The 115,343-nt window shown below is 35.3% G+C and carries 100 protein-coding genes, 4 tRNA genes and 1 CRISPR repeat array (1 of these 105 running past the window's edge); of the genes, 69 read left to right on the forward strand and 35 right to left on the reverse strand.

The features are described from left to right. Nucleotides 1–583: 583 nt before the first annotated feature. The 3 genes from GQ589_RS00005 to GQ589_RS00015 all read left to right on the forward strand — a co-directional run bounded on the left by GQ589_RS00005 (nucleotide 584) and on the right by GQ589_RS00015 (nucleotide 1,937). Nucleotides 584–898, forward strand: a complete 315-nt coding sequence (locus GQ589_RS00005) for a hypothetical protein (RefSeq protein ID WP_160423790.1) — start codon at nucleotides 584–586, stop codon at nucleotides 896–898. Beyond that, nucleotides 858–1,175, forward strand: a complete 318-nt coding sequence (locus tag GQ589_RS00010; protein ID WP_160423791.1) for a hypothetical protein — start codon at nucleotides 858–860, stop codon at nucleotides 1,173–1,175. The genes GQ589_RS00005 and GQ589_RS00010 overlap by 41 nt, the downstream gene beginning before the upstream one ends. 600 nt (nucleotides 1,176–1,775) lie before the next feature. Then, nucleotides 1,776–1,937, forward strand: coding sequence for a hypothetical protein (locus tag GQ589_RS00015; RefSeq protein ID WP_160423792.1), 162 nt, complete (start codon nucleotides 1,776–1,778; stop codon nucleotides 1,935–1,937). A gap of 173 nt (nucleotides 1,938–2,110) precedes the next feature. Here GQ589_RS00015 and efp read toward each other — a convergent pair whose 3' ends face one another. Next, a complete protein-coding gene (efp, locus tag GQ589_RS00020) occupies nucleotides 2,111–2,677 on the reverse strand; it encodes an elongation factor P (protein WP_085246840.1) in 567 nt (188 codons plus the stop codon). 33 nt (nucleotides 2,678–2,710) lie between these two features. Between efp and epmB the strand changes: the two genes are divergently transcribed. From epmB to nudC, 6 genes are all read left to right on the forward strand, one after another. Next, nucleotides 2,711–3,739, forward strand: coding sequence for an EF-P beta-lysylation protein EpmB (epmB, locus tag GQ589_RS00025; protein ID WP_160423793.1), 1,029 nt, complete (start codon nucleotides 2,711–2,713; stop codon nucleotides 3,737–3,739). Nucleotides 3,740–3,950: 211 nt separating this feature from the next. Then, on the forward strand, nucleotides 3,951–4,091 hold the full coding sequence (gene rpmH, locus GQ589_RS00030) for a 50S ribosomal protein L34 (protein WP_025314679.1): 141 nt from the start codon (nucleotides 3,951–3,953) through the stop codon (nucleotides 4,089–4,091). Between the two features lie 11 nt (nucleotides 4,092–4,102). Further along, entirely contained in the window at nucleotides 4,103–4,459 is a 357-nt protein-coding gene (gene rnpA / locus GQ589_RS00035; RefSeq protein ID WP_160423794.1) for a ribonuclease P protein component, read from the forward strand. A 47-nt stretch (nucleotides 4,460–4,506) separates the two neighbouring features. Further along, complete coding sequence (gene yidD / locus GQ589_RS00040; protein WP_160411054.1) at nucleotides 4,507–4,749, forward strand: membrane protein insertion efficiency factor YidD; 243 nt, start codon at nucleotides 4,507–4,509, stop codon at nucleotides 4,747–4,749. Beyond that, nucleotides 4,749–6,377, forward strand: coding sequence for a membrane protein insertase YidC (gene yidC, locus GQ589_RS00045; protein WP_160423795.1), 1,629 nt, complete (start codon nucleotides 4,749–4,751; stop codon nucleotides 6,375–6,377). Before yidD ends, yidC begins: the two co-directional genes overlap by 1 nt. 51 nt (nucleotides 6,378–6,428) lie before the next feature. Further along, on the forward strand, nucleotides 6,429–7,232 hold the full coding sequence (nudC, locus tag GQ589_RS00050; RefSeq protein ID WP_160423796.1) for an NAD(+) diphosphatase: 804 nt from the start codon (nucleotides 6,429–6,431) through the stop codon (nucleotides 7,230–7,232). Between the two features lie 298 nt (nucleotides 7,233–7,530). Here nudC and GQ589_RS00055 read toward each other — a convergent pair whose 3' ends face one another. Beyond that, the gene (locus GQ589_RS00055) at nucleotides 7,531–8,301 is read right to left on the reverse strand and encodes an IS1 family transposase (protein ID WP_160423798.1); all 771 of its coding nucleotides are present in this window, start codon (nucleotides 8,299–8,301) and stop codon (nucleotides 7,531–7,533) included. Nucleotides 8,302–8,577: 276 nt separating this feature from the next. After that, a complete protein-coding gene (hemB, locus tag GQ589_RS00060; RefSeq protein ID WP_160423800.1) occupies nucleotides 8,578–9,588 on the reverse strand; it encodes a porphobilinogen synthase in 1,011 nt (336 codons plus the stop codon). 183 nt (nucleotides 9,589–9,771) lie between these two features. On the opposite strand from hemB, the gene rpsU reads away from it, so the two are divergent. The 13 genes from rpsU (at nucleotide 9,772) to ribD (ending at nucleotide 25,298) form a co-directional block, all read left to right on the forward strand. Further along, the gene (rpsU, locus tag GQ589_RS00065) at nucleotides 9,772–9,987 is read left to right on the forward strand and encodes a 30S ribosomal protein S21 (RefSeq protein ID WP_091346553.1); all 216 of its coding nucleotides are present in this window, start codon (nucleotides 9,772–9,774) and stop codon (nucleotides 9,985–9,987) included. A gap of 144 nt (nucleotides 9,988–10,131) precedes the next feature. Further along, nucleotides 10,132–11,913: a DNA primase gene (gene dnaG / locus GQ589_RS00070; protein ID WP_160423802.1), complete on the forward strand. Its 1,782-nt coding sequence runs from the start codon at nucleotides 10,132–10,134 to the stop codon at nucleotides 11,911–11,913. An 85-nt stretch (nucleotides 11,914–11,998) separates the two neighbouring features. Then, nucleotides 11,999–13,840, forward strand: a complete 1,842-nt coding sequence (rpoD, locus tag GQ589_RS00075) for an RNA polymerase sigma factor RpoD (protein ID WP_160400581.1) — start codon at nucleotides 11,999–12,001, stop codon at nucleotides 13,838–13,840. A gap of 60 nt (nucleotides 13,841–13,900) precedes the next feature. Further along, the gene (locus GQ589_RS00080) at nucleotides 13,901–14,872 is read left to right on the forward strand and encodes a bile acid:sodium symporter family protein (protein ID WP_160423804.1); all 972 of its coding nucleotides are present in this window, start codon (nucleotides 13,901–13,903) and stop codon (nucleotides 14,870–14,872) included. 68 nt (nucleotides 14,873–14,940) lie between these two features. Then, nucleotides 14,941–16,455: an inorganic phosphate transporter PitA gene (pitA, locus tag GQ589_RS00085; protein ID WP_160400583.1), complete on the forward strand. Its 1,515-nt coding sequence runs from the start codon at nucleotides 14,941–14,943 to the stop codon at nucleotides 16,453–16,455. A gap of 64 nt (nucleotides 16,456–16,519) precedes the next feature. Next, nucleotides 16,520–16,972, forward strand: a complete 453-nt coding sequence (gene uspA, locus GQ589_RS00090; RefSeq protein WP_160400584.1) for a universal stress protein UspA — start codon at nucleotides 16,520–16,522, stop codon at nucleotides 16,970–16,972. 166 nt (nucleotides 16,973–17,138) lie between these two features. Further along, nucleotides 17,139–17,894, forward strand: a complete 756-nt coding sequence (locus GQ589_RS00095) for an SDR family oxidoreductase (protein ID WP_370519396.1) — start codon at nucleotides 17,139–17,141, stop codon at nucleotides 17,892–17,894. 142 nt (nucleotides 17,895–18,036) lie between these two features. Continuing rightward, a complete protein-coding gene (locus GQ589_RS00100; RefSeq protein WP_160400586.1) occupies nucleotides 18,037–18,366 on the forward strand; it encodes a hypothetical protein in 330 nt (109 codons plus the stop codon). Nucleotides 18,367–18,725: 359 nt separating this feature from the next. Next, nucleotides 18,726–21,182, forward strand: a complete 2,457-nt coding sequence (thrA, locus tag GQ589_RS00105; protein WP_160423808.1) for a bifunctional aspartate kinase/homoserine dehydrogenase I — start codon at nucleotides 18,726–18,728, stop codon at nucleotides 21,180–21,182. Continuing rightward, on the forward strand, nucleotides 21,183–22,121 hold the full coding sequence (thrB, locus tag GQ589_RS00110) for a homoserine kinase (RefSeq protein WP_160400588.1): 939 nt from the start codon (nucleotides 21,183–21,185) through the stop codon (nucleotides 22,119–22,121). A gap of 110 nt (nucleotides 22,122–22,231) precedes the next feature. Then, nucleotides 22,232–23,521, forward strand: a complete 1,290-nt coding sequence (thrC, locus tag GQ589_RS00115; protein ID WP_160411062.1) for a threonine synthase — start codon at nucleotides 22,232–22,234, stop codon at nucleotides 23,519–23,521. A 200-nt stretch (nucleotides 23,522–23,721) separates the two neighbouring features. After that, nucleotides 23,722–24,174: a transcriptional regulator NrdR gene (gene nrdR / locus GQ589_RS00120; RefSeq protein ID WP_160411063.1), complete on the forward strand. Its 453-nt coding sequence runs from the start codon at nucleotides 23,722–23,724 to the stop codon at nucleotides 24,172–24,174. A gap of 14 nt (nucleotides 24,175–24,188) precedes the next feature. After that, entirely contained in the window at nucleotides 24,189–25,298 is a 1,110-nt protein-coding gene (gene ribD, locus GQ589_RS00125; protein ID WP_160423811.1) for a bifunctional diaminohydroxyphosphoribosylaminopyrimidine deaminase/5-amino-6-(5-phosphoribosylamino)uracil reductase RibD, read from the forward strand. A 238-nt stretch (nucleotides 25,299–25,536) separates the two neighbouring features. Here the strand turns inward: ribD and hemW are convergent, their stop codons facing one another. After that, nucleotides 25,537–26,664: a radical SAM family heme chaperone HemW gene (gene hemW / locus GQ589_RS00130; RefSeq protein WP_160423813.1), complete on the reverse strand. Its 1,128-nt coding sequence runs from the start codon at nucleotides 26,662–26,664 to the stop codon at nucleotides 25,537–25,539. Between the two features lie 195 nt (nucleotides 26,665–26,859). Here hemW and GQ589_RS00135 point away from each other — a divergent pair, with 195 nt between their 5' ends. From GQ589_RS00135 to yfbR, 21 genes are all read left to right on the forward strand, one after another. Next, nucleotides 26,860–27,732, forward strand: coding sequence for a D-hexose-6-phosphate mutarotase (locus GQ589_RS00135; protein WP_160423815.1), 873 nt, complete (start codon nucleotides 26,860–26,862; stop codon nucleotides 27,730–27,732). Nucleotides 27,733–27,923: 191 nt separating this feature from the next. Further along, a complete protein-coding gene (rplY, locus tag GQ589_RS00140) occupies nucleotides 27,924–28,208 on the forward strand; it encodes a 50S ribosomal protein L25 (protein WP_160400599.1) in 285 nt (94 codons plus the stop codon). Nucleotides 28,209–28,387: 179 nt separating this feature from the next. Further along, nucleotides 28,388–29,848 carry a glucose-6-phosphate dehydrogenase gene (gene zwf / locus GQ589_RS00145; RefSeq protein WP_160423817.1) on the forward strand — a complete coding sequence of 487 codons (1,461 nt, stop codon included), beginning with the start codon at nucleotides 28,388–28,390 and terminating at the stop codon, nucleotides 29,846–29,848. Between the two features lie 12 nt (nucleotides 29,849–29,860). Continuing rightward, nucleotides 29,861–30,559, forward strand: a complete 699-nt coding sequence (gene pgl, locus GQ589_RS00150; protein WP_160400601.1) for a 6-phosphogluconolactonase — start codon at nucleotides 29,861–29,863, stop codon at nucleotides 30,557–30,559. Nucleotides 30,560–30,801: 242 nt separating this feature from the next. Continuing rightward, entirely contained in the window at nucleotides 30,802–31,248 is a 447-nt protein-coding gene (gene mraZ, locus GQ589_RS00155; protein WP_160400602.1) for a division/cell wall cluster transcriptional repressor MraZ, read from the forward strand. Nucleotides 31,249–31,264: 16 nt separating this feature from the next. Then, nucleotides 31,265–32,203 carry a 16S rRNA (cytosine(1402)-N(4))-methyltransferase RsmH gene (gene rsmH, locus GQ589_RS00160; protein WP_160400603.1) on the forward strand — a complete coding sequence of 313 codons (939 nt, stop codon included), beginning with the start codon at nucleotides 31,265–31,267 and terminating at the stop codon, nucleotides 32,201–32,203. Beyond that, nucleotides 32,193–32,579: a cell division protein FtsL gene (ftsL, locus tag GQ589_RS00165; RefSeq protein ID WP_160400604.1), complete on the forward strand. Its 387-nt coding sequence runs from the start codon at nucleotides 32,193–32,195 to the stop codon at nucleotides 32,577–32,579. The genes rsmH and ftsL overlap by 11 nt, the downstream gene beginning before the upstream one ends. Continuing rightward, complete coding sequence (gene ftsI, locus GQ589_RS00170) at nucleotides 32,576–34,327, forward strand: peptidoglycan glycosyltransferase FtsI (protein ID WP_160400605.1); 1,752 nt, start codon at nucleotides 32,576–32,578, stop codon at nucleotides 34,325–34,327. The genes ftsL and ftsI overlap by 4 nt, the downstream gene beginning before the upstream one ends. 10 nt (nucleotides 34,328–34,337) lie before the next feature. Then, nucleotides 34,338–35,891, forward strand: a complete 1,554-nt coding sequence (gene murE, locus GQ589_RS00175) for a UDP-N-acetylmuramoyl-L-alanyl-D-glutamate--2,6-diaminopimelate ligase (protein ID WP_160423819.1) — start codon at nucleotides 34,338–34,340, stop codon at nucleotides 35,889–35,891. Beyond that, on the forward strand, nucleotides 35,888–37,243 hold the full coding sequence (gene murF, locus GQ589_RS00180) for a UDP-N-acetylmuramoyl-tripeptide--D-alanyl-D-alanine ligase (RefSeq protein WP_160400607.1): 1,356 nt from the start codon (nucleotides 35,888–35,890) through the stop codon (nucleotides 37,241–37,243). The genes murE and murF overlap by 4 nt, the downstream gene beginning before the upstream one ends. Nucleotides 37,244–37,261: 18 nt before the next feature. Then, nucleotides 37,262–38,344, forward strand: a complete 1,083-nt coding sequence (gene mraY / locus GQ589_RS00185; protein WP_160400608.1) for a phospho-N-acetylmuramoyl-pentapeptide-transferase — start codon at nucleotides 37,262–37,264, stop codon at nucleotides 38,342–38,344. A gap of 24 nt (nucleotides 38,345–38,368) precedes the next feature. Next, complete coding sequence (murD, locus tag GQ589_RS00190; protein ID WP_160423821.1) at nucleotides 38,369–39,703, forward strand: UDP-N-acetylmuramoyl-L-alanine--D-glutamate ligase; 1,335 nt, start codon at nucleotides 38,369–38,371, stop codon at nucleotides 39,701–39,703. Then, complete coding sequence (gene ftsW / locus GQ589_RS00195; RefSeq protein ID WP_160400610.1) at nucleotides 39,700–40,851, forward strand: cell division protein FtsW; 1,152 nt, start codon at nucleotides 39,700–39,702, stop codon at nucleotides 40,849–40,851. The genes murD and ftsW overlap by 4 nt, the downstream gene beginning before the upstream one ends. Continuing rightward, complete coding sequence (murG, locus tag GQ589_RS00200) at nucleotides 40,851–41,903, forward strand: undecaprenyldiphospho-muramoylpentapeptide beta-N-acetylglucosaminyltransferase (RefSeq protein WP_160423824.1); 1,053 nt, start codon at nucleotides 40,851–40,853, stop codon at nucleotides 41,901–41,903. The genes ftsW and murG overlap by 1 nt, the downstream gene beginning before the upstream one ends. A 163-nt stretch (nucleotides 41,904–42,066) precedes the next feature. Continuing rightward, entirely contained in the window at nucleotides 42,067–43,515 is a 1,449-nt protein-coding gene (gene murC, locus GQ589_RS00205) for a UDP-N-acetylmuramate--L-alanine ligase (RefSeq protein ID WP_160400612.1), read from the forward strand. A 2-nt stretch (nucleotides 43,516–43,517) separates the two neighbouring features. Next, nucleotides 43,518–44,426 carry a D-alanine--D-alanine ligase gene (locus GQ589_RS00210; RefSeq protein ID WP_160423826.1) on the forward strand — a complete coding sequence of 303 codons (909 nt, stop codon included), beginning with the start codon at nucleotides 43,518–43,520 and terminating at the stop codon, nucleotides 44,424–44,426. Between the two features lie 13 nt (nucleotides 44,427–44,439). Next, on the forward strand, nucleotides 44,440–45,273 hold the full coding sequence (locus GQ589_RS00215) for an FtsQ-type POTRA domain-containing protein (RefSeq protein WP_160400614.1): 834 nt from the start codon (nucleotides 44,440–44,442) through the stop codon (nucleotides 45,271–45,273). A gap of 21 nt (nucleotides 45,274–45,294) precedes the next feature. Then, nucleotides 45,295–46,548, forward strand: coding sequence for a cell division protein FtsA (ftsA, locus tag GQ589_RS00220; RefSeq protein WP_160400615.1), 1,254 nt, complete (start codon nucleotides 45,295–45,297; stop codon nucleotides 46,546–46,548). Nucleotides 46,549–46,641: 93 nt separating this feature from the next. Beyond that, nucleotides 46,642–47,769 (forward strand): cell division protein FtsZ, encoded by a 1,128-nt coding sequence (gene ftsZ, locus GQ589_RS00225; protein WP_370516485.1) that lies wholly within the window; start codon nucleotides 46,642–46,644, stop codon nucleotides 47,767–47,769. A 67-nt stretch (nucleotides 47,770–47,836) separates the two neighbouring features. Beyond that, nucleotides 47,837–48,751 (forward strand): UDP-3-O-acyl-N-acetylglucosamine deacetylase, encoded by a 915-nt coding sequence (gene lpxC / locus GQ589_RS00230; protein ID WP_160400617.1) that lies wholly within the window; start codon nucleotides 47,837–47,839, stop codon nucleotides 48,749–48,751. An 83-nt stretch (nucleotides 48,752–48,834) separates the two neighbouring features. After that, complete coding sequence (gene yfbR, locus GQ589_RS00235; protein WP_160423828.1) at nucleotides 48,835–49,428, forward strand: 5'-deoxynucleotidase; 594 nt, start codon at nucleotides 48,835–48,837, stop codon at nucleotides 49,426–49,428. A 77-nt stretch (nucleotides 49,429–49,505) separates the two neighbouring features. Here the strand turns inward: yfbR and GQ589_RS00240 are convergent, their stop codons facing one another. The 6 genes from GQ589_RS00240 to GQ589_RS00265 all read right to left on the reverse strand — a co-directional run bounded on the left by GQ589_RS00240 (nucleotide 49,506) and on the right by GQ589_RS00265 (nucleotide 56,181). Then, a complete protein-coding gene (locus tag GQ589_RS00240; protein ID WP_160423831.1) occupies nucleotides 49,506–50,177 on the reverse strand; it encodes a response regulator in 672 nt (223 codons plus the stop codon). Then, nucleotides 50,170–51,798, reverse strand: a complete 1,629-nt coding sequence (gene dcuS, locus GQ589_RS00245; protein WP_160423833.1) for a DcuS/MalK family sensor histidine kinase — start codon at nucleotides 51,796–51,798, stop codon at nucleotides 50,170–50,172. The genes GQ589_RS00240 and dcuS overlap by 8 nt, the downstream gene beginning before the upstream one ends. 118 nt (nucleotides 51,799–51,916) lie before the next feature. Continuing rightward, a complete protein-coding gene (locus tag GQ589_RS00250; protein WP_160423836.1) occupies nucleotides 51,917–53,071 on the reverse strand; it encodes an NADP-dependent malic enzyme in 1,155 nt (384 codons plus the stop codon). A gap of 133 nt (nucleotides 53,072–53,204) precedes the next feature. Next, complete coding sequence (locus GQ589_RS00255; protein ID WP_160400622.1) at nucleotides 53,205–54,500, reverse strand: 2-hydroxycarboxylate transporter family protein; 1,296 nt, start codon at nucleotides 54,498–54,500, stop codon at nucleotides 53,205–53,207. A 278-nt stretch (nucleotides 54,501–54,778) separates the two neighbouring features. Continuing rightward, on the reverse strand, nucleotides 54,779–55,366 hold the full coding sequence (locus tag GQ589_RS00260) for a hypothetical protein (protein ID WP_160423838.1): 588 nt from the start codon (nucleotides 55,364–55,366) through the stop codon (nucleotides 54,779–54,781). Nucleotides 55,367–55,476: 110 nt separating this feature from the next. Next, nucleotides 55,477–56,181 (reverse strand): lipopolysaccharide core heptose(II) kinase RfaY, encoded by a 705-nt coding sequence (locus GQ589_RS00265; RefSeq protein WP_160400624.1) that lies wholly within the window; start codon nucleotides 56,179–56,181, stop codon nucleotides 55,477–55,479. A 191-nt stretch (nucleotides 56,182–56,372) separates the two neighbouring features. On the opposite strand from GQ589_RS00265, the gene GQ589_RS00270 reads away from it, so the two are divergent. Then, the gene (locus tag GQ589_RS00270; RefSeq protein ID WP_160400625.1) at nucleotides 56,373–56,666 is read left to right on the forward strand and encodes a GIY-YIG nuclease family protein; all 294 of its coding nucleotides are present in this window, start codon (nucleotides 56,373–56,375) and stop codon (nucleotides 56,664–56,666) included. Nucleotides 56,667–56,681: 15 nt separating this feature from the next. Here the strand turns inward: GQ589_RS00270 and GQ589_RS00275 are convergent, their stop codons facing one another. From GQ589_RS00275 to GQ589_RS00285, 3 genes are all read right to left on the reverse strand, one after another. Beyond that, nucleotides 56,682–57,668, reverse strand: coding sequence for a serine/threonine protein kinase (locus tag GQ589_RS00275; RefSeq protein WP_160424022.1), 987 nt, complete (start codon nucleotides 57,666–57,668; stop codon nucleotides 56,682–56,684). Between the two features lie 8 nt (nucleotides 57,669–57,676). Beyond that, a complete protein-coding gene (gene yihA, locus GQ589_RS00280) occupies nucleotides 57,677–58,288 on the reverse strand; it encodes a ribosome biogenesis GTP-binding protein YihA/YsxC (protein ID WP_160411082.1) in 612 nt (203 codons plus the stop codon). A gap of 67 nt (nucleotides 58,289–58,355) precedes the next feature. Further along, nucleotides 58,356–59,567, reverse strand: coding sequence for an aspartate aminotransferase family protein (locus GQ589_RS00285; protein WP_160423841.1), 1,212 nt, complete (start codon nucleotides 59,565–59,567; stop codon nucleotides 58,356–58,358). Nucleotides 59,568–59,784: 217 nt separating this feature from the next. Between GQ589_RS00285 and GQ589_RS00290 the strand changes: the two genes are divergently transcribed. The 6 genes from GQ589_RS00290 (at nucleotide 59,785) to pflA (ending at nucleotide 68,864) form a co-directional block, all read left to right on the forward strand. Then, complete coding sequence (locus GQ589_RS00290) at nucleotides 59,785–60,054, forward strand: oxidative damage protection protein (protein WP_160400628.1); 270 nt, start codon at nucleotides 59,785–59,787, stop codon at nucleotides 60,052–60,054. A gap of 8 nt (nucleotides 60,055–60,062) precedes the next feature. Further along, nucleotides 60,063–61,133, forward strand: coding sequence for a membrane-bound lytic murein transglycosylase MltC (gene mltC, locus GQ589_RS00295; RefSeq protein ID WP_160423843.1), 1,071 nt, complete (start codon nucleotides 60,063–60,065; stop codon nucleotides 61,131–61,133). A gap of 541 nt (nucleotides 61,134–61,674) precedes the next feature. Further along, a complete protein-coding gene (gene focA / locus GQ589_RS00300; RefSeq protein WP_237398397.1) occupies nucleotides 61,675–62,523 on the forward strand; it encodes a formate transporter FocA in 849 nt (282 codons plus the stop codon). A 67-nt stretch (nucleotides 62,524–62,590) separates the two neighbouring features. After that, the gene (gene pflB, locus GQ589_RS00305; RefSeq protein WP_160401321.1) at nucleotides 62,591–64,873 is read left to right on the forward strand and encodes a formate C-acetyltransferase; all 2,283 of its coding nucleotides are present in this window, start codon (nucleotides 62,591–62,593) and stop codon (nucleotides 64,871–64,873) included. A gap of 1,159 nt (nucleotides 64,874–66,032) precedes the next feature. Continuing rightward, the gene (gene ltrA / locus GQ589_RS00310; RefSeq protein ID WP_160423845.1) at nucleotides 66,033–67,760 is read left to right on the forward strand and encodes a group II intron reverse transcriptase/maturase; all 1,728 of its coding nucleotides are present in this window, start codon (nucleotides 66,033–66,035) and stop codon (nucleotides 67,758–67,760) included. Between the two features lie 324 nt (nucleotides 67,761–68,084). Beyond that, the gene (gene pflA / locus GQ589_RS00315; protein WP_237398396.1) at nucleotides 68,085–68,864 is read left to right on the forward strand and encodes a pyruvate formate lyase 1-activating protein; all 780 of its coding nucleotides are present in this window, start codon (nucleotides 68,085–68,087) and stop codon (nucleotides 68,862–68,864) included. Nucleotides 68,865–68,908: 44 nt separating this feature from the next. Here the strand turns inward: pflA and rarD are convergent, their stop codons facing one another. The 10 genes from rarD to recA form a co-directional block, all read right to left on the reverse strand. Beyond that, nucleotides 68,909–69,808, reverse strand: a complete 900-nt coding sequence (gene rarD / locus GQ589_RS00320; protein ID WP_160423847.1) for an EamA family transporter RarD — start codon at nucleotides 69,806–69,808, stop codon at nucleotides 68,909–68,911. An 80-nt stretch (nucleotides 69,809–69,888) separates the two neighbouring features. After that, a complete protein-coding gene (serS, locus tag GQ589_RS00325; RefSeq protein WP_160401319.1) occupies nucleotides 69,889–71,181 on the reverse strand; it encodes a serine--tRNA ligase in 1,293 nt (430 codons plus the stop codon). A 151-nt stretch (nucleotides 71,182–71,332) separates the two neighbouring features. Next, a tRNA-Arg gene (locus GQ589_RS00330) sits at nucleotides 71,333–71,409 on the reverse strand. 19 nt (nucleotides 71,410–71,428) lie between these two features. Continuing rightward, a tRNA-Arg gene (locus tag GQ589_RS00335) sits at nucleotides 71,429–71,505 on the reverse strand. A gap of 18 nt (nucleotides 71,506–71,523) precedes the next feature. Further along, nucleotides 71,524–71,600, reverse strand: a tRNA-Arg gene (locus tag GQ589_RS00340). 19 nt (nucleotides 71,601–71,619) lie between these two features. Further along, nucleotides 71,620–71,712: transfer RNA gene (locus GQ589_RS00345), tRNA-Ser, on the reverse strand. A 121-nt stretch (nucleotides 71,713–71,833) separates the two neighbouring features. Continuing rightward, nucleotides 71,834–72,034, reverse strand: coding sequence for a carbon storage regulator CsrA (gene csrA, locus GQ589_RS00350; RefSeq protein WP_160401318.1), 201 nt, complete (start codon nucleotides 72,032–72,034; stop codon nucleotides 71,834–71,836). Nucleotides 72,035–72,172: 138 nt separating this feature from the next. Continuing rightward, a complete protein-coding gene (gene alaS / locus GQ589_RS00355) occupies nucleotides 72,173–74,806 on the reverse strand; it encodes an alanine--tRNA ligase (RefSeq protein ID WP_160423849.1) in 2,634 nt (877 codons plus the stop codon). A gap of 202 nt (nucleotides 74,807–75,008) precedes the next feature. Next, the gene (locus GQ589_RS00360; protein ID WP_160423851.1) at nucleotides 75,009–75,509 is read right to left on the reverse strand and encodes a regulatory protein RecX; all 501 of its coding nucleotides are present in this window, start codon (nucleotides 75,507–75,509) and stop codon (nucleotides 75,009–75,011) included. Further along, nucleotides 75,502–76,554: a recombinase RecA gene (gene recA, locus GQ589_RS00365; RefSeq protein WP_160401315.1), complete on the reverse strand. Its 1,053-nt coding sequence runs from the start codon at nucleotides 76,552–76,554 to the stop codon at nucleotides 75,502–75,504. The genes GQ589_RS00360 and recA overlap by 8 nt, the downstream gene beginning before the upstream one ends. A gap of 361 nt (nucleotides 76,555–76,915) precedes the next feature. On the opposite strand from recA, the gene GQ589_RS00370 reads away from it, so the two are divergent. Genes GQ589_RS00370 through GQ589_RS00380 form a run of 3 tightly spaced genes read left to right on the forward strand, consistent with a single transcriptional unit; the run spans nucleotide 76,916 to nucleotide 80,398 of the window. Beyond that, nucleotides 76,916–78,169: a PqiA/YebS family transporter subunit gene (locus tag GQ589_RS00370; protein ID WP_160401314.1), complete on the forward strand. Its 1,254-nt coding sequence runs from the start codon at nucleotides 76,916–76,918 to the stop codon at nucleotides 78,167–78,169. Between the two features lie 7 nt (nucleotides 78,170–78,176). Then, nucleotides 78,177–79,814 (forward strand): intermembrane transport protein PqiB, encoded by a 1,638-nt coding sequence (pqiB, locus tag GQ589_RS00375; RefSeq protein WP_160423853.1) that lies wholly within the window; start codon nucleotides 78,177–78,179, stop codon nucleotides 79,812–79,814. Continuing rightward, a complete protein-coding gene (locus GQ589_RS00380; protein ID WP_160423855.1) occupies nucleotides 79,814–80,398 on the forward strand; it encodes a membrane integrity-associated transporter subunit PqiC in 585 nt (194 codons plus the stop codon). Before pqiB ends, GQ589_RS00380 begins: the two co-directional genes overlap by 1 nt. A gap of 48 nt (nucleotides 80,399–80,446) precedes the next feature. On the opposite strand, the gene pabB is transcribed toward GQ589_RS00380, so the two are convergent. Together pabB and GQ589_RS00390 are read right to left on the reverse strand one after the other, a co-directional pair. Beyond that, nucleotides 80,447–82,192 carry an aminodeoxychorismate synthase component I gene (gene pabB / locus GQ589_RS00385; RefSeq protein WP_160423857.1) on the reverse strand — a complete coding sequence of 582 codons (1,746 nt, stop codon included), beginning with the start codon at nucleotides 82,190–82,192 and terminating at the stop codon, nucleotides 80,447–80,449. A 7-nt stretch (nucleotides 82,193–82,199) separates the two neighbouring features. Further along, complete coding sequence (locus tag GQ589_RS00390; protein ID WP_160423859.1) at nucleotides 82,200–82,769, reverse strand: aminodeoxychorismate/anthranilate synthase component II; 570 nt, start codon at nucleotides 82,767–82,769, stop codon at nucleotides 82,200–82,202. Nucleotides 82,770–83,063: 294 nt separating this feature from the next. On the opposite strand from GQ589_RS00390, the gene manD reads away from it, so the two are divergent. The 5 genes from manD (at nucleotide 83,064) to GQ589_RS00415 (ending at nucleotide 89,106) form a co-directional block, all read left to right on the forward strand. After that, nucleotides 83,064–84,278, forward strand: coding sequence for a D-mannonate dehydratase ManD (gene manD / locus GQ589_RS00395; protein ID WP_160423861.1), 1,215 nt, complete (start codon nucleotides 83,064–83,066; stop codon nucleotides 84,276–84,278). Nucleotides 84,279–84,293: 15 nt separating this feature from the next. Then, nucleotides 84,294–85,310, forward strand: coding sequence for a Zn-dependent oxidoreductase (locus GQ589_RS00400; protein WP_160423863.1), 1,017 nt, complete (start codon nucleotides 84,294–84,296; stop codon nucleotides 85,308–85,310). A gap of 63 nt (nucleotides 85,311–85,373) precedes the next feature. Next, on the forward strand, nucleotides 85,374–86,723 hold the full coding sequence (locus tag GQ589_RS00405; protein WP_160423865.1) for an MFS transporter: 1,350 nt from the start codon (nucleotides 85,374–85,376) through the stop codon (nucleotides 86,721–86,723). A 23-nt stretch (nucleotides 86,724–86,746) separates the two neighbouring features. Further along, nucleotides 86,747–88,228: a mannitol dehydrogenase family protein gene (locus GQ589_RS00410; RefSeq protein ID WP_160423867.1), complete on the forward strand. Its 1,482-nt coding sequence runs from the start codon at nucleotides 86,747–86,749 to the stop codon at nucleotides 88,226–88,228. Nucleotides 88,229–88,422: 194 nt separating this feature from the next. Next, nucleotides 88,423–89,106 (forward strand): GntR family transcriptional regulator, encoded by a 684-nt coding sequence (locus GQ589_RS00415; RefSeq protein ID WP_160423869.1) that lies wholly within the window; start codon nucleotides 88,423–88,425, stop codon nucleotides 89,104–89,106. Nucleotides 89,107–89,196: 90 nt separating this feature from the next. Here the strand turns inward: GQ589_RS00415 and GQ589_RS00420 are convergent, their stop codons facing one another. Continuing rightward, entirely contained in the window at nucleotides 89,197–89,793 is a 597-nt protein-coding gene (locus GQ589_RS00420; RefSeq protein WP_160423871.1) for a CHAP domain-containing protein, read from the reverse strand. Between the two features lie 145 nt (nucleotides 89,794–89,938). Between GQ589_RS00420 and yccX the strand changes: the two genes are divergently transcribed. The 5 genes from yccX (at nucleotide 89,939) to GQ589_RS00445 (ending at nucleotide 93,563) form a co-directional block, all read left to right on the forward strand. Further along, nucleotides 89,939–90,217: an acylphosphatase gene (gene yccX / locus GQ589_RS00425; protein WP_160411112.1), complete on the forward strand. Its 279-nt coding sequence runs from the start codon at nucleotides 89,939–89,941 to the stop codon at nucleotides 90,215–90,217. A gap of 82 nt (nucleotides 90,218–90,299) precedes the next feature. Beyond that, the gene (gene lptC, locus GQ589_RS00430; RefSeq protein WP_160423873.1) at nucleotides 90,300–90,863 is read left to right on the forward strand and encodes an LPS export ABC transporter periplasmic protein LptC; all 564 of its coding nucleotides are present in this window, start codon (nucleotides 90,300–90,302) and stop codon (nucleotides 90,861–90,863) included. 3 nt (nucleotides 90,864–90,866) lie between these two features. Beyond that, nucleotides 90,867–91,421, forward strand: coding sequence for a lipopolysaccharide transport periplasmic protein LptA (lptA, locus tag GQ589_RS00435; RefSeq protein ID WP_160411114.1), 555 nt, complete (start codon nucleotides 90,867–90,869; stop codon nucleotides 91,419–91,421). Between the two features lies 1 nt (nucleotide 91,422). After that, nucleotides 91,423–92,148 (forward strand): LPS export ABC transporter ATP-binding protein, encoded by a 726-nt coding sequence (gene lptB / locus GQ589_RS00440; protein WP_160401299.1) that lies wholly within the window; start codon nucleotides 91,423–91,425, stop codon nucleotides 92,146–92,148. Further along, a complete protein-coding gene (locus GQ589_RS00445) occupies nucleotides 92,148–93,563 on the forward strand; it encodes an RNA polymerase factor sigma-54 (RefSeq protein WP_160411267.1) in 1,416 nt (471 codons plus the stop codon). Before lptB ends, GQ589_RS00445 begins: the two co-directional genes overlap by 1 nt. A 30-nt stretch (nucleotides 93,564–93,593) precedes the next feature. On the opposite strand, the gene GQ589_RS00450 is transcribed toward GQ589_RS00445, so the two are convergent. The 5 genes from GQ589_RS00450 to leuA form a co-directional block, all read right to left on the reverse strand. Next, nucleotides 93,594–94,358, reverse strand: coding sequence for a class I SAM-dependent methyltransferase (locus GQ589_RS00450; RefSeq protein ID WP_160411115.1), 765 nt, complete (start codon nucleotides 94,356–94,358; stop codon nucleotides 93,594–93,596). Nucleotides 94,359–94,407: 49 nt separating this feature from the next. Next, entirely contained in the window at nucleotides 94,408–95,010 is a 603-nt protein-coding gene (gene leuD, locus GQ589_RS00455; protein ID WP_160411116.1) for a 3-isopropylmalate dehydratase small subunit, read from the reverse strand. An 11-nt stretch (nucleotides 95,011–95,021) separates the two neighbouring features. Next, entirely contained in the window at nucleotides 95,022–96,422 is a 1,401-nt protein-coding gene (gene leuC / locus GQ589_RS00460; protein ID WP_160423875.1) for a 3-isopropylmalate dehydratase large subunit, read from the reverse strand. A gap of 87 nt (nucleotides 96,423–96,509) precedes the next feature. Further along, the gene (gene leuB / locus GQ589_RS00465) at nucleotides 96,510–97,589 is read right to left on the reverse strand and encodes a 3-isopropylmalate dehydrogenase (protein ID WP_160423877.1); all 1,080 of its coding nucleotides are present in this window, start codon (nucleotides 97,587–97,589) and stop codon (nucleotides 96,510–96,512) included. 68 nt (nucleotides 97,590–97,657) lie between these two features. Further along, the gene (gene leuA / locus GQ589_RS00470) at nucleotides 97,658–99,205 is read right to left on the reverse strand and encodes a 2-isopropylmalate synthase (RefSeq protein ID WP_160423879.1); all 1,548 of its coding nucleotides are present in this window, start codon (nucleotides 99,203–99,205) and stop codon (nucleotides 97,658–97,660) included. 447 nt (nucleotides 99,206–99,652) lie between these two features. Between leuA and nfsB the strand changes: the two genes are divergently transcribed. The 3 genes from nfsB to ettA all read left to right on the forward strand — a co-directional run bounded on the left by nfsB (nucleotide 99,653) and on the right by ettA (nucleotide 103,504). Beyond that, the gene (nfsB, locus tag GQ589_RS00475) at nucleotides 99,653–100,297 is read left to right on the forward strand and encodes an oxygen-insensitive NAD(P)H nitroreductase (protein WP_160411117.1); all 645 of its coding nucleotides are present in this window, start codon (nucleotides 99,653–99,655) and stop codon (nucleotides 100,295–100,297) included. Nucleotides 100,298–100,531: 234 nt separating this feature from the next. Then, nucleotides 100,532–101,725, forward strand: a complete 1,194-nt coding sequence (locus GQ589_RS00480; RefSeq protein WP_160411118.1) for an MFS transporter — start codon at nucleotides 100,532–100,534, stop codon at nucleotides 101,723–101,725. Nucleotides 101,726–101,836: 111 nt separating this feature from the next. Continuing rightward, on the forward strand, nucleotides 101,837–103,504 hold the full coding sequence (gene ettA / locus GQ589_RS00485) for an energy-dependent translational throttle protein EttA (RefSeq protein ID WP_160401291.1): 1,668 nt from the start codon (nucleotides 101,837–101,839) through the stop codon (nucleotides 103,502–103,504). A gap of 75 nt (nucleotides 103,505–103,579) precedes the next feature. Here ettA and GQ589_RS00490 read toward each other — a convergent pair whose 3' ends face one another. The 3 genes from GQ589_RS00490 to GQ589_RS00500 are packed head-to-tail and all read right to left on the reverse strand — an operon-like array spanning nucleotide 103,580 to nucleotide 107,144. Further along, nucleotides 103,580–105,208, reverse strand: coding sequence for a DUF2813 domain-containing protein (locus tag GQ589_RS00490; protein WP_160423881.1), 1,629 nt, complete (start codon nucleotides 105,206–105,208; stop codon nucleotides 103,580–103,582). A 15-nt stretch (nucleotides 105,209–105,223) separates the two neighbouring features. Beyond that, nucleotides 105,224–106,027: a lipopolysaccharide core heptose(I) kinase RfaP gene (gene rfaP, locus GQ589_RS00495; protein WP_160411121.1), complete on the reverse strand. Its 804-nt coding sequence runs from the start codon at nucleotides 106,025–106,027 to the stop codon at nucleotides 105,224–105,226. Next, on the reverse strand, nucleotides 106,020–107,144 hold the full coding sequence (locus tag GQ589_RS00500; protein WP_160423883.1) for a glycosyltransferase family 4 protein: 1,125 nt from the start codon (nucleotides 107,142–107,144) through the stop codon (nucleotides 106,020–106,022). Before GQ589_RS00500 ends, rfaP begins: the two co-directional genes overlap by 8 nt. A 214-nt stretch (nucleotides 107,145–107,358) precedes the next feature. Between GQ589_RS00500 and GQ589_RS00505 the strand changes: the two genes are divergently transcribed. Both GQ589_RS00505 and glyA read left to right on the forward strand, forming a co-directional pair. Further along, nucleotides 107,359–108,285 (forward strand): TIGR01212 family radical SAM protein, encoded by a 927-nt coding sequence (locus GQ589_RS00505; protein WP_160401287.1) that lies wholly within the window; start codon nucleotides 107,359–107,361, stop codon nucleotides 108,283–108,285. 301 nt (nucleotides 108,286–108,586) lie between these two features. After that, nucleotides 108,587–109,274: a CRISPR direct-repeat array (repeat unit 28 nt; unit sequence CTTTAACGCCGTGTAGGTGGTTTAGAAA). Between the two features lie 749 nt (nucleotides 109,275–110,023). Then, nucleotides 110,024–111,280, forward strand: a complete 1,257-nt coding sequence (glyA, locus tag GQ589_RS00510) for a serine hydroxymethyltransferase (protein WP_160400320.1) — start codon at nucleotides 110,024–110,026, stop codon at nucleotides 111,278–111,280. A 60-nt stretch (nucleotides 111,281–111,340) separates the two neighbouring features. Here the strand turns inward: glyA and GQ589_RS00515 are convergent, their stop codons facing one another. Then, entirely contained in the window at nucleotides 111,341–113,518 is a 2,178-nt protein-coding gene (locus GQ589_RS00515; RefSeq protein ID WP_160423885.1) for a phage holin family protein, read from the reverse strand. A gap of 198 nt (nucleotides 113,519–113,716) precedes the next feature. Between GQ589_RS00515 and GQ589_RS00520 the strand changes: the two genes are divergently transcribed. Further along, on the forward strand, nucleotides 113,717–115,343 hold the 5' portion of the coding sequence (locus GQ589_RS00520) for an ABC transporter ATP-binding protein (RefSeq protein WP_160411125.1). The gene runs 305 nt beyond the window's last position; only the first 1,627 of its 1,932 coding nucleotides appear in the window; the start codon lies at nucleotides 113,717–113,719; its stop codon lies beyond the right edge, outside the window.

The following is a 115,343-nucleotide window of genomic DNA, read 5'->3' on the forward strand; positions in this document are numbered from 1 at the left end:
ATAGCAATCTCCAAACTGTGGTGGTGCGAAGGGGCTAGTATAAATCACCTTTCTACTTTCTTCACTCCACCGTGTTTAAAATTGCACTTCATGTTTGAATCCAGGAGACTCAAGATAAAAACTTCAATAAAATCAATGGCTTTCTTGACCATTTTTTGGGGTGATAATTGCGTTGCTTTTTAATAAAAAAGCAACTTACAAAAAACACTTAAAGCGTGGATTATCGGAGAGTTCGCTTTAATTTCTTGACTAAGATGTGGTTACTGTAGTTATTTTGTTCATCTAAAAACAAAATAGCTAAAACCACTGTACTTAATCTATTCAATCTATCAAAGTAAAAAGGTATTAGTTTCGCCAAAAATAATTCAGGAAAGATATTGATTTTATTGAAATTTTAAGCAAGAATTATAAAAAAAACAAATAAATAAAACAATAAATTACTTGACAGTGTGATTAAAATACACCATCACAGATTTGCATCTATTCTGGCAAACCTATGCTTTAAATCTTCAGCAACGTCATCGGCAAGGCCATTGCCGATTTCCAAGTTGTTATCAAATCCCCGTTGGTCTTTGCGCCATTGTTGTTACTACCGTATTCGCTGAAATCGCAGGCATTATCTGCTCAGACTTCATGGGGGATCCACGGTTCTGAGCCGTATTTAACGTTTGATGGAGGTCTAACCAAGGCAACAAATGTTGACGAGCTATTATTTATCATATTGCCGGATGGTACAAAACTTACACCATCAATCAATACTTCAAGTGGTGCAAATCCAATAAGGTTATCGAATATCAGGAATATGTTAGGTGATATCGGCATGGTGGTACCGCTATCAAAAAATTTAGTCAATTTAAATGATTTCATTATACCAAGCAATTGGGGGAAAAGACGGTAATACCGTTAATTGTGGTGATGCATTAGATATATGTAATGCATCTTATAAGGTAACATTAAGTAGTACAGCGGGAAGTTTAACGACAGAGTATGGTGTGCCAAATAACAGTATTTTCAGTGGTAATACTGAAACCTATTACATTAGCACCGATTTAGCACCTAAAATCTGTTACGTAAGGTTGAATCTAGAGAAAGGCAAAGATTACATGTCATCTATGGGTGCAAACTATGCTGGCCTAGCTGATATATGGAATCCTGATAAGGTTTTTTTAGTTTAGTCTACAAATCCTTCTTGTTACAATTTAGAATCTTAATTTTCCGACGGCGGGTGGAGATGGATTGTATTTTGATTTACTTATTGGTGGCATAGATGACAGTCAGCTGATGAGATCTTCGATCACTCACGGGGGAATAACAGTTACTGTGACAGCTGTCACGCCCAGTGATATGTGTATTCCTCGTGTTGATAAGGGAAAAGTTGTGATACCAGTGACATTAAATGACCCAAGGGCGAGTAGTAGTCAGATAGGTTCAAATAATCCTAGTCTACTACCTGTTGTGCTAATTTTTCCGAAGATGTTTGAGTTGGTGGGTAGAGACATTGCAGGTAATAAGGTAGTAAAATACGGGTTTGAGTTAAAGCATTAAAGTAGTGGCTCGTCAGTTCGGAGCGTCAATCTAAATATTATGCTGGCCAGTTAGCATGGTGTAATAGTTTGGGTTATCGCCTTACTAAGGTAAGGGATTTAACCAATGCGGTTTGTGCTGGTGAGAATGCTGTTGAAGCGTGTTAAGGCACAGTAGGCGCTACGCCGTCGTCTAGTGATAATGTTTACAAGTATCACATAGGTGCTGGATTTTTTACGGAGTGGTACGACATGTACCGCTACGATGATGTGGATTTCGTAAGCGACGAATACTGGACGAGTGAGGATATTATGCGCGGTCAATTCGCTGTCTACTTGAGCTATGGCGAGGTCTACGGCTTCAATGCCGACTACAACGCCCACGTCGCTTATGCTATCTGCACCACACCTTAGTTTTTAACGTTTAAAAGAATAAAGCCCCATCCTGTAAGGTTGGGGCTTTTTCTTAGAACGGTGTTGTTGCGGTTAAATGCAACCTATTATACTTTTTTATTACGCTATTAATAAAAAAGCGAGGTTAAAAACCTCGCTTTTTTCGATAGATATTAACTTGCGCTGTGCGCTATTTATTTAACGCGTGATACGTATTCGCCTGAACGCGTATCCACTTTAAGCACTTCACCGATTTGTACAAATAACGGCACACGCACAACGGCACCTGTTGATAATGTCGCAGGTTTGCCGCCAGTTCCAGCTGTGTCGCCTTTTAATCCAGGATCGGTTTCGATCACTTCAAGTTCAACAAAATTAGGTGGTGTGACTGCAATCGGTTGGCCATTCCATAATGTTAAAATACACTCGGCTTGATCAACTAGCCATTTTGCATTGTCACCAACGGCTTTTGCGTCAGCCGAAAGTTGCTCAAATGTGTCGTTATTCATAAAGTGCCAAAATTCACCGTCGGTGTAAAGGTACGTTAAATTCATGTCAACCACGTCAGCAGCTTCAACTGATTCGCCCGATTTGAATGTTTTATCGACAGTTTTGCCCGAAAGTAATTTTTTAATTTTTACTCGGTTAATAGATTGCCCTTTGCCCGGTTTGTAAAATTCATTTTCAACAATAACGCATGGTTCACCATCTTGCATTATTTTAAGACCGGCTTTAAACTCATTTGTACTATAAGATGCCATAAAAGCTCCAACTAAAATTCTGAATTACAAAAAATGAGCCATATTATACAGCAAAAAATTGAACTACCCAATAATAAAGATAAATGGATTGTTGATCTTGCCACTGTTGTGACAGATATTAATGTTTTATATTCTTATTTAGGATTGAATGCTGACACAATTTCGAGCCCAATGTTGCAGGCAAGAAAGCAGTTTCCACTTCGTGTGCCGATGGCGTTTATTCGTCGAATGAAAAAGGGGGATAAGAATGATCCGCTTTTGTTGCAGGTACTTTGTCATGAAAACGAGATGCTAAATGTGGATGGCTATAGCCATGATCCTTTGCAAGAACAGGATAATGCCATTCCAGGGTTGTTGCATAAATATTGTAACCGTGCGTTATTAATCACAAAGACGGGTTGTGCAATTAATTGTCGTTATTGTTTTCGACGGCATTTTCCTTATCATGATAATCAAGGTAGTAAGCAGAATCTTGCTGTAGCACTTGAATATATTGCTAACCATCCTGAACTTAATGAGATTATCCTTTCAGGTGGTGATCCGTTAATGGCTAAAGATCATGAAATGGCGTTTTTGATCAGTGAATTAGAAAAAATTCCTCACGTTAAACGGTTGCGTATTCATACGCGTTTAGCGGTGGTGATTCCGTCGCGTATTACGCCTGAGTTATGTCAGCTGTTTGCTAAAAGTCGGTTGCAATGTGTAGTGATTACTCACATTAATCATCCTAATGAAATCGATAACGATGTCGCTCAGGCTGTTTCGTTATTAAAACAGCAAAGCGTGACGGTGCTTAATCAAAGTGTTTTGTTAAAAAATGTGAATGATAATGCTGATGTGTTGGCAATGTTAAGTGATCGGCTTTTTGATGTTGGTATTTTACCTTATTACATTCATTTATTAGATAAAGTACAAGGCGCTGCTCATTTTTGGGTTGATGATAAGTCCGCTAAAGTTATTATGAAACAACTTGCCGAGAAAGTATCAGGCTATTTAGTGCCTAAATTAGCACGCGAAATTGGCGGTGAGAAAAGTAAACAAGTGCTTACTTTTTGGAATTAGTTAATTAGGTTTTATGTTATAAATTATTATGTTATAAGTTATTTGCTCTATTTTACTTTATCGTATGGTAATTAGATATTAATGGGATTTATCTGTAAAAATCTCATTGACGAAAAATAAAATTGGCACTATAATTCCGACCTCTTTAATTAATGCTGTGGAGTTTTTACTCTACGCCTTGTTGATAAATTAGATTTGGATATAAATCGTCATGAAACGCACATTTCAACCATCAGTATTAAAACGCAATAGAACTCACGGTTTCCGTGCTCGTATGGCAACTAAAAATGGTCGTCAAGTTCTTGCTCGCCGTCGTGCTAAAGGCCGTGTTCGTTTAACTGTTGCTAGCTGATTTAAAGTTGGGTGATTAAGCTCACTTTTCCTCGGGAGTTGCGCTTGTTAACTCCCTTTGATTTTAATTATGTCTTTCAAGAGTCTGTTCGAGCAGGTTCACCTTTTCTTACCTTAGTTACACGAAAAAACACCTTAGATCATCCTCGATTAGGGTTTGCTATCGCTAAAAAACAGGTAAAACGTGCTCACGAGCGCAATCGTATCAAACGACTGGCTAAAGAGTACTTCCGACATCATCAGCATCAATTTCCTAATATTGATTTTATTTTGATGGCTAAACAGCCTGTTATCGATTTAGATAATCAGCAAATTGTTGAAATACTTGATCAATTATGCCAACGAATCATCGCCAAGCAAAAGGATTAAATAAATTTATATTGATTATCAAATTGCATGTTTGTGCATGTAAGGATATGATAGTTAATATTTTTATATTTTTTATTCGTATATATCAACGTTTTATTAGCCCTTTATTAGGTCCTAAATGCCGCTTTACACCGACATGTTCACAATATGCAATAATTGCATTAAGACGCTTCGGATTAATAAAAGGTGGTTGGCTAACGGCGAAACGTGTATTAAAATGTCACCCTTTACATGAAGGAGGAGAAGATTTTGTTCCTCCCAAAACTAAAACCAATAGAGAAAAACACTAATGGGATCGCAACGTAATATTTTAGTCATTGTTTTACTTTTTATATCTTTTTTTATTTGGAAAGCATGGGAAGAAGACCATGCACCAAAACCACCTGTCGCTAATCAGTTGACACAATCAGTCAGCGATGATGATTCTATCGATGGTTCTGCACAGGGTAAAACAATTACCGTGAAATCTGACGTATTGTCACTCACTATTAATACTTATGGCGGTGATGTGCAAGCTGCTCAATTATTAAAATATGAGCAAACACTTCACTCAGGTACGCCTTTTCAATTGTTAACATCTCGCCCTGATTTTATTTATATTGCGGAAAGTGGTTTAACAGGTAAAGACGGTCCTGATAATGCGACACAAGGCTCAAAACGCCCTATCTATCAAACAACACAAACAGAATATGTTTTAGCTGATGGTCAAAATGAGCTGCGAGTACCATTAACTTACCAAGTTAATGACGTTACTTATACTAAATATTATGTGTTGCATCGTGGTAATTATGCTGTCGATGTTCAATATGACATTAATAACCAAAGTGGTGCTCCAGTTGAAGTGGCTATGTACGGTCAATTAAAGCAAACCATTAAATTACCTGATGATATCCCAACTGAAGGCGGTAGTGGTTTAGGTCAAAGTGCATTCCGTGGTACTGCTTACTCTAGTTCTAGTACTAATTATAGTAAATATAGCTTTGATGATGTTAAAGATAAAGCTTTAAGTGTTGAAACTCAAACAGGTTGGATTGCAATGTTGCAGCACTATTTTGCATCGGCTTGGGTGCCAGATCAGGATAAAAATAACTTGTTTTATACGCGTTCAACCGCTAAAAATTCACAAGCCACTATTGGTTTTAAAGGTGAACCAACGATTGTTCAAGCAGGTAATAATACGTCTATTTCTGCAAAATTATGGTTAGGTCCAGAAATTCAAAACCAATTGAAAGAAACAGCTAATCACCTTGATTTAATTGTCGATTATGGTTGGTTATGGTTCTTATCGCAACCTTTATTTTACTTATTGAAGTTTATCCATAGTTTTATTGGTAATTGGGGTTTCTCAATTATTGTTATTACTTTTATTGTACGTGGTATTTTGTTCCCATTAACGCGAGCTCAATATCGTTCTATGGCCAAAATGAAGTTATTACAACCTCGTATACAAGCCTTGAAAGAACGTTATGGCGATGATCGTCAAAAAATAAGTATGGAAACAATGGCGCTTTATAAACAAGAAAAAGTCAACCCATTAGGTGGTTGTTTGCCATTGCTTATTCAAATGCCAATTTTCTTGTCTTTATTCTATATGTTAGGTAATACGGTTGAATTGCGTCATGCGCCATTTGCTCTTTGGATTCATGACTTATCAGCGCAAGATCCATATTATATCCTACCATTATTGATGGGCGGAAGCATGTTCTTAATTCAGAAGATGTCACCAACACCAGTTACTGATCCATTACAACAAAAGTTAATGACTTATATGCCATTAATCTTTACAGTGTTTTTCTTGTGGTTCCCATCAGGCTTGGTTTTATACTATATCGTTAGTAACTTATTTACAATTGCTCAGCAACGTATTATCTACTGGGAACTTGAGAAAAAGGGACTTCACGAAAAGAAAAAGAAATAATAGTAAGTAAAGGAGGGGTAAAATCCTCCTTTTTTATTTTGGGTGTTTATAATGAATATACAACAACAATTTAATTTAACGGGCAACGAAACAGGTTACTGGTTTGTTAGTGCTAATGGTCGGTTGTGGTTGCCTAATGGCGAAGTGCCTGTTGGTTGTGCTAAGGAGCTCGGTTTTATAAATCAACGTGCTCAACCAATCGGCGAGTGGAATGGGCAGACTGCGTGGTTGATTTGTCGTGATATGAAAAATGCGATGAGCTCAATTCGTCCATTACTTGATAGTGCAGATTCATCATTATTTAATTTAGCTGGACGAGCTGTACAACTTTCTGAATTTTACCGTTCTCATAAGTATTGTGGATATTGTGGGCATGAAATGTATATCAGCAACACGGAATGGTGTTGTATGTGTGACCACTGTAAAGAGCGTTATTATCCACAAATTTCACCATCGATTATTGTGGCAATTCGTCAGAAAAATAAAATTTTGTTAGCCAAGCATGTTAGACATAATCAAGATAACTTATATACTGTGTTAGCAGGGTTTACGGAAATTGGTGAAACTATGGAAACCGCCGTTGAGCGTGAAGTTTTTGAAGAGTCGAAGATCAAAATTAAAAATATCCGCTATATTGGTTCACAACCTTGGCCTTTTCCTAATTCACTGATGATGGCTTATTTAGCTGATTATGATAGTGGCGAAATAGAAATAGATAAAAACGAGCTCGTTGAAGCAAATTGGTACCATTATACGCAGTTACCTAAAATACCTGAGTATGGCACCATTGCAAGGCGTTTAATTGAAGATACCATTGTTTTGTGTCGTGAATACGATGAATTTAGTGAAAATTAATCATATTTACTTGAGTATCAATAGGTATTAGGACTATTGGTACTCAATTGTACTCATAATTAGCAACATAACCTTTAGTGTTATAGTTAATCAGTTTATTTGATGAGATGCTCGTTATTTTTTGCCGTTTAATTAATTTATTATTCGGTAATGGCTCTGGTTCAGTATGAAAAAGGTACTATTAATAACTGTTGTTGGTAATTGAGAGGACGATTGTTCTGCTGTTTTTTTTATTCTCACAACCACTAGTTAATAATGTACCATTAGTGGCTCAATAATAAAGCGTTAAATTGAGTAATTATTGATTTTGACACCAAATAGCAAGTGCTTCACAGTGCCAATATTTCATCATGTCACACCAAGCCGAACGCCATTTACGTACTGTATCATTATGTAAATTAAGTAATTTTGCTATTTGCGAATTATTCTTACCCCAAACAAGTAGATCGATGAATTGTAACCATAATTCGGGTTTGGGAATACGGTTTAAGCTAGTATTGCTTACAATATTAAAACTATGTCTACAGCGTTTACAACGATAGCAAGTTCTAGAGCCAATTTTAGTTGTTTCGTTGGAGTGACAATATATGCAAGTTGGATTTTGTTCATTTAGTAAAGTAGTAACTTTTACTTTTATCGTTTTATATTGTTCTGCTAAGGTTGGAATTAATATAGCTTGTTTTTGTTGTGTATACCACTTATGTAATGATAGATAATAAGTTTGAAGATAATTAATTATAGCTCGTTCTCGGCGCATTACTTTTTCGAATGAGATTTGAAGATTTTTAGCAATATTGGGATAACTAATATTTTTTATACGACTAGTAAATATCATTTCTAACCAACTAAATGGAGCTAGACGATTAAATGGTGTATTAGTTGAAATCGTAAAATATTTATGACAGCCTTTGCAACGATATGTTTTAGTCGGTTTTGAACGAATGATATAAAATTTTGTTTTTTTGCAAAATGGATAAGATTCAGCATGTTGTGATGTTATTTTTTTTAGTTCATGATGAAAAGCTTTAAATTCGTCATGTAATTCGTTTGGTACGAGTTCATAAATCATTTCTTATTTCCTTATCGCTTATTCTTGTAAATATTATCAGTTATTTACAATAAACATATAGCTGTCTGAAACTTTTTACCAATTTTACTTAAAACGTATTTTTAGCATTATGTTAATTTGTTGTTATTTTTATTTTTGGGAATGATTAATGAGAAAATAAGATTGTTAATGTTAAAAATAGTTTGTATAGAAATTAAACCCCTCTTAGAGTAGGGGGCTGTTTGTTTAGGTAAAATCTTTAAAAAAGATCCTTGTTATTTTTAATAAATACTGTTGTTATTGCTGATGTAGCCATTCAGCGACTTGTTTGGCAAAATAAGTTAAAACACCATCGGTGCCTGCACGTTTAAAACAGAGTAAAGACTCCATAATAGCTGATTTTTCATCTAACCATCCATTTTGGATTGCCGCTGTTAACATGGCGTATTCACCAGAAACTTGATAAGCAAAAGTAGGGACGGAAAAGGTTTCCTTGACTTTTTGCACAATATCAAGATAAGGCATGCCGGGCTTAACCATGACCATATCTGCTCCTTCGCTTAAATCTTGATAGATTTCTTGTAATGCTTCATTACTATTTGCAGGGTCGAGCTGGTAGGTTTTTTTGTTTCCACCTTTTATATTTGGGGCTGAACCAACGGCATCACGGAATGGGCCATAAAAACAAGATGCATACTTGGCCGAATAAGCCATGATTTGAGTATTAGCAAATCCTTGTTTTTCTAGCTCATTACGTATTGCACCAATGCGTCCATCCATCATATCGCTTGGCGCAATAATGTCTACGCCTGCTTCCGCTTGCATTAATGCCTGTTTAACTAACGTTTCAACAGAGGTGTCATTTTGTACATAGCCTTGTTCGTCAATAATGCCGTCTTGTCCATGTGTAGTATAAGGGTCTAGTGCAACATCAGTTAGTATTCCCAGCTCTGGAAATTCTTTTTTTAGTGCGCGAATCGCTTTTGGTACCAAGCCATTTTTGTTATACGCTTCTTGTGCAAGTGGTGTTTTTTTTGTCGATTCTATCGCTGGAAATAATGAAAGAACAGGAATTCCTAATTTAGCTACTTGTTCTGCTTCTTTTAATAGTATATCAATACTTATTCTATTAACGTTTGGCATTGAAGTTACAGGTTCTGTAATATTATTTCCTTCAACAATAAAAACTGGATAAATTAGATCGTTAACTGTTAAGCTGTGCTCTGCAAGCATACGTCGGCTAAATTCATGAGTACGATTACGGCGTAAACGACGATTGGGATATAGTCCAGTTATTAATGATGGCATGAAAGACTCCTGATTATTTCTATAGATTTTATGTATTATCTGATGCTATATGTCGATTAGCAAATTAATTTGCTTTCTTACAATAATTCTATTTTTTACTTTACAAGATATATTGATTAGAGGTAAAATTGCACACTAATTTTAGTCCCTTGTGATATTAAACAAATTTGAGGTGAGAGGCACATGCCAGTAATTAAAGTACGTGAAAATGAACCTTTCGATGTAGCGTTACGTCGTTTTAAACGTTCTTGCGAAAAAGCAGGAGTTTTAGCTGAAGTTCGTAACCGTGAATTTTACGAAAAACCAACAACTGTTCGTAAACGCGCAAAAGCAGCTGCAGTTAAACGTCATGCTAAAAAATTAGAAAGAGAAAACGCTCGTCGTACTCGTCTATACTAATATTTTGGATATTATTTATACTAAAAACTAAAATTGATATTAAAAATCAATTTATTATTTTTTTTATATAAAGAATTCTAACAAGCCGTATTTTTGATACGGCTTGTTTTATTTTTATAACACCAAAATTGGTTAGAATTTATCATGAAAGGCCATATTCCTCGCGATTTTACTTTAGATTTGATAGCTCGCACAAATATTCTTGATGTGATCGGTAAACGTGTAAAAATGAAAAAAAAGGGGAATAATTATTTTGGTTGTTGCCCTTTTCATGATGAAAAAACCGCTTCTTTTTCATTAAGTGAAAAAAAACAAATTTATTATTGCTTTGGTTGTGGTGCATCTGGTTCGGTAGTGAATTTTTTGATGCAATACGAGCATTTATCTTTTCCTGAAGCAATTGAAGAATTAGCTAGTATGCAGGGGATTAGAGTCCCTTATATAGACGCGGAGAATAATCAAATCGATCAATCTAAACAGATTGAATCTCGAAATTTCCGTCGTGATTTATATACATTAATGGCTAAAATAACTAATTTTTACCAACAACAATTATCTCTACCTACTTCAACCCAAGCTCGTAAATATCTTGAACAGCGAGGGTTGAATTCTGAAATTATTACCAGATATAAGATTGGTTTTGCACCTAATGAGTGGCGAATGACATCACAAAATGTGGTTAAAAACCATACTGAAACAGTGCTTTATGAACGTGCCGGCATGTTGGTTACTAGTGATAATGGTAATCGATATGATCGCTTTCGGGGACGGATTATGTTTCCTATTCGTGATAGGCAAGGCAATGTGATTGCATTTGGTGGGCGAACTATTATTAATGATTCAGCTAAATATATTAATTCTCCCGAAACTCCGATTTTTCATAAAGGATTCCAGTTGTATGGTCTTTATGAAGTGCAAGAAATTAATCGTAACCCTCAGCAATTAATAGTTGTTGAAGGCTATATGGATGTGGTTTCACTTGCTCAATATGGTATTGATTATGCTGTTGCAGCTTTAGGTACGGCAACATCTGAAGAACATATTAAATTATTATTTAGATCAACAGATTCAGTAATATTTTGTTATGACGGCGATAATGCTGGACGAAATGCAGCTTGGCGAGCACTTAATGTTTTATTACCTTGTTTGATAGATGGTAAGAAAATTGCTTTTGCATTTTTGCCACAAGATGAAGATCCAGATAGTCTTGTTCGCAAAATTGGTAAAGATGGATTCGAAGATTATTTAAGTGAAGCATCAAATTTATCAAAATTCTTATTTGATGAGCTTTTGAAGCAGGTCGACTTAAAAACAGCTGAAGGAAAAGCTAAATTGAGCTCTTTAGCTTTACCATTACTTGATCAAATTAAGGCAAAAGTTTTTAGATTAAATTTGTTACAACAACTTGGAAATTATTTAGGCTTACTTGATGTGTCTCAACTAGAACAATTAATGCATAAAAATCGAGCTAAAGGTGAACGGAAAGTAAATGAAAAAACTCCTGTATCACAAATTAAATTAACTACGATGCGTGTTTTAATTGGTTTATTACTTCAATATCCTAATCTTGCTGAGCAAGTTTCTGATATTAATGTGATCCGTCAAGTGAAAATGGCTGGTATAGAGGTCTTTATTGAATTACTTGAATTATGTCAACGTTACCCTAATATAACGACAGCACAAATATTAACAGAATGTATGGATAGACCGTTTTATAAACAGCTAAATCGTTTGTCAACGTGGGATTGTCATTATCAAGATGATGAAATAGACTCAATTTTTTCACATACTTTAAAAGAGTTATATGATAATATACTGGCCCAAAGGCAAGATGAACTGATCGCAAAAGAGAGAGTCTCCGGCTTAAGTACCGTAGAGAAAAAAGAATTGGCGACCTTAATACTTGTTTTATCAAAAAAAGACTAAATATATAGGGTATATGTGGATTCCAGATAGTGTTCTACATATATATATGATATAGATGACCAAATAATTAAAGTGGATACCTTTTATGGAGCAAAATTCTCAATCACAGTTAAAACTCCTTATCATCCGAGGCAAGGAGCTAGGATACTTGACCTATGCTGATGTCAACGATCACTTACCGGAAGAGATTATTGATTCAGATCAGATTGAAGATATTATCCAAATGATCAATGATATGGGGATTCAAGTCCTTGAAGAAGCCCCTGATTCTGATGAGTTATTACTTTCAGATAATGTCCCTGATGAAGAAGCCGTTGAGGCAGCAACAGCATTAGTATTATCTAATGTTGAGTCAGAAATTGGTAGAACAACCGATCCTGTTCGTATGTACATGCGTGAAATGGGTGCCGTTGAACTGTTGACTCGCGAAGGCGAAATCGATATTGCTAAACGTATTGAAGATGGTATTAATCAGGTTCAAACTTCAGTATCAGAATATCCTGAGGCTATTACTTACCTTTTAGAGCAATATAATTTAATTGAAAGTGGACAAGTCCGTTTATCTGATTTGATCACTGGTTTTGTTGATCCTAATGCCGAAGAAGTCGCTGAGGAATTGCCGGAAGATTTAGATGTTAGTGATCCTGAAATTGAAATTGATGATAGTGACGATGAAAGTGAAGATGAAGAAAGTGATTCTTCAACCGATGACGATGTTTCTATTGATCCTGAAGTTGCAAAAGCTAAATTTGCTGAATTAAAGGTGCAACACGATAAAACTTCTGAAGCGATTAAAAAATATGGCCGAGCTCATAAAAAAGCACAAAAAGAGATCGAAAATCTATCAGAGATCTTTAAACAATTTCGTTTAGTTGCCAAACAGTTTGATATTCTTGTCAATAACATGAGATGCATGATGGATCGTGTTAGAACTCATGAACGTGCGATTATGAAAATTTGTGTTGAACGATGCAAAATGCCGAAAAAACAGTTTATGACTTATTTTACCAGTAATGAAAATAACATGAATTGGTATAAGAAAGCGTTAACTTCAAAAAATGCATTTGCGGCTAATTTGAAAGATTTTGATAATGAAATTGAAGCTCAAGTTAATTTGTTGCAACAAATAGAAACCGAAACGAATCTTTCTATTGAGCAAATTAAAGATATCAATCGACGTATGTCTATTGGTGAAGCTAAAGCACGCCGAGCCAAGAAAGAGATGGTTGAGGCTAACTTACGACTTGTTATTTCGATTGCTAAAAAATATACCAATCGTGGATTACAATTTTTAGATCTTATCCAAGAAGGCAATATCGGTTTGATGAAAGCTGTTGATAAGTTTGAGTATCGTCGTGGTTATAAATTCTCAACTTATGCAACTTGGTGGATTAGGCAAGCTATTACGCGTTCAATTGCTGACCAAGCTAGAACAATTCGTATTCCGGTACATATGATTGAAACAATTAATAAGTTAAATCGTATTTCACGTCAAATGCTACAAGAAATTGGACGTGAACCAACACCAGAAGAGTTGTCTGAGCGTATGCAAATGCCAGAAGATAAAATTCGTAAGGTACTTAAAATTGCTAAAGAACCAATTTCAATGGAAACGCCAGTTGGTGATGATGAAGATTCACATTTAGGTGATTTTATTGAAGATACTGCACTTGAACAACCGTTAGATGCCGCAACTTCTGAGAGCTTACGTAGTGCTACGCGTGATATTTTATCAGGATTAACACCAAGAGAAGCAAAAGTGTTACGTATGCGATTTGGTATTGATATGAATACCGACCATACACTGGAAGAAGTTGGTAAACAATTTGATGTAACTCGTGAGCGTATTCGTCAGATTGAAGCTAAGGCATTACGAAAATTACGTCATCCAAGCCGTTCCGATGTGCTTCGTAGCTTTTTAGAATAAATTTTATCATTTGTATATCGCCACTTTTGTGGCGTTTTTTTTACTAAAGATTCTAAAAACATGAATATACTACAACGTTTTAAGATCGATCCATTCTTGTTGGTACTCATTTGTGTTGTGGTTACAGCTAGTTTGTTTCCTTGTAAGGGGCAAGCTAAAGTTATTTTTGAATATCTCACAACATTTGCTATTGGCTTATTATTCTTTATGCATGGTGCTAAGCTTTCTTTTCAGGCGATTGTTATTGGTATAAAAAATTGGCGATTACATTTGGTTATTTTTACAACTACTTTTGTTATTTTCCCGATTCTTGGAATAATGATGCAAGTGTTGGTTCCCAATTTTTTACCGAAAAACCTTTATTTAGGTTTTGTTTATCTTTGTATATTGCCTGCAACGGTTCAATCAGCTATAGCGTTTACCTCAATAGCGAAAGGCAATGTGGCAGCTGCTATTTGTAGTGCTTCAGCATCAACGTTATTAGGCGTATTTATTTCTCCAATTTTAGTTGGCTTATTAATGAGTACTGAATCTTCTAGTTCCATGAATATGCTAGATGCAATTACTTCTATCATGTTGAAACTAATGTTGCCATTTGTACTTGGTCACTTATCAAGGCGCTTTATAGGTCAATGGGTGGATAAATATAAACGTATTATCTCTAAGACTGATCGCCTTTCGATTCTATTGGTTGTCTATGTTGCTTTTAGTGATGCTGTTGCAAATGGCATTTGGACGCAGATTAGTTTGTTATCGCTTTTAGAAATTATTTTTTATTCCATTGTACTATTAACTATTGTTTTATTAATAACTACTTATGGTTCAAGATTACTCGGTTTTAATAAAGAAGATGAAATCACGATTGTGTTCTGTGGTTCAAAAAAGAGCTTAGCTAGTGGTATTCCCATGGCTAGTGTTATCTTTCCTATGTCGGTAATGGGTATAATGATCCTACCTTTAATGATATTTCATCAAGTGCAATTAATGGTTTGTGCAGTGTTAGCTACACATTATGCAAAACGAAAAATGTAAAATTTGTTTTGCTCATTACCTTATTCTCAAGGATAATAGGGACTCTATTAACAACAGAAAGATTTATTATGTTACATCTATTTGCTGAATTAGAATTCTCGACCATTATATTATTGGGATTTGCGTTGTTTTTTGTTCTCTTTTATGAAGCCATTAATGGATTTCATGATACTGCTAATGCTGTTGCTACCGTAATTTATACAAGAGCACTAAAAGAACAACTTGCTGTTTTTATGGCCGGTATGTTTAACTTTTTTGGTGTATTACTTGGTGGGTTGAGTGTTGCTTATGCCATCGTTCATCTATTGCCTACTGATTTATTACTTAATGTCAGCTCAACTCATGGACTGGCTATGGTCTTTTCTATTCTATTTGCTGCAATCATTTGGAATTTAGGAACTTGGTATGTTGGTATTCCCGCATCAAGCTCACACACATTAATTGGTTCAATTATAGGGGTGGCTCTTGCTAACGCATTTATTATGGATACTTCGATAATAAATGCCCTCAATATTCCCAAAATGATTCAAATCTTTTTGTCATTAATTATTTCTCCTGTGGTTGGTCTTGTAATTGCTGGGTTGATGATTTTTTTATTGCGAAAATACTGGACTCGTAAAAGCCAAAGTAAAAAAAGCAGTAAAAAGCGAGAACGCATCTTTATGACACCGGAACAACGTGAAAAACTCTATGGTAAGAAGAAACCTCCTTTTTGGATTCGCATTATGCTTATTATCTCAGCTGCAGGCGTAAGTTTTTCACATGGTGCTAATGACGGTCAAAAAGGTATTGGTCTCTTAATGTTAGTATTAATGGGGATTGCTCCTGCAGGTTTTATCGTTAATATGAACGCTTCGACTTATGACATTACTAACACGCGTAATGCTGTCCATGCTATTCAAGAATACTTTGTAGAGCATAATGATGATCTAACAGAGGTAATTGGTAAACAACCTGTATTAGATACCAATATTGTTTTAGATGACTTAAATAAATATCATTGTGATTATTCACATTCGTTTACCACCCTAGGTATTGCTAATCATTTATTTAATAAAATAAATGATTATGATTCACTAACGGTTGAGCAACGTTCGCAAGCCCGACGCATTTTACTTTGTTTATCTGATACTGTATCGCATGTGGCTAAACAGCCCAATGTGTCTTCAGAAGATAAGCAGTATTTAAAATCTTTGAAGGGTGATTTACTTAAAACCGTTGAGTATGCACCAATTTGGATTATTATTGCGGTTGCTTCAGCGTTAGCTGTTGGGACAATGATTGGTTGGCGCCGTGTGGCTATAACTATTGGTGAAAAAATTGGTAAAAAAGGGATGACTTATGCGCAAGGGGTATCAGCGCAAATCACAACGGCCTTATCAATTGGGATTGCAAGTTATACGGGGATGCCTGTATCTACAACTCAAGTGCTTTCGTCATCAGTTGCCGGAACAATGATCGTTGATGGTGGCGGAGTACAAAGTAAAACCATTAAAAATATTGCGTTAACATGGGTTTTAACACTCCCAATTTCGATTTTGTTATCTGGATCGCTTTTTTGGCTTGCTCAAAAATTAATTTAGTAGTAAAAGTAGGGTACTGGTTTTAATTTACTTGAGCGTTAAAAATAGGAAGGAGAAAAGTATCATGGCTTATAAACATATATTAGTCGCAGTTGATTTGTCACCTGAAAGTGAAGTACTTGTAGAAAAAGCCGTTTCTATGGCCAGACCATATAATGCTCAAATATCATTGATTCATGTTGGTATTAATTATTCAGATCTTTACACCGGTTTAGTTGATATCAATATGAATGATATGAAAGATCGAATCACTGAAGATGCTCATCTTGCATTGAATAACTTAGCAAATGATGCAGGCTATCCTATTGCTCATACTCTTTCGGGTAATGGGGAATTTGACCAAGTGTTAATTGAAGCCATTCACGAATATAACATTGATTTAGTTGTATGTGGTCATCATCAGGATTTTTGGAGTAAATTAATGTCTTCCGCTCGTCAACTTATCAATAATACTCATATCGATACTTTGATTGTTCCGTTAAAAGATGATGAACCTGTGGAAGAAGCTGCTAAATGAAGTATTCAATACAAACCCGCTTAATTAGCGGGTTTTTTATAAGTATTTTATAAATAAGTTTGTAAAAATTTTCAGGAAAGTATGTGTTTAAGTATATTTTTATTTACTATTTTCTAGTTTATGTAAATACACTTAAATTGTTATTTAGCCAATGAGGAGATTTAATGTGAATATTGCTTTAGTTACTGGTGCATCTTCTGGCTTTGGGGAAGCTATTTGTCGTAAGCTTATAGCTGATGGTTATAAAGTTGTTGGCGTAGCTAGACGTGCAGATAAACTACAAAATCTTGCAGATGATTTAGGTTCTAATTTTTTGTCATTACCATTAGATATAACTAAAAAAGATGCATTGAGCTCCATTTTGTTACAATTACCTAAAGAATTCCAAACAATTGATATTTTGATTAATAACGCTGGTTTAGCTTTAGGTTTAGATCCAGCTTATGAAGCAGATTACAACGATTGGGTAACAATGATTGATACTAATATTATTGGGTTAGTAAATCTAACTCGACAAATTTTACCTCAGATGGTTGAGCGTAATTTAGGTTATATTATTAATCTTGGTTCTGTTGCAGGTACTTATGCCTATAAAGGTGGAAATGTTTATGGTGCATCTAAAGCCTTTGTTAAACAGTTTAGTGCTAATTTGCGTACAGATTTATTAGGAAAAAAAGTGCGTGTCACCAATATTGAACCTGGATTATGTGGTGGTACAGAGTTTTCCAATATTCGTTTTCATGGTGATAATCAGAAAGCGGCAGCGGTTTATCAAGGTGTAGCGTTTATTACCCCAGAAGATATTGCTAATACTGTTTCATGGTTAATTAATACACCGGAACATTTCAATGTCAATTCAATTGAAATAATGCCTGTTGCACAAGCTCCGGCTGGATTGTCTGTTTGTAAAGAAGTTGACTAATAACATACCCATTGGCATTGTGTTTTGCATGTATATTTTTATTAAAAATTAAAAAAATTTGTCTAGTAAACAAAATAGGCTTGCACTTCTGTGAATGGGTTGCTATTCTTTCTTCTTGTAATTTTGATTGAGGTTTATGGCAATGACATTTTCTGAAGTAACGAAAACATTTGCGACTAGTTTGCCGGGTACAGATAGTTATGTAAAACTACGAAAGGCAATGAGAGCACTAATTCAAGAAGACCCAAAAAATGCTTCGGTTTATTTTTTGATTTTTGGATTTGCTCGTACATATGTTATGTTATATGAAGATCAAGAAGTATCACCTCAATTTGCCGAGGATAATCAAAAATTGATGTTATCGTATCTCAATATCTTAGATGAAGCTCTAAAAAAACAAGATGCTCAAAGCATATATCAAGCATTAAACAAAGTTGTCAATGAGTACGAAAATAGTAAAAAGGTTTTTTAAAATTACAGCCTGACATGAAAATGTCGGGCTGTTTTGTTTATAGTTTCAGGGAAAAATTTTTAGGAAAAATAATGATTATTTCAATCCATATGACAAATATTATTGGCACCTTAGGTACTATTACTCAATCTAGGGCGGGGTGATTTTTCCAAAAAATATTCAAAAACCCGCCTAAGAAAGGCGGGTTTTTTTGTTATATGTAAAAATTTATATAAAAAATAAATGTAGCTAGAAAATAAAATTACAACTAACGTTATAACGCTAAAAGGTTTTCTTAATACCTATCGACATAACAAGGTCGAATAAACTGTATTTTGAATCATAATGGGCATAAATTAAGATAATAAGTAAGGTGTGATATGAAAGTTTTAAAATTTGGAGGAACCTCTGTTGCTAATGCAGAACGTTTTTTACGAGTGGCAGAAATCATTGAAAATAATGCTAAACAAGAGCAAACAGCTACTGTTTTATCGGCACCTGCTAAAATTACCAACCATTTAGTTGCTATGGTTGAAAAAACAGTCGCTAAGCAAGATATAAAAAGTAATATTTATGATGCTGAAAAAATATTTGCCGATCTATTAGCTGGTATTGCAAAAGTGCAACCGAATTTCGCTTATGAAGAAATGAAACGTTTTGCATTAAATGAATTAAATAATGTAAAGCAATTACTTGAAGGCGTTGCTTTACTCGGTCAATGTCCTGATAGTATTAATGCGTCAATTATTTGCCGTGGAGAAAAACTATCAATTGCCATTATGCAAGAACTTCTTAAAGCAAAAGGTCACACCATCACGGTAATCGATCCTGTTGCGATGCTTATTGCAGAAGGTGATTATTTAGAATCGACTGTTGATATACCACAGTCAACCCACAGAATTGCTGAAATGAATATTCCACAAGATAATTTTATCTTAATGCCAGGTTTTACTGCCGGTAATGAAAAAGGTGAATTAGTTGTACTTGGGCGTAATGGTTCTGATTATTCAGCAGCTGTGCTTGCGGCATGTTTAAGAGCAAATAGTTGCGAAATTTGGACTGATGTTGATGGTGTTTATACTTGTGATCCTCGTATTGTGCCAGATGCTAAATTACTAAAAACGATGTCTTATCAAGAGGCGATGGAACTTTCATATTTTGGTGCAAAAGTACTTCATCCAAGAACTATCTTACCTATTGCTCAATTTCAAATCCCTTGTTTAATTAAAAATACGAATAACCCTGATGTACCAGGAACACTTATTGGTGCGAATGTTGTTGATTCAACCACACCAGTAAAAGGTATCACTAATTTAAATAATATGGCAATGATAAACGTATCAGGTCCGGGTTTAAAAGGTATGGTTGGTATGTCGGCACGTGTTTTTTCTGCGATGTCTTATGCTGGTATTTCAGTTGTACTTATTACTCAATCATCATCCGAATACAGCATTAGTTTCTGTGTGCCACAAACCGAACTTTATCGAGCAGAAGAGGCTTTGAGCGATGAGTTTTATTTAGAATTAAAAGATGGATTACTTGAACCAATCGAAGTTATAGAAAAGCTTGCTATTATTTCTGTTGTTGGTGATGGTATGCGGACACTACGTGGTTTATCTGCTAATTTCTTTACAGCATTAGCCAGAGCTAATATTAATATTGTTGCTATAGCACAAGGTTCATCTGAACGTTCAATTTCGGTCGTTGTTGATAATGATGTTGCAGTTATGGGAGTACGTGTTGCCCATCAAATGTTGTTTGGTACCGATAAAATGCTAGATGTTTTTGTTATTGGCGTTGGTGGTGTTGGTGGAGCACTTATTGATCAAATTGGACGTCAACAAAAATGGCTTAAAAATAAACAAATTGATTTACGAGTGTGTGGCTTGTTTAACTCTAAACACAGCATAACCAATCGAGACGGCATTGATCTTAGTCATTGGCGTGACCAAATTAAACAGAGTGAAATGAATTATTCTTTAGATAGCATTATCGAATTTGCTAAAAATAATAGACTACTTAATCCAATTTTGGTGGATTGTACTTCAAGTAGTGAAGTATCTAACAAATATGCAGATTTTTTAGCTAACGGTTTTCATGTGGTTACGCCAAATAAAAAAGCTAATACTAGTTCAATGGCTTATTATTTACGCTTACGTCAAGAAGCGGAAAAAAGTAAGCGTAAATTCCAATATGATACTAATGTAGGGGCAGGGTTACCAGTAATTGAAAATCTTCAAAATCTACTTAATGCAGGTGATGAATTAATCAAGTTTTCGGGAATTTTGTCGGGATCGCTTTCTTTTATATTTGGTAAACTTGATGAGGGCATGTTACTGTCTGAAGCAACTAAATTGGCTAAAGAGAAAGGTTTTACTGAACCTGATCCTCGTGATGACTTATCAGGCACCGATGTTGCTAGGAAATTGTTAATTTTAGCACGGGAAGCAGGATTGCAATTAGAACTTGATCAAATCAATGTCGAATCGGTTTTACCTGCTGAGTATGCCCGAGGTAGCATCGATGAGTTTATGGCTAAATTACCGCAGCTAGATGCAGAATTTAAAGTAAAATCTGAACAAGCAGCAAAAGAAGGTAAAGTATTACGTTATGTGGGTAGTATAGAAAACCATCAATGTAGTGTTAAAATTGAAGCTGTTGATAGTGAAGATCCTCTTTATAAAATTAAAAACGGTGAAAATGCCTTAGCTTTTTATACTCGTTATTACCAACCTATTCCACTTGTATTACGTGGTTATGGGGCGGGTAATGATGTTACTGCAGCTGGCGTTTTTGCTGATATTTTACGGACAACATCAGGCAAAATCGGAGGTTAAATGTTCCATAAATCTTTAACTGTTTATGCTCCTGCATCCATGGCTAATATTAGCGTTGGTTTTGATATATTAGGGGCAGCAATTAGCCCGATTAGTGGAGCTATGCTTGGTGACTGTATTACAGTTGAATCTGCTAACGAATTTTCTCTTACTTGCAAAGGTAAATTTGTTCAAAAACTACCAAGTGATCCAAAATACAATATTGTATTTCAATGTTGGCAGCGATTTTGTCAAGCAATAGGTAAAGCTTTACCTGTCCATATGACACTAGAGAAAAACATGCCCATTGGTTCCGGTTTAGGTTCAAGTGCCTGTTCTGTAGTTGGTGCATTAGTTGCTTTGAATGAATTTTTTGATAAGCCTTTAAATGAATTTGAAATGCTTTTTATAATGGGCGAACTTGAGGGGCGTATTTCAGGTAGTGTGCATTACGATAATGTTGCGCCTTGCTATTTAGGCGGTATGCAACTTATCCTTGATGAAATGGATATAATCAGCCAACCAATTCCTCATTTTGAAGATTGGTATTGGATTATGGCATATCCCGGTATAAAAGTATCAACGGCTGAAGCTCGTGCAATTTTACCCGCTTTGTACCAAAAATCAGATTGTGTTGCTCATGGGCGATATGTTGGTGGATTTATTCATGCTTGCTATACCAAACAACCAAAATTGGCAGCATCAATGTTGTGTGACAATATTGCTGAACCTTATCGTAAACAGCTATTACCTAATTTTGATGAAACACAAAAACGAGTTAAGCAACTTGGCGCTTTGTCATCGGGTATTTCGGGATCAGGGCCAACAATGTTTGTGATTGCTGATAAACTTGAAACAGCTGAGCAAATTGAATTATTACTTAAAAAATATTATTTGCAAAATGATGAAGGTTTTACTCATATTTGTAAAATTGATACTCAAGGTGCAAGAGTTATTTAGGTTTTTTATTATAAAAATAGGTCTAAAACTAGAAAGACTCCAATTTTTATTGATTAAACTGATATCAGTAAGAGTACATAATTAAAGCATAAAGATAATTGGAACATATTATGAAATTATATAATTTAAAAGATCATTCAGAGCAAGTTAGCTTTGCACAAGCAGTTCAACAAGGATTAGGAAGAGGGCAAGGCTTATTTTTCCCTCAAGAATTGCCTAAGTTTTCATTAGTTGAAATTGAGTCGTTATTAAAACTTGATTTTATTACTCGTAGCGCCAAGATCTTATCTGCTTTTATTGGTGATGAGATTAGCAGTAATGATATGTATAGACTTGTTAAAAATGCATTTCAATTTCCAGCCCCAGTAGCCTCAGTAGAAGCAGATATTGGTTCATTAGAGTTATATCATGGACCAACATTAGCATTTAAAGACTTTGGTGGACGCTTTATGGCACAGGCGTTAGTGCAGGTCGCTGCTGATAAAAAAATTACTATTTTGACAGCTACTTCTGGTGATACTGGTGCGGCCGTTGCTCACGCGTTTTATCATTTACCGAATATTCGCGTCGTGATTTTATATCCAGAAGGTAAAATTAGTCCATTACAAGAAAAGTTATTTTGTACTTTGGGTGATAATATTCATACAATCGCTATTCAAAGTGACTTTGATGCTTGCCAAGCACTAGTTAAGAAAGCATTTGATGATGATGAATTAAAAACTAAAATTGGCTTAAATTCTGCTAACTCAATTAATATTAGCCGATTATTAGCACAAATTTGTTACTATTTTGAAGCTTTTGCACAACTAACATCAACCCAACGTGAACAGTTGGTTATTTCTGTGCCAAGTGGTAATTTTGGCGACTTAACAGCAGGTCTACTAGCGAAAACAATGGGATTACCTATTAAACGCTTTATTGCCGCAACGAATGCCAATGATACAGTACCTCGTTATTTAGAAACTGGTAAGTGGGAACCTCACGCAACCATTGCAACATTATCGAATGCAATGGATGTAAGCCAGCCAAATAATTGGCCCCGTATTGAAGAGATTTATAAGCGCGAGGGATGGGCTCTTAAATCACTTGGTCATGCTACTGTTTCTGATGAAGTTGCTAAGCAGACTGTTTGTGAACTTTATCAAAAAGGTTACTTATCTGAACCTCATGGTGCAATTGCTTATCGTGCACTGCGTGAACAGTTACAAGAGGGTGAATATGGACTATTTTTAGGTACGGCACATCCAGCAAAATTTAAAGAAGTTGTTGAAGATATTCTAGGTAAATCTGTTCCACTTCCTGAAGGGTTAGCAGAACGGGCTGATATGACGTTACTTTCTCATCATATGCCTGATGATTTTGCTAAATTAAGGGATTTTCTCATTAAATTAAATTGGTAAGTATTTTATGCCATCAGATAGGTGGCTAAATATCTAATAAAACGAACTGAATTTATTAAATTCTTAATGACTAGTAAATCTTCATCATTATATATTTTATACCATCGATGACAAAACTTACATTACAATAATTAGACCCTTGTTTAAATCAAAATTTTCAGATATTGTAATGATTATTTTGTTACCGTAAGGATACATTTATGCACTGTCCTTTTTGCAATGCAGATGATACAAAGGTGATTGATTCACGTCTTGTTGGTGAAGGATTTCAAGTTCGTCGCAGACGACAATGTGTTGAATGTAATGAAAGATTTACTACATTTGAAGTGGCTGAATTAATTATGCCTAATGTCGTTAAAAGTAATAAAGTTCGCGAACCATTCAATGAAGATAAATTACGTAATGGTATGAAAAGGGCTCTAGAAAAACGCCCAGTTAGTTTTGATGCTATTGAAGATGCAATTACACGTATAAAATCTAAACTAAGAGCAACAGCTGAACGTGAGATCCCAGCCAAATTAATTGGTGATTATGTGATTGAAGAACTAAAAAACCTAGACAAAATTGCGTATATCCGTTTTGCTTCAGTCTATTTTAGTTTTGATGACATTGAACAATTTAGTAATGAAATTGCTAAGTTACAACAAAAATAGCCATCCAGATAATAATGATACATAATAACGATCATTTTTACATGCAACAAGCGATTGAGCTAGCTAAGCTTGGTCGTTTTACAACATCTCCTAATCCTAACGTTGGTTGTGTGATTGTAAAAGATAATAAAATTATTGGTCACGGTTATCATCAAAAAGCTGGTGAGCCTCATGCCGAAATTTATGCATTACAAATGGCTGGTGAAAATGCTAAAGGTGCAACAGCTTATGTAACACTAGAACCGTGTAGCCATTTTGGTCGAACGCCGCCATGTGCTGATGCGCTTATTGAAGCCGGTGTTACACGTGTGGTTATTGCTATGCAAGATCCTAATCCTAATGTTGCAGGTAATGGTATTAAGCGGTTGAAAGAAGCTGGAATAGATGTCATGATTGGCGTTTTAACTGAGCAAGCCGAAGCGATTAATAAAGGCTTTTTAAAACGTATGCGGACGGGTTTGCCATATGTACAACTTAAACTCGCTACGTCTCTTGATGGTAAAGTTGCCATGGCATCAGGTGAAAGCAAATGGATAACCTCAAGCGTGGCAAGGCAAGATGTACAACAATTTAGAGCACAAGCAAGTTGTATTTTAAGTACTTGTACCACCGTGCAAGCTGATAATGCAAGTTTAACAGTTAGATATCATCAGTTACCTGATGAAATAAAAAAAATCTACCTACCAGAAAAAATCCGACAACCTATTCGTGTCATTATTGACAGTCAAGATCGGTTAATGGGTAGCGAAAATATTTTCACTCAGCCAGGTGATACATGGGTAGTACGAAAAAAAAATAGCTTTATTGCAAAGCAAAACACTAAATTAATTATAGAGCCATCTAGTTGTAAAAAAATAGATTTATCTAAATTGTTTGCACTATTAGCTGAAAAACAAATAAATTTGGTTTGGGTTGAAGCTGGTGCTCATCTTGCAGGAGCATTGATAGAGCAAGATTTAGTAGATGAATTGATTGTTTATTATGCGCCAAAATTACTTGGTCATAATGCGTTAGATATGTGTATATTGCCAAATCTACAAAAGCTTTCATTTGCACCGCAATTTCACTTTGAATCGATTACTATGGTGGGGGATGATTTACGAGTTATTTTGAAAAAAAAGTAAGTTCTATCTCAATTTAAAATTTAAATGCAAAAAAAAACCCAATAACAAAGTTATTGGGAAAACATAAGGAATAGGAAAACAATGAAATAATACATTGTCGAGACATAGTATGTGCTTTTTTTTGAAGAAAGTCTGTAAAGATATCTGAATGATTAATTAAATAGTTTGTATTTATCATGTTAAATAAATGTAAATAATAATATCATTTGAATTAAGTTAAAATATTTCAAATAATTATCTATAGAAATATCTCTAATAACGAATTCAAAAATAACTTGCCATGTTCTGTGATTTGCCAACTTTCTTTATTTTCAATTAAATAATTTTTTTTAATAGCAGTTACTAACTTTTTCTCAATTGTCTGTAAAGGTAAATAAGTTCGTTGTTCAAATTCGCATTTAGGCGTTGGTTCAAAAAGCCTAAAACGATTCATAAAAAATTCAAAAGGTAACTCTTCTTTAGGTACAGTATAATACTTATCTAAATAACGCCCTTCTAAATACCCTTTGGGGTGACGAGTTTTTACGGTACGAATAATTTTTCCATCTGGTTGGGTTAATTTACCATGAGCGCCACATCCAATGCCTAAATAGTCTCCAAATCGCCAATAATTTAAATTATGTTGGCATTGCGAACCTTCTTTAGCATAAGCCGAGGTTTCATACTGCTGGTAACCATGCTGAGTTAATAATTGATGACCTTGTTGATAAATTTCCCAAAGCTTATCATCATCAGGTAAAACAGGTGGTTTTGAACCAAATAGCGTATTGGGTTCAATGGTTAATTGATACCAAGATAAATGCGGTGGTGCAATAGTAATGGCTTGTTTTAAGTCATATATGGCATCATCAATATTTTGATTTGGCAAACCATGCATTAAATCTAAATTAAAACTTCTTAAATTTAATGTTTTGGCAAGTTTTCCTGCTGTGATTGCTTCTTTGGGATCGTGTATCCGTCCTAACTTAACAAGTTTATCGGCTTGAAAGCTTTGCACACCAATTGATATTCGGTTTATGCCAGCTTGTTGATAACCATTAAATCTTTCTACATCAACAGAGTTTGGATTAGCTTCAATAGTGATTTCAGCATCTTTATTTATCGGTATTATTTTATTTATATTTGATAATAATTTATCAATCAACTCGGCAGAAAATAGACTAGGTGTACCACCACCAATAAAAATTGAATGAATTGAACGATTTAAACAAAAAACAGCATCATGCTGTAGATCTTTAATTAAATGCTCTATATAAGCTTGATAAGCTGGTATTTTTTTTACAGTATGTGAATTAAAATCACAATAGGGACATTTTTGTACGCACCATGGCATATGAATATACAAACTCATTGGGATTTTATACATAAACGAGGGTCTTTCCTGAAACTTTTTAACAAAAATAACTAGACAGTATGTTGATTTGTTTTTTATGGTGTAGCATTTTACTTCAATTTATAAAAAAAAGCTCTTGGCATCTATTGCGTTTTTATTATTGACTTAAAAAGCGTACAATTCTTAATAAATTTTTATATTAATTAAATTTGTTATTTAGGAGTAAGTATGAGTATATATAAAAAGATTTTAGATAGTAGCTTATCAGGTGTGCCACTAAGCTCATCAGTAAAACAATCGTCTTATGGTGAGCTCTCAACTTTAGTTATTAAGCATAAAACCTGTTGTGCAGCAGTTACATTACAAGGTGCACACTTATTATTTTGGCAACCCTCTAGTGAGCAAACCCCCGTTGTTTGGTTAAGCAATAATACCCATTTTAAAAAAGATGTAGCCATTCGTGGAGGAGTTCCTGTTTGTTGGCCATGGTTTGGTCAATTAGGTAATCCAACTCATGGTTTTGCGCGCCTTGTTGAATGGAAATTAGATTCTTGTGAAGAAGACGATAATGGCGTTGATCTTGTTTTATCACTTACTAATAGTCAACAAACAGAATCTTATTGTAACAAACCTTTCTCTGTGTCATTAAGTCTTCATCTAGGTAAAAGCTGTGAAGTTACTTTAAGTTGCTCAGCAGATTTTGATGTAACTAGTGCTCTACATACCTATTTTGGTATTGATAATATTGACCATGTTGTAGTTAAAGGGTTAGGTGATACTTATCAAGAACGTTTAGTTGTTGAAAACAAACCAGTAACTGTAGGTGAATTAACATTTAATCAAGAGGTCGATCGTATTTATACCGATGCAGGTAATCGAATAACAATAACTGATGGTGCTCGAACAATCCAACTAACCAACACTAATGTAAGTGATGTAGTCACTTGGAACCCATGGATAAATAAAGCTAAATCAATGGCTGATTTCGGCAATGATGAGTATAAATCGATGGTTTGTGTTGAAGCGGGTTGTATCACAAAACCATTGAAATTGTCACCAAATAAGAAATCAACTTATGGCTTTAAAATAGAGCTAATTTAAATATTTGATTCGTATTATATGTTGTATGATGCAATCAATATTTATACTGTCTTTAATATGATTAATTGATTGCGTTTACGAGCATAACACTCTATAATCTACGACACTTTTTTTAAAAGTACTAATTTAATAGCCAATTACTGGGTCGCCTGTAATTGGTTTCTATATTTAAATAATTAAGAGAAATTAATATGTTTACATTTAAAGCTGAAGTTAGAAAAGAGCATGGTAAGGGTGCGAGCCGCCGCCTGCGTCACGCTGGTAAATTTCCAGCAATTATTTATGGTGGTAGTGAACCAGCAATCTCTGTTGTACTTGATCACAACCAAGTTTTTAATATGCAAGAAAAACCAGAATTTTATTCTGAAGTTTTAACCGTTGAAGTTGATGGTAAAGCTGTTAAAGTAAAAGTACAAGCTGTGCAACGTCATGCATTTAAACCAAAATTAGTTCATATGGATTTTGTACGAGCATAATTTATTTATTGGAATATCATTTAATTACTCGTTTCAAGCAAAAGGTCACCCAAAGGTGACCTTTTTGTTTTAGAGTTAATAGAATAGTACCTATTACTATGATTTACCCTATTAATTGGGTATACACCAGATATCGAACATAATAGAATAATTACATTATACCATTTTAGGAGAAAGCCATGTCTGATATCCCAGCTTGTAATTTAGTTATTTTTGGTGCTAAAGGGGATTTGACAAGACGAAAATTACTACCGTCTTTATATCAATTAGAAAAGTATGGAAAACTACCTGAACAAACCAAAATTTTAGGCGTAGGACGCGCTGATTGGGATCATGTTGCTTATTGTGAGGTAGCAAAAGATGCGTTAACTTCGTTTATGCCAGAACCGTTAGATGATAGTATTTGGCAACGATTTTCTAAACGATTAGATTTTCATAAATTAGATGTCAATGATAGCGTAGGTTTTGAAGGGTTAAAGAATAAACTTGATTCAAATCATCCTGCTATTTTCTACTTTGCAATGCATCCAGGGACTTTTGGGACGATTTGCCAGGGTTTAGCTACTGCTGGATTAAATCAATTACAAAACCGTATTGTGATGGAAAAACCACTTGGAACAGATTTACAGTCATCTCGTGAAATCAATGATTCAGTGGCTAAATTCTTTAGTGAATCGCAAGTTTATCGTATTGATCATTACTTAGGTAAAGAATCAGTATTAAATCTATTAGCTTTACGTTTTGCAAATACAGTATTTGCTTCATTTTGGGATCGTAATTCTATCGATCATGTTGAAATTACTGTAGCTGAACAAGTTGGTATTGAAGGGCGTTGGGGATATTTTGATAAAGCGGGTCAAATGCGTGACATGGTGCAAAATCATTTATTGCAGATCTTAACTATGATTGCAATGTCACCACCTGCTAACCTTGAAGATGATAGCTTACGTAGTGAAAAGATAGCTGTGCTTAACGCCCTGAGGCCAATTGATAAAACTAATATTCGAGAAAAAGTAGTTCGAGGTCAATATACTGCAGGATTTGTTAATGGTGTTAAGGTGCCTGGCTATTTAGAAGAAGATGGTGCGAATCGAAAAAGTAATACTGAAACATTTGTTGCGATTCGAGTTGATATTGATAACTGGCGTTGGGCAGGCGTTCCGTTTTACTTACGTACAGGTAAACGCTTACCAAGTAAATGTTCTGAGGTCGTTGTTTATTTTAAACCGTTACCACTTAATTTATTTAGTGAATTTTATCCAGAACTACCACAAAACAAATTGACGATTAGGTTACAACCTGATGAAGGAATGGATATTGAAATTCTAAATAAAGTACCAGGATTGGATAGCACTCATAATTTACAAACAACAAAACTTGATTTAAGTTTCAGCGAAACTTTTCACCAACAGAGTGCTGACGCCTACGAGCGTTTATTGCTTGAAGTTATGAAGGGGCGTCAAGCATTATTTGTTCACCGTGATGAAGTTGAAGCCGCATGGAAATGGGTTGATACAATTATTAGTGCTTGGGAAACAGAACATGAACCACCAAAAACTTACCAAGCCGGAACTTGGGGGCCAGTCGCATCGGTTGCTTTAATTACCAAAGACGGGCACTCATGGCACGAATTTGAATAAAGGAAAATAACTATGTTCACGTTAAATAAATATCAAAATGGTCAGTTACTGATCGAAGATTTAACTTCACATATTATCAATGAATTAAAACAAGCCGTTGAACAAAAAGGGTATGCATCTATTGCTGTTTCGGGTGGTAAAACACCTATTCCATTATTTACCTCACTGAGTCAACAAGATTTAGAATGGAGTCGAGTTTTTATTACATTGGTTGATGATAGATGGGTCGATGATAGTGATGATGCTAGCAACGAAAAATTAGTAATGACACATTTATTACAAAATAAAGCAAAATTGGCGAATTTTGTTGGTTTGAAAAACAGCTATGATAATCCATTTGATGGTGCAGAAATGACTAATAAAATGTTGGATAAAATTCCGATGCCATTTGATGTAGTTGTTTTAGGTATGGGCGAAGATGGTCATACAGCATCATTATTCCCTGATGCTGCTAATTTAGCAGCCGGTTTAGATATGAAATCTGGTCAAAAAGTTGTTGGTATGACCCCATTAACTGCACCACTTGATCGTATTACATTAACGCTACCAACAATTTTAAATAGTAAAAATATTTATCTACATTTAGTTGGTGAAAGTAAATTGAATGTATTAGAACAAGCCGAAAAAGGTAATGATATCAATCAAATGCCTATTCGTGCAGTTTTACAGCAGAACAAAGTTAATGTAACAGGGTTTTGGACTGTATCTTGAGTTTTTCTTTGCCGATCCTTGTCGGCAAAACCTTTCATTATTCCTTTCTTATAAACCCATTTTCAAAAAAAAGATAATAGGATGCGTTTTTAAACCTTTATAAATTAATTTATCAAATATCTATTATTTTATAAAATTTTGTGGTAAAAAGTGGGATTAAGTGGTGAAAAGAATTTAATTTTTAATTTATTGATTTTTAAAAATTAAAAATTAATGTGAAATTTACAAATAATGGAATTTTTATGTTCAGCGGTGCAATTTCAATCAATTTAGATAATAAAGGACGGTTGGCTATTCCCACTCGTTACCGTGAATCTTTATCTGAAGGTATGGTTTGCACAATTGGTTTATACCACCCTTGCTTAACCCTTTACTCCCTATCTGAATGGAAATGTATAGAGCAACAGCTTGCAACATTATCAACGATTGTTGATGCTGAACGTAGAATTAAAAGACTGTTATTGGGTTATGCAACTGAGTGTTTAATGGATAATTCAGGGCGAATTTTATTGCCATCTACGTTACGTACTTATGCTAAATTAGAAAAAAATACAATGTTTGTTGGTCAATCTAATAAATTCGAAATTTGGGATGAGGTAATTTGGTATCAACAAATTAAAGACGATATTGCCGCATTACCAACGGATATTGAAAATTTATCGGATAATTTGAAAAATTTAACTATTTAATAAGAGTAAAAGATTGATGGATTATCAACATAAAACAGTTTTGTTAAACGAAGCAGTAAACGCATTAAATATAAAAAAAGACGGCATTTATGTTGATGGCACTTTTGGACGAGGAGGTCATTCTCGTTTAATACTTGAACAACTTGGTGCACAAGGTCGATTAATTTCCATTGATCGTGATGAACATGCTGAGCAGGTCGCTTTACAAATAGAGGATCCTCGATTTACTTTTATTCGGGGTGAGTTTTCAAATCTATATCAATATATTAATAAGCTAGCTCTATTGGGAAAAATTGATGGCATTTTGCTAGATTTGGGAGTTTCATCTCCGCAACTTGATGATCCTGAACGAGGATTTTCTTTTATGCGTGATGGACCACTTGATATGCGCATGAATAACCATAAAGGTTTAACGGCAAGTGAATGGTTGTTGAATAGTGATGAAGAAAATATTACATGGGTGTTAAAAACATTCGGTGAAGAGAAATTTGCTAAGCGTATTGCTCGGGCAATTGTAGAACAAAATAAAGTTTTACCGATCACTCGTACATTGGAGTTAGCTAATTTAATTGAAAAAGCAACGCCAAGAAAAGATAAAAATAAGCATCCAGCTACACGTAGTTTTCAGGCTATTCGTATTTATATTAATAGTGAATTGGAAGAAGTTGAGCAAGCATTAAATAGTAGTTTATCAGTGCTTGCAAATCAAGGAAGATTAGCGGTTATTAGTTTTCATTCTTTAGAAGATAGAATTGTAAAACAATTTATTAGTCAGCAAAGTAAAGGTCCTGATTTACCGACTCGATTACCTTTGACACAACAGCAAATTAAACAATATGGTGATTCTAAATTAAAATCCCTTGGTAAGATTAAACCAAGTGCTATTGAAATTAAAAATAACCCGCGTTCTCGAAGCGCAATATTAAGGGTAGCAGAAAGAAAAAATGGACAGTAATCAAAACAATGATACTTTACAAGAAAAAATTTATAGTGATAAAAATATACAAAAAAGGCCAAGCAAAAGTTTAGTGGGTTTAATTATTAGTGATTTGTTTGGTCACCAAAAACTTTCATTGTTATTACTTGTAATGATTGTTATTTCTGCTGGTGCGGTATTAATAACAACCCAACAGGTTAGAAAACAGCTATTTGAGCGTGAGCAACTTTTATTAGAACAAGATGTTTTAGAAAGCGAATGGCGAAATCTTGTTATTGAAGAAAACGTACTTGCTGATCCCAAACGTGTTGAAGATAAAGCAAAAGTTCAATTAGGTATGTCTTATGTGACACCACAAAATGAAACAGTTATTGTGATAAAGAGTAAACAATGAAACCTGTCTCTAAACATAGAAAAAATAGAATTAAAAATATAAATGGTAGGAAGCAGGTTTTTACGCCCAGTCGCTTTTACATTGTATATGGTTTTATTATTTTTGCTATTATTTGTCTTATAGTTCGAATGGCATTGTTGCAAATTATTGAACCCGATAAACTTATTGATGAAGGAAACAAACGCTCGATTCGTCACCAAGAAATGGAAGCTCCAAGAGCAATGATCACCGATCGTAATGGTCGTGCATTAGCTGTAAGTGTGCCAATGTTTGATGTTTGGGCAGATCCTAAAATTGTTTTGCAAAAAGGAGGCGTTAAAGCAGATGATGTTCGGTGGCAAGGATTATCTAAAACACTGAACTTATCAATGTCGACATTAGAGCAAAAATTGAGTAATCCTTCAATGCGATTTGTTTACTTGTCTAAACAAGTAACTCCGACAATATCAGACTATTTAAAAAAATTGAAATTACCTGGAATCTCATTTGCAAAGACATCTAAACGCTATTATCCAGCAGCAGAAAATATAGCACAATTAATTGGTTTAACCGATATTGACGAAAATGGAACAGAAAAAGGTTCTGAAGGTATCGAAAAAAGTTTTAATAAATGGTTAATTGGTGAGTCAGGACAAAGAACTGTTAGACGAGATCGCGTTGGACGTGTTATTGAAGAATTAGAACGTACAGATAGTGAGGCTGCATCAGATTTAACATTGAGTATTGATGAACGTTTACAATCTTTAGTTTATAGTGAATTGAGTCAAGCTGTTGAATTTAATAAAGCTGATAGTGGCACAGCGGTTTTAATTGATGTGCATACCGGTGAAATTTTGGCGATGGCAACCAATCCATCTTATAATCCCAACAATCGCTCATCGATTGATTATAGCTTACTACGGAATCGTGCTGTAACAGATGCATTTGAACCGGGTTCTACAGTGAAACCATTAGTCGTGATGGCTGCTTTGGAGAAAAAAATTGCAGATCTAAATACAATTGTTGATACTAGACCATTTTTAGTTAATCGTTATGAAATTAAAGATGTATCGTATCAAAAATCATTGAATTTAGCTGGTATTTTAGAAAAATCAAGTAATGTAGGTGTCAGTAAATTAGCCTTACAAATGCAACCTGGTGAACTAGTTGAGTATTATAGCCGCTTTGGATTAGGACAACCTACAGGGCTTGGTCTTGGTGGTGAAGTAAGTGGTTCAATTGCTGCAGATAGAACTAGAAAGTGGGCTGATATTGAACGAGCAACTTTTGCTTTCGGGTATGGATTAAGTGTCACTCCATTACAATTAGCAAGAGCATATGCAACCATTGGGAGTTATGGTATTTACCGACCTGTTTCAATTTTGAAAGTAACTGAACCTGTCAAAGGTGAGCGAGTTGTACAAGAAAGTATTGCTAAAAAAGTTGTTCAATTAATGGAAGCCGTAGCTGTGACTGGCGGGGGGACTAAAGCATCCGTTCCTGGCTATAGTGTAGGTGTAAAAACAGGAACAGCTAAAAAGTTATCTGGAGGGCGCTATGTTAATCAATACTTGGCTTATACTGCGGGTATAGCTCCTGCTACAGCACCTAAATATTCCCTTGTAGTTGTTATTGATAACCCTAAGGCTGGCCAATATTACGGCGGTGCTGTTTCTGCACCAGTCTTTAGCCGTATTATGGGGGGAGTATTAAGAACGATGAATGTAAAACCCGATCGTCAAGTTGATGGTCAAATGATTATTTATTAATAGGTAGAGAATGATAGCTATAAGCACATTTAAGACATTATTTGAATTATTAGGTGGAAATCGTTATCTAGAATTAGACGATTTTCCGCTTAATCATTTACGTATTGATAGTCGCAAAGTGGAAAAAGGTGATGTGTTTGTTGCTATCAAGGGGCATACTGTTGATGGACGAGCATTTATTCCTCAAGCCATTTCTGCAGGTGCGGTTGTTGTTATAACTGAAACAAATCGAAAATCAAATAACTTAAATATTGAGTATCTTGAGCAAGATAATAAATCAGTGGTTCCCAAAATTAGTGTATTCCAACTTTCACAGCGTTTATCATTACTTGCTAATGATTTTTATGATTCTCCATCAAAAAAATTATCGGTAATTGGGGTAACAGGAACCAATGGTAAAACAACCGTGACCCAACTTATTGCTCAGTGTACAGCATTACTCAATAACAAAACGGCTATTTTAGGTACCATTGGTAATGGAATTTATAACAAACTTGAATCATCTATTAATACCACGGCATCAGCAATAGATATACAATCCTTATTAGCTGATTTTGTAAAAAAACAGGTTAATGTTGTAGCGATGGAAATTTCTTCGCATGGGCTTGCGATGGGGCGTGTTAAGGGGCTAAATTGTTCTGCAACTGTATTTACTAATTTAAGTCGTGATCATCTTGATTTCCATAAGACTATGGGTAAATATGCAAAAGCAAAATGGTCGTTATTTAGTTCCGATAAAAAAGAAAAACAAGTTTTAAGTTCGGGTAAATCAATTGTTAATTATGATGATAAATATGGTAAACGATGGATTGATAAACTTCCAGAGGTAACGGCGGTATCATGTCAGCCTAAATCATTACGTCAGTTGAAGTCTTTAAACAGGCCTTATGTTGGTGTTTCGATGATCGAATATCATGATAAAGGAGCTCAAATTCATATGGATTCAAGTTGGGGTAATGCTATTATCAATAGTCAATTATTAGGTGAATTTAATGTTTCTAATTTATTGCTATCTATTGCAACATTTTTAACGCTTGATTATCCTTTTTTTGCTGTTGTAAATATGGCTTGTTTTCTTAAACCAATTTGTGGACGAATGGAAGTATTGCATGAAAATAATGGCCCTACAGTCATTGTTGATTATGCTCATACCCCCGATGCATTACAAAAAGCGTTACAGGCAAGCCGAATTCATTGTCAAGGAACATTATGGGTAATTTTTGGTTGTGGTGGTGATAGGGATACAGGGAAAAGACCATTAATGGCAGAAATCGCAGAACAATTTTCTGATAAAATTGTACTAACCAATGATAATCCTCGAACCGAAGATGAAATGAAAATTATTCACGACATTCAGCAAGGTTTACATCATACTAATAATGTACAAGTAATTACCGATAGAGTGCAAGCTATTGGACAAACGTTAAAGCAAGCAGGACCAAATGATGTGATTTTAATTGCAGGTAAAGGACATGAAGATTATCAAATAATAGGTAAAACCAAATATCACTACTCAGACCAAGAAACAGTGAAACAACTTTTAGGAGTAGAGAATCGATTATGATTCCAGTAAAAATTAAACAAATAAAAGAAGTAGTGAATGGTGACTCTTATCATATTCAAGACGAAAATTGTATTATTGACTCTATTTGTACCGATTCCAGAACAATTGCTAAACAGTCTTTATTTGTTGCACTTGTTGGTAATAATTTTGATGGACATGCTTTTGCTGAACAATCCATTAAAGATGGCGCTATAGCTGTGATTGTAGATCGTAAACTTGATAAAACAATACCTCAGATTGTCGTTAAAGATACTCGACTAGCTTTAGGTCAAATTGCTAATTTTGTACGCCAGCAAAGTATGGTTAAAATTGTTGCACTTACAGGATCATCCGGTAAAACATCAGTTAAAGAAATGACTGCCGCAATTTTGCAAAATTGTGGACAAACTCTTTATACGCAGGGTAATTTTAATAATGATATTGGCGTGCCATTGACAATATTAAGATTAACCACGCAAGATCAGTTTGCTGTAATAGAATTAGGAGCAAATCATATCGGTGAAATTACCTATACTACAAATATTGTCAAACCACACAGTGCTTTAATTAATAATATTGCTGAGGCACATATTGAAGGGTTTGGTTCACTTGACGGTGTGGCGGCGGCTAAAGGTGAGATTTTTGAAGGTTTATCTAAAGATGGTATTGCTATCATTAATTTGGATAGTTGCTCAAATAAATGGTTTGCTCAGTTAGCAAATAAAACCGTTTGGACATTTTCGTTATCTAATTTTTCGGCTGATTTTTATGCAAGTAACATTCAATATGCTGAAAGTACAACCTTTACATTACATACACCGAATGGCGAATGCTCAATTATATTACCTCTAATTGGATTACATAATGTTTCAAATGCTATCGCGGCATCAGCTTTAGCGCTTTCTGTTGGTGCAACACTTAATCAGATACAACAAGGTTTAGCCTCTTTAAAACCTGTAAAAGGTCGGTTATTCCCAATAAGGTTAAATCAAACCCAATTAATTTGGGATGATTCTTATAATGCCAATGTTGGCTCAATGTCAGCAGCAGTAAAAGTGTTGGCAAAACAACCTGGCTATCGAATTTTGGTAGTTGGTGATATGGGGGAACTAGGTCCTGAATCTGAAAAATATCATCGACAAATAGGTGAACTTGCCCGTGATGAAAAGATTGATTGTGTAGTAAGTATAGGGAAATTAAGCAGATTTATTAGCCAGTATAGCTGTGAGGGTCACCATTTTAATAATAAGCAAGATGCAGTGAATTTTCTGTTAACGTTATTACGTCAATACCCAATTTTAACTATGTTAATTAAGGGGTCTCGTAGTGCCAAAATGGAAGAAATCATCGAAAAAATTCAAATTAAGCAATAAAGCGTTAGGATTAAAATTATGTTGGTGTGGATATCAGAATATTTAGTGAAACATTTTACCTTTTTTAATGTTATCTCTTATTTAACAGTAAGAGCGATTTTGGGGTTATTAACTTCTTTAGCGATTTCTTTATTTTTTGGTCAGAAAGTTATTGATAGGTTACAAAGATTGCAAATTGGGCAAGTTATTCGCCATGATGGACCTGAATCACATTTAAGTAAAAAAGGAACGCCTACTATGGGAGGGGTGCTTATTTTAGCATCTATTGTATTATCGGTACTTTTATGGGCAGATCTTCGCAATCCTTATGTTTGGGTAACCTTATTCGTTTTAATTGGTTATGGCATTATTGGCTTTATTGATGATTATTTAAAGGTAATCCGTAAAAATAGTGCCGGCCTTATTGCAAAATGGAAGTATTTTTGGCAATCAGTTATTGCGTTAATTGTTGCTTTTGGTCTTTATGTTTACGGAAAAGATAGTACAGTAACAGTGCTCGTTTTACCATTTTTTAAAGATGTTATGCCTCAATTAGGATTATTATTTATTCTACTTAGTTATATTGTGATTGTTGGGGCTGGGAATGCTGTTAATTTAACTGATGGACTTGATGGGCTTGCCATTATGCCAACTGTTTTTGTTGCTGCTGGTTTTGCCCTTGTATCTTGGGCAACAGGTAATGTTAATTTTGCTGCTTACTTACATATTCCTTATATCAAATTTAGTGGCGAATTAATGATTGTCTGTACCGCAATTATTGGTGCTGGCCTTGGTTTTTTATGGTTTAACACCTATCCTGCTATGGTTTTTATGGGAGATGTCGGCTCATTAGCTTTGGGTGGTGTGTTTGGAATTATTGCTGTTTTATTAAGACAAGAATTTTTATTACTAATTATGGGTGGAATTTTTGTTATCGAAACTTTATCAGTAATTTTACAAGTAGGCTCATATAAATTAAGAGGCAAAAGAATATTCAAAATGGCACCAATTCATCATCATTATGAACTAAAAGGTTGGCCGGAGCCTCGAGTTATTGTGCGTTTTTGGATTATTTCATTAATGTTGGTTTTAATTGGGTTATTAACCTTGAAATTACGATAATTTAAAATAGATCAGGATTGAATCATGGTTAACTATCAGGGCAAAAATATTGTAATTATTGGATTAGGTATTACAGGTCTTTCTTGTGTTGATTATTTTCTTGACCAAAACGTTATCCCAAAGGTAATTGATACTCGTTTAAAGCCACAAGGATTAGAGCAATTAGATAATCGTGTTAATTATCATTTAGGCGGTTTAAATATTGATTGGTTGTTAAAAGCTGATTTAATTATCACTAGTCCAGGTGTCTCATTATCAACTCCAGAATTGAAAAAAGCAGCTGAAAAAGGTATTGAAATTATTGGTGATATAGAACTTTTTTGTCGTGAAGTTAATTTACAACCAAATAAAAAAATTGTTGCGATCACAGGAGCTAATGGTAAAACAACGGTGACGACATTGGTAGGTGATATTATTAAAGCATCAGGTGTCAAAGTTGGCGTTGGCGGTAATATTGGGCAACCAGCATTATCTCTATTAAACCAAGATTACGATATATATGTTCTTGAACTATCAAGTTTTCAGCTAGAAACAACATATAGTTTACAAGCTACTGTTGCAACAATTTTAAATATTTCAGAAGATCATATGGATCGATATCCTCTTGGTTTAATGCAATATGTCGAGGCTAAACAACGTATTTATCATAATGCTAAATATTGTGTAATTAACAGTGATGATAAATTAACTATTCCAACTGATAAACAACTCAACTATGTTTCATTTGGTGTGAATAAAGGTGATTATCATTTAGGCGTTCACTATGAACACCTCATTGCACAAGGACAAAGTGTGTTAGATACTAAAATGATAAAACTAATTGGATGCCACAACTATCTTAATGCATTAGCGGCTTTAGCGATTGCTGATAAATTAAATGTTTCACGACAATCAAGTTTAACAACAATTGCTTCATTTAAAGGCTTGCCTCATCGTTTTGAGTTGGTTTTTGAGCAAAATGATGTAAAGTGGATTAATGATTCTAAAGCGACCAATGTAGGTAGTACTGAAGCTGCACTGAAAAGTATTATTTGCCACGGTAAACTATACTTACTATTAGGTGGTGATGGTAAATCAGCTGATTTTTCTCCTCTATTACCTTACTTACAAAGTAACAACCTTGATGTTTTTTGTTTTGGGCGAGATCGTTATTTGCTTGGTAAATTAGCTCCTAATATAACAACAATAACTGAAACAATGGCTGAATCAATACAAATTATTGCTCAAAAGGTGGTATCAAATGATGTGGTTTTGCTATCCCCTGCTTGTGCAAGTTTAGATCAATTTAAAAATTATATTGAACGAGGAAATCAATTTGCAAAATTAGCCAAAAAATATGTTCAAAGAGGTAAGAAATGACATTTTTTTGGTTAAGAAAACAAGTTAATCCGCATATACCTTTTGATAACCAATTACTTTGGACTGTGCTTGGTTTAATGATTTTTGGTTTAATAATGGTGACATCATCTTCAATGTCATTTAATGAAAGCAACCCTTTTTTTTATACTCAACGAGAGCTTATTCAATTAGGACTATCGTTATTTTTAATGTTTATTACACTGTATATTCCAATGCAACGTTGGCAGCAATTTAGCTCAATATTACTAATTATTGCTATTATTATGTTAATTGTTGTACTTGGTATAGGTTCTTCAATTAATGGTGCATCTCGTTGGATACCTCTCGGAGTATTTAATTTTCAGCCTGCAGAGCTTTCAAAATTAGCTTTATTTTTATTTTTAGCAGGTTATTTATCACGCAAATTTGAAGAAGTAAAAAATGGCTTTTGGGGATTTTTTAAACCAATGGTTGTTATGGCTGTACTTTCCGTTTTGTTACTTAAACAACCTGATTTAGGTACTGTTATCGTCTTATTTATGGTAACTATTGGCATCTTATTTATTGCTGGTGCTCAATTGTGGCAATTTATCGCTATTTTACTAACTGGTGTTGGTGCTGTTATTTGTTTGATTCTATATGAAGCGTACCGTTTAACTCGATTATTGACTTTTCTTGACCCTTGGCAAGATGCAACGGGTTCAGGTTATCAATTAGTTGCATCTTTAATGGCAATTGGTAGTGGTGGTATTACCGGGCAAGGTATGGGTAACTCTATTCTAAAATTAGGTTACCTACCTGAATGTCATACCGATTTTATTTTTTCAATTATTTCTGAAGAATATGGATATATAGGTGTAGTTGCTTTATTGTCATTACTTTTCTTTTTGACATTTAAAGCGTTAGCAATTGGTTATCGGGCCTTGAATGAAGGCTCATTGTTTTCAGGTTATTTAGCTTGTGAAATTGGTATATGGTTTGGCTTTCAAACATTTGTTAACGTTGGTGTTACATCTGGTATGTTACCAACCAAAGGATTAACATTACCCTTTATTAGTTATGGTGGTTCAAGCCTTATTGTGATGAGTATTGCAGTTGCAATATTACTTAGAATAGATTTTGAATTTAGACAACAACAAGCACAAGCAAGAATAAGGTTAATAAAATAATGAAAAAGTTATTAGTTATGGCAGGTGGAACAGGTGGGCACGTCTTTCCCGGTATTGCTGTTGCACATTATTTAATAAAGCAAGGTTGGCAAGTCAGATGGTTAGGTACCGCAGACCGAATGGAAGCGCAGTTAGTTCCTGAAAATGGTATTGAGATCGATTTTATTGAAATATCAGGGCTACGAGGAAAAGGTGTTATGGCATTATTAAAAGCACCCTATAAAATTATAAAAGCAGTCTTACAAGCTAGAAAAATATTGAAAACTTATCGTCCTGATGTCGTTCTTGGTATGGGGGGGTATGTTTCTGGCCCTGGAGGCATTGCGGCAAAAACACTTGGTATACCAATTGTAGTGCATGAACAAAATGGTATAGCTGGTTTAACCAACAAGTGGTTAGCTAAAATTGCAACTAAAGTTTTGCAAGCATTCCCTACAGCTTTTCCTAAAGCTGTAGTAGTTGGTAATCCTGTACGTAGTGACCTTTTAACTGTTGAAAAACCAGAGGAAAGATTCAAGAATCGTAATGGGCCAATTAGAGTATTGGTTATGGGTGGCAGTCAAGGGGCTAAAATTATTAATGATATTGTACCTCAAGTTATAACCAAATTATCGAATAAATATGTAGTATGGCATCAAACAGGTAAAGGAATGTTAGATTCGGTAATCGAGTCTTACCAAAGCTGTGATATGACCAATAATAAAGTGACTGAGTTTATATCTGATATTGCAGAAGCATATAATTGGGCTGATATTGTGATTTGTCGCAGTGGAGCATTAACTGTTAGTGAAATTGAGGTTGTTGGTATTGGTGCTATTTTTGTCCCTTTCATGCATAAAGATCGTCAGCAGTTTTGGAATGCAAAATCATTGTCGGATATAGGTGCTGCAGATATTATAGAGCAACCCAATTTTAACGCTGAGTCATTATTAAAACTATTATTAAATTTGGACCGTGATAAGTTAACTGAAATGGCAATTAAAGCTAAAAGTTTATCTATTGTGAATTCGACAGAGAGAGTAGCGGAAACCCTTAACTCAGTGGTAAAATAATTAGTTTTTAACATGAATTTATGTAATAATTTTTGTCAAAAAAATCAGAGTAATTGTACGTTTGGGATGATGGATTGTTTTGGACAAAATAACTAAAATACAAATATTTAATTATACTGTGATTCAGCACACTACACAATAAAGAATGATTAGGAGTTCAATAGTGAATACAAAGGAATTAGCGAAATTAAGAGCAATTATTCCTGAAATGAAACGAGTCAAACATATCCATTTTGTGGGTATTGGTGGTGCTGGTATGGGTGGTATCGCGGAAGTTTTAGCTAATGAAGGATATGAAATTAGCGGTTCAGATATTGCTGAAAATACTGTGACTCAACATTTAGAAACGTTAGGAGCAAAAATTGTTATTGGTCATGTTGCTGAAAATGTAATTAATTCAAGTGTTGTTGTTATTTCATCTGCAATTTCGCAAGATAATATAGAAGTGATAGCTGCACGTGAGGCGCGTATACCGGTAATTCAACGAGCTGAAATGTTGGCTGAATTAATGCGTTTTCGTTATGGAATTGCTATTGCTGGTACACATGGAAAAACCACTACTACTGCAATGGTTACTGCTATCTATGCTGAAGCAAACCTTGACCCAACATTTGTTAATGGTGGTTTAGTTAAGGCCGCTGGAACTCATGCTCAATTAGGTAGCAGCCGCTATTTTATTGCTGAAGCAGATGAAAGCGATGCATCGTTTCTTCATTTGCAACCAATGGTCTCCATTATCACAAATATTGAACCAGACCATATGGATACTTATCAAGGTAGTGTTGATAATCTTAAACAAACATTTATCTCCTTTTTACGTAACCTTCCATTTTATGGGTTAGCTATTATGTGTTACGACGATCCTATTAATCGAGAATTATTACCGATTGTTGGACGTAAAATAATTACTTATGGGTTTAGTGAAGAAGCAGACGTTGTTATCAAAAATTATCGTCAAGAACGAGGTGTAAGTTATTACACGGTTTGTCGTCCAGGTTATAAAGATTTACAGATTGAGCTAAATGCACCAGGTAAACATAATGCTTTAAACTCGGTAGCTGCAATTATTGCTGCAACCGAAGAAGGTATTGATGATGAATCAATTATAAATGCATTAGCTAAATTTGCAGGTACTAGTCGGCGTTTTGATTTATTGGGTGTTTTTCCTCATATTGATGGTGGTGATATTATGATGGTTGATGATTATGGCCATCACCCTAGTGAGGTTAATGCAACTATTCAGGCTGCAAAAAACGGTTGGCCAGATCGACGACTTGTAATGTTATTTCAACCTCATCGATACACACGTACTCGTGATTTATTTGATGATTTTGCACAAGTACTTTCTCAAGTCGATGCGCTTATAATGTTGGATGTTTATTCAGCTGGAGAACAGCCTATCGCTGGAGCAGACAGCCGATCTTTGTGCCGTTCAATACGTAATCGAGGTAAAGTTGATCCAATTTATGTTTCTGATTTAGATTTGTTGCCTGAAATTATGCAAGAAATATTACAAGGTGGTGATTTGTTAATTACACAAGGAGCTGGTAGTGTTGGTCGTATAGCGCGCCAATTAGCCGAAATTCAATTATTTTCAAAAGAGGTTCTATAAAAATGGTTGATAAAGTTGCTGTATTGTACGGTGGAACTTCTGCAGAGAGAGAAGTATCGCTTAAGTCAGGTAAAGCAGTGCATGCAGGATTATTGGCAAATGGTATTGATGCACATCTAATTGATACAAAGGAGTTTCTTGTTACCAATTTGAAAGAAGATGGATATACAAAAGCGTTTATTATTTTGCACGGACGAGGTGGGGAAGATGGCATTGTTCAGGCAATTTTGACTTACCAAAATATTCCTTATACAGGTAGTGATGTTTTATCGTCTGCACTAACAATGGATAAATTAAAAACTAAATTGGTGTGGAAATCGCTTAATTTGCCCGTTGCTGATTATGTTATGGTAGAAAAATCAAAACCAATTGATACGGATGCTATTGTTAAGCAACTTGGTTTACCATTATTTGTAAAGCCAAGTCATGAAGGTTCAAGTGTTGGCATGACTAGAGTTAATGAAGTATCTGAATTGGAATCAGCTATTGATATGGCTTTCAAATATGATAGTGTTGTGATGGTTGAGTCATTCTTAGCTGGTCCAGAATTTACCGTTGCAATTGTTGGTGATGATGTTTTACCATCAATTCATATTAAGCCTGCAACCAAATTTTATGATTATGATGCCAAATATTTATCTGATACTACACAGTATTTTTGCCCAAGTGGTTTATCAGATGATAAAGAAAAAGAAATTCGTAAATTAGCGTTAGATGCTTATAAAGCAGTCGGATGTCGTGGATGGGGAAGAGTTGATATCATGTTTAATGATAAACAAAAACCATTTTTACTTGAAGTAAATACTGCTCCAGGTATGACAGATCATAGTTTAGTACCAATGGCGGCAAAACAATATGGTTGGTCGTTTAACGAACTTGTAGCCAAAATTTTAAATTTAGCAACTTTATAATTGGCATTATTTTATGAAACAAGTTAGACAAGCAGCGCATAGACGAGAAGATAAAAATAAAAAGCGACTGCTTATCTTTCGTAATACAGAGCAATTAATTGGTTTTTTGTTCTTTATTATGATTATTCTTATTAGTATTTGGGTAATTAAAAGCTTTAAAAATTGGATGAATGATCCTGAGCAAATGGTGTTATCACAGTTAACGTTAAGTGGTGATCATACCTATACAACAGAGGACGATCTTCGAGAAGCCATTTTAGGATTAGGCTTACCTAACACCTACATTGGACAAGACGTGAATGATATCCAACAAGAAGTAATGCGATTTCCATGGGTTAAGCAAATAAGTGTACGTAAACAATGGCCTGATAGGTTAATTGTTTATGTCGAAGAATACAAACCTGCACTTTATTGGAATGATCTATTTTTACTTGATGAAAATGGCAATGTTTTTAGCGTACCACTTGATCGTATTGCTGAATTACAACTACCAAGACTATATGGTCCTGAGGGTAAGGCAAAATCAGCGTTAGAAATTTATTCTAAATTAGAAAATCTTTCTAAGAAATTAGCAACTAACCAGTTAGCATTACATATTAAAGTAGCTATAACCGACGAACGCAATGCATGGCAATTAATGGTTGAGCAGTGTGTATCTGGTTTTTGCCTTGAAAATCAGGAAATAAAATTATTGTTAGGTAATGAAAATATTGAACAACGGTATCAACAATTTATTAAATTATTTCCAGAAATTCAATCAAGAATTCCAGAAAATGAAAGAATAATGGTCGCTGATTTACGTTATGAAAATGGTATTTCAGTACAAAGAGAAAAAATGGTGCAGTAAGGAATAAATTAAGGCTGAAGTATGAAAGCAACAGAAAAAAAATTGGTCGTTGGGCTAGAAGTGGGTACATCCAAAGTGCTTGCCCTTGTTGGTGAAATTCTTCCTGATGGTATTGTTAACATTATTGGTGTAGGACATTGTCCATCAAAAGGAGTTGATAAAGGTGGAGTAAACGATCTAGAGTCTGTCGTAAAATCCATCCAACGAGCAGTAGAACAAGCAGAATTAATGGCCGATTGTCAAATATCTTCAGTATATTTAAGTCTCTCTGGAAAACATATTCGCTGTCAAAATGAAATAGGTATGGTACCAATAGCTGATGAAGAAGTGACAGCCGAAGATGTTGAAAATGTTGTTCACACAGCAAAATCGGTCCGAATTTTAGATGAGCATCGTATTTTACATGTTATTGCACAAGAATATTCTATTGATTTACAAGAAGGCATCAAAAATCCTATTGGTTTATCTGGTGTGAGAATGAAGGCCAAAGTTCATTTGGTTACCTGTCATAATGATATGGCTAGAAATATTGTTAAAGCCGTTGAACGTTGTGGATTGAAAGTTGATCAACTTATTTTTTCTGGTTTGGCCTCTAGCTATGCAGTTTTAACGGATGATGAAAAAGAATTAGGTGTTTGCGTGATTGATATAGGCGGAGGCACAATGGATGTAACTGTCTATACTGACGGTGCTTTACGTCATTCTGTTGTTATTCCTTATGCTGGCAATGTTGTTACTAGTGATATTGCCTATGCTTTTGGTGCACCACCAATGGATGCTGAAAATATTAAAATTCGTTATGGATGTGCTGTAGGTTCATTAATTGGTAAAGATGAAGTCATTGATGTCCCAAGCGTTGGCGGTAGGCCGTCTCGTTCTTTACAACGGCAAACTCTTGCAGATGTTATAGAACCCCGTTATTCAGAATTGCTTTCGTTAGTACAAAAAGAGTTACTTACATTGCAAGAAGAGCTTAAAAAACAGAATATCAAATATCAATTAGCCGCAGGTATTGTGTTAACAGGCGGAGCGTCTCAAATAAAGGGAATGGTAGAATGCGCTGAAAAAGTTTTTCAAAATCAAGTCCGTATTGGGCAACCATTAAATATATCAGGGTTAACTGATTATGTACAAAAACCGTATTGTTCAACAACCATCGGGTTATTACACTATGGAAAACAAAGTTTATTAAATGATGATTCAAAGGATAGTAATAAATCATCATTAAAAGGGATAGCTAAACGATTGACCGGTTGGTTTAAAAAAGAATTTTAGCTAATATATTTCAAGAACTTCATGGACATTGTAGACGATTATCTGTACAATGTCATAAGATCGTAAATTTGGAGATAAGTTATGTTTGAGCCTATGGTTGCAGACGATGAACCAGCAGCAGTCATTAAAGTTATTGGTGTCGGTGGTGGCGGTGGTAATGCCGTCGAACATATGATTGCCGAGCATATTGAAGGTGTCGAATTTTTTGCGGCAAATACAGATGCGCAGGCATTAAAAAGAATTAAGGTGGGTCAAACTATCCAAATCGGTACTAATGTAACTAAAGGACTTGGTGCAGGAGCTAATCCAGAAGTCGGTAGAAACTCTGCTGAAGAAGATCGTGAGGTTATCCGTAGTGCTATTGAAGGTGCGGATATGGTCTTTATTGCCGCTGGCATGGGTGGAGGTACAGGAACGGGGGCTGCCCCTGTAGTTGCAGAAATAGCAAAAGAGTTAGGTATCCTAACAGTTGCTGTTGTCACTAAACCTTTTGGCTTTGAAGGCAAAAAACGTATGGCTTTTGCTGAACAAGGTATTGCTGAATTAGCAAAACATGTTGATTCACTGATAACTATTCCGAATGACAAACTATTAAAAGTATTAGGTCGAGGAGTTAAATTACTTGATGCTTTTGCAGCGGCTAATGGTGTTTTAAAAGGTGCTGTGCAAGGTATAGCCGAGCTTATTACTAAACCTGGTCATATAAATGTAGACTTTGCTGACGTAAGAACAGTGATGTCTGAAATGGGATATGCTATGATGGGTTCTGGTCGAGCTAGTGGTGATAATCGAGCGGAAGAAGCTGCTGAAATGGCAATTTCTAGTCCTTTACTTGAAGATATTGATTTATCTGGAGCTCGAGGTGTATTGGTAAATGTAACAGCAGGATTAGATCTCGGCTTAGAAGAGTTTGAAACAGTGGGTAGTACAGTTCGGGCATTTGCTTCTGATAATGCGACTGTTGTTGTTGGCACAACCTTTGATCCTGATATGTCGGATGAAATTCGAGTTACTGTGGTTGCAACGGGTATTGGTATGGATAAACGTTCAGAAGTTAAAATGTCTAAACCGATGCCTCGTAATGATTTATTTGCTCAAAATAACACGTTAGGACAACAAGAAGATAAATTAGCTAAAGTTGTTAATGAACCAACAACTTCATCTATTGAAGATAACAGAATTTTAGATATTCCTGCTTTCATTCGTAAGCAAGCAAATTAAAGTTGAACTTATTTGATTTTTTATTGTCAAAGTTAAAGAGTACAACAAGTAAAAAAGTAGGTGCAAAGTGAAACAAAGAACCTTAAAAAAGACTATTCAAGCAACTGGTGTTGGTTTACATACCGGCAAGAAAGTTAGTTTGACATTACGTCCTGCGCCTGAGAATACAGGTATTATTTACCGCCGTACTGATTTAAATCCATATGTTGATTTTCCAGTGGATGCAAAATCTGTACGCGATACAATGCTTTGTACTTGTTTAGTAAACGAAGATAATGTTCGTATCTCAACAGTCGAACATATTAATTCTGCTTTAGCAGGACTTGGTATAGATAATATTATTATTGAAGTTAATGCACCTGAAATTCCAATAATGGATGGTAGCGCTAGTCCCTTTGTTTATTTATTACTTGATGCAGGCATTGCTGAACAAAATGCACTAAAAAGGTTTTTACGTGTAAAAGAGACTGTTCGAGTTGAAAATGGCGATAAATGGGCTGAAGTAAGGCCTTATAGTGGTTTTAGATTAGATTTTACTATTGATTTCCATCATCCTGCTATTGATAGCAGTTCGCAGCGTTATCAATTAGATTTTTCATCTGAATCATTTATTCGTCAAATTAGCCGGGCAAGAACGTTTGGTTTTATGCGCGATATTGAAGCGTTGCAATCCAAAGGTTTATGTTTAGGTGGTAGTTTAGATTGCGCAATTGTTGTTGATGATTATAAAGTGCTTAATGAAGATGGTTTGCGTTTTGATGACGAGTTTGTACGTCACAAAATGCTTGATACTATTGGTGATTTATATATGAGCGGTCATAATATGATTGGCGAAGTAGTTTGTTATAAATCAGGTCATGCACTAAACAACCAATTATTGCAGGCATTGTTAGCTAAACAAAGTGCATGGGAATATGTGACATTTACAGAAGAACAAACAGTACCACTAGCGTTGGGTACTAAGCAGCTTATTCTAGCGTAAAGTCGTAAGAAATATTACTATATATTATAGACGCTCCTATTTTTAATGGGGGCGTTTTTATTTTATATTAAAGAGATAATAACATGAATAATAGTCATTTTTTTGCTCATTTATCGCGATTAAAGCTTATTAACCGTTGGCCTCTAATGCGAAATATAAGAACGGAAAATGTATCAGAACATAGTTTACAAGTAGCTTTTGTTGCACATGCTTTGGCTATAATTAAAAATAAAAAATTTAATGGTGATGTAAATCCAGAACGAATTGCATTGTTAGCAATGTATCATGATGTTTCAGAAGTTATTACTGGCGATTTACCAACACCCACAAAATACTACAATCCACAAATTACTGTTGAATATAAAAAAATTGAAAAAATAGCTCAACATAAACTCATTAATATGCTTCCAAAAGATCTTCAAGATGATTTTAGAACACTAATCGATGATGATTTTTATAACGAAACAGAAAAAAGTATTGTAAAACAGTCTGATGCATTATGTGCCTATCTTAAAACGATTGAAGAATTGAGTGCTGGTAATAATGAATTTAAATTGGCAGAACAACGCTTAAAAAAGACGTTATCTGAACGTAATAGTCCAGAAATGAACTATTTTTTAGATGTTTTTCTTCCTAGTTTTAGCTTGTCATTAGATGAAATTACAATGGATAAATAAATTACTTAGTTTTATAGTATTATTACAAATAATTAATTAGTTAATTTTCTTATATGTGATGAGTATAGACGGATTTATTACTTATGATAAATATAACGTTTAACAGGTCGACCTATTGATAAATAGGTCAAATGGCTTTCAAGCTCACCTAGCTCTTCTAGATAATCCAAGTATTTTTTAAGAGATATTCTCGATAACGAAATTAATTCTACAATGTCACTCATTGAAAATTCATTATTATATTTAATAATCGCCTCTCGAACATTTTGTAATGTTTGATTATCAATACCTTTTGGTAACCTTTTGTTGTGGCAAACAGGTTTTGCAAAAATTCGGTCATCAAGTTGATGTTGATTTAAAATTTTGGATGATGATAATAAGCGTATACGTTCTTGATAAGAAATTAATGCCATGCGTAATCGTTCAAAAGTAAAAGGTTTTACAATATAATCAATGACACCTAAGCGTAAAGCCGCTTGAATTTCACTTGTTTTACAAGCCGCAGTTACCATAATAATATCAATTTTTGGATAACTGATACGAATATGTTGTAATAGCTCTAGTCCATTGAGTTTTGGCATAAATACATCTAGCAAAATTAAATCAATATGATTATCGTGTATAAAATGCAGTGCCTGTTCACCGTTATTGACATTGGCGATTAAATTAAAGCCAGGAACCATTTGTAGGTATTTTTTATTTAATTCTGTCACCATAGGATCATCTTCAACTATTAAAACATCAACCATGAATTTTTTTCTCCCTATAGATTGCTTTAATTGGTAATAATACTTTAAAACACGTTCCTTTTTTATTACTTAAGTCACATAATTCAATATGCCCATTGAGTTCATCGATACTTGCTAGAACCAAATACAGTCCAATACCTCGATTATCGCCTTTAGTTGAATAACCTTTTTGAAATATACGTTGCGTATCTTCTTCTGAAATACCTTCGCCATTATCATTGATTTCAATGTTAAACGTATCATTATTAATTTGTAAATTAACATTGATTTGTTTTTCTTCTAAAAATTGTACGGCATCTAAACTATTATCAATTAAATTACCTAAAATGGTAATTAAACTATGAGTGACAGATGTATCTGAAATCGGTGATAATATACCATTAATGTTAAAATTTAAATAAACACCTAATTCTCGGGCTCGGCTAAATTTACTATTTAGAAAACCAGAAATGATTGGATCTTTAATTGCTTGAGTGACAAGTTTTGATTCAGCTTGCTGGTTACCAATAATCTCTTCAAGATAATCAATTAATTCTTGTTTGTTATTATTAAACGCTAAACCATAAATAACATGTAATTTGTTATTAAATTCGTGTGATTGAGAACGCAATGCATCAGCATAACGGTTTACACCGGTTAAGTTTTCAGCTAATTGTCGTATTTCGGTCATATCCCTAAAAGAGGCAATAGCACCAACTAATGCACCATTGACAAATAATGGAGCTCTATTTGTTAAAATAACAACACCATTAATGTTTTGTTCACAATCATATTCCGCTAAGCCTGATTGCATGACTTCGTGTAAACGAGTATTTGGAATAATATCTGCAATTTGTGTACCTATAATATCGGATTTACAACTAGTAATCCGTAATATTCGTTTTGCCTCATTATTAATCTGGGTAATTGAACCATCACGATTAATTACTACAATGCCTTCTTTAACGGTTCTAATAATAGCATCGCGCTCTTCAAATAGTTGGGCCATTTCGCTCGGCTCAAGTCCATATAAAATTTTCTTAATATTGCGTGATAATAATAGGGCTAAAATAGAAGAAACGCTTAACGAAGCCAATAATGAAAACCAGATGGATTGACTGGTTCTTGATGCTAAATGATCGATCTTTTTTAGTGTTTGTCCAACTAGTACTGCGCCAATTTGTTGATGATCGCTATTGAAAATAGGACTAAATGCTCGTATAGAATTGCCAAGTGTTCCTTCGGCTATTGATGTATAAGATTCTCCTTTTAATACTTTACCTTCATCGCCACCAACAATAAGCTGTCCAATTTTATTTTTATCAGGATGTGACAGTCGCACTCCTTGCATATTAAATACAACGACAAAATCAACCTGCGTTAGTTTTTGTATTTGTTCAGTATCATGTTGGATAAAAGATAAGCTCTGAGGCGAGGGGGATTGTATATTCTTTATTATATTATCCGTTGATGAAATAATATTAGCAATATTTTCAACATGTTGGCGAGAAGTCTGTAAATATTCATTATTAACAAAATGAATAATATAAATATTTTCAGCTATGGACGATAATGTAAAAACTAAAAAAAATAAACTGATAAGCTTAAATTTAAGTGTTAACCGATTAAAAAGATATCTCATTTAGTCACTTTTCGAAAACAGTTATTGTTTACTTATATTAATGTACTAAAGGTAAAACCTGCTAATCAATTATTGAATTAACAGGTTATATTAAAATCTAATTAGCCAAATAATATGCTTATTTGGCAGCGTTTTTAACGCTTTCAGCGACAACTTTAGCTACATTGGGTTCAAAAGCATTAGGTAGTATATATTCTACTGATAATTTGTCATTAGTTACAATACTAGCTAATCCTTTGGCTGCAGCTAATTGCATTTCTAATGTGATATTTTTAGCTCTAGCATCCAACGCACCTCTAAAAATTCCAGGGAATGCTAAGACATTATTAATTTGGTTTGGATAATCACTACGCCCTGTACCGACAATATAAGCACCAGCAGCTTTAGCTTCTTCTGGGAAGATTTCAGGTGTTGGATTGGCCATTGCAAAAATAATAGATTTTTCTGCCATAGTTTTAACCCATTTTGGATTTAATACTTTTGGTGCTGAAACACCAATAAATACATCAGCACCTTTGATCGCATCTTCTAATGTTCCTTTTTGCTTTTCGCGATTGGTTCTTTTGGCCATAGCTAAGTGATGCGGTGGTAATGACTCATCATCTTCAGATAAAATACCAATTTTATCAACCACTTTTAGATTGGTTACTCCTGCGGCTAATAACATATCAGCGATAGCTAAACCTGCAGCTCCACCGCCGTTGACAACAATTTTAGCTGACTCAATTTTTTTATTTGCGACTTTTAATGCATTGTATAATGCGGCTAAAACAACAATTGCTGTGCCATGTTGGTCGTCATGAAATACTGGAATATCTAGTATTTCTTGCAAACGTTTTTCTATTTCAAAACATCTTGGAGCGCTAATATCCTCAAGATTAATGCCTCCAAACGAAGGGGCTAATGCAGCAATATGGCTAACAAGTTCATCAGGATCTTGTGTATTGAGCGATAGTGGAATTGCATCTACATTAGCAAATTGCTTAAATAATATTGCTTTTCCTTCCATTACAGGGATGGCGGCCTCTGGGCCTATATTACCAAGTCCTAATACTGCTGAACCATCAGTGATAACAGCGACTAAATTACGTTTACTAGTATATTCATATACAGATTCAGGATTTTCCGATATTTCTGTACACACCGCTGCCACGCCAGGCGTATACGCAACACTCAGATCGGCCATTGAATTTACTGGTACCTTTGAATGAATTTCTAATTTTCCATGCATTTGTTTGCTAATTGCTAATGCTTTTTCTTGAACTGTAGTCATAATTGTTACCTTCAAATTATGTTTATGAAATATTGTATTTATAAATATTATATTTACTGTTTTATGCTGCTATATTTATAACTCATTGATTGTTGTTATATCACCCTCTAAATTGTAGAAAGCTTTTTCCTTATTACATATGTAAATAACGTAATAATGCTGTGGTACAAATAACCATTAATGCACCACCTAATCGTGTTGCGACCTGTGCAAAAGGCATTAGGTTCATTCGATTTGCTGTGGAAAGTATTGCAACATCGCCAGTTCCCCCCATACCACTTTGACATGAAGATATAATAGACGCTTCAACCGGGTACATCTTTAAGAAAAAGCTACAAACAAAGCCTGTCATCGAAACAGTAAATACCACCGAAATAATGGTAATAAAATAAGGAATAGTTAACACATTAACAACACTACCTAAGTCAATATACAATAAACCTAGTCCAGCCATAAGTGGAAAAGTAAAATTACCTGAGATAAATTTATACCATTGCTGACTACCGCGTTCTACGCTTTCTGGTAATAAACGAAAATATTTAACAACGGCGGTTGCAATAATCATAAGTACAGGCCCTGGAAAATGGGTAATCTTTTCTAAAATCATACCAAAAATAAATAAAGTAGCTAAAATCATCACTGCGCCACTCATGGCCCTTGCATCTAATGGAGTTTTATCTTCTTTTAAAGCATCAGCTAAACCATCAAATTCAATTTGAACTAATTGTCCATGACCACTTAAGTGTGGTTTAATTTCACCAATTCGACTCATAATAGCTGTAAAGGTAATGGCAAAAAAGTTGCCCACAACAGTTGCAGGAATTAATGCGCTAACAAATGAATCATAATTTTGATTAAGGATGTTGCTATAAGCATTAGAGAGTTGTAAAACACCTTCTCCAATGCCTCCAGCCATAACCGGTGACACAGTATAGAAAAATGCATGCTCCCAAGTATCACCAAAAGCTACAGCAACCGAAACGCCCACCAATGCGGCTAAGCACATACCAAGAAACATTGGAATCATCATCCGAATAAAACCTTGTATTAAAATGACACGATGCATGCCTAAAATACTACCGCAAACTAAGCTAGCGATATAAAAGAGTAGAAAATTAGAGTCTTTCATTAGCATTTTGGTTGCTGTTAACGTATTTTCATCAAAAACACCATAATAAACTAACAAAGAAGGAACGATGAGTGATAATATTGCTGGAGCACCAAATTTTTTAAAAAATGGAATATTTTGTCCTACTGTCCCTAAAAACCAGCCTAATGGTAAAATAACGGCAAAACCACCAATTAAGGTTTTGGGAAGCATATCTAATTGGGCGGCGATAATAACGATGATTGAACAAACAATGAAAATGGGTAAAGGTAAGGAACCTACATAAAATTTGTTTTCTTTTATTTCCTGCATCATGCTCATAATATACCTCTTATACTACTAATTGGGTTTTAACTATATAATTAGTATAGTTATAGACGCAGAAATCAGAAGATTAAGAAAGTTATATAACTATTTTTGTAATTAATGTAAGTTATTAAGCAAATGGAATGGTATAAATTAAAATGCAGCATAATTTTGTTGAATTTTTTAAAACATCATAAACATTTTAGTCATTCAAATTTTTTCATCCTTCTAAATAGTAGCATCAAAAAAATAGATTAAAACATATGTATTACTTAAAATTTCTTTATGCTCAACTATTGGCGTAATAAGCATTCTTGGATTTTATCAACTTCTTTATTGAGTGACTCAATAACTAAGTTAGGGTGGGATCTTTCAAGCGTTTTTACATTTTCAAATCCATCATTGGCGACTGAACCAGTATATTGTTGAGCTTGTTTAATATTACTAAATAAATAACGAATATCACGTTGGTTACGTGTTGCAGTTAAAGTATAGCTAACAAAATATTTAGCATGATATTGGTAGTCAACGACAGCATTAGCAACAACATGATTACCTTCAACTAATTTAATTGTATCGCCACCATTAACCGTAATGGTTTGTTGGTTAGGTCTATTCCAATATGGCCACCATTGTGAGCCTAATGCATTTTCGCTGCTTAACACAACGGGGCTGTTATCCAGTTCTTGTGCAATACATAATGACAAAGATGAATGAAGCGTAGTAATTGGTCGTGACGTATTATATTTATTTAATATATCGATGTTTGACGAATTTTTAGTAATTTCAACGCCTTCTGTTTGGTAAATTGACTCCATTTTTTGAGATGTACAGCCAGTTAGGATAGTTAAAACAGCACAATAACCAATTAACTTTTTCATATTACATCCTTTTTAAGCCTAATTAATTTTATCTTTTACCGATTGCTCAGTTGGTGTTTAAAAAATGACGAATATCAATTTAACCAGAGTTATCCTTAATAGGAATATCGTTAATCTTCTTTACCGCGGATCTTACGAGATAACCGTTTAAATCCATGAGTAAACTTCTTAATTGCCATTGCCAAAAAAGGAACCTTAATTTTGATACCAAAACGTTCTTGCGATTCAATCGCATCATTAGCCTTGGTTAACCAAATAAAACCAGAGTTAGTTAAATCTATAGCTTTAATTTTTCCATCTGGTGTTAAAATAAAATTACCACCATGCACATCATTAGATACTAAATTATAGCTATGCAGTTTTTCAAGACAGTTTTTGACTTGCTCACCATACTCTCTCATCTCTTCCCATTTTAGGGAGCGACCTTCAATAAAATTAAATATCATATAATGACGTTTGGTTCTCTTATCGAAAGCAACCAAATAAAGTTCATAAGCAATATCACATTTATCAAGTGATATTTTTGCCAGTTTACGAATTAAATTAAAATAAAAATCGCCAGTTATTTTGGCAATAAGTTTGCGTTCTAAACGGTGCTCAACCCCACCATCAATTTTAAAAATAAATTTGGTTTGATTGTGATTGATTAAATAAGTATATCGTTCTAATTTATCGCTTGGGTCGAGCAATTCATGATGCCCTTCTTCAGCCAAAAATTGGTCAAACAGGTCTAGATAATTTATTTCATCATTTTGTACATAAGCGAACTTCATATCTCCACGTTCGACTTCAATAATTTTTGCAAAATTGTTCAAATTTTATTATCCCAAAGTACATCAAAAAAAAGTGGGTTTATCTTAAACATTATCAGCATTAAAGTAAATGAAACAGTAATGGTTAACAAGGTAGTATCGTTAAATAATATCGCTATAAAATTGAAAATACTGATTAGACAATAAAAATGATATTATGATGAAATTATTCGCTTTATATCTTTTGGCTATTTATGTCTAATAAAACGCCTAAATGGTTTTTATATATTATCAGAACAGCAAATCAATCGTTATACACTGGCATTACCACGGATGTTGCTAGGCGTTTACAACAACATCAAAATGGTAAAGGTGCTAAATGTTTAAAAGGGCATAGGGATTTGACAATTGTGTATCAAGTCTTGATTGGTGACAAATCGCTAGCACTCAAGCTTGAGTATCAAATAAAACAGTTTTCTAAACCCAAAAAAGAAGCATTAGTCAAAAGTCGCCCCATTTTTGATGAATTATTAAAATTAATCAATTAATCATATTGTTAATACTTACATTATTGACATTAATTTTATCGACGGTGCTTTGATTGCTTCAATTTGCTGCTTAAATTCCGATAATTGTTGTCGCCAAAAGTCTTCATCTGTTATCCACGGAAAAGCGATAGGAAAAGCCGGGTCTTGCCAGCGGGCAATAATCCATGCTAAATGGTGCACCATTCTCATCGCTCTTAATGGCTCAATTAAACTCAGTTGATCTGTATCAAAGTCAAAAAAATCTTGGTACATCTCAATTAGCATATCTAACTGTATACGTTGTTCGTGTTGATTGCCATAAAGCAGCATCCACAAATCTTGAATAGCGGGGCCATTACGGGCATCATCAAAATCAACAAACGTTGCACCATCTCGCCATAAAATATTACCTGCATGGCAATCAGCATGTAGACGGATAGGTTGCCAATCATTATGCCAATCGTGTTCAACGGTTTTAATTAATTGCGCTAAAATTGTTTTCAGATCAGATTGTACTTTTTGGGGAATAAAATGACACGATAATATTATTTCTTGGGGATAATAAAGATATTCTTCTAATCCGATAGTTGGTCGATGTAAAAAGGGCTTGCTTGCACCAATTTGATGAATACGCCCAAGCAACATTGCAACTGATTCCATCTGCTCCAGATTATCTACTTCGTATTGTCGCCCACCAACACTAGGAAATAGGGCAAATCGGTAGCCTTCATGTTCATGTAGCGTGGTATTGTTAATTGTCAAAGGGACAACAACAGGAATCTCAGCATCAGCTAATTGTTTAGTAAACTGGTGTTCTTCAATAATTTGCTCATTACTCCAACGATAAGGTCGATAAAATTTTACAACATAACGAATGCGATCCTCATCATGGAATTGATAAACTCGGTTCTCATAACTATTTAAAGCAGTCAGACCTGAATCAATACGAATGCCGATTGACAACAAACTCTCAAAAATTAACTCGGGCGATAAAGCATGGAATGAAAAAGCAGCATTATCAATTACAGGCTTCATTGTTGGCTAAACCATTCATCTAACTTTTGTTTTAAAGGCTCTAAACCCATACGTTTAGGCGATGAAAAAGGAGCCACAGTAATATCACCTTGAAAAGGTAAAATGGCTTCTTTAACCATGTTAACTTGTTTTTTTTGTGCACCAGAAGCTAATTTATCGGCCTTTGTGAGTAGTAACATAACAGGAATATCTACTGAAACCGCCCATTCAATCATTTGTTGATCTAAGTCTTTTAAAGGATGTCTTATATCCATTAATACAACCAAACCTTTTAAGCTTTCACGTTTTTGAAGATATTCTCCTAATGATTTTTGCCATTTGCGTTTTATTGCCTCGGGAACTTGTGCATAGCCATAACCGGGCAAATCAACTAAGCGACAATTTTCTTCCACTTGAAATAAATTGATTAATTGTGTTCTTCCCGGTGTTTTACTGGTTCTTGCTAATGCCTTTTGATTGGTCAATGTATTCAGTGCACTAGATTTGCCAGCATTAGATCTGCCAGCAAAGGCAACTTCAACCCCATTATCGCTCGGTAAATGAGAAATATCAGGTGCACTTAAAATAAAATGTGTTTTTGCGTAATTTAATGGTCGAATATTTGTCATAAAAAGTATCCTTTAAGCACATTAACTGTGCTTAATTGATTAAAATGTCGTTACTGTATAGAAAAACTCAACTATTGACAACTTTTTCAACCGCTTTTGTTAATCGCTTCATGCCTTCTTCAATTTCGTCTTCGGATATTATCAACGACGGAGTAAACCGCAATACATTTGGGCCGGCATTTAAAATCATCACCTTAAATTCAGTAGCAACATTTAAAAGCTCTCGGGCTTTATTATGAAACTCAGGTTGTAACTCAGCACCTAGCAGCAACCCTTTACCGCGATATTCCCGAAACAACTTAAATTTATCATTAATTTCTTCTAGTTTTTCAATAAAAATAGCGCGTCGCTTTTGCACACCCTCAAGCACTTCGGCAGAATTAATGATATCGAAAGCCTCACAAGCTACAGCACAGGCAAGAGGATTGCCACCGTAAGTAGTGCCATGCACGCCAGGGTGCATAACTGAAGCAATGTCATTTGTGGTTAACATTGCACTAATTGGAAAACCGCCCCCCAAAGCTTTAGCCGAGGTCAAAATATCAGGCATGACACCATATTGTTGATAAGTATATAAACTGCCTGTTCTACCCATTCCGCATTGCACCTCATCAAATACCAATAAGGCCTTATATTCATCACAAAGCTCACGCACACCTTGCAAAAATTCAGGCGTTGCTGAGGTTAACCCACCTTCACCTTGAACCGGCTCTAACACAACAGCACAAGTATGGTCATCGATTACCGCTTTAACAGCATCAAGATCATTAAAAGGAACGTGAATAATATCAGCAGGTTTGGGACCAAAACCATCAGAATATTTGGCTTGCCCACCCACTGAAACCGTAAAAAATGTACGACCATGGAACGACTGATAAAAGGCAATAATTTTAGTTTTATAAGGACTGTGTTTTTGGATAGCATAATATCGAGCCAGTTTAAATGCCGCTTCATTTGCTTCTGCTCCTGAATTAGCAAAAAAAACGCGATCAGCAAAGGTATTATCAATCAATTTTTGCGCCAAATTTAAAGCTGGCTCATTAGTAAACACATTACTAACATGCCACAGTTTTTCGCTTTGTTCTTGCAAAGCTTTCACTAATCGTGGATGACAATGACCAAGCGCATTAACTGCAATACCACCCGCAAAATCAATATATTCTTCACCATGCTGGTCCCAAACACGACTACCTTGACCTTTAACAGGAATAAATTGAGCTGGTGCATAAACAGGTAAAATAACTTGATCAAAAAGTTCACGAGTGATTTTTGCTGGCATTGTTTAATCCTTATTTATTTTTAATGATAATTTCATGTTATTTTAAGCAAATTAACTGCAGTGTAAAGTAAATAATTATTCATTTATTTTAAATTAATATTCACTTGTAAAAGTAATTTCAATTTGCAAACTTATTCGATAATTTTCTTCTTATCTCTAATTATTTTCAGGTATAATCAGCACCTGTTCGTTAATTGTACTTAAAAAAGAGATAAAAATGAGTCGTGTTATTTATTGCCATTATTTAAAAAAAGAAGCGGATGGTTTAGATTTCCAGCTTTATCCTGGGGAGCTTGGCAAACGTATTTTTAATGAAATATCAAAACAAGCATGGCAGGAGTGGCTTAAAAAGCAAACGATGTTAATTAACGAAAATAAATTGAATATGATGAATCCTGAACACCGCAAAAAAATTGAAATAGAAATGGTCAAATTTTTATTTGAAGGTGAAGATATTGTTATTGATGGATATAAACCTCAACATTGAGATAAAAAATGAAAAACAATAAAAAACTCATTGCATTAATTATTGCAGTCAGCCTGTTAGCGGGCTGCCCAAGCCGCAATTCGCACAAAGAAGATGAAGATTATTACGTCAAAGATACCAACGCATTCAATATCTTAATTAGCCAATATGCTAACAACATCGAACAAATTTGGGGGCCTAAAGAAGTGCTTATTGCTGGTCCTAAAGATTATGTTCAATATGAAGATAACCTAAAAACCCGTGTCCATATTAATTTTGTTTCAGGTATTATAACCATTGAAACCATGGCTGAATCACCAATAGAAAATTTAAAAGAAGCAATTGTTTCAACATTGCTTATGTCAGAACCAGTAGACATTATACGTCATGACAAAATCAGCCAAGACTTATCTAAAGACCCATTTTTATACAATCAGGTACTCGACCAAGAGCTCCAACCAATCCGCTGGAGCGGTCGAGCCAACAGCTTTGCTGATTATGTTCTTGCCAACAACCTAAAAATTCGCACCTCTGGTCCACATAAAATTGCCTATGTCGAAATTAAACTTGTTCCTAACCACATAAATCAGCGTGCAAAAAAATTCTTACCACTGGTTACGGAAGCATCAAACCGCTATTTTATTGATGAACGCTTAATACTTGCCATTATGGAAGTTGAATCCGCATTCAACCCTTATGCGGTTAGCCGCACTGATGCACTTGGACTAATGCAAGTACAACAACATACGGCAGGGCGTGATATTTTTAAATTACGAGGTAAATCAGGCGAACCAAGTCGAAAGTTTTTGCTAGATCCTCGTAACAATGTTGATATGGGTACAGCGTACCTATCACTATTAAAAACAAAATACTTAGCAGGAATTAACAATCCTATTTCGCTAAGATACGCTATGATTACCTCATATAACGGCGGGGCAGGTAGCGTGTTGCGTACGTTTTCAAACGATCGCAACGAAGCTATTAACATTATCAACTCAATGACACCGCAACAAGTATATCGAAAGCTTGTGACTTCGCATGTTGCGCAAGAATCACGTAATTATTTAGTGAAAGTAAGTCGAATTTTAGATAACAAATAAATGGCATATAAATACCCCACTTTTTATACTTTATGGAAAGTGGTTTTTTTAAATAAAAAATAATATGATCCTATTAAAAATGGCAAAAAACTTCAAAAAAATCAATGTTTTTATGACCAATTTTTAGTGGTAATTGCATTGTTTTTTAATAAAAAAGCAATTTACAAAAAACACTTAAAGCTTGGATTGTCAGGGAATTCGCTTTAATTCCCTAACTCAAACTTGGTCACTGTTGTTATTTTATTCCCCCAAAGCAAAGCATCCAAAACCACCGCACCAATCCATTCTATTCGCCAACAAAAAAGCGGTTATTTTCCACAAAAAAATCGGTCAGGAAAGGTATTGATTTTATTGAGTTTTTTATTTAATATTTTTTTATAAAAACAAATATTTGCTTTAAAAGCTCTGTTATCGGTAATTACTTAAATAAACAATAAATTTTTACTTTTAGCGTTTTTTTTAATAAAAAAAACGTGATCTGCTTCAAATTTTGAGTATACTATGCGTCTCATAAAACCCTAGTTTTTTTGAGGATGTTAGTTTGAGTACTGATAAACTTGTGGATTCCTATTCCCCCGCACAAATGACACAAATTGCCGAAGACATTGGCAACTACAAAGTAAATAAACACCCATGTAGCACAATTTTATCTGCAATTCTTGCTGGTGTTTTTATCTCTATTGCTTTTGTTTTTTATATTACCGTTACAACTGGCACTGCAACCGTTGCGTTTGGTTTAGCCAAATTAGTTGGTGGTATCTGCTTTTCATTAGGATTAATGCTAGTTGTTTGTTGTGGCGCTGATCTTTTTACTTCAACAGTATTGACTATCTTACCAAGAATGACGCATAAAGTAAGTTGGTTAAAAATGTTCCGTAATTGGATTTTAGTCTATGTTGGTAACTTTATTGGTGCTATACTGTTTGTAATGATTATTTGGCTGTCAGGTCAGTATATGGTAGCTAACGGGCAGTGGGGATTGAATGTATTGCAAACTGCTGATCATAAGTTGCATCATACTTTTATTGAAGCTGTATTCCTTGGTTTTTTAGCTAACTTAATGGTTTGTTTGGCTGCATGGTTAAGTTATGCTGGTCGTAGCTTACTTGATAAGATGTTAATCATGGTTCTTCCTGTCGCTATGTTTGTTGCTAGTGGATTTGAGCATAGCATTGCAAATATGTTTATGATCCCGATGGGTATTATGATTAATAATTTTGCTTCCCCTGAATTTTGGCAAGCTGTTGGCGTAGCGCCAGATACATTTAAATCACTAACTGTTGAACATTTTATATTTAACAATTTAATTCCAGTTACAATCGGGAATATTTTAGGTGGTTTAGCAGTTGCGCTACCTTATTGGGCTTTATATTTACGTAAGCCACATTGATTTTATAATATTTGCCCTAATATGTAAGAGGGTAAATAGATATTTTTGTAAACCTGAGGTGAAAATTATGAGTAATTTAAACGAAGTACAAGCAGCTGCTTGGAAAGGATTTAAAGATGGTGATTGGCAAAGTAATGTCAATGTCCGCGATTTTATTCAAAAGAACTACACGCCATACGAGGGCGATGAGTCTTTCTTAGCTGGCGCAACAGAAGCTACTACTAAGTTATGGGATAAAGTAATGGAAGGCATTAAAATTGAAAATGCTACCCATGCTCCTGTGGATTTTGATACAAGTGTTATTTCGACAATTACTGCTCATGATGCAGGTTATATCGAAAAAGATTTAGAAAAAATTGTTGGTTTACAAACTGAAAAACCACTAAAACGTGCGATTATCCCGTTTGGTGGTATCAAAATGATCGAGAATTCTTGTAAAGCTTATAACAGAACACTTGATCCTTTAGTCAAAAAAATCTTCACTGAATATCGTAAAACTCACAACCAAGGTGTTTTCGATATCTATACTCCTGATATCCTTCGTTGTCGTAAATCTGGTGTTATTACTGGTCTTCCTGATGCTTACGGTCGTGGTCGTATTATTGGTGATTACCGTCGTGTGGCACTTTACGGTATTGACTATTTGATGCAAGACAAATTTGCACAATTCACTTCTTTACAAGCTGATTTTGAAAATGGCGTTGATTTAACTATGACTATGCAACGTCGTGAAGAAATCGCTGAACAACATCGTGCGCTTGGTCAAATTAAAGAAATGGCTGCTAAATATGGCTTTGATATTTCTGGACCAGCAAAAACTGCACAAGAAGCTGTTCAATGGACATATTTTGGTTATTTAGCTGCGGTTAAATCACAAAATGGTGCGGCAATGTCTTTAGGTCGTACTTCAACTTTCTTTGATATCTATTTCCAACGTGATCTTGCTGCAGGTTTAATCACTGAAAAAGACGCACAAGAAATTGTTGACCATTTCGTGATGAAACTACGTATGGTTCGTTTCTTACGTACTCCTGAATATGATGAGTTATTCTCAGGCGATCCAATTTGGGCAACTGAATCTATCGCAGGTATGGGGGTTGATGGCCGTACATTAGTAACTAAGACTTCTTTCCGTTTCTTAAATACTTTATATACAATGGGTCCTTCACCAGAACCGAATATGACTATCCTTTGGTCTGAACAGTTACCAAGTGGATTTAAAGAGTTCGCATCAAAAGTATCAATCGATACTTCATCATTACAATATGAAAACGATGATTTAATGCGTCCAGACTTTAACAACGATGACTACGCTATCGCATGTTGTGTAAGCCCAATGATCGTTGGTAAACAAATGCAATTCTTTGGTGCGCGTGCTAACCTTGCTAAAACACTTCTATATGCAATCAATGGTGGTGTTGATGAAAAATTAAAAATGCAAGTAGGCCCTAAAGAAGACCCAATCACTGATGAATATTTAGATTTTGATACAGTGTTTGCTCGTTTAGATCACTTTATGGATTGGTTAGCAAAACAATATGTAACTGCATTAAATGCTATTCACTATATGCATGATAAATATAGCTACGAAGCGTCATTAATGGCATTACATGATCGTGATGTTATTCGTACTATGGCATGTGGTATTGCAGGTCTTTCTGTTGCTGCTGACTCACTTTCTGCAATTAAATATGCAAAAGTGAAAACCATTCGTGATGAAGATGGCTTAGCTACTGACTTTGAAATCGAAGGTGAATATCCACAATTCGGTAACAATGATCCACGAGTTGATGATATTGCTGTTGATTTAGTTGAACGTTTTATGAAGAAAATTCAAAAACTTAAAACTTATCGTAATGCTATCCCTACTCAATCAGTACTTACTATTACATCAAATGTTGTATACGGTAAGAAAACAGGTAATACACCTGATGGACGTCGTGCTGGTGCACCATTTGGACCAGGTGCTAACCCAATGCACGGTCGTGACCAAAAAGGTGCGGTTGCGTCATTAACTTCTGTTGCAAAACTACCATTTGCTTACGCTAAAGATGGTATTTCATATACTTTCTCTATCGTTCCAAATGCGTTAGGTAAAGATGATGATGTGCGTAAACGTAATTTAGCTGGTTTAATGGATGGTTACTTCCATCACGAAGCGACAATTGAAGGTGGTCAACATCTAAATGTTAATGTGTTAAATCGTGAAACATTATTAGATGCAATGGAACACCCTGAAAAATATCCGCAATTAACCATTCGTGTTTCTGGATATGCAGTACGTTTTAACTCTTTAACTAAAGAGCAACAAAAAGACGTAATTAGTCGTACATTTACACAGTCTATTTAGGTGCGACAAGAGCGCACTTATGGTGCCTAACTCTTTGATTTTTAATCAAAAGTTAGGTGGGTTAATTAAGGTGAATAACTTTAATTAGCCACCCTCACAATATCCGAGTAGGGCGTTATACATGTCCGAAAGGATATTGTATAACCTGTACTCGGTAAAGAATATATTAAAGCCCATGGGAGACAACTCTCACACTTTAAAGAACTAGTCTTTGGACAATTCAATTAATCATATCTGATATTCTGGAAGATTCCAAGGAGTTCAATAAGAATTTATTGAATCGACCAAGGAAACGAAAGAACCCATCAGCGTATAGTTTAAGCTAGAATTGACCTATTGTGAAGTTATAAGTGCATAAGCTGTTATTATCATTGTTGAAGTACAATTGCTTATAAATTAGGTGAAAGTGCGAGTCAACCTGTTATATGACTAACAGTAGCCTAGGGATAGTGCGAGACTGGCAACGGTCTGGTGCGGAGCTTCCTGACAATGTACCCCCTTGAGGAGTAGCAAGGTTAATGCATACCGTGAGGTAACATTAAGTAGTGGCAAGTAGCATGCCATGAGGGGCTAGGCTAAATAGAAAGATGAACGTAAGTGAACTGTTGATAAACGTCGTGAATTGTAAAGAGCTTAAGCTACTGACAAGCTCTAACCAAAAGGTACATAGTGGGATATCCTTCTCTAAATTGGGGATACGTCATCATAACACTATCGGCGAACAGACAGCATCTTAACTATTTGTGTGATAATAATGGAACTTGGTAAGCCTGTATTTCCGCCCTAGGGCAGGTAGAGCGCAAGCGATACTGATGGGGGTGCAGGTAAGGGAGGTTAGAGAAAGCGAATGATTGGCTGTAATGGCTGATATAGGGTATGAAACATGACCTAACCCGAAAGGGTGCAGACTTCTAACTGGTCTTTCATCGTAAGATGTTGGCAAATCCTTTGTGGTCATTTCTTCGGGAATGATTGGGTGAGGAAAGGAAAAGGGCAAGTGAAAACAAGCCCATTTCCCTACTCTAACAATTCACCATGTGACAGAGAAGTAGAATTTATTTGGCATATTGAATAATTCTTCTTCTTTTCACGAGGCGAAGAAATTATTCACACAAAACCAAGTAGATTTCTGCTTATTTCTGTTACTACAGGAGTAAGTATGAAAGAGTACTCTAAGTTTAACGAAAAAGTTAAAAGTAGTCCAGCTCCAGCGACTCCTGACATGAATGAGCTATGGCACAAGATTGATTGGGTCAAAGCAACAAAGCATGTTAAAGGGTTGCAGGTACGGATTGCGAAGGCAACAATTGAAGGTGACTACCGTAAGGTTAAACGCTTACAACGGTTACTGACACGCTCAACGTATGCTAAGCAATTAGCGGTGCGGAGAGTGACAGAAAACAGAGGTAAAAGAACGGCAGGGGTTGACAAAGTAACATGGTCAACACCAATGAGCAAATGGAAAGCCATTGCAACGCTGACAAGTAAAGGATATAAACCCATGCCATTAAGGCGAGTTTATATTCCCAAGTCTGACGGAAAGAAGCGTCCTTTGGGCATTCCGACCATGAAAGACAGAGCAATGCAAGCGCTGTACTTATTTGCTTTACAGCCTGTTGCAGAAACGACGGCGGATAAAAACTCGTATGGTTTTCGAATCAATCGTTCAACGGCGGATGCGATAAGCCACGTGCATAAGATATTCTCACGCAAAGGGAGTCAAATGAGACAAACGGCGCAATGGGTATTGGATGCGGATATACAGGGTTGTTTTGACCATATTAGCCATGATTGGTTAATAGCCAATATTCCGATGAATAAGCGGATATTAGCAAAATGGTTAAAATCGGGCGTTGTGGACATGGGACAGGTCAAGCGGACGGAAGAAGGCACACCGCAAGGGGGCATCATCTCTCCGACTTTAGCGAATATGGCACTGGATGGCATGGAGGCGCTATTAACCCAACACTTTGGTGTCATTGGGAACAGGCAACGACGTGCTAATAAGGTGTACATGGTTCGATATGCGGACGACTTTATTATCTCAGGGAGTTCGAAAGAGTTACTTGAAAATGAAGTAGTACCAAGAATTCGGGAATTTCTGAAAGAAAGGGGCTTAACCTTATCGGAAAGGAAAACACGGGTTATTAATATCGAACAAGGGTTTGATTTCTTAGGGTGGACGGTGAAATCATTTAAGGGCAAATTGTTGATTAAACCGAGTAAAAAGAATGTGAAAGCATTCTATCGCAAGGTAAAAGAAACGATAAGCAAAATGAAAATGGTTAAGCAGGACATACTTATAGCAAAATTAAATCCAATGTTAAGGGGATGGGCTAACTATCACCGTAGCATTGTCGCTAAAAAAACGTACAGTAAAGTAGACCATTTAATCTGGAAAGCGATTTGGAAATGGTGCTGTCGAAGACACGGTAACAGGCGGAAACGATTTGTTAAAGAGAAATACTTTACAAAGATACAAAGCAGAGACTGGATATTCGGGACACAGACAACGAATCGGCACGGCGAGAAAATATGGACTGAATTACTGATTTGCAGTAGGACAGAGATTAAACGTCATGTTAAGGTAAAATCGGAATACAACCCGTTTTTACCTGAATGGGAATTATACGGCGAAACGTTATACCAAAAACGGATGTGCGAAGATTATTCGCACAGAAGTCAATGGCAAAGGTTGTATAAGGAACAAAAAGGGCGTTGTGGACTATGTCATCTCCCTATCACAAAAGAGACGGGATGGCATGACCATCATATTATATACCGTGTACAGGGTGGAGATAATAAACTGGAAAACAGGGTATTATTACACCCCGTCTGCCATACTAAAGTTCATGCACTGAAGTTAGAGGTATTGAAACCGACTTAGCAATAAGTTAATAGGAAGGCTTGAGCTGTATGCGGAGAAATTCGCTCGTACAGTTCTTAGGGGGCGGCGACACAGTAATGTGTCGTTGCTACCCGACTTAATTATTTTAACTTTATTGATAAATGGCGTCCTTATGGACGCTATTTTTTTATCATTTTTAATTAATGATAGTTATTGTGATAATAATTTAATTATTATGTGAATTTATTCTGTATAATTAAACAAGTTGAAAGAGATGCCTGATTAATGCAATCGGTGCATAAAAGACATCATTTAAGCTAAAATAAATTCAAAAGCAATGTGAGCAGTGATTAGAGCGTATCTATGGAACAACAAAATATTATTATGACAACAAAGCAGCCCATTAAGGGGCGTATCCATTCTTTTGAATCTTTTGGTACTGTTGATGGTCCAGGGATTCGTTTTATCGTTTTCTTTCAAGGTTGTCTTATGCGTTGTTTGTATTGTCATAATCGGGATACTTGGGACGTGAAAGCAGGGCGCGAAGTCACCGTTGATGAACTGATGAAAGAAATCGTTTCTTACAAAAGTTTTATTATGCCTAATGGTGGTGGTGTGACCGCATCAGGCGGTGAGGCAACATTACAGGCTGAGTTTGTGACAGAATGGTTTAAAGCTTGCCATCAAGAAGGTATTAGTACTTGTTTGGATACCAATGGATATGCAAGACAGTTGGACCATATAGTTGATGAACTTTTGGCTGTGACCGATTTGGTTATGCTTGACTTAAAACAAGTAAATGATGAAATTCATCAAAAATTAGTTGGTGTGCCAAATAAGCGGGTCCTTGAGTTTGCTAAACATTTGCATAAAATTAATAAACGAACATGGATTCGTTATGTTGTCGTTCCCGGTTGGACTGATGATGATAATTCCGCGCATTTGTTAGGTAAATTTATTGAAGGTATGGATAATATTGAGCGTGTAGAGTTGCTACCTTACCATAAATTAGGTGCTTATAAGTGGGATACCCTCGGTGATACATATAAATTGGAAGGGGTCGATGCTCCACCACGCGAAACGCTTGATAAAATACAATCTATTTTAGAAAGTTATGGCCATTATGTGACTTTTAGTAAATAAACCGTATAAATGAATAAATAGGCACTTGGTAAGGTGCCTATTTTTTAGTATCGTATTCGTTTACGTTTTATTGCTCGTAAAACAAAAATAGTCCCCTCTAAAGCGAGTACGCATACAGATAGCCAAATTAGTCCATATGAGGCAAGGTATTTAGGAGACACTGTTTCATGCAAAAATAATACTGAAACAATGGTTAACAATACGGGCTCTACATAGCCGAGTAAACCAAATAATCCCAGTGGTAGTAGACGTCTTGCGAAGAAGTATATAGCAAAAGCAATGGCGGTTATAATTCCTAACATTGGAATATAAATAGGGAAATGAATAATATCTCCAATAATTTTGTCCGCATTATAATTTAACGAGAAGTAAATAAGGCAACCGATAAAGATAAACAAGAAGTCTGAAAAAGTGCCCGCAATGCCTTCTATTTGCAATTTTCGCCTTGTGATGAAGTAGATGGGGTATCCTAGAGCTATAACGGCTGTTTCCCACGAAAATGCGCCTGTGGTTGCAATTTCGATTATTACGCCTAAAGCAGCTAACCCAACGGCTATTTTTTGTAAAAAACTGAGTTTTTCTTTGTAAAAGATCTGTCCTGAAATAACCATGGTTAATGGCAGTAAAAAATAGCCTAGCGATGCCGATAGTCCATGTCCATTAAGTGGTGCCCAGATGAAAATCATCATTTGAATAGTCAGTAAAAAAGAAGAAAACATCAATCCTAATAAATAAAGCGGTTGCTGTTTTATTCGTATAAATAGGGCTGTTATTGCTGACCATTGTTTTTGGACGATAATCAATATAATAATTGCCGGAAATGAGGTTAATAGTCGCCAGCAAAAAATATCGATAACTGATAATGGTTGTAATAGTACAGGGTAGTAATAAAGCAAAGCAAAAAGGCATGATGAAAATATTAAAAGCGTGATGCCTTTTATCATCTCTTTTCCCCTTTTTTTGTTAATAAAAAAATAGCGCTAACTAATAAGTAGCGCTATTAACTACATAGGTCTGATTTCACTTAGCCAATGACTTCAACGCCGTTCATGTAAGGAACTAAAACTGATGGTACTTTAATTGTGCCATCTGCTTGTTGGTAGTTTTCCATAATGGCGACAAGTGTGCGCCCTACAGCTAATCCTGAACCGTTTAGGGTATGGACTAAATAAGTTTTGTTATCTGCTTTATTGCGATAACGAGCTTGCATTCTGCGTGCTTGGAAATCCCACATATTAGAACAAGACGAGATTTCACGATAAGTATTTTGCGCAGGTACCCATACTTCAAGATCATAAGTTTTACATGAACCAAAGCCCATATCCCCCGTACAAAGTACAATTTTACGATAAGGAAGTTCAAGTAGCTGTAGTACCTTTTCTGCATGCGCTGTAAGCTCTTCTAGTGCTTTCATTGATTCTTCTGGTTTAACGATTTGTACCAGTTCTACTTTATCAAACTGATGCATGCGGATTAAGCCTCGAGTATCTTTACCATAAGATCCAGCTTCTGAACGGAAGCATGGGGTATGGGCTGTCATTTTTAATGGTAATACACTTTCATCAAGAATTTCGTCACGCACTAGATTTGTTACAGGAACTTCAGCAGTTGGAATTAAAGCATAATTACTGCTTTCTGCTTCTTCATCTAATGGCTTGGTATGGAACAGATCACCAGCAAACTTAGGTAGTTGCCCTGTACCAAATAGTGTCGCTTGATTGACAAGGTACGGTACATAAATTTCGGCATAACCGTGTTGTTCGGTGTGTAAATCTAACATAAATTGAGTGATTGCTCGATGTAAGCGTGCAATTTGTGATTTCATCACCACAAAGCGTGCACCTGTTAGTTTTACGCCAGCTGCAAAATCAAGACCACCAAAACGTTCACCTAATGCGACATGGTCTTGAATAGGGAAATCAAATGTTCTTGGTGTGCCAAAGCGAGAAACTTCAACATTGTCATTTTCATCTTTACCATCTGGGACAGAGTCATCAGGCATATTAGGGATGGTTGAGGCAATGTCTTTAATTTTGTTTAGTAAGATGTCAAGCTCTGCTTTTGCGCTGTTAAGTTTTTCACCAAGTTTATTTACTTCTTCACGAACAGCGGTAATGTCTTCGCCTCGTGCTTTTGCTTCACCAATCGCTTTTGAACGAGCATTTCGTTCTGCTTGTAGGTTTTCGGTTTCAACTTGTAATACTTTACGTTTTTCTTCAAGATGACGAATAGTTTCAACATCTAATTTAAATCCACGACGAGCTAATTTTTTAGCAACAAGATCTAATTCATTTCGGAGTAAATTCGGGTCCAACATAAATAATGTCCATTATTAATTAGGGTATATCTTTCTACTTTGTCGTTATTCTAATATAGATAATAGAACATATAAATCAAAAAGTAGATTGATTTAGATATTAAATTTTGTGAGCTTAGTATACTAGAATTATATCGGGATTCAACCGAAATGGCGCACCCGAAGGGATTCGAACCCCTGACCGCTCGGTTCGAAGCCGAGTGCTCTATCCAGCTGAGCTACGGATGCGTGTAAGTTCGTTAAAAAGTGGTGCATCCGAAGGGATTCGAACCCCTGACCGCCCGGTTCGTAGCCGGGTACTCTATCCAGCTGAGCTACGGATGCGTTTTGAATTTTTTAAAATGGTGCATCCGAAGGGATTCGAACCCCTGACCGCCCGGTTCGTAGCCGGGTACTCTATCCAGCTGAGCTACGGATGCATATTTTAAATTTTTAAAATGGCGGTGAGAGAGGGATTCGAACCCTCGATGCAGCTTTTGACCGCATACTCCCTTAGCAGGGGAGCGCCTTCAGCCTCTCGGCCATCTCACCAAGACATTATGACTTCTTGAACAACAAAATCATAATGTGTGGCGCACATATTACTTTTTACAAAAAATAAGTCAAACATTTTTTTGCTTATGCGTGCTGGTTGTTTATTTACTGCCCAATATTACCCTTTGGGCTCGGGGAATTCATCATTTGAATCTTGTGTCTGATGAATTCTGTTATATATCTCTTCTCTATGAATAGAAACATCTTTAGGTGCATTAATACCAACTCTGACTTGATTGCCTTTTACGCCTAAGACGGTAATAACTACATCATCCCCAATTATTAGTGTTTCACCTACTCTCCTAGTTAAAATTAACATTAGATCTCCTAATATCAGTTAAGTATATATCCAAACTATTTTAAGATATAGCTTCGTCAGCCTCCATCCATAAGAATGTAAGACGGAATTTACAGAAAAACTCTAATATTTAATTAACAAACACTTGAGTATATATGGCTAACTTGCTTGTAATTTGTTACTGATTTCCTTTTTCACAGAAGACAACGCTTCTGGTAATGCCGAGAGATCCATTCCACCTGCTTGAGCAAAATCAGGCCGCCCACCACCTTTACCACCTATTTTCAATGCTAGCTGAGAAACTAGTTCACCAGCTTTAATATTTTTGATTAAATCATTAGTTACACCGGCAGCTAAATTGATTTTTCCATCGTTGACAGCCGCTAAAATAATTACAGCTGTTTTTAATTGATTTTTAAGATCATCAATCATAGTGCGTAATACTTTTGCTTCAATGTTATCAAGTTTGGCAATAAGTATATTGGTGTTGTTAATTTTTTCGCATTGGTTAAGTAATTGAGCACTTTCTTGACTAGCTTTTTGTGCTTTTAATTGTTCAATTGTTTTCTCAAGTTGTTTAGTTTGATCAAATAATTGTTCAATACGCGCTAAAACTGCAGACTTGTCACTTTTAACAATTTGTCCAATCTGAGTCAATAAATTTGATTCATTATGTATTAGATCCATTGCATTTTGCCCTGAGGTCGCTTCAATACGGCGTACACCAGATGCAATGCTTGATTCTGATACTATTTTAAATAAACCAATATCACCTGTTCTATCTACGTGAGTACCGCCACAAAGTTCGATTGAAAAATCGCCCATAGTAAGCACTCGTACTATATCGTCATATTTTTCACCAAATAGTGCCATAGCACCTTTGTTTTTTGCTTCCTCGATTGGCATAAGTTCAATATCAACCGGTAAATTACGACGAATTTGTCGGTTAACAAGGTTTTCTATTTCAATAATTTGTTCTTGCGTTATCGCTTGGTTATGTGAAAAGTCAAAACGCAGATAGTTATCATTGACTAAAGATCCTTTTTGATGAACATGATTACCTAAAATACGTTGTAATGCAGCTTGTAATAGATGTGTAGCTGAATGATTGCGACGAATTCGTTCACGTAGTTCAATGTCAATTGCCGCTGTAACTGTGTCTCCAACTTTTAAAGAGCCTTTAACGATGTTACCTATATGCCCAATACTTTTACCATATTTTTGGCTATCTAAAACAGTAAATTCAACATTCGCAGTTGTTAATAAGCCTTTATCGCCAATTTGGCCACCAGATTCACCATAAAATGGAGTTTTGTCTAGAATGATAATGGCTTCATCGCCAGCATGAATACTTTCAATTTTTTGGCCATTTTTAAATATGGCAATAATTTTTCCTGAAGATTCAGTTGCTTGATAACCTAAAAATTCAGTTTTATCATCAAGTTTTATAACGTTGCTATAATCAACACTAAATGAACTCGATTCACGAGCACGCTTTCTTTGTTCTTCCATGCATTGATTAAAGCCTGCTTCATCAATAGTGATATTTTTTTCACGGCATACATCTGCGGTTAAATCTAGTGGAAAGCCGTAAGTATCATAAAGTTTAAATGCAACATCACCTGGTAATATTTTGTCTGTGATTTTTGTTAACTCTTGGTCAAGCAAAAATAATCCACGTTCTAATGTTTTTAAAAATTGCTCTTCTTCTAATTTAAGCGCGTCTTCGACCAATTTACGGTTATTAGCTAATTCAACCGCTGCACTTTCCATTACATCAATTAATGGTTTTACAAGTTTGTAGAAAAATATGCCTTTTGCGCCAAGCATATGTCCATGTCGCACTGCCCGTCGAATTATACGGCGTAACACATAACCTCGACCTTCGTTTGAAGGTAATACTCCATCCGAAATGAGGAAAGCACAAGAGCGGATATGATCAGCAATAACTCGTAGTGATTTATTTTCTAAATCTTTAGTTTGAATAATGTCTGCTGCATCTTTAATTAATTTCTTAAATAGATCTATTTCATAATTAGAATTAACATGTTGCAAAACAGCCGCAATACGTTCTAGTCCCATTCCAGTATCAACAGATGGTTTAGGTAATGGTTCCATCGTTCCATCAGGATGACGATTAAATTGCATAAAGACGATGTTCCAAATTTCGATAAATCTATCACCATCTTCTTCAGCACTACCTGGGGGCCCTCCCCAAATGTGATCACCATGATCGTAGAAAATTTCGGTACAAGGACCGCAAGGACCTGTATCACCCATTTGCCAGAAGTTATCAGATGCATATGGTGCACCTTTATTATCACCAATACGAATTATACGTTCTTTGGGAATTCCAATTTCTTTTTCCCAAATTGCATATGCTTCGTCATCTGTTTCATAAACAGTGACGGTAAGTTTATCTTTAGGTAGATTAAACCATTCTTTACTAGTTAATAATTCCCACGCAAAATGGATTGCATCATGCTTAAAATAGTCTCCGAAACTAAAGTTTCCTAACATTTCGAAAAAAGTATGATGTCGAGCTGTATAACCAACATTATCTAAATCATTATGTTTACCACCAGCACGGACACAACGTTGTGATGTTGTTGCTCTAGAGTAAGAACGTTTATCAACACCAAGAAATACATCTTTGAATTGATTCATTCCTGCATTAGTAAACAATAGCGTTGGGTCATTGTGTGGAACAAGGGAACTACTTGAGATAACTTCATGTCCTTTGCCACGAAAAAAGTCAAGAAAATTTTGACGAATTTCTGCAGTACTTTTCATTTATGCTTCCATATAAAACGATAGATTTTTAAACATATTAATATACTCGTTACAACTAAAGTTGAAAAGTAAATATTGTTACTATTGGAGTGGATCTAGTTAATTTTACAAGTAATAAGGAAAAATAAAAAAAGAATTAGTTAGCTTTATTTGTAATTATTTTTCTAATTTTTATATACTGCATTTTAGATACTCTCATTATTTAAGTCAATAAATCGTATGCGGTTTTAATATCATCTTGTGTATAACCTCTTGCGATCAGAAACTGAATACCTTTTTGTTTTTTATTATTATTTTGTGGTTTGATTTGTTTTAGCTTTTTTAGCAATTGTTCATGAGCAATACTTCCCCAGTTGATATCAGACATCTGTAATAGTTGATGGCTTAAATCAGTTGGTAAACCGCGTTGTTTAAGTTCTATTGCGATTTTATATTTTCCATAACCTTTATTGGCACGCATAACAATATACTTTTCAATGTATTGTTCATCATTGATCCACTTTTGATTGATACAATACCCAATAACATCTTGTATTTCAGTTTTTAGTTTAGTTAGTTGATCGTGATAATCTTCGTCTAGAGGTGATAGCTTTTTAGCAAAAAAAAATGTTATTTTTTGAGATAGCTCATACGAAGAGTGGTCACGCTGTGCAAGTAGTTGCACAGCTTTATTTAGAATTGATTTATTAAGTTTTTTATTCATTATTCAAAATTTCATCTTCTGATGAAATATCTTCTTCATCTGCTGCAAAAACAGCAGGGCTATTTAGTAGTAAATCGCGTAGCTTAGTTTCAAGTTCTTTAGCAATTTCAGGATGTTCTTGTAAAAATTTAATTGAATTAGCTTTTCCTTGACCAACTTTTTCACCATTGTAGCTATACCACGCACCAGCTTTGTCTACTAATTTGTTTTTAACTCCTAAATCAATTAGTTCACCTTCTTTCGAAATTCCACAACCATAGAGAATTTGGAATTCGGTTTGTCTAAATGGTGCTGCAACTTTGTTTTTAACTACTTTTACTCGAGTATCACTACCAATAATATCTTCACCTTCTTTGACTGAACCAATACGACGAATATCAAGACGAACAGAGGCATAAAATTTAAGCGCATTACCACCGGTTGTTGTTTCTGGATTGCCAAACATGACACCGATTTTCATACGAATTTGGTTGATAAATACAACTAAACAATTGGCATTTTTAATATTTGCAGTAAGTTTACGTAAAGCTTGTGACATTAAGCGAGCTTGTAATCCCATATGAGAATCGCCCATTTCACCTTCGATTTCAGCTTTTGGTGTTAAAGCTGCAACAGAGTCAACAATAATCACATCAACGGCGCCAGAGCGAACTAATGCATCACAAATTTCAAGTGCTTGTTCTCCTGTGTCAGGTTGTGATACTAATAAGTCATTGACTTGTACACCTAATTTAGCGGCATAAATGGGATCAAGTGCATGTTCAGCATCAATAAATGCGCAAGTTTTACCTTCTTTTTGAGCTTGTGCTATTACTGATAAAGTAAGCGTTGTTTTACCTGATGATTCTGGCCCAAAAATTTCAACGATCCGACCCATTGGTAAGCCACCAATACCTAATGCAATATCTAACCCTAAAGAACCAGTAGATACGGCATCCACATCTAACGTTTGAGTATCTCCCAAACGCATAATTGAACCTTTACCAAATTGTTTCTCGATTTGACTTAATGCAGCTGAAAGTGCGCGTTGTTTGTTTTCGTTCATATTATAAAATTCCAATGAGTGAGGATGTAGAATATTATACTGTATCGTTATACAGTATCAAGTTTTTTTTATATACGATAATCATTTAGTTAGTTATTACAATTTTCTTATGCTTTTTATAACTAACTCAGTTTTTATAATAACTGAAACTAACAAATGGTGATAAAATATTGGTATTCAAGATTAAATCTATTAGATTATCTTATTAATTTTTCAATTATGGTCTTTGACCAGATGTGTTTCTTATTAGTTGTTATTATTCTTCGACTAACTGTTTAAAATAATTTATTAGTTTTTGCGTTTCAATGTTATTCTAACTTGAATATTTTTGTTGATTAAAGATATCGAATAAAGGGAAATAATGGCCATTGATAAGCAACATTATGTTTTATGCTCACACTGTGATTTGGTCGTAGAATTATCTGATATAATGATAGGGCACAAAGCTGTTTGTCCTCGTTGTAATACAACATTAGTCAAAAATAATCATGATATGAAGTTTAGATCTGCCATGTATGCAGTTTGTTCGTTGATTATGATTGTTGTTGCTTTCGGTTTTATCTTTATTGATATTCGTCTTGTGGGTAATTTTATTGGCGTTAGTGTATTAGATATACCTAAAACCCTTTTTTTTGATAAATATGGTTATATTTCTGCACTTTTTATCTTATTTGTTTTGCTTTTTCCTATAGTAAATTTATTAATTATCACCTTACTTTGTTCTAAATTACGATTAACAAAGTACCGAAAGCGAGATTTACTTATTGTTTATGAAAAGTTTCAACATTGGTGTATGCCTGAAATCTTTCTTGTTGGGATTTTAGTCAGTTTTGTTAAATTAATGAGTTATGGCAGCATTGGTGTTACTAACTCGTTTTTTGCATTTTGCTTATTTGTCTTTTTTTATATCAAGTCGTTGGTTATTTTTTCACCAGAAATTATTTGGAACGAAATTCACCGTAATAATTTTTCTTCTAATACGTTAAAAGCAGGTAAAACCGGAATAAGTCAAAATTTAAAATTATGCAATTGTTGTCAGGCTATATTACCTATAAATTATAAAAAGTGTCCTCGGTGTAAACAAAAAAGTAAAATTAGAAATCGAGATAAAATACAATGGACTATAGCGTTATTGGTAACATCATTAATTCTTTATATTCCCGCTAATTTATTTGGTATTATGATAACTGTTGTTTTTGGTGCACCATCAACTTCAACCATTATTGATGGCGTTATTTATATGTGGCAATCAGGTGATGTTCCTGTTGCGCTTATTATTTTTATTGCAAGTGTTGTGATTCCGATTTTAAAAATTATTTCGCTTAGTTGGCTTTGTTATTTTGCACTAGCAGTAAAGCAAAAAAATAAGCGTAATTGCATAAAAATGAAAAAATTATATACTGCTGTTGAATTCATAGGTAAATGGTCAATGATAGATATATTTGTGGTTTCAGTTATTTGTTCTTTAGTTAGAAATCAACAAATGATGGGGGTTTACCCTGATATTGGTGTTACATTTTTTGCAAGTGTCGTTATTATCACAATGATTGCATCACAGAAATTTGATCCTCGTTTAATTTGGGATCGTCCGCAAAATAAAAAAATAGGTCAATAGGAACAATATGGCAACATCAAGTAAATTAGCAAAAATAACCAGAATTAGAGCTATTTCCGCAATATGGATTATTCCCATTGTTACTGCAATTGTCGGTCTTTGGATAATTTACTCTTATTTAGCCGATAGGGGAACCTCTTTCACTTTGCTTGCAAAAGATGCAAGTGGCATCGTTGCAGGGAAAACGACCATTAAAAACCGTAGTGTTGATGTTGGTATCGTTGATGAAGTTACTTTATCTGATGATTACAAGCAAGTGGTAATAAAAGGGCGTATTTATAATGATATGGAACCTCTATTAAAAAATGATTCAATTTTTTGGGTTGTTAAGCCTGAGATTGGGCGAGATGGGGTGACTGGATTAGGAACTATTTTATCAGGCGTTTATATAGAATTAGTTGCCGGAAACGATACGCACAGTTTTCAAAACAAACCTTTTACGCTTTCTGATACCCCACCATTGTCAGATCCAAGTATTAAAGGGATTCGCTTAAATTTAGAAAGTGAACAAAATGGTGTGATCCCAAGAGGAGCTTCTGTCATGTTTCATGGTTATCGTGTAGGTAATGTTGAAACTTCAGAATTTGATGTTGAAGCACGTAAAATGAAATATCAAGTTTTTATTACTAAACCTTACGATGTACTAGTAACACAAAATGTTCGTTTTTGGAAAGAAGGCGGAGTTAATTTAACTCTTTCTCCTCAAGGAGCAAATTTAGACGTTCCTTCTTTAGATGTCTTAATGTCAGGGGGGATTAGTTTTGATTTGCCTGAGGGGTCTAAATTAGGTGCACCTGCAGAACAAAACGCAGTTTATAAATTATATGAAGATAAAAAATCCATTAAAGATTCTCAATATACTGAATATAAAGAATTTCTTGTTATGCTTTCTGATTCAATATCTGGGTTATCAGAAGGAGTTCCTGTTGAATATCATGGTATTAGGCTAGGAACAGTATCTAAAGTGCCATTTTATACAGCCGAGATGTTAGAAAAATCTTCGATTTTAAATAAAAAAGTACCAATATTAATTAGGATTGAACCTGCTCGTTTGTCTGAATTAGTTGATGAAAAAGTCGATATTGCGGCATTAATTATGAAAGAGCAAGAAAATGGATTAAGGGCTTCGTTAAAAACCTCAAACATGTTCACTGGTGCAATGTATATAGATCTTGATTTTTATCCTGATTTGAAAAGTAAATATGACTTTAAAATGGCAAAACAGTTTGGTTACGACACAATTGAGGCGACTTCAACAGGAATTGCACAAATTCAATCCAAAGTTATGCAATTATTAGATAATTTTAATAGCTTGCCTCTTACCAATACTGTATCACAACTCAATCAATCGCTTGCTTCAAGTCAACATTTAATGGATTCATTAAATCAGGTTATGTCTAGTAAAGAAATGCAGAATATGCCGAAAGATCTACAAAAGACATTACGTTCATTAAATAAAACATTAAAAGGATTACAGCCAGGCTCTGAATTAAACAATCAAATGAAAGAAAGTTTGCAAAAAGCTCAACAAATGATGGATGAACTAACTCCATTACTTAATACTCTTAATAATAAGAGTAATGCTTTGATCTTTTCTGCTTCTTCAAAGGAAGATCAAGAACCTAAAGCAAAAGGTAAAAAATAATGAATAAAATACATAGAAAATTGTTTATAGTTGTATTTATACCATTACTTGCTATATCAGTAGGTTGCTCAACTAGCACTCCAAGTAAAAGCTATTTTCAACTAACTAGTAATTTACCGGCCCTTGTATCGCAAAAAATAAAAACGACTAATCGTTTTATTTGGATTGAATCAGTCGATGTTGCGAGTTTTTTAAGTAAGTCGGGTATAGTATTACAAACAGACAATATTAAATATGAAACGGCAACCCAGCATTTATGGGCTTCAACACTATCTCAGCAACTTCAAGAGAGATTATCGCAAGATTTAACTGTTTTATTGCCTAATTATTTAGTATCGAGCCAGTCAATTACAGCGCCTACACTAACAGTAAAATTATTTATTGATGGTTTTCATGGCAGTTATACTGGCGATGCAGTCATCAAAGGACGATGGGTGATCACAGACTGTAAAAATAATATTGAAACAAAATCATTTGAGCGCTATGTTCCTTTAGAATCCAATGGATATAGTGCTTTAGTTAAAGCACTATCAAAAGGTTGGCAAGATGAAGAACTGGACTTTGCTGGTTCAATAAAACATTAGTGTTATAATCATACTCCGTCAGAATTTTGACGGAGTATTTTAAATCAATTATTTTAATTGCAACTTAAATTGACTAAAAACTTCATCATCAATCGTTATCCATTTGCGAACACTATTGATAAATGCAATTTTATCAGCATTGATAAGATCGTCTTTTAAAATCGTTTTTTCTAACAATTGATTATGATCTAAATAAAATTGCCGCATGGTGCCTGCAAGTAATCCACACTCTTTTTTAGGTGTAATCCATTGATCGTTAATTAGTAGTGCAAGATTACCATTAACAAATTCAGTTATTTCATTGTATTGATTAAAATTAATATATTCTTTTCCAGTAGTTAAATCAGGAAAGTGCTTACGATTTGATGTTTTATGATACAAATAGATATTTTGATTATGAACACACTTTGTTGCTAATCGAATTTCATTAATTTTTATTGATGTGTTAATTATATTCTCGCTAATGGTATATAACCCATTTTTTTGCAGTAATACTCTGACTTTGTAGGTATTTACAATATTTTGAGTGGTTGTATTTGCTAACTTAATAAGTTGTAACTTAATCGCATTAATATCACATTTAAAATCAAAATAATCAGCTGATTGTGCAAGCCGACTTAAATGTTCATTCAATAATAAAAATTGTCCTTTTTCTAGCAATAGCGATTCAATAATATATTTTGGTGAAGAAGTAGTGCGACTTAAAATTGCTGTTTTAGCTAATATTTCGCTATATTCATCTTTTGATGTTGAATCCCAAGTAATTCCCCCACCAACCCCATAACGCATTTGCTGATTGCGTATGGTTAATGTACGAATTGGGATATTGAACATAGCTTTGTTCATATACGGTTCAATATAACCAATTGTCCCACAGTAAATACCTCGCGGTGAGTTTTCAATATCTGCAATAATTTGCATGGTACTAGTTTTCGGCGCACCAGTAATGGATCCACAAGGAAAAAGAGCTTGGAAAATTTTAAATAAATTAACATCCTTATTTAATTCTCCCTGAATTGTTGAGGTCAATTGCCAAACGGTGGGATATTTTTCGGCTGAAAACAATTTAGGTACAGTGACAGATCTAGGTTTGGAAATTCGACTTAAGTCATTACGTAATAAATCAACAATCATCATGTTTTCAGCTTGGTTTTTTTCAGAAAATAAAAATTTTAATTGTTGCTTATCTTGTTGATTAGTTAAACCCCGAGCAGTGGTCCCTTTCATTGGTTTTGTGGTAATGATTTTATTATCTAATTTAAAAAATAATTCTGGTGAAATCGATAAAATATAATAATCGTCAAACTCAATGTAGGCACAATAATCAGCTTGATTATTTTTTTGTAGAAAATAGTAATAATCAATAGCATTTTCATTAAATGGGGCGGTAAATTGAATAGTATAATTAGTTTGATAAGTATTGCCGAGTTCGATTTGTGATCGAATAAAATCAATCTTTTTATTATATTCCTCTCTTGATGTATCGCTTATCAAAGCGAAACTTGGTGGTATATAATCACTTATTTCTATCTGTTTTTGTTCAACAATAGAAAATTTATCAAAAATACCAAATAACAATAGCGGAAAATCATGATTTTGTTTTGTTTTATGTTCACTATTGAAGCCCATTGCACTTTCATAAGCGAGATATCCAACCGCATAATAGCCTTGTTGTGTGAATTTTTCTATTTCATCCAATTGTTGTTTAATTGAAGAATAGTCATTTGTAGCAAAAACTTTTATTGGATTGCAAAAACATTTGTGTTGACCTTCAAAGTCGATATGAATTTTCATTTTAGTATTACTCATGGACAAAATTATCAATCATTTGTAAACCAAATTCGGTTTTAATTGCTTCAGGGTGAAATTGAACTGACTCTATAGGTAGCATTTTATGACGTAATCCCATAATCAATCCTTGATTGTTTCTAGCTGTTACAATCAGTTGAGAGTCTTTTGGTAAAAGCTTATCACAAGCAATTAATGAATGATAACGAACTACCGAAAGCGGACTTTTTATTCCTTTAAAAATTCCTTGACCATCATGGGTTATTTCATCGACTTTTCCATGCATAGGTGTTGGTGCTTTGATGATTTTATAACCATAAGATTGAGCAATCGCTTGATGGCCTAAACAAACTCCTAATATTGGGCAAACACGACTAAATTCGGCAATTGTAGCAAGTGATATTCCAGCACTGATTGGAGAGCTAGGACCAGGTGAGATGATAATCTTAGAAAATTCGAGCTTTTTTATTTGTTCAATTGTCATTTCATCATTTTTTATTACTTTCACTTTTGCACCAACTTGGCACAAATAATCGTTAATATTGAATGTAAAAGAATCATAATTATCTATTAATAATATCAAAATACAGTCCGTTAATTACATAGAGTATTGTTTTTAAAATACTGGCACTTGTAACAGTCAAATTCCAGCCATAACAGAATGTATTATACCGTCAATGCAATTAAAAGAAGATATTATTGCTAGTTTATGATCTTTTATTTCTTTGTTTATACTAAGACACAAAGTTTTCTTGAATTTTTTGATAAAAAGCCTCTTTTTTTTGTGACAGATTTCACATAAGTATACAACCATTCTTGTATGGTAGTATTTGTGTTGTTATTTTGATAACACGAAATTCCACAAAAGAGGTATTGAATGAAAATTGTAAAAGCAGAAGTTTTTGTATGTAGTCCAGGAAGAAACTTTGTCACATTAAAAATTACTACCGATGAAGGAGTATACGGTTTAGGAGATGCAACACTGAATGGGCGTGAATTATCGGTTGCTTCTTATCTAAAAGATCACCTTTGCCCACAGCTAATTGGTCGCGATCCGCAACAAATCGAAGATATCTTCCAGTATTTTTATAAAGGAGCTTATTGGCGCCGCGGTCCTGTTACCATGTCTGCAATTTCGGCAATTGATATGGCACTTTGGGATATTAAAGGTAAGTTAGCAAACATGCCATTATATCAACTACTCGGAGGTGCATCACGAACAGGCGTAATGGTGTATTGCCACACAACTGGTGCCAGTATTGATGAAGTACTTGATGATTACGCTAAACATAAAGAAATGGGTTTTAAAGCTATTCGTGTGCAATGTGGTATTCCCGGTATGAAAACGACTTATGGTCAAAGTAAAGGGAAAAACCTTGCTTATGAACCCGCAACACGGGGAAATTATCCTGAAGAGCAATTTTGGGCAACAGAGAAGTATCTTGATTTTATGCCTAAATTGTTTGAAGCCGTGCGGAATAAATTTGGTTTTAATGAACATTTACTACATGATATGCATCACCGTTTAACACCAATAGAAGCGGCTCGTTTTGGCAAAAGTATTGAAGATTATCGACTATTTTGGATGGAAGATCCAACTCCTGCTGAAAACCAAGAATGTTTCCGTTTAATTCGTCAACATACTGTAACACCAATTGCTGTCGGTGAAGTATTCAATAGTATTTGGGATTGTAAACAACTGATCCAAGAACAATTAATTGATTATATTCGAACCACCATTACACATGCAGGTGGTATTACCCATATGCGTCGTATTGCAGATTTTGCTGCTCTTTATCAAGTGAGAACAGGTTCCCACGGACCATCTGATTTATCCCCAATCTGCCATGCAGCTGCACTACATTTTGATATGTGGGTGCCTAATTTTGGTGTGCAAGAATTTATGGGGTATTCACAGCAAATGTTGGAAGTTTTTTCTCCGAATTGGACTTTTAACGATGGTTACATGCATCCAAGTGACAAACCAGGGTTAGGTATCGATTTTGACGAAAAACTAGCTGAAAAATACCCATACAATCCAGCATATTTACCGATTGCTCGTCTTGAAGATGGCACATTGTGGAATTGGTAATTTAAAGGAGTTTATATGAAAAGTATTGTAATCAAACAACCCAATGAGTTAGTAATCGAGGAACGTGAAGTTCCTCAACCTAAATCAGGAGAAGTTAGAGTAAAAGTAAAATTAGCAGGTATTTGTGGGTCAGATAGTCATATTTATCGAGGTCATAATCCTTTTGCTAAATATCCAAGAGTAATTGGTCATGAATTTTTTGGTGTGATTGATGCAGTAGGTGAAGATGTTGAGCAATCAAGAATCGGCGAGCGAGTTTCTGTTGATCCTGTAATTAGTTGTGGACATTGTTATCCTTGTTTAGTGGGACGTCCTAATGTTTGTACATCTCTTATTGTATTAGGTGTCCATAGAGATGGAGGATTTAGCCAGTACGCGATAGTTCCAAGTAAAAATGCTTATGTTATTCCAGATGAAATTAGTGATGAGTTTGCAGTGATGATTGAGCCATTTACTATTGCAGCAAATGCAACCGATCATTTAAAACCAACTGAGAATGATATTGTATTAATTTATGGTGCGGGTCCAATGGGATTAACGTCAGTACAAGCATTAAAAGGCGTTTATAACGTTAAAGAAGTCATTGTTGTTGACCGGATTGAAGAACGCTTAAATATGGCAAAAAATAATGGTGCTGACAGAGTAATAAACAACACCTCTTTATCTTTAAAAGATGAGCTAGATAAACTTAATATTAAACCAACAGTTATTATAGATGCAGCTTGTCATCCATCTATTTTACAAGAAGCAATAACGATTGCATCGCCAGCAGCAAGAATTTTGATAATGGGCTTTTCAAATGAATCTTGTCAAATAACTCAACAAGGTATTACTAGCAAAGAATTATCTATTTTTTCATCGCGATTAAATGCAAATAAATTTCCAGTTGTAATTGATTGGATTAAGAAAAAATTAATTGATCCGCAAAAGTTAATCACACATAAATTTGATTATATACAAGTCATTCAAGCGATAGAAACTTTTGAAAAAGATCAAAAACTGTGTTGTAAGGTGTTACTAACTATTATTTAGGATTTTTTAAACACAGTTTTATTGATGATCTTTTTATATATAAAATTATAAGGCGAGTAATATATGAATAACATAGGAAATATTAAATGTGAAAGAAATTCTTCAGACTTAGTTAAAGCAGCTGTTTCAGGATGGCTTGGAACAGCATTAGAATTTATGGATTTTCAGTTATATTCTTTAGGGGCAGCACTAGTATTTCGTGAAATATTTTTCCCTGAACAATCGGCAATTATGGCTCTAATTTTAGCTATGGGAACCTATGGTGCAGGATACATTGCCCGCATTGTCGGCGCTTTTATCTTTGGAAGAATGGGCGATGCCATAGGTAGAAAAAAAGTATTATTTTTAACAATTACTATGATGGGAATTTGTACAACACTTATCGGTATATTGCCAACTTATGCTCAAGTAGGTATTTTAGCTCCTTTAATGTTGGTTCTCTTACGTATAGTCCAAGGTTTGGGAGCTGGTGCTGAAATTTCTGGAGCGGGTACCATGCTTGCAGAATATGCACCTATAGGGAAAAGAGGTATTATTTCTTCATTAGTTGCAATGGGTACTAATTGTGGCACATTAAGTGCTACTGCAATTTGGGCAGTTATGTTTTTTTTATTAGATAAGGAACAGCTAATTGCATGGGGATGGAGAATACCTTTTCTTGCTAGCGCGATTGTTATGATCTTTGCTATATGGCTCAGAATGAACTTAAAAGAAAGCCCTGTATTTGATGGTGTTAATGATGTAAATACCCAATCAATCAATGATAAACAACCAATCAAACACATTTCATTAATTGAAATGATAAAAAGTAAGTCATTTTGGTTAGCAACTGGTTTACGCTTCGGACAAGCAGGAAATTCAGGGCTAATTCAAACTTTTTTAGCAGGTTACTTAGTGCAGGCTTTATTATTCGAAAAAAGTATACCGACAGATGCTTTAATGATTAGTTCAATTGTAGGATTTGTTACTATTCCTTTCTTAGGATGGTTATCTGACAAAATTGGGCGACGAATTCCATATATTATTTTGACAGTTTCTGCAATTATTCTTGCTTATCCAATGTTATCTATTGTTGTTGATAAAAGTCGTTCTGTTAACACTATAATGTTATGCTTGATTATTATTCATAACATTGCAGTACTAGGGTTATTTGCACTAGAAAATATTACTATGGCTGAAATGTTTGGTGCTCGTAATCGCTTCACTCAAATGGCGATATCTAAAGAAGCTGGAGGTCTTATTGCTGTAGGATTTGGTCCTTTGTTAGCTGGAATTTTCTGTAATATTGTCAACGATTGGTGGCCAATTGTTGTTATGATTATTGTGTATTCTTTTATTGGCTTGATATCAGCGATTTTTATGCCTGAAGTTAAAGATCGTGGTTTATCTGATTTAAATGATGCCGCATTATGATTTAAGGTTTTTAAGGAAAAATAATGAAACTATCAGCAAAAACTATATCACAACTACCTAAAGAGGTAGTTGTACCAAACTATGATAGAAATAAGCTTAAAACTAAAATTGTCCATCTTGGTTTTGGTGCATTTCATCGAGCCCATCAAGCGGTTTTTACCGATATTTTAGCGGCTAAATATGGTAGTGATTGGGGATATTGTGAAGTCAATTTAATCGGTGGTGAAAAGCAAATTGAAGATTTAAAACAGCAAGATTGCTTATTTAGTGTTTGTGAAATGGCTTATGACAATTGGTCAACTCGAGTTGTTGGTGTCGCTAAAGAGGCATTACATGCCGATATAGACGGTATTGCCAAAATATTAGAAGTTATGACGCGCCCTGAAATTGCCATTGTGTCAATAACCGTTACCGAAAAAGGTTATTGCTATTTACCAGCAACGGCATCAATTGATACTAATAATACGCTAATTAAACACGATATTGAAAACCCAACTAAACCAAAAACTGTTCCTGGGGTAATTGTTGAAGCATTATATTTACGTAAAGAAAAAGGGTTAAAACCGTTTACTGTTATGTCTTGTGATAATATGCCAGAAAATGGTCATGTAACGCGGAATGTTGTTTTGGCTTTAGCAAAACAGCGTGATCCAAATTTGGCTAATTGGATAGAACAAAATGTAACGTTTCCTTCGACAATGGTTGATCGAATAGTGCCAGCTGTAACTCCTGAAACTATGGTAAAAATACAAAACCAACTCGGAGGTATAGAAGATCCTGCTGGTGTTGCAGGCGAACCTTTTAAGCAATGGGTGATCGAAGACAATTTTGTTGCTGGTCGACCTGATTGGCAAAAAGCTGGCGCTGAACTAGTTAGCGATGTTTTGCCTTATGAAGAAATGAAATTACGGATGTTAAATGGTAGTCACTCATTTCTAGCTTATTTAGGCTATTTAGCAGGATATTTACATATAGACGAATGTATGCAAGATCTTTTTTATATTAAAGCTGCAAGGCATTTGATGATAAATGAACAGGCAAGCACACTACGAGTAAAAGGTGTTGATTTACAGGCTTATGCCGATTCGTTGCTTGATCGTTACCGTAATACAGGTTTAAAACATCGTACTTGGCAAATAGCCATGGATGGCACTTTAAAGTTACCTCAGCGTATGCTTGATTCAGTCCGTTTTCATTTAGCAAATAATACACCATTTGATTGCTTAGCTTTAGGTATTGCAGCTTGGATGCGGTATGTAAGCGGGACAGATGATGCAGGTAAGGTGATTGAAATAAGTGATCCAATTGCTGATAAGTTAAAAGAGCTAGTAGCAAATAGCCAAGATAATCAAGAACGAGTAAAATCGTTATTGTCATTATCACATGTATTTGGCGATGATCTACCTAACAATCAATATTTTGTTGAGCAGGTGACTAAAGCTTATTTATCTTTGCGGGATATTGGTGCTAAACAGTCAGTAAAACGGTTAGAAAAAATTTCTTAAAGCATTACTAATAAAACTAACATAATTAATAAAAGCAAAGTGTAATTGTCTGCAATGGCGTTACACTTTTCACTTGTACCTCAATTTAGCCCAAACAATCTTTTTATATTGATAGCCATTTATCAAAAAAACTTTTCTTATATTTAAAAATCCCCTACTATTCTTCATAATTTAATTTTTACCTAAGATGATATATGTTTAAATCTGCCGACTTAAATATTTCAGAACCCGTTAATCAACAAATTTACCGTAAATTAAGAAAAGCTATTATTACTTGTCAGGTATTGCCTGGTGTTTTACTTTCAGAAAAAGAAATTTCTAGCCAATTTAATGTTTCAAGGCAACCGGTCAGAGAAGCATTTATTAAGTTAGCCGAAGCAGGACTTGTACAAATTCTTCCCCAACGAGGAACATTTGTCACTAAAATTTCGGTAAAAAAAGTGATGGATGGGCAATTTATTCGAGAGGCTGTTGAATGTGCAATTATTAGACAAACCGCATTAAAAATTAATGACTCAGATATTTTATTACTGCAAAAAAACATTGATGAACAAAAAGAGGCCAATAAACATAAAAATATTCAATCTTTTCTAGAAAAAGATGATGAATTCCACCAAATTTTAATGAACGTAATAGACTGCCAAATGGCATGGGAAACAGTTGAAAATATTAAAGCCATGATGGATCGAGTAAGATTTCTTTCATTAGAAGCAATTTCTCCCCCAGAAGATCTTGTTAAACAACATGAGAAAATTTTAGTAGCTTTAAAAAATCATGACCCAGAACTAGCCGTAATTGCCCAGCACGAACATTTATCTACGATTTTAAAAACAATACAAATTGTTGCTCACCAAAAAAGAGAATGGTTTGTTGATTAGTCTTATTTACAATGATTAGTTATTGTGTAGACTTTTTAAGTCTACACAACAGATCTATTAACTTTTAAGCAATAATTTTTATTCGCTATTTTAGGATATTTTGCGTAAATAACCTAAAACGCCAAAACCTTCTATTGTCCATTTTCCATCTTTAAAAATTAAAGGAAACGTTGCTCTACTGTTTGCATTTGGTCCCGAATTTTGTTGCACAATTTCAATTTCGTTATCAGTCACGTTACTTACAATGGCAACATGTCCATAACTTGTCCAGTTAAGAACAATGATATCATCAACTTTTGGTTTTGTTGGGGAACCATTGTGGAATTGTAATAAATTGCGTTGTCGATTAATTTTTCCATCAGCAACTAACGGATCGAAGAAATCTTTTGCATGTCCATAACTATTAGGCATTTTGTGATTGAATCGTTGATAATAATAACGTTTTATAAATTCAACACATTGATATTTCAGACCTAAGTTATAGCCATCTTTAGCAATATTTCTTCCACTTACATTATAAATACTACCGTTATAATATACTTTCACCCCATTAAATTCATCGATGACATTTCCAATTTTTTGTTCATTAATTTCAATATTGGCAAAAGTACATGAATTAAGTGTATAGTAGCTTAATACTGATAATAGCCAAATTCCAAAAAAAACTTTTTTATATTTCAACAACATGTTTATTTCCATTACTTTAATTATATATTATTAATTATAATTGTTTATTTTTATTAAAAAATAGAATTTAATCAATAATAAAAACATTATTATTCATATATGTAAAATTAAGCTTACAATTTGAAACAAAAATGGGAATTATAAAGTGATTAAAAAAATTAAAATAGATGTTAGTGGCCTTGTTCAAGGTGTTGGATTTCGATTTTTTACTTATCAACAAGCCCAAAAGCTTGGTTTAGTCGGCTATGTTCGAAATTTAGATAATGGTAATGTTGAAATTATTGCACAAGGTGATAGTTTACAAATAGCGAAGTTAACACAATGGATCGAAAATGGTGGTCCTGTTTCGTCGAGAATTTCACATGTCAATATTTGTGAATTATCGCCACAAAACGATTTAACTTCTTTTAATGTTCGATATTAATTTGACAAAAAATAAAGTAAAATACATAAAATCTTGAACGTTATAAATAATAACATTCTTATTAATGTGATTAACATATGTTATGAATAAAAAAAATCTGATTTGTCTTTTACTTCTTATTATTGTTATCGGTGCTTATTTTAATTATCAAAAGGGAGATGAGCCTGCAAACCTATCTACTCAAAATACATTAGATAAGCCGATTTATCAAAGTGATGATATGTTAACCGATATTTATGACTTATCAGGTGAACTTATTTATAAAATTTATTCTAGTCATGTTAGGCATTTTGATGATTCAGGCAATACTGAATTTGATTTACCCAATTTTACATTTTATGATCAAGAACATTTAGCTACATGGCATATTAAAGCAAAAAAAGCGACGCTAACGAATGATAAACATCTTTATCTTTATCAGGATGTTCAGTTAGATAATTTGACGCAAGACGCTCAATTAAAACAAGTAAAAACAGATAATGCAGTGATAGATTTAACTTCACATCTAGTTACATCAAAAGATCCTGTCATTATTAACGGGGTAGGGTTTTATTCAACAGGCATTGGGTTAGCCAGTGATTTGCATACCAAAACGGCTGATATACTTGAAAATGTAAAAACATATTATAATACTGAGGCAAAATAAAACATGGGTTCGTTAAAACAAATTGTTTTTTCATTAATTTTATTATTACCTATCTCTTTGAGTAGTTTTGCGAATGAGCCTTCTAAGCAATCGACAGACACTAAAGAAGAACATAAAATATTTGCTGATAATAAGCCTATTACGATTGATGCAAATAACCAACAAATTGATATTGAAAATAATACAATTACATTTATTGGTAATGTTATTATTGTTCAAGACGGGTTAACCATAAATGCTGATAAAGTTGTTATTACCGACATGCAGGATACGGAAAAACAGAAAATTACAGCTTATGGTAATCCTGTAAACTATAAGCAAATTTTTCCAGAAAAAAATAAAATTGTAACGGGTCATTCTGCTCAAGTGATTTACGATGTAAAACAAAATAATGTTGTTTTACAAGGACATGCTGAGTTATTTCAGCAAGATAATCATATTGTTAGTGATCTGATTACTTATGATGTTAAAAAGCAGCAAATACTTGCGCAACCGGGTAAAAATAGGCGAGTAAAAAGCACTATCATCCCAAATCAAGTTAAAGGGATGAACAAATAAAATGTCAATTTTAAAAGCAGAAAACCTAGCCAAAGTATACAAAAAACGACGTGTAGTTGAAGATGTTAGCTTAACAGTTAATTCAGGTGAAATTGTCGGACTCTTAGGACCAAATGGTGCGGGAAAAACCACCACTTTTTATATGGTGGTTGGTATAGTGACATTAAATGCAGGTAAAATTTACCTTGATGATCATGATATCAGCATTTTACCTTTACACGAACGGGCTCAAAAAGGTATTGGTTATTTACCGCAAGAAGCATCTATTTTTAGAAAACTGTCTGTAATTGATAACATTATGGCAATTTTAGAAACACGCAAAGATATTGATAAAAATGAAAAAATTGATCGTGCTGAAGAATTACTTGAAGAGTTCCATATTACACATATTCGTGACAGTATAGGGCAATCTTTATCGGGGGGGGAAAGACGGCGAGTTGAAATTGCCAGAGCATTAGCGGCTAATCCAAAATTTATTCTGCTTGATGAGCCTTTTGCTGGTGTTGATCCTATTTCAGTCATTGATATCAAAAGTATTATTAAACATTTGCGTGATCGTGGATTGGGTGTATTAATAACAGATCACAATGTGCGTGAAACATTAGATGTTTGTGAACGCGCTTATATTGTCAATAAAGGACATTTAATTGCTGAAGGTTCGCCTAGTGATATCTTAAGTAATGAATATGTAAAACGAGTCTACTTAGGAAATGAATTTAGGTTATGATAAAACCAAGTTTGCAACTGAAAGTTTCGCAACAACTTTCAATGACACCACAATTACAATTGGCGATTCGATTACTCCAGTTGTCAACTTTAGAACTTCAACAAGAGATTCAAACTGCTTTAGAAAATAACCCATTACTTGAAGTTGCCGATCAATATGACGAAATTAACGTTGAACAAAACAATGAAATTGAACATCTTGACACACGTGAAGCTCTAGATAGTCAGGAAATACCCGATAATATTCCACTTGATGCATCGTTAGATGATATTTATACAGCAGGAACTCCCTCTGGAACAAGTTCAGATTACCGTAATGATGAATTACCTATTTATCAAGGTGAAACTCACGAAACATTACATGATTATTTAGAATGGCAATTAGAGCTAACGCCTTTTAGTGATGCAGATAAAGCAATAGCCATTTCAATTATAGAGGCGATTGATGAACGAGGCTATTTGACGGTTTCATTAGATGAAATTTTAGAAGAACAGGGTAATGATGAAATTGAAATTGCCGAAGTTGAAGCTGTATTAAAACGAATTTGGCATTTTGACCCCATTGGTGTTGGTGCAAGATCATTACAAGAATGTTTATCTATTCAAATTCAAAATTTATCCCCTCCACCGCTTGTTAATCAAATAATTAATCAATATTTAGATTTATTAGCGAGTCGTGATTATAGAACCTTAAAAAAAGTATTAAATGCTAGTGATGAACAGTTAAAAGAAGCGGTCAATTTTATTCAACATTTACACCCTTATCCTGGCGAATCAGTAAATACTACGCCACCAGATTATGTTCTACCTGATGTGTTAGTCAAAAAATTGAATGGAAAATGGATTGTTGAATTGAATAATGACACAATGCCTAATCTACGTATTAATCAGCAGTATGCAGCAATGGAAAAGGTAGTAAATGAAAGTGATAGTCAATATATTCGCTCACATTTGCAAGAGGCCAATTGGTTTATTAAAAGTATCAAAAATCGTAATGAAACCTTATTAAAAGTTAGTCAGTTCATTGTTGAGCATCAACAAGCATTTTTTGAGAATGGTGCAGAACATATGAAGCCGATGATTTTATCTGATGTAGCTACTGCTATTGAAATGCATGAATCGACGATTTCTCGCGTAACAACTCAAAAATATCTACAATGCCCGAATGGAATCTATGAACTTAAATTTTTCTTTTCAAGTCATGTTAATACAGATTCTGGTGGTGAAGCTTCATCTACAGCTATTCGTGCTTTAATTAAAAAATACATATCAACAGAAGATAGCAAAAAGCCTTTAAGTGATAGTAAATTGGTATCAATGCTTGAAGAACAAGGTATTATAATTGCAAGAAGAACTGTCGCTAAATATCGTGAGGCGTTATCCATTCCACCATCAAGCCAACGTAAACAGCTTTAAATGTAAAGCTGTTTATAACAACAGATCATTTTAAATGACTTTTTCAGTTTCAATAATCATCATATCTGTAGTAAAAGAACCATCTGCTTGAAGTTCAAAATATTTTTTTGTATCGTCGGCTGCTGTTTTTTGGTAAATTCGTATTGCCTCGATTAACTGTTCAGGAGTACGCATCCGTTTAACCCATGTATCAAAAGAAAGTGTTAAACGATGGCGGGCTATATTATTAATGACGAAACCGGCTTCAGTTAAAAAAGTTAACCACTCACCGGGAGTATAGTCGCGAACATGTGAGGTGTCACGCATGGCTTCAACGGTTTGTAGCCAAATATCTAATACAGGATGACCTGGAGAAACAACATCCATAATAATTAATTTACCACCAGCTTTAGTGATTCGATGGAGCTGACGAATACTTTTGCCCACATCGTGCCAGTGATGTGCTGAATAACGACTTACAACAATATCAAACTGATTATCTGCAAAAGGTGGAAATTCAGCATACCCTTGTTTTACAGAGATATTTTGTAAATCACGGTCTTTAGCTGTTTGCGCTACAATCGATAACATTTCATCTGAAAGATCATAGGCCGTAACATGTTTAACATGTTTTGCTGCAATAAAACTGACATGACCTGCACCACATCCCATATCAAGTAGGTTTGCTTCTGAATGTGGAATAAGGAAGTTAGATAAATATTCAAGATCTGGACCTTGAGCATGTACTTGACTGGTCAAATAAGCATTGGCTTGTTCACCAAACTGTTGTTTCACATTGTCATGATGTGTTGCCATTGTTGATGTTCCTTATTATCGGACGCAAATATGCGTCCAAAATTTAAAGTTAAGCTAAAAATGAAGGAATTTTATGTTCAAAATTACTAATCGCATCTTCATGTTGTAGAGTTAAGCCAATATTATCTAATCCATTTAACAAACAATGACGCTTAAAAGCATCAATTTTAAATGAATATTGTTTATTACCAGCAATAACGACTTCATTGACCAAATCAATGGTAAATTCAATACCTTCATTGGCTTCAACGATTTTGAATAATTCATCAACATCTTCTTCTGATAAATTGACCAACAATAACTGATTGTTAAATGAGTTATTGTAAAAAATATCGGCAAAGCTTGAACCGATAATCGTTTTAAACCCATAATCAGCAAGCGCCCAAGGGGCATGTTCACGCGATGATCCACAACCAAAATTTTCACGCGTAAGTAAAATGCTAGCACCTTTGTAGCGTGGTTTATTTAAAACAAATTCAGGATTAGGTTGCTCGCCAGCATCATCTAAAAAACGCCATTCATGAAAAGCATGTTTACCAAATCCAGTGCGTGTGACTTTTTGTAAAAACTGTTTTGGAATGATCGCATCTGTATCGACATTAGCCGCATCTAAAGGAACAACTAATCCGGTATGTTTTGTAAATTTAGCCATGACAAGTCTCCTTAAAATGGTTTACGAATATCAGTAAAATGACCAGTAATTGCTGCTGCTGCGGCCATTGCTGGGCTAACTAAATGGGTTCTTGCATCGCGCCCTTGGCGACCTTCAAAGTTACGGTTACTGGTTGAAGCACAGCGATCTCCTGGTGCTAATTTATCATCATTCATCGCAAGGCACATTGAACACCCCGGTAAGCGCCACTCAAAACCTGCTTCGATAAAAATTTTATCTAATCCTTCTGCTTCGGCTTGTTCTTTCACCGGTCCTGAACCTGGAACAACTAAAGCTTGCACACCATCAGCTACTTTACGACCTTTAGCAATTTGTGCTGCAGCTCGTAAATCCTCAATACGTGAATTTGTACATGAACCGATAAATACTTTATTAATTTTAATATCAGACATGTTTGTTCCTGCTGTTAATCCCATATAAGCAAGTGCTCGCTCTGCTGAGTTTTTTTCAATAGGATCAGCAAATTCATTTGGGTTTGGTACTTTTGCATCAATTGATGTAACTTGTCCAGGATTAGTTCCCCAAGTGACTTGTGGGGCGATATCTTTTCCTTCTAGTGTAATAACAGAATCAAACTGGGCACCTTCATCAGTTTTTAGCGTCTTCCAATAGGCAACAGCTTTATCAAAATCTTCACCTTTAGGTGAAAATTGACGACCTTTTAGGTATTCAAACGTAACCTCATCTGGTGCAATAATACCGGCTTTCGCCCCCATTTCAATTGCCATATTACATAATGTCATGCGTCCTTCCATGGATAATGATGTAATAGCATCACCACAAAACTCAACCACATGACCTGTACCACCAGCACTAGTGGTTTTACCAATAATGGCTAATATAATGTCTTTGGCCGTAATACCGTTAGCGACTTGCCCTTTAACTTCAATTTTCATGGTTTTAGCTCGACCTTGTTTTAAAGTCTGAGTAGCTAACACATGTTCCACTTCGGAAGTTCCAATACCAAAAGCTAAGGCTCCAAATGCACCATGAGTGGCAGTATGAGAATCACCACATACAATCGTCATGCCCGGTAAAGTCATACCTTGTTCTGGTCCTACAACATGCACAATTCCTCGTAATGGGCTTTGCAAATCATATAACGAAACACCAAACTCTTTGGCATTTTTTGCCAGTTCAGTTAACTGAATTCGTGCCATTTCGCTACATGCGCTAAGATCATTACTTTTTGTTGAAGTGTTATGATCCATGGTTGCAAATGTTTTTTGTGGTTGACGCACTTTACGGTTCATAGCACGTAAACCATCAAACGCTTGAGGTGAAGTTACTTCATGCACTAAATGGCGATCGATATATAAAATAGGCGTCTCGTTTGGCGCTTCATAAACGACATGTGCATCATATAATTTTTGATACAGTGTTTTTGACATTGCATATTCCTTATTATTTTTACAACAAGTACTAAAGACTCAGTTTTATCACATTATTTTATTTTCAGTTATCATTAAACAATGCGCTTAAATCAGTTTACAAATAATATCACCCATTTCATCAGTCGATACGGATTGTTCTTTTTGCGCAAGATCGACGGTGCGATAACCTTGTTCTAATGCTTTATTTACTGCAGTTTCAATGGCGGATGCAATATCGTCACGTTTTAAACTGTAACGGACTAACAACGCCAATGACAAAATTTGCGCAGCAGGATTAGCAATATTTTTACCAGCAATGTCAGGTGCACTACCGCCAGCTGGTTCATATAAACCGAAACCTTGCTCATTAAGGCTAGCAGAAGGTAACATCCCCATAGAGCCAGTTATCATGGCACATTCATCAGACAAAATATCACCAAATAAATTTGAGCATAAGATCACATCAAATTGTGAAGGATCTTTAACAAGTTGCATTGTTGCATTATCAATATACATATGCTCAAGCGCTACATCAGGATAGTTTTTCGCAATTTCTGTCACGACTTCTCGCCATAAAATCGAGGTTTGTAATACATTCGCTTTATCAATTGATGTGACTTTTTTACGACGTAAACGTGCGGCTTCAAAGCCCATTTTGGCGATACGTTCAATTTCAAAACGGTGATACACTTCAGTATCAAATGCCTTTTCTTGAGCACCACTTCCTTCACGTCCTTTTGGCAAACCAAAATAGATACCACCCGTTAACTCGCGCATACATAAAATATCAAAACCACGCCCTGCAATATCGGCACGTAATGGACAAAGATCTTCTAAACCTTGATATAAACGAGCAGGGCGCATATTTGCAAATAATTTGAAGTGTTTACGTAATGGTAATAACGCGCCACGTTCGGGTTGCTTTTCAGGTGGTAGATTTGTCCATTTTGGACCACCAACCGAACCAAATAAAATAGCATCGGCTTTTTCGCATCCTTCTAGTGTTTCTTTCGGTAGTGGACAGCCGTGAATATCAATCGCGGCACCACCAACATCATATTCACTAGTGGTGATTGAAAGTTGATATTTTTGGCGGATAACATCTAATACTTTATAGGCTTGTTTCATTACTTCTGGGCCAATGCCATCGCCGGGTAATACTGCTATATGGTAGTTTTGTGACATTTTTTATTCCTTTACAATCTCATTTAATTTGCTTGTTTTGCTATTAAGCGAGCAAAACAAATTATTTTTTAATCTTGGTGTAATTTTTGTTTTTCTTGTGCAACTTGGTTTGCTCGATAGACATTATTTAACACATTAATTAAGGCCAAAGCGGATGAGTGAACAATATCGGTTGCTAGTCCAACGCCATGGAATTTACGGCCTTTATAATCAGCAACAATATCCACTTGCCCTAAAGCGTTTTCACCTTGTCCTTTAGAGGCTAATTGATATTTAACGATCGAAATCGGCTCGCCAGTAATTCGGTTGATTGCTTGATAAACCGCATCAACAGGGCCATTACCGGTTGCGGCATCAGAAAATTTTTCATCTCCAATGATAAGGCTGACTGATGCGGTAGACACAACAGTAGAGCCTGATTGCACATTAAAGTAATCTAAAACATAATGCTCTTTTTCATCTTTTAATTGATTGATAAAGATTAACGCTTCTAGATCATAATCAAACACTTGACCTTTTTTATCTGCAAGCTCTAAAAATGATGCATAGACTTGATCCAAGTTATAGTCTTTATCGTGATAACCAAGTTCTTTTAAACGATGTTTAACAGCAGCACGCCCAGAGCGTGAAGTTAGGTTCAATTGGATTTGATTTAAACCAATTGATTCAGGTGTCATAATTTCATAGGTTTCACGATTTTTAAGCACACCATCTTGATGGATGCCAGAAGAATGAGCAAAAGCATTGCTACCTATAACGGCTTTATTTGCAGGGATTGGAGTATTCGTGATTTGGCTAACAATTTGGCTAGTACGATAAATTTCTTGATGATTAATATTGGTGTGAACATTTAAGATATTTTGGCGAACTTTTATTGCCATAATGACTTCTTCAAGTGCGGTATTACCCGCACGTTCACCTAAACCATTCATCGCACCTTCAATTTGCCGAGCACCTTCTTGAACCGCGCTAATCGAGTTAGCCACCGACATGCCCAAGTCATCATGGCAATGAACAGAGATAATCGCCTTATCAATGTTCGGGACACGTTCAAATAGGGTATGAATAATGCCACCAAATTGATAAGGGACAGTATAACCGACAGTATCTGGAATATTGATTGTTGTTGCCCCTGCTTTAATTGCTGCTTCAACGATCCGACATAAGTTATCAATTGGGGTACGGCCTGCATCTTCACAAGAAAACTCCACATCATTAGTATAATTACGTGCACGCTTAATACAGTGCACAGCCCGTTCAATGACATCCTCAAATGTCATTTTTAATTTATCTTTAACATGTAATGTTGAGGTCGCCATAAAAGTATGAATACGAAACTGATCGGCCACTCTTAAGGCTTCTGCTGCAACATCAATATCTTTATCAACACAACGAGACAAAGCACAAACACGACTATCTTTAATGGTTTTTGCAATGGTTTGAACCGACTCAAAGTCACCAGGCGATGAAACAGGAAAGCCAACTTCCATCACATCGACTCGCATTCTTTCTAACGCAAGTGCGATTTGTAACTTTTCTTTAACACTTAAACTTGCTTGCAATGCCTGTTCGCCATCACGTAATGTTGTATCAAAAATAATGACTTGATCGCTCATTGTTTTTCCTTTTATATATTTTAGCGCTAGCTCGGTATTTCAAGTTATGAAAACAAAAAAACCCGCACTTTAGCGCGGGTTCTTGATTTGTTGAGATATTTATTAAATAACTTCTTTACTCCACACACAAGCTATCCGCGCAAGTTGATGCGAGGAGGAGGCTGAGGTTAAGTGATAAAAAGCTAATAAACATAATAATCTCTGATTTCGTTTTTATTAAAATAGACTAAACTAGTAATACTTTTACCAAATGATATTATTTATGTCAATGATTATTTCCTTCAATCTTAATACAGCCTAATTTTTTAAGTCATAAAAATTTTTAAATCATAAAAATTAAGTAACAATCGTAGATAGATTATTTAACAAATCTATTAAAATGATAAGTTGAGATGTAATTTAACCTAATTATAATAATTAAAAGCACAACATCATGAGGGGATAACCATGAATATCGTTGATATTTCACAAAACCGCTATACCACCAAACATTACGACGAAACAAAAAAAATTCCTGCCAATCAGTTGGAACAATTGTTAACAGTTTTAAGAAACAGTCCATCGTCTGTAAATTCTCAGCCGTGGCATTTTTATGTTATTGATAATGATGTGGCAAAAAATAAAATTTTACCGGCTATACTTGAATTTAATCAACCAAGAGTGACGGGTGCTTCACATACTATTGTTTTTTGCATTAAAACACCATTAGACGACGCCCATTTAGTTAATCTACTCAATCAAGAAGATAAAGACGGTAGATACCCGTCAGCCGATCTTAAACAAGCACAAGATCAAGGTCGTAGGCACTTTGTAAAGCTCAATAGTACAACCAGTGAATCACAACAATGTTGGGAAAGTAAACAAGCTTATATTGCATTGGGGCAACTGCTTTTTGCTGCAGCGGCAATTGGTATTGACTCAACAGCTATTGAAGGATATGACGCCGAAAAAATGGATGAAATATTAGATCTTAAAAGCAAAGGATTGAAAAGTGTAGTTGTTGTAACATTAGGCTATCGCGCTGAAAATGACGGCAATGCACATCGTCCAAAATCACGCCTACCTAAAGAACAAATTATCACGTTTTTATAAAATAAATTGAAATATCCTCCGTATTAATTGTACTAAGATATGGTGGATATTTTTGTTTACTATTCTAACTAAATATACTCGCTGTTATTAAAATAACAACATAATATTTAAATTTTTATAAATATTTGCAATAATTTTGGGGTTATATAATAGTATTTAGTTAAAAATAACTAATTGTTTTTATGAATATAATTTATTAATAATATTTTACCTAATCATTTTAGGAATTTTGTTATGAATTTATCCCAACCGCATAAACCTATACTTTCATTTGGAATGATACTTTTAATGGCTATTGCTGTTGGTATCACCGTTGCCAGTAATTATTATGCTTTACCATTATTACATTCAATAACCGAAGATTTAAATATTTCTGTTGATCGTGCTGGTTCTATTATGACAACGGCTCAGTTTAGTTATGCTTTAGGTCTATTATTTATTGCACCTTTAGGCGATAAAATTGAGCGTAAAACTTTAATTATTGCTTTAATGTTATTAACAATAGTAGGTTTGTTAATTAGTGGGCTTTCTCATTCATTGACATTATTAATTGTTGGCACGGCAATCACAGGGCTATTTTCGGCAGTAGCACAAGTATTATTGCCATTTGCTGCAACTTTGGCTAAGCCTAGTCATAAAGGTAAAGTTGTAGGTGTGATAATGAGTGGAATGTTATTAGGCATTTTACTTGGACGTACTTTTGCTGGTGCAATTTCTACATTAATGGATTGGCGAATGGTCTATTTAATTGCTGCCAGTTGCATGGTGGTAATTACATTGTTATTTATATATTTACTGCCACGTTATAAAAGTAACAACACTATTGAATATTGGCCGCTTATTGGCTCTATTTTTATGCTTCTATTACGCAATAGTTCTTTGCGAGTTTTCGCCATAATTGGTAGTTTATCTTTTGCTTTATTTTGTTTATTTTGGACGCCATTAACATTTTTATTGAGTCATCCTCCTTATAAGTATTCCGATTTTATTATTGGTCTATTTGGACTAGCAGGTAGTGTAAGTGCATTAGGATCACCCATCGTCGGTAAATTATCAGATAAAGGAAAAGGTAGTTGGTTAATTCTTTCTGGATTAGGAGTACTGTTATTTTCATGGCTACCAATATCCTTCGCCCCGTCATCAATCATTGTCTTAATTATTGGTATTATGCTAATCAATTTAGCCGCACAGATAACACATGTATCTTGCTTAAATGCAATTTATCAAAACGATCCACATATGGCGACCAGAATGAACGTAGGTTATATGTTATGTTATTTTATTGGTGGAACAGTAGGGTCATTATGTTCCACTTATTTATTTAACCATTATGGATGGCTCGCTGTGGCTATTGCTGGTGCTTTACTTTCTCTTATGGCAATTTTCATTTGGATATTCTATTTAATCAAAAATAGAGTAAAAGAGTAAATAGATATACATAATATTCCATTAAATCAAACGATAATAAATTATCACTAGATTCGAATAAAAGAATCGTTACAATATCATTCTTATTGTTTTTAAATTACGGAAAATGACATGGCGCAATATGTTTATACTATGAATCGAGTGGGGAAGATTGTTCCTCCTAAACGCTATATTTTAAAAGATATTTCTTTAAGCTTTTTCCCGGGGGCTAAAATTGGTGTGCTGGGTTTAAATGGTGCGGGTAAATCCACTTTACTGCGAATTATGGCAGGGGTTGATACCGAAATCGAAGGCGAAGCACGCCCACAGCCGGGAATTAAAATTGGTTATTTACCCCAAGAACCGAAATTAGATCCTAAACAAACCGTGCGCGAAGCTGTAGAGCAAGCGGTTGGTGATGCTAAAAGAGCGCTAGCTCGATTAGACGAAGTCTATGCTGCTTATGCTGATCCTGATGCTGATTTTGACAAATTAGCCAAGGAACAGGCTGAGCTTGAAGCCATTATTCAAACGCAAGATGCTCATAACCTTGATAACCAATTAGAGCGAGCTGCCGACGCACTACGTTTACCTGATTGGGATGCTAAAATCGAAAACTTATCGGGCGGTGAGCGTCGTCGAGTGGCAATTTGTCAATTATTACTTGAAAAGCCAGATATGTTACTTATTGACGAACCAACTAACCATTTGGATGCCGAATCGGTGGCTTGGCTCGAACGATTCTTACATGATTATGAAGGTACGGTAGTTGCCGTTACCCATGACCGTTACTTTTTAGATAACGTTGCAGGTTGGATTTTAGAGCTAGACCGTGGCGAAGGTATTCCATGGGAAGGTAACTACTCGTCTTGGTTGGAACAAAAAGATCAGCGTCTAGCGCAAGAAGCGGCAACGGAATCAGCTCGTCGTAAATCAATCGAAAAAGAACTTGAATGGGTGCGTCAAAATCCAAAAGGTCGTCAAGCTAAAAGCAAAGCCCGTTTAGCGCGTTTTGAAGAATTAAACAGCAACGATTACCAAAAACGTAACGAAACTAACGAGCTCTTTATTCCACCTGGGCAACGTTTAGGCGATAAAGTGATTGAGGTAAACAACCTCACTAAATCGTATGGCGACCGTGTACTGATTGATAACTTATCTTTTAGTATTCCTAAAGGAGCGATTGTCGGTATTATTGGTCCAAATGGTGCAGGAAAGTCAACGCTATTTAGAATGCTATCAGGCAAAGAGCAACCCGATTCAGGTACTATTAGCTTAGGTGACACAGTGCAGCTTGCTTCGGTTGACCAGTTCCGTGACAGTATGGACGACAAAAAAACCGTTTGGGACGAAATTTCAAATGGTCAAGACATTATGCGCATTGGTAATTTTGAAATACCAAGCCGTGCTTATGTAGGGCGTTTTAATTTTAAAGGTGTTGATCAGCAAAAACGAGTGGGTGAGCTATCGGGTGGTGAACGTGGGCGAGTGCATTTAGCTAAATTATTACAAGTGGGCGGTAATGTATTATTACTTGACGAACCGACGAATGATTTAGATGTCGAAACCTTACGAGCACTTGAAAACGCACTCCTTGAATTCCCGGGTTGCGCTTTAGTGATATCACATGACCGTTGGTTCTTAGATCGCATTGCCACACATATTTTAGATTACCAAGACGAAGGGCATGTAGAATTCTTTGAAGGTAACTTTACCGAATATGAAGAATGGAAAAAACGCACGCTTGGTGCTGAAGCGCTTGAACCAAAACGAGCTAAATATAAGCGAATTGCTAAATAGTTCACTTTTATACCATTCCGTCAATTAATCTTGACGGAATGGTTTGATCTTCCTGATATTGATCTCAAAAAATAGCTAAACAAACGCTTTAGACGTTTTAATAATTTTGGCAAAAGTATCCATTAGCAAACGAGGTATAGCATCTATACCTCGTAATTTGGCATCGTCACAAACCGCAATAGCTAAATCAGGTTTTGAGCTTTTATGGATCGCTTTTTGTATAATTTGGTGTACCGGCAGATCAATATGCTGTGTGGTATTATAAGCAGCAAGTTTATAGACATGACTAAATCCATGCTTAAATAAAAAATTTTCAATATCTCGTGCCGGTAAAACGGTTAAGTGAGCATTAGGATTTTTATCTTCGCCACATAACGATTTTACGGTATCGGCATATTTTTTACCTGCCATATCTCCATCGGTAATGACATACCAATGAATCCCCATTTTATTGGCATATTTTATAAGCGGTTTTAAACCACACTGAGCAAACTCAATAAGTTGAACACCTTCTGAACTCAAATGATAACCACTCTGTTCCGCCAATTCACGCAATAGCCAAACTTCGGTTTCCCCCTCAACTAACAGCCAACAACGGGCAAATAAAGCACTGGCACGACGGTAAAAAATATGGAATAAAATTCGCCGACTATCATCAACGCCAAAAGATTGGGGAGTAATATATTTGGGCACAATTTTATCGGGTAGGCGAATTAATCGATACAGACACTCTAAAGGAAATAACGAAACCAAATCACTCGAATTAGACGTAATGATTTTTTGCGTTGGTAGATGTTTCAACAACCGAAAGCCAACCGACAAAATAATCGGATGCAACTGGCTTTCAGGCTCTTCTAAAATTAAAATAGGCACAGCGTGTTGTGAAAGCGTATTATGCCCTTTGGCATTAACAATCGCCCCTAAAATGCCCAGTAATGCGGTACGCAAATAATCGTTATCAAGATCATCTAATACATTATTAATACGCTCCAGCGAATCCCAATCTTCGCTACGTGGTGAGCTGTTTTGGGCTACATGCTTATAATGGTAACGGTGCTCCTGATCGGCAAAATAATACTCCAAAAGTGCTCTTGCAGCTTGCAAACCGCGGTGCAACTCATCAGGTGTTATTTGGGTCGAATAGGCTTTTAATTGCTCACAGAGTTGCGAAGTATAGTATTCCGATAAAGGTTGATTGGTTATGGGTAAGTTTTGTGGACTAATCGAACTTTTCAACGCCATAACAGGATTAAGACCTATTAAATGGGCAATTAATGATTTATGATCAGCAAACGCTAATGCCCTTTGTTGTAAGTCCACCAACGCATGTTGAGTTATAATCTTATTGGTTTGTTTATTTGCGGTAATAAGATAAGTAATTCGGCGCCGTTTATCTTGATCAACAGGGAAAGCCGCAGGTAATAATGGTTGATAAATGGGGTTGTTAAGCTCATTAAAATAGGATTCACAATAGGTAATTTTAATCACAATCTTATTGCCATAGACATCGTATTGATCGTGATAAAAATCAGAATCCACAAATTGATAAAACTGATTATCAAGCGACAACAATTGCAACGCACTAATTAAACTTGAACGCCCCCAACGGTTTTCACCCATTAGCACGCTAGCACTTGGATTCAAGGTTAAAGATAGTGCTTTGATACCTTTAAATCCTGAAATATCCATTTGCTCAATAAACATGGTACCTCCTTATTTTTAAAGATGATACTTTTCTGTCCTTTTACGAATTCGTTCAACTTTTCGATGTATGCTTGCCATTAGCTTAGACTCATTGCGCAAAATTGTTTTTAAAGGTTGATTAAAATACACTTTCAAAAAACGCCAAATATCACGATCGATTAGTCCAATATTCATGGCTGAAAAATAAAGTCCAATTAAATCTTTATCACGCCAGCGAACAGGAACCGTTTTACGGATCTGAGCACGGTGTAAATCAATTACCGACAGTTTTATTTGCTGATGATCTTCAAACAGCGGAATATCAAGCAAAAAGTGACACAAATAACAATCACGATGATTCACCCCAGCAGCGTGCATTTGAGCCACCATTTTTGCCAAATAAATCACTAAAGAACGCTTTATATGATAGCTAGGTGGATTAGTTAACCACGGTTTAGTAAAGTCTTCTAAACTGATGGTAGGGTTAAGATCTTTTGTCACAATAAATGAATGACGAGTCAGCGGATTTAGCCCCTTACGACCAAATGCTCGCCCATCCATCGTATTAACGCCCACTTGTGCTAAACGCTCAATCGCATTCCACTCTTGCTTGGCATCTAAAACAGGCAAACGTAACGAAATAAGATTTTTAACAATCTCTTTCACGGTGGTACCGCGATGAATTTTAATAAAATACGATTCGCCACCAAGCTCAAAATTCAACGTCTTACGTTGCTTTACTGCGCGATAGACTTTGCCCGATATTAACTCAACTTCTGCAAAGGGATCTTTATCAGCCCATAACTGCTCAAAAGGCGCTTTTAACTTAATTTCATTCATGATTATCACAACCTAAAATAATCTCTGTGGCACGCTGTGCTAAATGGTATAAATCAGCGGTTTTACCATAATATATTGCATTTTGATGCCATGTTAATAACTGATCGTGATTTGTTATGGCATTTTGCAAAGCATTGTTTAGCGCCGATTGTACAAAAGGTTCATCAAGCACAACACCAGCATTGGCATCATTAATATGATAAGCATAGCCACAAATGCTTGACACAATCATTGGCACCCCAGCGGCTAATCCCTCAATAAGCACCATACCTGCCGCTTCTTGCCTTGCAGGGTGCAATAGCAAATCAGCCGCAAACAAAAAATCAGGGATATCATTCCGCCCTGCAAAAAAACGTACTTGATGCTCAATGCCGAGTTGCTTAGTCTGTTTTTGATAAGCATCGGGATTATCTTGTCCCACCACTAAAAAAGTCACTTTTTGTTTTAAATTGCAAGGTAGTGCAGCAATGGCGGTTAAAGAACGATCCACACCCTTACGTTTAAAATCCGATCCAATTTGCACAATAACAAAATTGTGCTCATCAATTTGATTGGCTTGCCTAAATTGCTTACCTTTAGCACTTGATTGAGAATGATATTGGCGATCTTGCGCAATGCCTGGTGGCAATAGGTAAAAGCGTGATGGATCAGTATGGTAATAACGTTCAAAGTCACTGATCTGCTGTTTTGTTAGTACCATAACTTTGGTCTGGCTTTGTTGATTAAATACGGCATCTTCAAAAGCTAAATAGTGTTTACAGCGTTTTGACCATTTATACAAAAAGCCCTTGTGTGACACCTTTTCGGCATAACAAGTATCACCCGCAAAATAAACATCCAAATCAGGCATTTTATTAAAGCCAACCACACAATCAACAGGATTTGCTTGTAAATGAGCCTTCACCCAACGGTAATAAGATTGGTTACGGCTATGGTTAGACCAGCCTTTTTTAGGCACCAAAACTACATCAAAGTCTGTTGGTTTATCGCCTTGCCATGACATCACATAAATTCGTACATGGTGACCTTGAGCTTGGCAAGCTTTAGCAATTTGCAAAAAATCACGTTGCAAACCACCAAAAGGAAAATATTTATAAATACAAAACGCCAGTTGCATGCAGATTGCCTCAAGTTTTAAAGGGGTATTATATACTTGTTAATAAGCAACGTGCAAAAATAGCGAAAGACGCCACAAAACGCACAAAAAACAGTCAGGAAAGGCATTGATTTTATTGAAGTTTTTTTGAGGCGAAAAACGTAATTCAACACACCCAACTTGAAGTCAACTCACTAACTCCGTAAAATACCCAAAACGCTTATTCTGGTCTATTATGCAACTTCATCTTGTGGTTAACACTTTTGGTTCTGATCTCCAACGTCGATACGGTGAAAAGATCTACAAACTTACTCTACACGGCGGTTTTAGCTGCCCTAACCGCGATGGCACGATTGGCGTTGGTGGGTGTACTTTTTGTAATGTAGCATCGATCATTGATGAATCAATACAAGTTAAATCGATTGCCGATCAACTTGTATCGCAAGCTCATCAAATGAAAAAGTCCAAACGCTACCTAGCTTACTTTCAAGCCTATACTAGCACCTATGCCGAAGTTGCCATACTCAAAGACATGTACCAACAGGCACTAAATAGTGCTGATATTGTCGGGCTTTGCGTGGGTACACGCCCTGACTGCGTTCCTAGTGAAGCACTTGAATTACTGGCAAGTTACCAATCGCAAGGTTTTGAAGTATGGTTAGAGCTTGGTTTGCAAACTGCACACGACAAAACGCTACACGACATCAATCGTGGACATACCTTTAATGATTATCACCAAACGGTCCAAAAAGCTCGCAAACTGGGCATAAAAGTATGCACACACTTAATTATTGGTTTGCCTAAAGAAACCAAGCAGGACAATATCATCACCCTTGAGCGCGTATTAAATAGCGGAGTCGATGGCTTAAAGCTGCATCCATTACATATTGTTGATGGCAGTATTATGGCAAAGGCATGGCGAGCAGGACGGCTTGAAGTTTTGTCGTTAGCGCAATATGTTGATATTGCTGGCGACATCATCAGACAAACCCCAGCAGATATTGTTTATCACCGTATATCTGCTAACGCCAGAAAGCCAACCTTACTTGCGCCAGAATGGTGTGAAAACCACTGGCAATCAATGAATGCCGTTGATCATAATTTGCGTCAATATGGTGTTCAAGGCAGCGCCATTGGGGATGAGTATTGTTTTAAGGGGTAGGGAAGTGATTTTTTAAAACATGATAAAATAAAAATTTTAATAAAATCAATTGCATTTCTAACTTCTTTTTTATAAAAAAACATGCGATTACTGCCTAAAAATTATTTAGGAAAAGTGTTAATTTGATTAAATTTATTTTCTGTCTATTTTTTTAAATGCAAAACTCGACGAACCCTTTTTTTTACGATAATTTAAAATTCAATAAAATCAAAATATTAAAAAATAGCTTAAAAAAAGGGTTTTCAAAGCCAAAATTGTTGTTTATCTTTATATAGCAAGATTTATCAAATCTTGAGCTCTACTTTAACGCCGTGTAGGTGGTTTAGAAAATGTTCAAAATCCAAGAGCCGAAGGTAATTACCTTTAACGCCGTGTAGGTGGTTTAGAAAATCACCGTTTCATCATCGCTAAATAATCCTTTCTTTAACGCCGTGTAGGTGGTTTAGAAATCCGCCACAAACTCCATTTGCCACCATGCTAACTTTAACGCCGTGTAGGTGGTTTAGAAATTGGTATAAGGGCTAATCTACGATTACAGCGCCTTTAACGCCGTGTAGGTGGTTTAGAAAATGCGAATCAGACGGGGCATTAATTCCTGCTCCTTTAACGCCGTGTAGGTGGTTTAGAAAGCCAGATAATGCGATTATCGTTGAGATGAATTCTTTAACGCCGTGTAGGTGGTTTAGAAATTATGAAGGGTATGTTTCATTACAAGATGAAGCTTTAACGCCGTGTAGGTGGTTTAGAAAAGTCGTGAGCCTCGACTAATTCAGCATCAGTACTTTAACGCCGTGTAGGTGGTTTAGAAACTTCAAATGCAGAGAAACCACCAAGATATTTTCTTTAACGCCGTGTAGGTGGTTTAGAAATACTATTGAAAATCTTCCACGAACTTTTATATCTTTAACGCCGTGTAGGTGGTTTAGAAAAACAAACTCACTACTTTCGTAGGTTGGTAGCACTTTAACGCCGTGTAGGTGGTAATTAAAAAATAAAATTAATCAGATAATTATAAATAATAATCGGCTATATTGTCTGTCGTATTCCGGCGTCAGAATGTGCCGACAACAGAGCGAGGTTAGCACGCTAAACAGGATGTTTGGCGAGGCTATTCTCTGTCTGGAGCGACAAATTTGTCTGGAACAAATTTGAACATCTGAGCATAGCGAAGATGGCCTCGTAGAGGCGAGTATCAGGATGATATGAGTAATCCCACAAACGGGTGCGTTAAGAGCGAGCGACGGCGGAGGGTAGCCGTAGACCACATTATGCAGACAATGCGTGGGGTTTTTAGGGGATTTTGAACTGCCCCCCAAAATTGGACGTGACCACAACAGCTATTTTGATCACCAAAATCCCAAACGTTCGAAACTACTATACCAATCCACTCTATCAACCAACAAAAAAACATTATATCCCACACAAAATTGTCAGAAAAGATATTGATTTTATTGATGTCTTTGTTTTGTTGTGATTTTAATAACTTAAATAAAATCAATATTCTTATGAGTGGCTTTGAGTTGTTTAAATGATACTGTTAAGCAGTACTATTTATGTCAGTTATTCTTTTTAAAAGTTACGCTACTATTTTTATTGCTGTTTATTAATATTACTTATAACTAATAAAAAAAGATTGAAATCATTTGGTTGTTAAGTAACCATGTGAGTGTAACATCCATTTTTGCTGCCAATAAAGCAAAATCCGATAAACTGTATAATTAGATGATAAGGAGCCAATATGTTTAGCAACAAGATGGCTATTGCCGAGTACGATAAGGAACTTTGGGATGCGATAAAAGGTGAGGAGCAGCGTCAAGAAGATCACCTTGAATTGATCGCATCTGAAAACTACACCAGTCCACGCGTAATGCAAGCACAAGGTTCGCAATTAACCAATAAATATGCCGAAGGTTATCCTGGTAAACGTTATTATGGTGGTTGTGAATATGTTGATATTGTTGAAAAATTAGCAATTGAACGGGCTAAGGCTCTATTTGGTGCAGACTATGCCAATGTGCAACCACATTCTGGTTCTCAAGCGAATTTTGCTGTTTATATGGCGCTTTTAAATACCGGTGATACTGTTTTAGGTATGAACTTGTCTGAAGGTGGTCATTTGACGCACGGTTCACCCGTTAGCTTTTCAGGTAAGCTTTATCATATTGTGGATTATGGAGTTGATGATTCAGGGCGTATTGATTATGACAAGTTGGCTAAAACAGCTCAAGAATCTAAACCAAAAATGATTATTGGTGGGTTTTCGGCTTATTCTGGGGTAGTGGATTGGCAACGTATGCGTGAAATCGCCGATAGTGTGGGGGCTTATTTATTTGTGGATATGGCGCATGTCGCTGGGTTAGTTGCGGCAGGAGTTTATCCTAATCCTGTCCCTTATGCGCATGTGGTGACGACAACAACGCATAAAACGCTTGGGGGTCCTCGTGGTGGTTTGATTTTGGCTAAAGGTGGTAGTGAAGAGTTATATAAAAAGTTAAATTCTGCTGTCTTTCCCGGAGCGCAAGGCGGACCTTTAATGCATGTGATAGCAGCTAAAGCCGTTGCGTTAAAAGAGGCGATGGAGCCTGAGTATAAAACTTATCAACAACAAGTAGTGAAAAACGCTAAAGCTATGGTTGAGGTGATTTTAAAACGTGGTTATAAGGTGGTTTCTGGTGAAACACACAATCACCTATTTTTAATTGATTTAGTTGATAAAAATATTACTGGTAAAGAAGCCGATGCTGCGTTAGGCAGTGCGAATATTACCGTTAATAAAAATAGTGTGCCGAAAGATCCGCAAAGTCCGTTTGTAACATCTGGTGTGCGTATTGGTACGCCGGCGATTACTCGTCGTGGTTTTAAGGAAGCCGAATCGCGTGATTTAGCCAATTGGATTTGTGATGTTTTAGATAATATTGATGATGAGCAAACGATTCAAGCCGTGAAAGAAAAGGTGTTAGCTATTTGCCGATGTTTGCCGGTTTACCAGCATTGATTGTTGTTTAATTTCGCCGACAGTCGACAATTGTCGGCGAAATGTGTTGTTAAGTTGATTTTATTTATCAATGTTGGCGTTTGTCTCGGTTTTATTTTGTATCTGTTCTTGTTTGTGTTCCTTAATGTAATGGTCAAGGTAACCCTCATGCCATAACCAACCTCCTGTAGCCCCAATACCGAGTAAAATTGCTAACCAAAAAATAATAGCGAGTTTGTGGTGACGTTGTTTCATTGGATCACGCAAATTGCGTTTTGCATCGGCAGGGAGCTGGGCTTTACTGGTGAGTAAGCTTCCTAACATTAAGTTAATTTTAACTTGCCCATTAATTGCCCAACCTGATGCTTCTAGTAATGGTCCAAGTGTTCTTCGACGTAATTTTAACCATGCCAAAATAACAGAAGGGCCAGAAATAATCAGGAATAATCCTATAAAAACCAAAGGTACTTGCCACCAAGCTAGTGCAAAAATGGCTTGGAATATTGTGGCTAATGCTGTGCCGATTGCGCCAATTGCTAACCCAATTGCGGCAAAAATTCCCACACTTTTGCCAATGTCAAATTTGTTGTTTGGGTTTTGTAGTGCCTGTTCACTTGATTTTTCAATGTTGGCATCTTTACTGCTTGCCCATTTATTTATTTGTTCAGTAATCACGCGCCCCATTCGTTGATAAGGTGCCCAAATTGCTTGTTGTATGCTGATGGGTTTAGTGATGATTTTGACCACATTGGCATCCCAGTCGTTGCCGTCGTTGTCAATAAATACGCCATTACGTCCTTCAATCAATAAATCACCTTGCCCTGCGGTTATTGCGGCAGCAATGGTCTTTTTTTGTCCATTTCTTGTGCATTCACAATAGAGTAAGCAGAGCTCGGAATAGTTTGCCATTACTGTGTGTTTGGCAATGTTATCAACAGCAACACAGAGAGTAGCACAACGTCCATCAATATACAGCTTTCCTAGCTGAAAGGCAGCTCGTGTTTTTAGCGAAAAGAAGTCCGCAAAAGAAACAAAGTTAACCAGTAAGCGGTAAAGATGTTTGTGAAATAGAACTAACTTTTCTAATGTGATTATGTCTGATGCGGATATCGGTGTTTGATTGTCTTGTTCAACCATTTGTTTAAATTCGTTGAGTAAGTCACCGTTGGCTAAGTTAACGATGGTGTTGTTGGGGATGTCTTCTATGCTAGCCGATGGTTTTGTTGCAACAGTTAATTGCGCTATTTCGGGTTTTGCGCTGATTAGTGTGGCATAAGTTTTTAAATTTTGTTGAATATCTTGCCACTCTTGTTGGGTGAGTTGGTCGGGATTGGATAGCGATGATTCTACTAATGTTTTGAAGCGGCTAATTTTTGCTTTCCAAAGCGGGTTAAGCCCATTGACAAGATCAAGTGTGTTGTTGATGTCGATTTTTGATAGGGGTAGTTCAGTTAAGTCTTTGTCTGATAATAGTCCATTTTGTGTAGGCACAATGAATTTTTCATCGACATTGAGCGAGGTTTGTGCTTGCGGTGCATATTGTGCAAGTTCAACCCGTAAAAAATAATCATCAATTTTAGGTTTGAGTTGTTCGATTAACTTCCAAATTTCAGCGCTGTTTTCCCTAAATGGAGTTGGTGTGGTGCTGATTTGTGTTTGCCATTGTAACCATGTTTTTAGGTTGTCAACGAAGGTGGTGGCAATATTTAGATCGATGCCATCTTGTCCACTCATATCTTTTTGTGCGCCCGTTGTGTCGATGGCGGTTTGGATAAAGATTTGCATGTCAGCCGATAATTCGCTTGAGGCAGGGAAGATTAAATCACCATTATAAAGTTTGTTTGCATTGCTTTGTATTGATTGCTGTATATCATCTTGCGTTAAATAATCTATGCCGTTTTTATTTAAGCTAGCTAAGATGCTGTGTGCGGTAATCGATAGCTTTTGCCCCTGTGGGGTCGAGGTGTTAATTTCGGATAAAGGCAGTGTTTCACTGGACTGTAAGATACTGTCAAATGAGGTGATTTTGTCTTGTGTCCAACTAATAGCATCAAGGATATCAGGAATACGGATACGTCCGTCTTTATCTGAATCAAGTAGTTCTAAGGTTCTTTCGTCAAAATCAAGACCTGTGGTTGGGCAACTTAGTGCTACCCATAATTTAGGATCTAAATTAGGTAAATTGATAATGTCATTGGCGTTTTTAAATACAACTTGATCAAGCCCACCGACACGCTGAAATGTCCACATGTGACTCATAATTATCCTCATATAAAAATCTAAATAATATTTTGTTAGTTAATATAAACAGTAATTGTTTTTTTTGATAGAGCTGAATAGTGATTTCTAATATTTGTGAGACCTATTAGTGTATCTTTGGTATTTGATTTAGTTGACTTGGGCAACTTTGTGATAGAATAGCGTCTTATTACTTAATATCCAATAAAAACCAATAATATGTCATTAATTAATCTTACCAATGCTTATCTTTCATTTAGCGATGCACCGCTACTTGATCATATCGATATGTCTATTGAGCCAAGCGAGCGTGTTTGTCTTGTTGGCCGTAATGGTGCTGGCAAGTCGACGTTACTTAAAGTACTAAATAAAGAAGTGCCACTAGATGAAGGGCAAATTATTTATGAAAATAATGTGATTGTGTCACGCTTACAGCAAGATCCTCCACGTGATGTGCAAGGTAATGTATTTGATTTTGTTGCTGAAGGTTTGCACGAACAGGCGCAGTTGTTAAGAGATTATTACGATTTATCCCACCGTATTGAGCAAGATCCTAGTGAAAGTAATTTAACTAAATTAGCCAAATTGCAAGAACAGTTAGATCATCAAAATGGTTGGCAATTAGATAGCCGTATTCGTAATGTGATTTCGTCATTGTCGTTAGATGGCGATGCGTTGTTGTCTTCGTTATCGGGTGGGTGGTTGCGTAAAGCGGCTTTAGCAAAGGCGTTGGTTTGTCAACCGACAGTCTTATTGCTTGATGAACCAACAAACCATTTAGATATTGAGACCATTAAATGGCTAGAAGAGTTTTTAAAAAGCTTTAATGGCAGTATTGTGTTTATCTCTCATGATCGTTCGTTTATTCGTCAAATGGCAACACGTATTATTGATTTAGATCGAGGGCATATTTCGTCTTGGAGTGGTAATTACGATAATTATCTGTTGGGCAAAGAGGAAGCACTACGCGTTGAAGCGTTACAAAATGCAGAATTCGATAAAAAACTTGCTCAAGAAGAGGTCTGGATTAGACAAGGTATTAAAGCTCGCCGTACACGTAACGAAGGGCGAGTACGTGCGTTAAAGGCAATGCGTCAAGAGTATAATGAGCGTCGTCAAGTTATGGGTAATGCCAAGATGCAAATTGAAGAGGCGTTACGTTCAGGGAAGATCGTTTTTGAGCTTGATAATGTAACTTATCAAGTTGAAGATAAGTTGCTCGTAAATGATTTTAGTGTGCAAGTGTTGCGTGGCGATAAGATAGCGTTGATTGGGCCTAATGGTATTGGTAAAACAACGTTGCTTAAGCTGATGTTAGGTAATTTGCAACCGACATCAGGTAGTGTACATTGTGGTACAAAGCTTGAAGTAGCTTATTTTGACCAGTATCGGTTAGAGCTCGATCCCGAAAAAACAGTGATGGATAATTTGGCTGAAGGTAAACAAGAGGTGATGGTAAATGGTCGATCACGTCATGTATTGGGATATTTGCAAGACTTTTTGTTTCCACCTAAACGGGCAAGAACACCTGTGCGAGCGCTATCTGGTGGGGAGCGTAATCGTTTATTGCTAGCTAAGCTGTTTTTAAAACCCAGTAATTTGTTAGTCCTTGACGAACCCACCAATGATCTTGATATCGAAACGCTCGAGTTGTTAGAGGAGTTAGTCAACGATTATCAAGGAACCGTTTTGTTAGTTAGCCATGATCGGCAATTTGTTGATAATGTGGTGACTCAATGTTGGTTTTTTGAAGATCAAGGCCGTATTGGTGTTTATGCTGGCGGTTATGCCGATGCACTTCAACAACAACAGCAAGCTCAGCCAGTTAAAGTGGCGACGGTTAATC

Source organism: Gilliamella sp. Pas-s27 (genome assembly GCF_009795865.1).
GTDB lineage: Bacteria > Pseudomonadota > Gammaproteobacteria > Enterobacterales > Orbaceae > Gilliamella.

What these genes read in the sequence shown, in the direction of transcription:
- GQ589_RS00010 (WP_160423791.1), top strand. Translation starts at nt 858, where the DNA reads ATGATTTCATTATACCAAGCAATTGGGGGAAAAGACGGTAATACCGTT.
- GQ589_RS00015 (WP_160423792.1), top strand. Translation starts at nt 1,776, where the DNA reads ATGTACCGCTACGATGATGTGGATTTCGTAAGCGACGAATACTGGACG.
- efp (WP_085246840.1), bottom strand. Translation starts at nt 2,677, where the DNA reads ATGGCATCTTATAGTACAAATGAGTTTAAAGCCGGTCTTAAAATAATG.
- epmB (WP_160423793.1), top strand. Translation starts at nt 2,711, where the DNA reads ATGAGCCATATTATACAGCAAAAAATTGAACTACCCAATAATAAAGAT.
- rpmH (WP_025314679.1), top strand. Translation starts at nt 3,951, where the DNA reads ATGAAACGCACATTTCAACCATCAGTATTAAAACGCAATAGAACTCAC.
- yidD (WP_160411054.1), top strand. Translation starts at nt 4,507, where the DNA reads ATGATAGTTAATATTTTTATATTTTTTATTCGTATATATCAACGTTTT.
- yidC (WP_160423795.1), top strand. Translation starts at nt 4,749, where the DNA reads ATGGGATCGCAACGTAATATTTTAGTCATTGTTTTACTTTTTATATCT.
- nudC (WP_160423796.1), top strand. Translation starts at nt 6,429, where the DNA reads ATGAATATACAACAACAATTTAATTTAACGGGCAACGAAACAGGTTAC.
- GQ589_RS00055 (WP_160423798.1), bottom strand. Translation starts at nt 8,301, where the DNA reads ATGATTTATGAACTCGTACCAAACGAATTACATGACGAATTTAAAGCT.
- hemB (WP_160423800.1), bottom strand. Translation starts at nt 9,588, where the DNA reads ATGCCATCATTAATAACTGGACTATATCCCAATCGTCGTTTACGCCGT.
- rpsU (WP_091346553.1), top strand. Translation starts at nt 9,772, where the DNA reads ATGCCAGTAATTAAAGTACGTGAAAATGAACCTTTCGATGTAGCGTTA.
- dnaG (WP_160423802.1), top strand. Translation starts at nt 10,132, where the DNA reads ATGAAAGGCCATATTCCTCGCGATTTTACTTTAGATTTGATAGCTCGC.
- rpoD (WP_160400581.1), top strand. Translation starts at nt 11,999, where the DNA reads ATGGAGCAAAATTCTCAATCACAGTTAAAACTCCTTATCATCCGAGGC.
- GQ589_RS00080 (WP_160423804.1), top strand. Translation starts at nt 13,901, where the DNA reads ATGAATATACTACAACGTTTTAAGATCGATCCATTCTTGTTGGTACTC.
- pitA (WP_160400583.1), top strand. Translation starts at nt 14,941, where the DNA reads ATGTTACATCTATTTGCTGAATTAGAATTCTCGACCATTATATTATTG.
- uspA (WP_160400584.1), top strand. Translation starts at nt 16,520, where the DNA reads ATGGCTTATAAACATATATTAGTCGCAGTTGATTTGTCACCTGAAAGT.
- GQ589_RS00100 (WP_160400586.1), top strand. Translation starts at nt 18,037, where the DNA reads ATGACATTTTCTGAAGTAACGAAAACATTTGCGACTAGTTTGCCGGGT.
- thrA (WP_160423808.1), top strand. Translation starts at nt 18,726, where the DNA reads ATGAAAGTTTTAAAATTTGGAGGAACCTCTGTTGCTAATGCAGAACGT.
- thrB (WP_160400588.1), top strand. Translation starts at nt 21,183, where the DNA reads ATGTTCCATAAATCTTTAACTGTTTATGCTCCTGCATCCATGGCTAAT.
- thrC (WP_160411062.1), top strand. Translation starts at nt 22,232, where the DNA reads ATGAAATTATATAATTTAAAAGATCATTCAGAGCAAGTTAGCTTTGCA.
- nrdR (WP_160411063.1), top strand. Translation starts at nt 23,722, where the DNA reads ATGCACTGTCCTTTTTGCAATGCAGATGATACAAAGGTGATTGATTCA.
- ribD (WP_160423811.1), top strand. Translation starts at nt 24,189, where the DNA reads ATGATACATAATAACGATCATTTTTACATGCAACAAGCGATTGAGCTA.
- hemW (WP_160423813.1), bottom strand. Translation starts at nt 26,664, where the DNA reads ATGTATAAAATCCCAATGAGTTTGTATATTCATATGCCATGGTGCGTA.
- GQ589_RS00135 (WP_160423815.1), top strand. Translation starts at nt 26,860, where the DNA reads ATGAGTATATATAAAAAGATTTTAGATAGTAGCTTATCAGGTGTGCCA.
- rplY (WP_160400599.1), top strand. Translation starts at nt 27,924, where the DNA reads ATGTTTACATTTAAAGCTGAAGTTAGAAAAGAGCATGGTAAGGGTGCG.
- zwf (WP_160423817.1), top strand. Translation starts at nt 28,388, where the DNA reads ATGTCTGATATCCCAGCTTGTAATTTAGTTATTTTTGGTGCTAAAGGG.
- pgl (WP_160400601.1), top strand. Translation starts at nt 29,861, where the DNA reads ATGTTCACGTTAAATAAATATCAAAATGGTCAGTTACTGATCGAAGAT.
- mraZ (WP_160400602.1), top strand. Translation starts at nt 30,802, where the DNA reads ATGTTCAGCGGTGCAATTTCAATCAATTTAGATAATAAAGGACGGTTG.
- rsmH (WP_160400603.1), top strand. Translation starts at nt 31,265, where the DNA reads ATGGATTATCAACATAAAACAGTTTTGTTAAACGAAGCAGTAAACGCA.
- ftsL (WP_160400604.1), top strand. Translation starts at nt 32,193, where the DNA reads ATGGACAGTAATCAAAACAATGATACTTTACAAGAAAAAATTTATAGT.
- ftsI (WP_160400605.1), top strand. Translation starts at nt 32,576, where the DNA reads ATGAAACCTGTCTCTAAACATAGAAAAAATAGAATTAAAAATATAAAT.
- murE (WP_160423819.1), top strand. Translation starts at nt 34,338, where the DNA reads ATGATAGCTATAAGCACATTTAAGACATTATTTGAATTATTAGGTGGA.
- murF (WP_160400607.1), top strand. Translation starts at nt 35,888, where the DNA reads ATGATTCCAGTAAAAATTAAACAAATAAAAGAAGTAGTGAATGGTGAC.
- mraY (WP_160400608.1), top strand. Translation starts at nt 37,262, where the DNA reads ATGTTGGTGTGGATATCAGAATATTTAGTGAAACATTTTACCTTTTTT.
- murD (WP_160423821.1), top strand. Translation starts at nt 38,369, where the DNA reads ATGGTTAACTATCAGGGCAAAAATATTGTAATTATTGGATTAGGTATT.
- ftsW (WP_160400610.1), top strand. Translation starts at nt 39,700, where the DNA reads ATGACATTTTTTTGGTTAAGAAAACAAGTTAATCCGCATATACCTTTT.
- murG (WP_160423824.1), top strand. Translation starts at nt 40,851, where the DNA reads ATGAAAAAGTTATTAGTTATGGCAGGTGGAACAGGTGGGCACGTCTTT.
- GQ589_RS00210 (WP_160423826.1), top strand. Translation starts at nt 43,518, where the DNA reads ATGGTTGATAAAGTTGCTGTATTGTACGGTGGAACTTCTGCAGAGAGA.
- GQ589_RS00215 (WP_160400614.1), top strand. Translation starts at nt 44,440, where the DNA reads ATGAAACAAGTTAGACAAGCAGCGCATAGACGAGAAGATAAAAATAAA.
- ftsA (WP_160400615.1), top strand. Translation starts at nt 45,295, where the DNA reads ATGAAAGCAACAGAAAAAAAATTGGTCGTTGGGCTAGAAGTGGGTACA.
- ftsZ (WP_370516485.1), top strand. Translation starts at nt 46,642, where the DNA reads ATGGTTGCAGACGATGAACCAGCAGCAGTCATTAAAGTTATTGGTGTC.
- yfbR (WP_160423828.1), top strand. Translation starts at nt 48,835, where the DNA reads ATGAATAATAGTCATTTTTTTGCTCATTTATCGCGATTAAAGCTTATT.
- GQ589_RS00240 (WP_160423831.1), bottom strand. Translation starts at nt 50,177, where the DNA reads ATGGTTGATGTTTTAATAGTTGAAGATGATCCTATGGTGACAGAATTA.
- dcuS (WP_160423833.1), bottom strand. Translation starts at nt 51,798, where the DNA reads ATGAGATATCTTTTTAATCGGTTAACACTTAAATTTAAGCTTATCAGT.
- GQ589_RS00250 (WP_160423836.1), bottom strand. Translation starts at nt 53,071, where the DNA reads ATGACTACAGTTCAAGAAAAAGCATTAGCAATTAGCAAACAAATGCAT.
- GQ589_RS00255 (WP_160400622.1), bottom strand. Translation starts at nt 54,500, where the DNA reads ATGAGCATGATGCAGGAAATAAAAGAAAACAAATTTTATGTAGGTTCC.
- GQ589_RS00260 (WP_160423838.1), bottom strand. Translation starts at nt 55,366, where the DNA reads ATGAAAAAGTTAATTGGTTATTGTGCTGTTTTAACTATCCTAACTGGC.
- GQ589_RS00270 (WP_160400625.1), top strand. Translation starts at nt 56,373, where the DNA reads ATGTCTAATAAAACGCCTAAATGGTTTTTATATATTATCAGAACAGCA.
- yihA (WP_160411082.1), bottom strand. Translation starts at nt 58,288, where the DNA reads ATGACAAATATTCGACCATTAAATTACGCAAAAACACATTTTATTTTA.
- GQ589_RS00285 (WP_160423841.1), bottom strand. Translation starts at nt 59,567, where the DNA reads ATGCCAGCAAAAATCACTCGTGAACTTTTTGATCAAGTTATTTTACCT.
- GQ589_RS00290 (WP_160400628.1), top strand. Translation starts at nt 59,785, where the DNA reads ATGAGTCGTGTTATTTATTGCCATTATTTAAAAAAAGAAGCGGATGGT.
- mltC (WP_160423843.1), top strand. Translation starts at nt 60,063, where the DNA reads ATGAAAAACAATAAAAAACTCATTGCATTAATTATTGCAGTCAGCCTG.
- pflB (WP_160401321.1), top strand. Translation starts at nt 62,591, where the DNA reads ATGAGTAATTTAAACGAAGTACAAGCAGCTGCTTGGAAAGGATTTAAA.
- ltrA (WP_160423845.1), top strand. Translation starts at nt 66,033, where the DNA reads ATGAAAGAGTACTCTAAGTTTAACGAAAAAGTTAAAAGTAGTCCAGCT.
- pflA (WP_237398396.1), top strand. Translation starts at nt 68,085, where the DNA reads ATGGAACAACAAAATATTATTATGACAACAAAGCAGCCCATTAAGGGG.
- rarD (WP_160423847.1), bottom strand. Translation starts at nt 69,808, where the DNA reads ATGATAAAAGGCATCACGCTTTTAATATTTTCATCATGCCTTTTTGCT.
- serS (WP_160401319.1), bottom strand. Translation starts at nt 71,181, where the DNA reads ATGTTGGACCCGAATTTACTCCGAAATGAATTAGATCTTGTTGCTAAA.
- csrA (WP_160401318.1), bottom strand. Translation starts at nt 72,034, where the DNA reads ATGTTAATTTTAACTAGGAGAGTAGGTGAAACACTAATAATTGGGGAT.
- alaS (WP_160423849.1), bottom strand. Translation starts at nt 74,806, where the DNA reads ATGAAAAGTACTGCAGAAATTCGTCAAAATTTTCTTGACTTTTTTCGT.
- GQ589_RS00360 (WP_160423851.1), bottom strand. Translation starts at nt 75,509, where the DNA reads ATGAATAAAAAACTTAATAAATCAATTCTAAATAAAGCTGTGCAACTA.
- recA (WP_160401315.1), bottom strand. Translation starts at nt 76,554, where the DNA reads ATGAACGAAAACAAACAACGCGCACTTTCAGCTGCATTAAGTCAAATC.
- GQ589_RS00370 (WP_160401314.1), top strand. Translation starts at nt 76,916, where the DNA reads ATGGCCATTGATAAGCAACATTATGTTTTATGCTCACACTGTGATTTG.
- pqiB (WP_160423853.1), top strand. Translation starts at nt 78,177, where the DNA reads ATGGCAACATCAAGTAAATTAGCAAAAATAACCAGAATTAGAGCTATT.
- GQ589_RS00380 (WP_160423855.1), top strand. Translation starts at nt 79,814, where the DNA reads ATGAATAAAATACATAGAAAATTGTTTATAGTTGTATTTATACCATTA.
- pabB (WP_160423857.1), bottom strand. Translation starts at nt 82,192, where the DNA reads ATGAAAATTCATATCGACTTTGAAGGTCAACACAAATGTTTTTGCAAT.
- manD (WP_160423861.1), top strand. Translation starts at nt 83,064, where the DNA reads ATGAAAATTGTAAAAGCAGAAGTTTTTGTATGTAGTCCAGGAAGAAAC.
- GQ589_RS00400 (WP_160423863.1), top strand. Translation starts at nt 84,294, where the DNA reads ATGAAAAGTATTGTAATCAAACAACCCAATGAGTTAGTAATCGAGGAA.
- GQ589_RS00405 (WP_160423865.1), top strand. Translation starts at nt 85,374, where the DNA reads ATGAATAACATAGGAAATATTAAATGTGAAAGAAATTCTTCAGACTTA.
- GQ589_RS00410 (WP_160423867.1), top strand. Translation starts at nt 86,747, where the DNA reads ATGAAACTATCAGCAAAAACTATATCACAACTACCTAAAGAGGTAGTT.
- GQ589_RS00415 (WP_160423869.1), top strand. Translation starts at nt 88,423, where the DNA reads ATGTTTAAATCTGCCGACTTAAATATTTCAGAACCCGTTAATCAACAA.
- GQ589_RS00420 (WP_160423871.1), bottom strand. Translation starts at nt 89,793, where the DNA reads ATGTTGTTGAAATATAAAAAAGTTTTTTTTGGAATTTGGCTATTATCA.
- lptC (WP_160423873.1), top strand. Translation starts at nt 90,300, where the DNA reads ATGAATAAAAAAAATCTGATTTGTCTTTTACTTCTTATTATTGTTATC.
- lptA (WP_160411114.1), top strand. Translation starts at nt 90,867, where the DNA reads ATGGGTTCGTTAAAACAAATTGTTTTTTCATTAATTTTATTATTACCT.
- lptB (WP_160401299.1), top strand. Translation starts at nt 91,423, where the DNA reads ATGTCAATTTTAAAAGCAGAAAACCTAGCCAAAGTATACAAAAAACGA.
- GQ589_RS00450 (WP_160411115.1), bottom strand. Translation starts at nt 94,358, where the DNA reads ATGGCAACACATCATGACAATGTGAAACAACAGTTTGGTGAACAAGCC.
- leuD (WP_160411116.1), bottom strand. Translation starts at nt 95,010, where the DNA reads ATGGCTAAATTTACAAAACATACCGGATTAGTTGTTCCTTTAGATGCG.
- leuC (WP_160423875.1), bottom strand. Translation starts at nt 96,422, where the DNA reads ATGTCAAAAACACTGTATCAAAAATTATATGATGCACATGTCGTTTAT.
- leuB (WP_160423877.1), bottom strand. Translation starts at nt 97,589, where the DNA reads ATGTCACAAAACTACCATATAGCAGTATTACCCGGCGATGGCATTGGC.
- leuA (WP_160423879.1), bottom strand. Translation starts at nt 99,205, where the DNA reads ATGAGCGATCAAGTCATTATTTTTGATACAACATTACGTGATGGCGAA.
- nfsB (WP_160411117.1), top strand. Translation starts at nt 99,653, where the DNA reads ATGAATATCGTTGATATTTCACAAAACCGCTATACCACCAAACATTAC.
- GQ589_RS00480 (WP_160411118.1), top strand. Translation starts at nt 100,532, where the DNA reads ATGAATTTATCCCAACCGCATAAACCTATACTTTCATTTGGAATGATA.
- ettA (WP_160401291.1), top strand. Translation starts at nt 101,837, where the DNA reads ATGGCGCAATATGTTTATACTATGAATCGAGTGGGGAAGATTGTTCCT.
- GQ589_RS00490 (WP_160423881.1), bottom strand. Translation starts at nt 105,208, where the DNA reads ATGTTTATTGAGCAAATGGATATTTCAGGATTTAAAGGTATCAAAGCA.
- rfaP (WP_160411121.1), bottom strand. Translation starts at nt 106,027, where the DNA reads ATGAATGAAATTAAGTTAAAAGCGCCTTTTGAGCAGTTATGGGCTGAT.
- GQ589_RS00500 (WP_160423883.1), bottom strand. Translation starts at nt 107,144, where the DNA reads ATGCAACTGGCGTTTTGTATTTATAAATATTTTCCTTTTGGTGGTTTG.
- GQ589_RS00505 (WP_160401287.1), top strand. Translation starts at nt 107,359, where the DNA reads ATGCAACTTCATCTTGTGGTTAACACTTTTGGTTCTGATCTCCAACGT.
- glyA (WP_160400320.1), top strand. Translation starts at nt 110,024, where the DNA reads ATGTTTAGCAACAAGATGGCTATTGCCGAGTACGATAAGGAACTTTGG.
- GQ589_RS00515 (WP_160423885.1), bottom strand. Translation starts at nt 113,518, where the DNA reads ATGAGTCACATGTGGACATTTCAGCGTGTCGGTGGGCTTGATCAAGTT.